The following is a 115,343-nucleotide window of genomic DNA, read 5'->3' as shown; positions in this document are numbered from 1 at the left end:
ACTAGTTATCACCGATGTTCCGGAGCATTACATTAAAGTTAACTCTGGTATAGGAGAGGCCGCACCACATAATGTTATTGTTACCCCATGCATTTATAATGAAGATGTTAAATGTGTTATTGAACTAGGTTTATTTCATGAAATCACGAAGATTCAACAAGAATTTATCGATATGATTGGCGAGAGTATTGCTATCACGATTCATTCAGCGGAAGCGCGAACTGACATGGAGACATTGCTCAGTAAAACAATGGAACAATCGGAGAAATTACAAGTTCAACAAGAAGAGCTAAGACAGAGTAATGAAGAACTTGAAAGACAAACTAGGGCTTTAAAGAGTTCTGAACAAAGTTTGAATGTCCAACAGGAAGAATTGAGAGTGATCAATGAGGAACTTGAGGAACGTACTAAAAGTCTTGAATTACAAAAGAAAGCGATCTCCATAAAGAATGTGCATTTGGAAACTGCACAAAAAGAAATTGAAGCTAAGGCGAAGGACCTAGAGATTGCGAGTAAATACAAATCGGAATTCTTAGCCAATGTATCACATGAATTGAGGACTCCTTTAAATAGTATTCTGGTATTATCTCAATTGCTGGCTAATAAGACGGACAATTCTCCTCTGACCGCTAAACAGCTTGAATTTGCTAAGACAATTCATAGTTCTGGAACGGATTTACTCATACTCATCAATGACGTCCTAGACCTATCAAAGGTGGAGGCTGGGAAAATGGAAGTCAATTATGAGAACATGAGCCTGAGAGAGTTGGAAAATTATGTAGAGAGATCGTTTAGACAAATTGCCTTGGATAAAGGACTTAGCTTGACCTTCAATCTGGATGGGAGTCTTCCTGGAAGTATTTCGACCGATGGGCAAAGGGTTCAACAAATAATTAATAACCTAGTTTCTAATGCTTTTAAATTCACCAAAGAGGGTGGAGTTACGATAACTATTCGTCGCCCAATCCCTGGTGATTTCTCCAAGCTCGATATCGATAATGATAGATTCATCTGTATTATTATCAGTGACACTGGAATTGGAATCCCAGTGGAGAAGCAGTCATTAATATTTGAAGCTTTTAGACAATCTGATGGTACTACAAGTAGAAAATATGGTGGTACGGGACTTGGACTTTCAATTTCAAAAGAACTTGCTCGTTTACTTAAAGGAAAGATTGAACTGTTAAGCGAGGAGGGAAAAGGGAGCTCGTTCTGCTTGGTGCTTCCAGAAGATGTGGATAGCCTTATCCCCTTTGAACAAGTAGCTACTTCCCTTGAAAAAGAGGTTAATGAGGCTAATAGCAGACATGAACTTAGCCCGATCGTTTCGAGTGCGAAATTACTTCTTATTATTGACGATGATCAAGGCTTCTTGAATGTCTTAGCTGACTTAGCCCATGAAAAAGGGTTTACCTGCTTAACCTCCGATAACGGTGAAACCGGCATCAGATTAGCGCTTAAGCATAAACCAAAGGCAATATTACTTGATTTGGGTTTGCCTGGAATGAGCGGTTGGGAGGTATTGGAAATGCTAGGGGATTATAAAGAGACGAGGGATATCCCCGTACACATTATCTCTGGACATGAAAATAAAATGGACGAATGTAAGAAGGGTATTATCGGATATCTTCAGAAACCAGCCAATGTGGAAACGATTAATGACATGTTCGAACGTTTAGAAGGTTTAGAAGAACAATCCTTGAAGAAACTATTGCTTATAGCCAGCGATGTTTTTCAGAAAAAGACGATTACTGAAATAATCGGTAAAAAGGGTATAATCGTTTTGACGGCCGATACAGGGCAGGAGGCTTATACTCTTTTAAAGATAGAGCGCTTCGATTGTATTATTCTCGATATTATGTTAAAAGATCAGTCGGGTTATGAGCTGTTGGCTAAGCTCAAGGAAGAAAAAAATCAGGTACCTATTATTATATATACTGATAAAGAGGGTATATATAATAATGACGATTTACTACAAAACTATGAAAGTATCATCATCAAAGGTTCTCACTCAATGGAGAGGCTTGTTGCTGAGGCCAGCTTGTTTTTGCATGGTGTAGATTCAAAAATAACTGATCCAAGACATAAAGAAACAAAAAGACATCAACATAAAGAAACTTCATTAAAAGATAAGAAGATACTCATTGTAGATGACGATATGAGAAATGTGTTCGCCCTTACAAGTGCTTTAGAAGAAAAGGATATGATCGTTATTATAGGTAAGAATGGCAGAGAAGGCATTGATAAACTCCACCAGAATCAAGATATTGACCTTATCTTAATGGATATTATGATGCCTGAGATGGATGGCTTTGAGGCTATGAAAGAAATTAGACGAGAAAATAAGTTTCGAAAAATACCTATCATCGCGCTTACTGCTAAAGCAATGAAAGAGGATAAAAACAAATGTATTGAAGCTGGGGCTAATGATTACCTCACGAAGCCCCTTGAGCTTGATAAACTCATTTCGCTCTTGAGGGTGTGGTTACATAAATGATTCGTGATTGTAATTCGAATTACCTTGAAAGCAAAGACATAGAGATTCAGCTCCTTCTGGAGGCAATCTATCTCAAATATGGATACGATTTTAGAGATTACTCTAAAGCACATTTAAAACGGCGAATTATGCATCGATTATCCGTTTCTGGATTTGAGAGTATTTCACAAATGCAGTATCAGATTCTCTACGATAGAACGTTTTTAGAGAATTTGCTCACTGATTTTTCGATTAATGTTACCGAAATGTTTAGAGATCCGCCGTTTTATAAAGTCTTTCGCCAAGAGGTTATCCCTGTTTTGAAAACATACCCGTTTATAAAGATCTGGCACGCTGGATGTTCAAGTGGGGAAGAAGTGTATTCGATGGCTATTTTACTCAAAGAAGAGGGCTTATATGAGCGTACTCAAATTTATGCCACGGATTTCAACGTGGAAGTACTTGCTAAAGCTAAACAAGCAATCTACCCGATTGATGATATTAAAGACTATACCTACAATTATCAACAATCTGGTGGACTAACCTCTTTTGCAGACTATTATATTGCAAAGTATGACTCAGTTATACTTGATCAATCGCTTAAGGATAAAATTATATTTGCAGATCATAATCTCGTAACTGATGGAGTATTCGGCGAGATGCATGTCGTTATCTGCAGAAATGTTCTAATATATTTTAACAGAGAACTTCAAAATAAAGTTTTTAAGCTTTTTTACGAAAGTTTACGTAAGGGTGGATTTTTGGGCATAGGAACAAAGGAGAGTTTAAGATTCTCGAATCATTTTGAGAAATTTAAGGTTATTAGTGAAGACCTTAACATATACCAAAAGAAATTTGAGGTTTAGCAAGGGGCTGGAGAATTTGGGTTATCAGGCAGTTGTGATCGGTTCTTCTACAGGAGGGATGGACGCTCTAAAAATTATTCTGGAAGTATTACCAAAGAATTTCTCAGTACCTATCTTAGTTGTTCAGCATACAAGCTCTCATTCAGACAACTATCTAGCCAAGTTTCTTGACAATGCCTGTAAGGTTTCGGTGAAAGAAGCCGAGGAAAAGGAAAAAGCAATTGCAGGGCATGTTTATATTGCACCGCCTAATTATCATCTTCTCGTAGAAAAAGATGGATCAATTTCCCTTTCGGTTGAAGCACGCGTCAGTTATGCTCGTCCATCGATCGATGTGCTTTTTGAATCTGCTGCCGAGGCATATAACAAAGGATTGATCGGACTTGTCCTAACTGGGGCGAATAATGATGGAAGCAAAGGCCTGAAAAGAATTAAAGAGTGTTGTGGGTTGACCATTGTTCAAGATCCGATTACCGCCCAGGCTGACACAATGCCTAGGGCGGCTCTACGAGCAACAAAGGTGGATCATATTGTATCGCTGGAACAGATCGGGCCATTCCTTAATAAAATAATTCAAGAAAAAAGTGGGGACAGACGTGGTAATAAATGAAGAGATTAAGATACTAATTGTTGATGACAATTTAGGGAATCTTCTTGTTTTAGAGGGCATTCTTGAAGAGCTCGAATGTAACATTATCAGAGCGATGTCTGGAAACGAAGCGTTGGGTTTAACGCTGGAACATGAATTTGCCCTGGTGCTTCTTGATGTTCAAATGCCCGAAATGGATGGCTTTGAAACCGCCGAGCTTATGAGAGGGAGTGAACGAACTAAATTTATTCCAATTATCTTTGTTACGGCGATCAGTAAAGATCAACGGTGTATCTTCAAGGGATATGAGGTAGGAGCGGTCGATTATCTCTTTAAACCTATAGAAGCGATTGTCCTTAAAAGTAAAGTCAAGGTCTTTTTAGAACTCTATAAACAAAAAAGGATGTTGAAAACACAGGCTGAAGTACTGGAGGCTAAGGTGAAGGAATTACTGGAACTAAAAGAAACTAACTTTCATCTGGAGAATCTGTCAACCTTAGACGGTTTGACAGGAATTCCAAACCGGCGTAGCTTCGATCAGTTTATTGAGATGAGTTGGAAGAATTCCATGAGAGAACAACAAACGTTAGCGTTGGTCATGGCCGATATCGATTATTTTAAGGCCTTCAATGATAACTATGGACACCTTAAAGGAGATGATTGTTTAAGACTTGTGGCGAAGACGTTAGTTACAAGCATTAAAAGACCTATCGATTTTGTTGCACGGTATGGTGGCGAGGAGTTTATTGCTGTCTTACCTAATACGGACAAGATAGGCGCGTTATTGGTTGCTGAGAGAATGAGGAGAAATATTGAGCACTTAGCCATAACACACGAACATTCTATGGTCGCATCTTGTGTTACGATTAGTTTGGGTATTACTGATATAATTCCTCAGCAAGCAGATACAATATTAGAGTTAATCCAGACCGTTGATAATGCCCTTTATCAAGCAAAACAACTAGGAAGAAACAGAGTATTTGTAGCATCATTTTAAGGCTACTGGTTAGATTGGTCATACCGACAAAGAAGAAGGAACGGGTCTGGATTCTATCCGGACCCGTTCCTAAATAAATAGAAATGAATATTATCCGTTTATTAGATAGACTTTTTTAAGACTTGAATTACCTCTTCGATGTCTGGGAGGTCAGGCATATTATAAACCTTTATCCACATCACTTTGCCCTTTTCATCAACAACAATGTTCGCCCGTTCTGAAAATCCCTCCAGCTCACGAAACAGGCCATAGGCCTTAGCAACTGCCCCATGCGGCCAGAAATCGGAGGGCAATTTTAGGTTGGAAATTTGGAGTTCTTTTGCCCATGCATTTTTTGAAGGAACTGGATCAACGCTGAAACCTAGGGGGATTGTATTAAGTTCTTCAAACTGTGCATAATTAGCCTCTAATGATTTCATCTGTTCAGTGCAAACGGGGGTAAAAGCTAAAGGGTGCCAAGAAAGTAATACTTTTTTGCCTTTATAGTCGTTTAAGCTAACCATTTTACCTCGGTTATCCATTAGATTGAAAACAGGGGCAGTAGCTCCTACCAAAATGGGGTTTTCCATTTTATACCTCCAGTGAGATTTATCAATTACCGCTAACGTCCTATAAAGTCTTGAGCAAACATTTTTCCGTAAGTTGGACTGGCGGTTATCCCGATACCTACGTAACTAAACGAGGGGTTAAGAAGATTCGCTTTGTGATCAGGGCTGTTCATCAGGGCTGCATGTGCTGCATCTACCGACGAGTTTCCGGCTATATTCTCACCAGCTGAAGTATAGCTAATTCCAAACGTTTTCATCATTTCAAAAGGAGAGCCATAAGTCGGTGAAGTATGGCTGAAGTATGATTTTGCAACCATCTCGTCCGATTTTACCTGAGCCATCTTTTGTAGTTGGGAGTCAATTTTAAGTAGGCTTACCCCTGCTTTTGATCGTTCTTGATTAATCAGGTCAAGCATATGTTGCTGATCGGCAGAAAGTTGGACAGTTGTAGAAGGTGTTGGAACGGGAGCAGGTGTAGTAGGAGTGGTATTCGGCGGATAGTAGGCCTTGGCGAGGTCTGCAGAAATCGCCCCCACAACGTCACTTTGCAAATGAACGACCCACCATCCACCAAGTTTGCCGATACATTCAATAATTTGACCTTGGTATACTATACCAACCTTAAGAAATGTAGTACTGGGGCCAGACCTCACATTGGCCGAGGAGGCTGTAATCGTGATTTGTCCGGGTACATTGGTACGGCTAAATTGGGTTTGAGCATTAAGGAGAACGGGCGAAGTTGTTAATATGAGAATGGTTATAAGAAGAATTCGGAATACTAAGTTGCATTGTTTCATCTTTGATCCCCTTTTTAGAGTTTATTTACAATTACTATTCTACGGAATCTGACTTTCTTTAATCGTGTTAAAAAAAGGAAAAAATCCTAAGGTTAGCCTAATCTTTTTATTTGTGAGTTAAGTCACGATAAGTTTGATGGCAATCAGATATAATAGAGTGAATTAATTAATTATTCAGATAGGATAAAGAGGAGGTTACATCCATGCTACCAGGTCAAGCTTTAACCACGGCTATGGGTATTTTGCCGCACAGGAATTTGCAAGAAGCTCAAAAATTAGCCTTGGATTTAGATATTCCCTTTTGGCCTCAATTACCTCGGCTACGATACAGAGAAGATATGTATGCGCAATTTGCCGAACATTTTCCTGGAATAATCATGGACGAAGAAAAGGAAATTCTGCGGTTCTCCCATGATCGTTTCGCACAGGAACTTGATGATTATCTTCAAGCGAGCGTTATACCGGAATACTTTGCGTTGTCTGAAGAATCTTCTGCAGTTTTTAATACATTTTTGACACAAGACCTGTCCTCTTACAGATTAATTCATGGACAGACGGTAGGTCCCATTAGTTTTGGACTCAAAATATGCGACGAAGAACGAAAGCCCATGATTTATAACGATTTTGTTCGTGAAATTCTTTATGATTTCCTTCATCACAAGATAACCTGGCAATACAATCAATTAAAAAGAGTTCACCCTAATCCCTTTGTTTGGCTCGATGAACCAGGGTTAGAAATGATCTTTAACTCGTTCAGCGCCTACACATCTGAAGTTGCTCAAGTGGAATATGGGGCTTTCTTGTCTAAACTCCCTGGTCCTAAGGGTGTGCATTTATGTGGTAATCCTGATTGGGCATTTCTTTTAAACGCTGATCTTGATATTCTCTCCGTGGATGCCTTTAGTTGGGGACACATTTTGGTTCGTTATGTTGACGAAGTGAAAGAGTTTTTACGACGAGGAAAAATAATATCTTGGGGAATCACTCCCACCTTGACCAGTGAATTAAGTTGTGAGACTGTCGAATCATTAACTACTCGTCTACTTGAATTATGGAAGTTTCTTAATCAACATGGCATCGATGATGATCTAATATTTGATCGTTCCTGGTTAGCCCCATCTCGTTGCTGTCTTATTAATGGCGATGGAACGCTAAGTATCAATCACTCCTTTACACTATTGAAAGAAATATCTCGAAAGCTTTGTTTGCGTTAAAAATTATTCGAATTCATTTAAATATCTAAAGGAAATTATCAAGACAAAGCGAATAAACGTGTGAGGTGTATTTTCATTCGTAAATAAATATAGAAGTAAACAGACAAGACTGGAAGCAATGCTCTCAGCCTTGTTTTCTAAAGAATGTTTTTTAGTTGGAGGAATTCATTGAATATCACCGAATGATGAAAGTATGGGAAGTCAAATATCCTAGATGCTAAGTGATTTAACGGAGGGTTTCAGATGAAAAGAATTGCCCTAGTAACAGACAGCACGGCTGACCTAACAGAAGAAGTTATAAAAAAGTGTGATATTCATATTATTCCTTTGAAGGTGAGATTCGGCGAACAGGAGTATTCAGACGAAGAGCTTACCAGTGAAGAATTCTATCAGCGTTTGACGAAGGAAGAGGAACTTCCCAAGACGTCACAACCCTCCCCTGAAGAGTTCGGTCGCTTATACAGTCAGTTGCTGGAGGAATATCAAGAGGTTATATCTGTACATATATCTTCTGCCTTGAGTGGTACTTTTAACGTTGCCAATCTGGCAAAAGAAAAATTTAAGGAGAAAATCCACCTTGTAGACTCGAAGACGATTAGTTTGGGTATGGGCTTAATGATGATGGAGGCTGCCAGGAATATCAAAGAGGGTCAGGAAACTGCAAGGATTCTTGATAATCTGTTAAAAGCGAGGAAAAACATTGAGACACTGTTCACCTTAAATACGTTGGACTATCTGCAAAAAGGGGGGCGAATCGGAAGGGTTCAAGGTTTTATGGGGTCGCTCTTGAATATTAAGCCCATTATCAGGGTAGGAGATGACGGAGTCTATCACACCTATGGAAAAGCTCACAGTCAGAAGAAGGCCTTAGAGAGTGTTGTTCGTATTTTTGAGGAATTGACAAAGGGAAGGAAACCAACCCGGTTGGCAGTAGCTCATGGTGCTGCACAACAAGCTGGAATATACCTCATGGAAGCCTTGGAAAATGCCTTTGAACTTAAAACAACGGTCTTTACTCAGGTGGGATCAGTCATTGGTGTCCATACTGGACCAGGAACGGTAGGAGCCGCCATTCAGTTTGAGTAAATCTTAGCACTCTTGGGACATGAAAGCCCTAAGAGTGCTTTTTCATAGTCCGTTTCCGAAACGTTCTTATGATTTGGCAATAATATGATTCGGTTAATAGTAAGATAGAATCTTTGGTAATATAATTAGAAGAAGGGTACTTGACTAGCAACAAATGTATGTAGAATTACAAAAGGTAACGCAAGGGGCAATTGAATCGAGGACTAGCGGTAAAGGCTGAAAGGGTGAGTGAAAGTGGGATACGTCACATTGTTGATTGCTTTGGGAATAATAGTGTTATTTGGTTATTGGTCAGGACGCCAGCGTGTTAAGTTACAGGAGAGACCAAAACCAAAGGCAACTAAAGCGACTCCTGTATCAAAGGCAAAAAGACAAACTAATCTGCGTAGGGTAAAGTAATTGTGCTGATTGGGTTGCTAGGCCATGATAAGTGAATTTATTATGTTGTTTGTGCCAACCAAGATATAATAAGTTAATTGGTTGAGCTATGTTTAAATAGAACTGCGTAGAAGAATAGGGAGATACCTGGAACATAGGGATAACACGCGAAGTCTGGGTTAACATCGACGATTTATCGTGGCATAGTGGTGATGAAGCCCTCGAAATACAAGGGGAGGTAGACAAAATATGACGATACTAGTTACGGGGGGGGCAGGCTATATTGGCAGCCATACTGTTGCAGAATTTATAGCCAAGGGAGAAGAGGTTATTGTATTAGACAACCTTGAAAAGGGGCATTGTGATGCAGTGCTTTCGAAGATCTTCTACCAAGGAGATATTCGTGATTCCGACTTGTTAGATCGAGTATTTTCGAATCATGACATCGAAGCGGTTATCCATTTCGCTGCAGATTCCTTAGTCGGGGAGAGTGTACAAGAACCGCTTAAATATTATGATAACAATCTTATTACTGCCCAGCGGTTAATGATGGGTATGGTAAAGCATGGAGTGAAGAAAATTGTGTTTTCTTCTACAGCCGCGACTTATGGGGAACCGGAAAGTATTCCAATTAAGGAGACGGATCGCAAAGAACCGACAAATCCTTATGGAGAGACCAAGCTCGCTATCGAGAACATGTTAAGATGGTGTGATAAAGCTTATGGAATTCAGTACGTTGCATTACGTTATTTTAATGCCGCAGGAGCACATGTGGACGGGCATATTGGGGAAGACCATCAGCCGGAAAGCCATCTGATTCCAATTATTCTGCAAGTAGCAGGGGGACAGCGGGAAGTTATAGCAATTTATGGAGATGATTATCCTACTTTTGATGGGACGTGTATCCGTGATTATGTGCATGTCACAGATTTGGCGAACGCACATTGGCTTGCCTTAGAGAAACTCAGATGTACACAGCATAGTGCGGTTTATAATCTGGGTAATGGTGAAGGGTTTTCAGTGAGAGAGGTTGTCGAAATGGCAAGAGAAATTACGGGTCACCCAATCCCTTTACAGGTAGCCCCTCGGCGAGCGGGTGATCCTGCTATTTTGATAGCTTCTTCTGAAAAGGCTCAGAAAGAGTTAGGGTGGAAACCACAATTCAACAGTTTGGGACAGATCATTCAATCAGCTTGGAACTGGCATAAGAATCATCCTTTAGGGTTTATGAAATGACAATAGTTTTGTTGCCAATTAGATATCAAAACTATTGTTAATAGATTATGATTTTAGAAAGTCAGGATATTGAAGGTTAGATTACAAGGCTGGGGCAATAGTAGTGCTCTGGCCTTGTTTCGTCTTAAGATACGGTCTCTAGAAACTGATTACAATATTGTTGATTGAACAACGAGAAATAGGGGAAAATAATTAAATGGATTGTTTGGTGGTATATTAGATTTGTTGGCAAAGTTTAAGGGGGATAATCGACCTTCTTTTCAACGTATCTTAAGGAAGGACTGAAAAATGAATTATGGAAAATGATGTACAAAACCAGCTCGCTACCTTTGCAGGGGGTTGTTTCTGGTGCATGGTAAAACCCTTTGAAAAGATACCGGGCATTATCAAAGTGGTGTCAGGATATACTGGAGGGACTCTTGAAAATCCGAGTTATGAGGACGTCTGTTCTGATGAGACTGGACATTATGAATCGGTTCAGATTACGTTTGATCCTAAACAATTTTCATATGAAAAATTGTTAGAAATTTATTGGCGTCAGATTGATCCGACAAATTCTTATGGTCAGTTCTTTGACCAAGGTCGATCTTATCAAACTGTAATTTTTTATCACAATGAGGTACAAATGAGGATGGCTCAAGAGTCTAAGGAAATTCTAGAGAAAAGCGGGAGGTTTAATGAACCGATTGTAACTAAAATTCTTCCTGCTGGGGCGTTCTATCCTGCTGAAGAATATCACCAAGGATACTATAAAAAATTCCCGTTAAGATATGGCGCGTATCGTCAAAGGTCAGGTCGTGACGCTTTTCTTAGAGCGCATTGGAGCGAAGGCCAGGATGGAGAAGAGGAGACAGGGGAAGAACCAGAAACAGACAAAGAAATAGAATTAAAATCCAAATTAACACAGCTACAATATGAAGTCACTCAAGAACATGGCACTGAACTAGCCTTTCAAAACGAATATTGGGATAATGAGAGAGAAGGTATTTACGTTGACATAATATCCGGAGAGCCTCTCTTCAGCTCAATGGATAAGTTTGATTCTGGGTGTGGGTGGCCTAGTTTTACAAAACCTCTAAAGCCAGAGAGAGTTCAAGAAAAGCTCGATTTGAGCAACTTTATGAGTAGGACTGAAGTTGTTAGCACTAAGTCGGAGGCCCATCTCGGGCATGTTTTTAATGACGGCCCTATTCCTACAGGCATGCGGTATTGTATCAATTCCGCTGCGCTGAGGTTTGTTCCAAAAGAGGAATTGGAAAAAGAGGGCTATGGAAATTACCTTGAATTGTTTCATTGAGGGTAGATTTAAAGATGAAACCCTCTCCGTTCAAGCTTGAACGGAGAGGGTTTCATTGATTAGTTTACACCAATTGATAGTTTACCAGTTGTTGCGTGGAGTAGGGTGGAAGCATTCCCGGCAATACACGGGCTTTTCGCCAGAGGGTCGAAAAGGAACTGTTGTTTCTTTGCCGCACGTGGCGCAGACTGCGGGAAACATTTCGCGTTCAGAACGGTTGTTGTTGTAGCCACCGCCAGAATTACGCGTTTGTGCCTTTTTAGCTGCCCTACATTGTGGGCACCGTCCAGGTTCATTTGTAAACCCTTTTTCCGCGAAGAATTCCTGTTCCGACGCGGAGAAGACAAATTCCTGACCACAATCTCTACATGTTAAAATCTTGTCGTCAAACATTCATTGCACCTCTTTGCTTTTATGGATTATCCGAGAATACAGGGTGAGTAGTTATAATACTATACTTCCTGTGTACTGGACAACTTTAAGTATAACCACTGTTTTAGCATTTTATCACTAGCGGAATTTGAGATCCGGCGAATTGAGATCGTAAGATAATCTACATTTTAGTTGTTTTTTGAAGGTGGATCTTCTTTGATTAGTGACATGGACATTAGGAAAAGTAGGGGGTTTCTTTCTTAGAAGTTCATACGTCTAGCATTACGTACTTTGTCAAATGTCATTGCTGATTCAGGGAGCAAGCTTAAGGCACCTAAGAGCGCAAGATTACAGAAAAGGAGTGGACCAAGCAGAGGATTGCGATACAAAAATCTTGCCAAGATAATTGTCTGCGTTCCCGCTAAATCGCCTAACACGTGAAACCCAAATCCTAATAAACCCACTAACATATTAAGTGTCAAAATGGACAAATAAATATACGTTTCAGTCTGGTTTCCCTGGCCATAAGCCATATAGAAACAGGATACTGTGGCAAGCGTTCCGGTCACCAGAGGAATCAGTGTATAAATTGGTTCAAAACCGAGGCGTGCATGGTCTAAAAACGCTGCTACCACAGCACCGAGGAAACCGAGTCCAACGAGGATGAGCAATTTAGAACGTCGGGCTGTCCCCTGGTAGTGCTGACTAGCTAAAGCATAGCTAGAGATCCCTGCAAAGGCAATCGGGGCAGCTATGGGAGAGCCTTCAATGAGGAGGTGGTGTAAACTCTCCCTGCTTGAGGTGGCATTCCCGGTTAGATGAAAAAAGGTGCCCGCGACGCCGACAATTACACCGATCCACATCACCGTTTGGAACATTCTCTTGACGGCATCATTTGGCTTGAACACGAGCTGAGCAATAATCGCTAAAACCGCGAGGGGACTATAAATCAAGGGAATAAGTTCCCAACGAAAGAAATCATTTTGCGAATGGGCCATTAAGACATCGACACCGGTCAGGAGGAAGTTTAAGCCCATGAATCCCAGCAAAAGGAATGTTTTATAAGAAGCGAAGGTTAGTCGATTTAGTCGATTTATCATATCCAAATCCCCCTAGTGCTTCGCTTTCAGTTCATCGGCTTTCGCTTGAAGCTCCACCAAAGCTTTATTCTGCTCATAAATTCCATGCCAGTTTACGTAGTCTGCCGCGCCCATCACAGCTCCGTAGCGCGCCCTACGACCTTCGTGGTGCCAGAGTTCGAAATAGACGAAATCAAGCGGATCAGACAAAGGTTTAGTCCCCAACAACCCTGTATTGCGTAGGTCATCGACAATTGCTTTACCCTTCATGACGTTTTGATTCGTAAGATTGATGTTCATTTCCGCTTTAGCCTGATTATCCTTAATAAAGGAGGAGGTATGACAATTGAGGCAAATAGCGTTAAGTGTTTCACGGTTCTTATCTCCGTTTTCGCGGACCTTGGCGATTTCAGGTTGCAGGCTCCATTTGAGTCGTTCTCCTACGTTATGAGTTCCCTTGACACTACCAAAAGCAGACATATGACAGGTGGCGCAAGTAGGTGCAGGGAAGTCCTTGACGGTTAAAGTTCCCGATGGAGCATCCATTTTATAGCTTTCTTTGTTTGCTTGGTAATAAGCACCGTGCGCTGACTCATTGTAGATTTCGATATGCGGATGATCGGGACCTAAGTGGCATTGGCCGCACGTTTCAGGTTTACGAGCTTGAGCCACCTCAAACGTGTGTCGTAGATGACATTTAGTACAATCCCCAAAGCTTCCATCTCGGTTTTTTTGGCCAATCGCATGACAGACCTCACAGGACTGGGCGCTGGCATCTTTACCGATCAGATTGAATACGGGATTAGCATTGCCCCCATTTATGGGTTGCCCTTTTGCATCGAGCAAATGATTTTTGGCGAGTTCTTCTGGGGTGAAATTTTTCGCTCCTTCAACAGAATACCAGGACTTTGCGGCATGGTTACTAGCCTCGAATTCATTCACGACCTTTTCGTGGCACTGAGCGCAGTTTTTGGGAGTTGGTGCGGAAATTAGGGATACTTTATAATGCTCTTTTGCAAGGGTTTCTTGCCCTGTGACAGGCCTGTGGCAATCAAGACACTGAACTCCGCGACCCGAGTGCTTGCTGTCATGATATTGTTGGACAATGCCTGGGTTATCCTTCTGATGGCATTCAACACATGCTTTGTTCTCTCCCTGGGTTGCGGCGCTTAACGTGGGTAAACTAGTACTTAATCCTTTAGGTCCAATGACGAAATGATAGGTCAAGAACAGTAAAGCAACTATAAGGATTGTACCGATTCCCAAAATGGTAACCATACGTCGAGTTTTCGGCATCGAGATCTGATCCTCCTCCTTCGAAATAATTTGCGTTCTTTAAGATACCTCTGGTTGTTTTGGTAAATTTATGAATAAACTCCAAAGAGCATCTTATTATAACATTATAGTTAATTTTCTTGTCTATAATGTGATTTATATCACGAAATGAATCAAAAATTATTGGGTTCTAACAAATCGTTTTCCAGCTCGTTAAGGCCCTACTTAATTTTCGAATTCCATCAAGGATTTGGGCCACTTCGTGGGTGTATAATCTTAAGAGTCTATCGGGTTAGCTGCTTAAATGAGGCTTACAGTGGTTATTGATTTTCTGAAACATCCGAAAGTGCCTTCGAAGTTTGCTTTGCTTTTACAATCAGTTAAATACCGACCAGGATTATAAACATCAATAAAAATAAAAATCCCGCTGAAATAGTGCAGCAGGATAGGACAGGAATGAATGATATATGGGACGGTTCAAAAACAAATTATAACGGTTGTTTATGAACTTTGCTTTGAAAATACAGAAATATAGGAAGTGGTATGACGATCCAACCGAAGCTCTTGATAAGGCTATTAACGGCTCTTTCCTTAGCCATCGATTTTTCGTCAGCGACCATTTGATTGTATCGATTCTTCAATTCTGATTCGCTTAGAGCTTGTTCTGTTTTAGCAGGGGTAGCGGGGATCTCTCCTTTATACTGGGGTGCCATTTTGTATTGTTCAAAACTTTGGTAACTACCAGGTGGAGAAACAATGTCAGCCACGGCCATAAAAGCAGCAACAGTACCACCAATCGTCATCATTAATGTGGCAAAAAGGATCAAATAAACATAGATGGTTTTAATCATTTCATTCCCTCTTTCTAAAGATTCTCTGCTGCTCCCTTTCTTGATTCCCGCGATACTTCCTATGATCAATACAAAAAGGACTAAAGGGACTATGCCTATTAGAATACTGATGGCTATCTTGATCACCTCGCTTTATGAGCATTTTAAAATTATGTTCCATAGAGTGGCCTCATAATCCTCTTTTTTTATTTCAAGAATAGCGAAGCGATCCCAAATAAAAGTGTTGATATGCCAGCTGCGATCAAGGATGGTTTTAACTTAGATCGGGCATAGTCTATTGCTGGTAGATCGAGAATTGCACAGAGTGTTACAGTATTATCGCTCAAGGGGGAGGCAAAAGCTCCAAACGTACCACTGGCAAATATGGCCCCAATAACTAGTGGAATACTAGTTCCAGTCTGCTGTGCAAGCGTTACGCCGAGGGGCATCAACAAGCCCCAAGTTCCCCAAGAGGAACCTATAAAGTAGGAAAGTGCGCTTCCCAATAAAAATACAACCGGCGCAATGAAAGCAGGCGGAATCCACTGGATTAAATGTGAGGAAATAAAGTGTGAAAATCCCAAATCCTCGGAAACAGCGGATAAGGCCCAGACGAAGGTTAGCATAAGGATGACGGAAACCAATTCGTTGCCACCGTTGATAAAGTGGGTCACGAGTTTAGCAACACTGAAGCGTTGAAAAAAATATAAGAGGAAGGATAGGATCAAGGTAATAAACAAGGCCTCGAGCATGACACCAAGGGCATCCGCTTGGATAAAAGCGTCCCAAAAACTATTAGCTTTAGTGTGCCCATCCCACCAGCTTAAAAAGAGAGTCAAAAATAATACGACACCGAGTGGCAGTATGAGGTTCCAAGGTTTGATCGGGGTCTCCTTTTCATAGGCACGGAGACACTTTTGGAGGTCTTCTTCTTCCTGTAGAGCATCGGGGCTACCAACAAGTGGTTCCTCGCTTTCAAAATCTCTAATGAAGCTATAGTAAATACCCATCGCTAATATGACAAGTGAGAAAAAGTTAAATGGGATACTTCTAATGTAGATGCTGTAGGGTGTATCACTTACTCCAATCCTTTGCAATGCGGTCCCAATTATGGACACCATATACCCGACAAAGGCTGTCGCCACAGGTACAAGTACAACGACGGGATTTGAGGTAACTTCAATTACGAAACCTATCTTTTGCGAAGAAATAGGTAATCTTCGTTTTAAGAGTTTCATAATGGGTGCTATAGTCACAATTCGAAAGTTGGGATTGCTAAAGGTTCCGATCGTTGAAAGCCAAATGAGCATCATAGCTGCACGTTTTGTTTTTACTTTGTGCCCTACAAGGTCAACAAATCCCTTTATCCCTCCGGTCATCTTTGTTAAATTAATGAGCCCAGCAAAAACATACAAAAAGATTATGATGCGGATGTTGTTGGTTACTATCAGGCTGCTGACGATATAGGAAATCAGGGTTTTAATTCCGCCCAAAAGATCGGGGTGTTTAAGAAAACTCCCTAAGAGCAAGCCCGCGAATAACCCCGGTTGTACTTGCTTAGTTAAAATCGCGATGGGAATCACGATGAGAAAGGGTAAGAGAGAAACCCAAGAACCATCCATGTATGTTGCCTCTGCTTTCTGGTGGTATTATGCATCAAGGCTCCACCTGCACCTGAAGCTGGTTACAGAACCCAGTTTATATATTTTCTCTCCAAATTGGCTATGATATGTAGTGAATATAATTCGTATCTAAAATTCCTTTAAAGATAGAGGAATCCCTCGTATTTAATCGAATACTTACAATGGCAGGTTAACAGGAATTGAAGAAAAACTGAAAATGTCAGTAAAGATAGGAGAGTTATTGTGGAAAGACCTCAGAGTAATCCTAGTCGCATGGTTGTTATTGAACACAAAGTTAGTGGTGAGCGTTTTCTAGTTGACCTTCTCAAGGGTCAAACTTATGACAAAGAACAATATACTAAGATTACCTATGAAGTACCGCTTAAGAAGGAATTTTGGGATTTGCCACGGTTAACTAAGTCGAAATAAAGATGCTAGTTTGTCCCCCACTATTTAAAGGACGAAAAATAGACACCCGCTGTTTGAACAGGGTGTCTATTTTATTGCGACTGTTTAGGATTTATTAGTCCTATTCTAGATTTGGAAATATAGTTTTTTAAAACTGGGCTGCTAGGCTCCGTGCGGCCTCATGACTATTATCAATAGCTTGTTTTAAAGCATCTCCTTGTAAAACGTTTGTTAGTTCAAGGAACAAGGATTCTACTTCGTTAATTCCAAAGAAACCAAGAATGGTTCTAATATATTTGTCACTTAGATCAAATTCTTTAGCAGGTCCTTGGCTATACATACCGCCCCTAGAACTAATATGTATCGCTTTACGGGGCTTATCTGAAAGTAGCCCGATGGGACCTGCTTCGGTGTATTTGAAGGAAACGCCAACATACGATACATAATCAATATAGGACTTAAGGATAGCGGGAATGCTTAAGTTCCACATGGGGGCAGCGATGACGTATTTATCGACGCTTGCGAATTGTTGGGCATATTGATAGGCTTTATTTCCTTCGCCGCTAAACATTTTTGTCAAAATATCGGCATCTAAGGGTTCAATGCCTTCTTTATAGAGATCTAAGGTAATGATTTCGCAATTGGAATTGCGTTGTTGGTACTCTTTTAAAAAGACATTGGCTAGGGTTGAAGTATGTGAATCTGAATCGTTTTTCGGATTGGCTTTAACGTATAGTAATTTTTGGGTCATGTTTCAATTTCCTTCTTTCTACATTAATGTTGTAACTATTTCAGTTATTTAATCGTTATTTAAGGTGTGCAAATTGTTTGATAGGTATGCATGATCAACGCCGGGCCGCAATCACAATGCCAAATTATATCTTTAGAGAATTAATTTGCAAAGTAACATCGACTGGTCCATAGCATAGGCCAACTAAACATTTCTAAATGGAAAGTAATCATTTGAAGGGACTTTCAATGGCATGCTTTTTGCAATGTTATTCATAGGCAAGGCATTTTACAATTCGAGAGATAACTAAAAAAGGGAAATTTTGCGTAGTTCGAGATCTACATAAAGAGGAAGGCGGTGGCTTATGATTGGGAAAGAATTAATTGGTCAGGAGAGTGATTCTGTCGTAATAAAGTTGAAGCTAGAAGAAGTGCGTGGGTATGCCGACGCAACTCGGATTCGGTTTGATGACCGGGTGCCCGCGACATATGTAGGAACGTTGATTCAGGCTCACATTCCCGGGTTTGAATTGCTCATACCCGGCATGATCCACGTAGAACAGAAAATAACCTATCATCAACCGCTTCATGTGGGAGACAGCCTTGCCTATAAGCGGCGCATTAAGGATGTCTATGAACGCATCGGCAAGAAGGGCAAGACTACGTTTGTTGTGCTCGAGACGACTGGTTATGATTTGTCGGGCGATTTGGTGTTTTCCAGCAGTTCCACATTGATTGCCCCAAGCAAGGGGGAAGGCGAATGAAGAGTTTATTGGACTATCAGGTCTCTGATAAGCTTCCTATCCGAGAGTGGGTTCCGAGCCACATACAGGTGCGTCAGTATGCTGAGGCTTCAGGAGATTTCAATCCGATTCACCTTGATGAGGATTATGCACGCCAAGCTGGCCTGGGGGGTGTGATCGTTCACGGAATGTTAACTATGGCTCAGATGGCTGGGATGCTCACTGAGTGGATTGGTCAGGAGGGAGGAATTAGTAAGTTAAATGTGCGATTCGAACAGATTGTTCGCCCTGGGGATAAGATCAAGTTCCTCGGCTCTATAAGAGCGCGTTCGGAAAACGTCATTGTTTGTGATCTTGAGGCCTGTAACGAGAAAAAACAGAGAGTTTTGTCAGGTTTAGCCCACATAACTATCAAACGCTAAAATGTCAGATCAACCTTTAATCGATAGATTACAAAAGCCGATCACTCGTAATATGAAGCAGTGATCCTCCTTAAGGTAAGAGAGATATCCTAAAATAAAGGGTATTGCTTGAGATTAAGGAGGATTTAATATAATATTAAGAATTTTTAGAATAATACTCAATAACACCTTTACTTCATTTACATCGCCCATGTATAATGTTTATAAAAGTAACATAAAAGATGGAGGATAAACATGAGTACGGGAGCCCATGCTGTTATTACTAGCGATTTTCCGCGATGGGATCGAGAACTGTTATTCGAAATCCTCGATAATATTCAAGATGTGGTACTTATTATAGATTCCAATACGACCATTGTTTATGCTAACGAGGCCTATGCGAGAATTTTAGGGGTGCCAGTAACGAAGGTTTTAGGTCGCAGGCTGGATAAAATTGAACCAGAAGCAGAGGCAATTGAGATACTGCGTACGGGTAAGCCCACTAAAGGCGGAGACTATTTAGATTCTCTAGGTATCGATGTGGTAGGAAGTTCATTTCCTTTATACCATGGTGAAAGAATCATTGGGTGTGTTTCTACGTTCAAAAACATAACAGAAGTAGTCGAATTAAACCGTGAGTTGCAGCAAACAAAGGGCGTCGCTGATTATTTAAAAGAACAGTTAGAGCAATCGGAACAACTTCCCCTGTCCTTTAAAGAATATGTGGGCCAAAACAGTCGTCTTAAGGAAACTTTACTGTTAGCGGCTAAGGTTGCACGAACAAATAGTACGGTGTTGATCCTAGGTGAAAGTGGTGTTGGCAAAGAAGTATTAGCCAGGGCCGTTCATAATTCTAGCCGACGTACGGATAAGCCCTTAATTAAAGTGAATTGTGCTGCCATACCTGAGGATTTGATCGAGAGTGAGCTGTTCGGGTATGAAGACGGCGCGTTTACAGGGGCTAAAAAAGGGGGGAAACTTGGTAAGTTTGAGCTTGCCCATAGCGGAACTATTTTCTTAGATGAAATCGGGGATATGAGTCTTACTATGCAAGCTAAATTATTGCGAGTGTTGCAAGAAAAGGAATTTGAACGGGTAGGCGGTACCAAGACTGTCAAAGTTGATATTCGGGTTATCGCGGCCACGAACCGAGATCTAGAAAGCATGATCGAAAAAGGGACGTTTCGACGTGACTTGTACTATCGGCTCAATATCGTTCCTCTCAATCTAACCCCGTTGCGCGAGCGCAAAGATGATCTACTGACACTGGCTAAAACATTCCTAAATCAGTTCGCTCGAGAAGTGGGTCATGAGCTGGAACTCTCATCCCAAGTCGTAAGGTTTTTCCTGGAGTATGATTGGCCCGGTAACATTCGGGAATTACAAAATGTCCTAGAACATGCAAGCATCGTGTGTAGCAACAAGACCATTGAAATTCAACACTTACCTGCTCGCGTAATTCCTAACAATGACGAATACTCAAGTGTTAAGGATAGACCTTACGCAGTGAAGGAGACTGTTGCTAGGGTGGAAAAGGAATTGATTTTGTCAGCATTAGTTGCAAATAATAATAACCGAACTAAGACAATGAAAGCATTAGGGATTTCCAGAAGGGTGTTTTATGATAAATTACTTCGGTATGGTATAGGATAGAACGTGCCACAAAATGGACAAATATACACTAAAATAGGATTGAGAAGTTAGAAGATGGTTTTGCATTCAGCAGGGGCCATCTTCTTTAGTTTCATCATCTTCATGTTACATGGGGATAAAATAATACTGACTCTTAAACTTCGATTGTGCGCTTTACGCACTTTGATGAAGTCTTGGGGACGTAGCCTTGTGTCTAAATCCATACATATAAATTTGTCCCTTGTGGGCTGGCTTCCCAGTCTGTAGGGTTTCTTATCATTTGATTAGTTGGCACAATATTTGCGATATAGAAGTAGGTATGGTTTTCTGAATATTTTAACTATAATTTTTAAAAAAGGAGATTGACTATGAGAACAAGGGCTCAATATATTGAGAGATTAGGTAAGATGAATCGTAACCTTTACTTTAATGGCCAAATGATCGATCGACTAGATGAACTTCAAGCAGGTGCAATTAATGTCATGGGCCTGACCTTTGACGCTGCCTGGGATCCTGCTAGTAAAGACCTTTGCACAGCAACCTCTCACATTACTGGGGAAACCATCAACCGTTTCAACCATATTCACCAGAATGTCGAAGACTTGCACAAGAAGCAAGATATGACCCGCTTCATGGTCAACAAGGTCGGACAGTGTATCCAGCGGTGTATGGGAGTCGACGCTGCCAATGCGATCCACGCAGTGTCTTATGAAGCCCAGAAGTCCCCAAAGGCTAAAACAAAATACCATGACAACTGGCTTAAGTGGCTAGAACGATTCCAACGAGAAGACCTCGTTGCAAGTTGCGCGCAGACTGACGCCAAGGGCGAGCGTTTGAAGCGTCCAGCAGAGCAGGGTGACCCTGATATGTATGTGCACGTGGTAGAAGAACGGAGTGACGGCATCGTTGTCCGCGGCTGCAAGGTTCATATTTCTGAAGCCTCGATCTCCGACGAGATTCTGGTAGTGCCGAACAGAGCACTTCAAAAAGGCGAAGAAGCCTATGCATTGGCCTTCGCAGTTCCTTCAGACTATGAAGGGGTAAAGCAAATCGTCCATTTTCACAATTATCGTAAGCGCGACACCTATGACAGGGGTATAGAATACGGCTACACAGACTCTTATGTCATTTTTGATGACTGTTTCATTCCCTGGGAACGCGTGTTTCTGTGTGGGGAAACACAGCACGGTGGCATGGCGGCCTTGCTGTTTGCCCTGTTTCATCGTCATTCCTACTCTGGTTGCAAACCTGCCATGCTTGACTATGTTATCGGTATGGGTGCATTGGCAGCTGAAATCAATGGGATTGAAAAGACGCCGCATGTGCGTGAATTGCTGTCTAAGTTAATTATGACCGGTGAACTCGGATATGCAGCTGGTTATACAGCATCAGATCTCGCTAAACCCGAAGTCTTTGTGCCAGGGATGGGTGTTGTGCCGTATGGCCCAGGTAGCTATATCCCGAACTCTATCTATGCTAATGTCGGGAGATGCTTGACGGGTGAGGCCGTGTTCCATGAGCAAGAGATCCTGTGCGATATTGCAGGAGGGATGCCAGCCACCTTCCCTTATGAAAATGACTTAACCAACCCCGATATCAAAAATCTACTAGAGAAGTACCTGAACCGAAACCCGAAGATTCCGATCGAGGAACAAATTAAGTTTTGGATGAATTTTATTGATTTCGGCCTCTCTAGCTCCGCTGGAGCAACGCTTTATGGAGCGTATCATGGCGGCGGTTCCCCAATTATGGAACAGATCGCCATCACCTCTCAGTACGATATGGAGTCGAAGAAGGACATTGTAAGGGCTATCGCAGGAATGAAACCTAGATCGAAAAAGAAATAAGCTTTTAGGAGTGAGTAATAATGGCTAGTAACTTTATTTACACCAACCGAGATCATAAATTTATCATCAAAGAATGGCTGGATGGAAAGAAAATTCTTGGCTTAAAGCGTTTTCAGGATTATCTCAGTATCGAAGATGTCGATGGAATTCTTGATCAATCCTTAAAAGTGTGTAGAGACGTGGTCGCTCCCACCAATGATGATGGTGACACGATCGGAGCGATTTTTAAGGATGGGAAAGTTACAGTTCCCCCATCCTTCCACAGGGCCTTCAAATTTATACAAGAAAACGGGTGGGGTTCTAGCAACAGTGACGTAGAGGGAGAGGGCGCTCTTCCTGAGATACTCAATGAGGCAGTGCGTGAGTTTATCATTGGCGCCAACCCGGCAATGTCTCCATACGTTGGACTGTGCGGCGGCATTGCGTCCGTGATTAAGGCCTTCGGTTCCCCTGAACAGATTGCTCTCTACACCCCGAAAATGTTCGAGGGCATTTGGGAAGGAACTATGTGCTTAACAGAACCTGGTGGTGGCTCCGATGTAGGAGATATGACGACTAAGGCTTATCCCACCGATAACCCATTGATTTACAAGATTAAAGGGACGAAATGCTTTATTACAGGAGGGGATCACGATCTCACAGAAAACATCATCCACCTAGTATTAGCTCGAGCTGACGGAGCAGCTCCTGGAACCAAGGGCTTGTCGTTATTCATCGTGCCAAAGGTGTGGGTTAAAGAAGACGGAAATTTGGGAGAGGCCAACGATGTATCAACTGTTGGAATAGAACACAAAATGGGCCTCAAGGGTTCATCGACTGCTGTGCTCAGTTTCGGAGAAGAGAATCAGTGTCGTGGTATTCTGTTAGGTAGCCCTCCAGATGAAAAAGGCTTTGGACAGGGCATGGCCCAAATGTTTAAGATGATCAATGGGTCGCGGTTGGATACAGGGCACAGTGCTCTAGCTGTTGCAACAGTAGCGTATAACAATGCGGTTAATTATGCCAAAGAGCGCATTCAGGGTCGACCTATTCACAATCCTAAAGGGAGTAGAGTACCTATCATTCAACATGAGGATGTCCGTCGTATGCTGATCACGCAGAAAGCTACGCTGGAAGCAATGCGAGCTATGATTTTTAAGGGGTACTACTATTTGGACTTAATCGAATTCGGGGATGATCCTGCCGATGTTAGCGCAGCCAAGCGGTCGATCGAAGTTATCACCCCTTTGATCAAGGCTTATTGCTCTGACCAAGGTTGGTTGATGATTACCGAAGCCATTCAAGTCTATGCAGGCTACGGGTTTACAGAGGAATACCCAGTAGCGCGTCAAGCTAGGGATGTCAAAATTTACTCCATCTGGGAAGGCACAAATTTCATTCAGTCTATGGATTTAGTGGGACGCAAGTGGAGTCTAGACAAGGGAAGTGTCTTCAAGGAATGGATGATGGAAATGGCTACATTCGTACAGGCTAACCAAAATCATTCTATTTTCGCTCGTGAATTTGGGGTGTTGGGTAAAGCATTATTGGCATACCAAGAGCTCTTGGGTGCAGTCTTAGGTTACTTTAAAGATAATATTAGACTGGTTCCTTTGTATAGCACGAGAATTTTGCGGATTACAGCTGAACTTTATGGTGGCTACTTGTTGATGCAACAGGCTTTAGTTGCTCAAGATAAGCTGGACCAGGGCAATCATGACAAAGATTTCTATTCTGGAAAGGTACAGAGTGCCAAATTTTATATACTTAATATTGTGCCTGATGTGATGGCGACTGTGAGGATTATTAAAGAGGCGGATACCTCAGCTATTGACATTCCAGAAGCGGCATTCTAACAAATCCTAAAAGGAAAACGGTATTTAAATGCCTGTGTCGCAAAGTTTCTACGGCACTGAAAAGAATTAGGAGCAGAGCAAATGAATGACGAGATGTTGACTGAATTACGACCGAATTTTTTCTTTGTGTCTGGAGAACAAGGTGGGCGGTTTCCTTTTAGCCACGGACTGATGCTCGATACTGGATGCAAGGTTCTGGTCGATACGGGGTTTGGACCCAGCCGTAGGGAAGCGGTAAGGGCTTCTGGCGAAGTCGATGTGATCATAAATACCCATTTTCATATGGACCATGCTTATGGTAACCAATTCTTCCCTAACGCCAAGATTTGGGCACACGTCTCAGATGCTCCCGCTCTACGTTCACCGGAGCAGTTTAAGGCATTCACTGGATTTTCTGGATTCCGTGAATTTCCAGATTTTCCGGGAGGCCCGCCAGGCCAAATGGTGGACAGAGAATTGGCAGACGGGGAACTCCTAGATTTTGGGGATGTTGCACTGCAAGTGATACATACCCCTGGTCATACCCCAGGACACATTTCCCTTTATGAACCAAAGGCCAGTATTTTGTTTTCAGGGGATATTGATCTATCCCCTTTTGGCCCTTGGTATGGCAATGTGCGTTCTGATCTTGAAGCGTTAACAGGCTCTATCAAGCGTCTTATCGAGTTAAATCCCAAGGTTCTTGTGACGAGCCATACCGGCATTGTCTCTGACAACATCCCTGAGAGGTTGAGAGAGTATGCTGATAAACTTGATCTCCGCGATGGACAGATTTTGCAGCACTTACATGCACCGAAGACAATCGCAGAACTGGTGGATATGAAAATAATATATCCACGTTACCCAGAACCCCAAGGACTCTACCGTTTCTTCGAAGAGATCATGCTTGGAAAACACTTACAACGCCTAATGAAACAGGGAAAGATCTTTGTCAAACCAAATCATAAGTACAAAGCCTATGCCTGAATGGGAATTAGTGAATATTAGGAGGTGCTAAACTTGAACATTGAGGATGTAAAAAAGGTTTGTGTAATTGGGGCTGGCAATATGGGTCATCAGATTGCTTTGAGTGCTGCCATAGCTGGTTATCAGGTCAGTTGTACTGACATCAGTCAAGAGATGCTGAGTAAAGCGGAAGCTTTCGCACGTTCTTATTTACCAGAGCGGGTTGCTAAAGGGAAGCTGACCCAGGAACAAGCCGATTTGGGCTTGAAGAATATTTCATTTACCCAAAGTCTGGAGGAAGCGGCAGGAGACTCAGATTTTGTGATTGAGGCTGCTGTCGAAAAAATCAACATTAAACGGAAGCTCTTTGCGGATTTGGATAGGATTACCCCTACTCGTACAATTTTGGCTACCAACAGTTCCTTTATTGTCAGTTCAAAGATTGCAGATGTCACGAAGCGGCCAGATAAAGTATGTAATATGCATTTTTTCAACCCTGCTTTAGTGATGAAACTGGTTGAGGTTGTGCAGGGACCGCATACTTCTACGGAAACTGCACAAATAACTATGGATTTGTGTAAAAAGATGGGTAAAAATGGTGCTTGGCTAAAAAAAGAAATCTATGGTTTTTTAGTTAATCGGATACTTGCCGCGCTCCACCATGAAGCAGAATTTCTTGCCGATATGGGGATTGCTACGCCTGAAGAGATTGATATGGCGGTAACCGATGCCTTAGGTCATCCGATGGGACCGTTCCGTTTAATGGACTTCACAGGTATCGATCTAGCTTACTATATCGGAATGGAACGCTACCAGGAAACCCGAGACCCTAAAGACAAGCCCTCACCGTTGATCGTGGAGAAATTCACCAAGGGAGAATGGGGCAGGAAAACGAAAAAAGGTTTTTACTCTTACGAGTGAAGCACTAGCAGGAATATTTATTTGGTAGAAGTCAAACGAAGTCTTATCGGCTAACACGAGCTAAATTCCAAGGTAGATCAGAGATATTGGAAGGGAGTATACTGTCAATACAATTCAGAATATTTAAAATAAATAAAGACTTTGCTACTGTTCTTGTACCAAAAGATCGCCACCTAGTCGCTGGCGCGGGCAAAGTGTTTCAGAGAATAGAGGGGAGTTCCAATGTCAAAAGCACCCGTATCTATCGTTAAAGTCATAGAGGTTTACGAGTCTCTTCAGGAGAGTTTGAAATTGAGTAATGGGCTAGCAGGATTGAATGCCAATGACAGAATTTTGATTAAACCGAACATTGTCAGCTGGGATTTTGACTTGCCATTCCCTCCTTATGGTGTAGTTACCACCAGTATCGTGATTGGTGCTTTAGTACGAGTGTTAGCTGAACATGGATTTAGTAATTTAACGATTGGTGAAGGCGCTCTTCCCACATTAAACCCTCAAGCGGATACTGTTTACGAAGCTTTGGGATATAGAAAACTTCAGGAGCGCTACGGGGTCAAATTAGTGGACTTTAACCAAGGGGAGTTTGTACCAACAGATTATGGTGATGGGTTCAAACTGGATATTGCCAAGCAAGCTCTGGAAGCGGACAAAATCATTAACGTTCCTGTGTTAAAAACTCATAATCAGGCCAAAGTGTCCTTAGGTATAAAAAATCTTAAGGGATGCCTCAATAAAAAATCTAAACAGGCTTGCCATGGCGTGGGCGATGAGGAGCTTAGTCGTATGTTCCCCCGCATTATTGAAAAGTTGCCAGTGGCTTTGACCATCATCGATGGTCTTTACACTTTAGAAAAAGGCCCTGGCCCTACTGGAAAAGCGATTAGAAAGAATCTATTGATAGCTTCCCGTGATCCGTTTGCCTGTGACCTTGTGGGGGCAGCAATTCTCGGTTATCCGGCGAAAGAGGTCGCTCATCTTTCTAATTATGCCAAAGACCATGGGTACAGTTTGGAATTGACAGATTACGACGTTAAGGGGGAGGGGATTGCGGATCACCAGGAATTTGTAACCTATGATTGGGAATGGGCTGAAGAAGATACCGGTCCAGCTGGGTTTAAAAAGAGAGGCATCAGCGGGCTTGCCATTCGAAAGTATGACAGTAGCCTGTGTACTGGCTGCTCAGTTCAATATAATCCCATGTTGATCCTTCTCTCTTCGGCTTTTAAAGGGAAGCCCTTCCCGAATGTTGAGGTTGTCAGCGGCAAACAACAAATGGCAACCACCGGCTTTGATAATTCAGTGCTCTTTGGTAAGTGTGCATGCCACTTGAATAAAAACAATCCTAATGTTAAAAAGGCTATTCCACTCTGGGGATGCCCACCTGATCTGGAGAAATTCGTTGAGGTATTGGGCAATGAGGGGATCGAATGCGATTATAACGAGTATGTGCGCTTTCGTCATTACTTGTTTGACCGGTATAAGGACAGTGAGGGTTTCCAGCTCGCCGATTGGACGATTGATTGAATAGCGCTAGTCTGATTGAGGAGGTGATCTGGCAAGGTGGAGAATGTGTAGATGTTCCACACAAGATATAAAGGTAGCTAGTCAAATGATCTTTCGATCCTTAGATGAGGCCACAAGCGAACGAATGAGTTCAACGTATTGCCCAACAGAAATGAGAGGAGGATGGAAATGCAGATTTATAAAGTAGCAGTAATAGGGTCAGGTGTAATGGGGAGTACCATCGCTGCGCATCTGGCGAATGCCGGAATCCGGAGCCTGTTATTAGATATTGCCCCTACCAAACTGTCGGCTAAGGAAGAAGCAGCCGGATTGACACTAGAGGATCGTAAAGTGCGGAATAGTATTGCGGAAATCAATAAGGGGAATTTGGAAAAAATGAATCCGGCCCCATTGTTAGTTCCGGAGTTTGCGGAACGGATTGAGGTCGGAAATTTAAGCGATGATTTAGCACGGTTGAACGAAGTTGATTGGGTGATCGAAGTTGTGGTGGAACGCCACGACATCAAGGTGGACCTCTTCAGGAAAATTGCAAATCATGTAAGGCCAGGTACGATTGTCACTTCCAACACCTCGGGGATCTCTTTAAAATCCATGGTGGAGGGGCTTCCAGAGAGTTTTACCCAGTTTTTTCTGGGGACGCACTTCTTTAATCCTCCGCGTTACATGAAACTCTTAGAAATTATCCCGGGACCCAATACCGACCCGGAAGTTATTAAATTCCTCTGCGAATTTGGAGAGCGGGTCTTGGGCAAAGGGGTTGTCATGGCTAAAGATACGCCCAATTTTATTGCTAACCGTATTGGTGCCATCGGCTCTCCGGTGGTGCTCAGGGAAATGCTCCGTACCGGGTTAACAGTTGACGAAGTAGATGCTTTGACGGGACCTGTCATGGGGCGCCCAAAGAGCGCATCGTTTCGTACGATAGATCTAGTCGGATTAGACACCTTTATCCATTCAAACAATAACGTAGCTGAAGGAGTGCCTGCGGAAAAGGAAAACTTTGTTTTACCAGAGTTTATATTTACTATGCTGAAAAACAGGTGGTTGGGAGATAAAACAAAGCAAGGATTTTACAAAAAATCCAAAGGCCCAAAAGGTAAAGTTATTGAAGTTTTAGATGTCCAAACGATGACCTATGGCCAACAAAAAAGTAGGAACTTTGCTTCTTTGGAAAAAGCAAAAGCAGCAAGAAGTCTTCCCGAAAAACTTCGTACCTTAGTTAGCGGAGATGACGTTGGCACAGAGTTTGCCTGGAATGTTTTAAAACCGTCTCTCCTATATGCCGCTACTATTGTTAAGGATATAGCGGATAATATTACAGGAATCGACGAAGCTATGCGCTGGGGTTACAATTGGGAAATGGGTCCGTTTGAGATTTGGGATGCACTTGGAGTCAAAGCAACTGCGGATCGTATCGTCGCGGAAGGGGGCACTATACCCCCGTTAGTGGAAGAATTGCTCGGTAAAGGATATGAGAGCTTCTATCAGAAAACTGAGGCGGGACATATGGCTTATTATGAAAATGGAAACTATCATCGAAAAGCCATAAGTCCATACTCTTTCTCGCTTAAACAAGCCCATAAAGCAGGTAAGGAAATTTTGGGCAATGCCGGAGCAAGTCTAATGGACTTAGGAGATGGGGTAGCCTGTTTAGAATTTCGTTCTCCCAACAATTCTATCAACGAAGATGTTGTCAACATGATTAATAAGTCGTTGGAAGAAGTGGAGAAAAATTATCTTGGTATGGTAATTGGCAATCAAGGAAAAAACTTCTGCGTGGGGGCCAACCTCTTTCTTATACTTCAAGAAGCCGAAAAAGGAAACTGGAAAGATCTGGATATTGGTGTTCGTGAATTGCAGAATGCGACGAATGCCTTGAAATACGCTAAAAAACCTGTCGTAGCGGCACCTTTTGGAATGACCCTCGGGGGAGGAGCGGAAATTTGTCTGCATTCTCATGTCATTCAAGCCTCTTCAGAAACTTACATGGGCCTCGTCGAACTCGGAGTCGGGTTAATTCCTGCCGGTGGTGGAACCAAGGAAATGGCTGTTCGGGCAACAGAAGGAATTTTACCGGGAGTGCAAGTTGCACCAGATTATTTGTTTGCCAAACGTTTTGAAGTGATTGCTATGGCTCAAGTCTCCCCAAACGCGGAAAAAGCGCGACAACTGGGCTTCTTACGTGACCATGACCGCTATAGCATGAATCCCGAGCATATCATCATGGATGCAAAAGCGCGAGTCATTGACTTAGCCCGTAACTTCAGGCCTAATTTGTCAACGAAGGTAAAAATGGCGGGTGCTGGTGTGCGTGCTACTTTGGAGCTTGCAATGTATGGAATGCGCCAAGGAAATTATATCTCGGAGTATGATCAGTACCTTGGTAATAAACTGGCTTATGTCATAACTGGTGGAAATCGACCGGCAGGAACACTCGTCGATGAACAATATTTCTTAGATCTTGAACGAGAAGTATTTTTAAGTTTACTTGGGGAAGGAAAAACCCAAGATCGCATCCGGCATATGCTCTCCAAAGGCAAACCATTACGAAATTAAGGGGGGAAAAGCATGCAAGAAGCCTACATTATTGAAGCCAAGCGGACAGCTATTGGTAAATCGGGCAAAGGAGACTTGGCACAGGTTCGTCCCGACGATTTAGGTGCTTACGTTATCCAAGATATTCTCAAAAAGATACCATCTCTTAAGCCAGAAGAAATTGAAGACTTTGTCCTAGGTTGTTCCTTTCCGGAAGCAGAACAAGGGATGAATCTGGCCAAAGTCATGGCACTGCGCGCCGGTCTCCCAATCGACGTCCCTGGCGTGACTATCAATCGATTTTGTTCCTCGGGACTTCAGGCCATTTCCATGGCAGCAGACCGCATTCGTTTAGGCGAAGCGGATGTCATGCTGGCAGGTGGAGCAGAGAGCATGTCTTTGGTCCCTATGGGTGGGGCGAAACCAGCACCCAATCCCTACCTGATCGCAAATGCACCGGAAGTTTATCTCTCAATGGGCATCACCGCTGAAAATGTCGCTAAGAAATATGAAGTAACCCGTGAACAGCAAGATGCCTTTGCCGTCACAAGCCACCAAAAAGCTTATGCAGCCCAGAGCAGCGGACGTTTTGAGGAAGAAATTGTTCCGATCCCACTATTTGCTTGGGGAAAACCTGGTGAAAAATGGTTCGATAAAGACGAAGGAATTCGTCCAGAGACCACAGTGGAATCACTGGCAAAACTCAAGCCGGCCTTCTTGAATGGAGGTTCCGTTACGGCAGGGAACTCGTCCCAGACGAGTGATGGTGCAGCTATCACGCTGCTTATGTCCGAGCAAAAAGTCAAAGCCCTGCATCTTAAACCGGTTGCGGTTTGGCGAGGATTTGCCGTGGCCGGTGTAGAACCCGAACTGATGGGCATTGGCCCAATTAAGGCTATCCCCAAAGTCTTAAAGCAAGTTGGATTAACCCTTGACCAAATTGACTTATTTGAGTTGAATGAAGCATTTGCATCCCAATCGCTGGCGATCATTAAAACGCTGAACATAGACCCGACAAAAGTGAATGTAAACGGCGGGGCCATTGCTTTCGGACACCCACTTGGCTGTACAGGAGCGAAGCTAACAGCAACATTGTTACATGAAATGAAAAAACGGAAGCTAAAATACGGCATAGTTACTATGTGTATCGGTGGCGGCATGGGAGCAGCAGGGGTGTATGAATTGCTTTAGAAGTAAGGGGTCTTTGCACGATCACACGAGTTCCATTCACTGGCTCGTTCGATGCTAAGCTTATCACGCCAACCTCTGTTGTAGCGCAAGAAGTAAACCGCGGCGTGATAATCCTTTAGCATTCGGTACTCGCTGTATCTTGAACTCTACTGACGTGTTCACCTAGCAAACCCCCTTAGTTTCTGGTAGGGGAACGAGGGGACGGTGAAAGTAAGGGGGCTTTGCACGTTCGCACGAGTTTCGTTCACTAGAGTCAAGTTGAAAGTTAGATAAGGAGAGATATGCGAAGAGTGAGGTAAGAAGTTCCGGTGTTTGCCCGAACTTCGAACTTCGATTAAGAGGAGGAAGAGGAAGATGGCCGAATGGGTAAAAGAATACCAAAGTAAGCTTGTTTCCCCTGAAAAAGCAGCGAGTGTTGTTAAGAGTGGAGATTGGATCGGGTATTCATATGGTGTCAATACTGTGCCAGCCCTAGACCGGGCCTTAGCAGCGCGTGCCCCTGAACTCCATGATGTTCAACTTCTTGCTGGAGTTTCGACGCGTCCTCATGCTGTAATAATGGCAGATCCCAAAGGGGAGCATTTCACTTGGAATTGTACTCATTTTAGTGTGATTGACCGCAAGTATTATGATATGGGAAGGGCCTTTTACGTTCCCCTGAAGTACTCTGAGGTTCCGCGTTATATTCGGGATAATGTGCGCATTGATATTCTAATGGTCCAAGTCAGCCCTATGGATAAACACGGGAATTTCAACCTGGGGCCCACGATTTCCCATTACCGAGCCTCTGCGGATAAGGCTAAAATAATAATCGTGGAGATCAATGAAGATATGCCTATTGCCCACGGAGGCTACGGACACTATCTTCATGTTTCTGAAATAGATTATATTGTTGAAGGTGGTCATACGGGAATGCCTCAGATCCCGTCTGAGAGTTCTGACGAAATAGATCAACATATCGCAAAGTATGTTCTAGAAGATTTAAGAGATGGAGACTGTCTGCAACTGGGGATCGGCACGATGCCGAATGCCTTAGGGCAACAGATCGCACAGTCCAACTTAAAGGACTTAGGAATTCATACGGAGATGTTGGTTGACAGTTTTGTGGACATGGTTGAAAATGGCCAAATATCAGGAAAGAAAAAGCAAATTGATCCGGGTCGGATTGTCTATACCTTCGCCGGGGGAACTCAAAAACTCTATGATTTTATCGATAATAATCCACAAGTGGCAGGCTATCCAGTCGATTACACCAATGATCGAGTGATTGCCAGTTTTAATGACAATGTTGTCTCGATTAACAATGCCCTAGAAATTGATCTCACAGGGCAAGTATGTTCAGAAACCATTGGTCATCGCATGATCAGTGGAGCGGGCGGTCAATTGGATTTTGTAGATGCAGCTTATAACTCTAATGGGGGAAGAAGTTATATTTGTATGGCTTCCACATATACCGATTCGAAAGGAAAGAAGTATTCCCGCATTAATCCATTATTAACACTGGGCGCGGTGGTTACGGACACACGCTCTACCGTTCAATACGTTGTGACAGAGTATGGAAAGGTCAATCTCAAAGGACAAACGACTTGGCAACGGGCTGAGAAATTGATCAGCATTGCTCATCCGGATTTCCGAGAGGAACTAATTCGCGAAGCACAGAGGTTAAATGTCTGGCGAGTGAGTGGAAAACGTTAATATAGTAGGAAGTAAACTAAAAGGGGCTGTAACTAAACTTGTTTTCCAGTTTGTTACAACCCGTTTTTGTTCAAGAAGTTCATATAAGTTTGAGGATTATTCACTTTTAGAAGAGGAGATTAAAAGACGCTACCAGCATATCATTTAATTCCGATCTTTATACGTATCGTGACCCTCGCGGATTGATTTATCTGGAGGTCCTTCCGCTTTTTTGAAGCTGGTTCGAGTTGTTTTATAGATTTATTACCATTAGTTACAGAGCTACTTGGGATCTTCTTTTCATTCTAGTTGTTAAGAGTAAATTGAGTGTGGCGATCGCAGCCCCAGCGATAAATACATACTCATAGCCCAGAACAGTCCAGATAAACCCGCCTAGCCATGGCACAAACATTGAAACCATGTGATCCAAGGTTATTCCCATGGATAGAGTTGGAGAAACATCTTCTGCGCTAAGCGCTATTTTTTTCAAATAGGTTGCTCTGGCCATGCTAACTGCTGCAAGCATTTGATCGAGAACAAATAGAGCGCATATAACGTATAAAGTCATGCGTCCTAGACCCAGATTATCGAATATCCCCTTTGTGAAGGCATAACCCATGCAAACAAAGATCAAAGACACTGCTTCTCCCGCCAAGACGAATCGCTCTCCTACACTATCAATCAAATGACCAATGAAAGGCTTGAACACAATTCCGAGGCCAGCGATAAAGAAGCTTAAAATGGCAAAAGTAGCCACCCCTTGATTGAATACTTTAATGAGTACCCATGGGCCAAAGGTGATGAAAATCTGTTTTCTAGCACCATAAAGGATATTCAGTCCGTAAAAAACTTTATATTCTCGGCGTAGAACAAAGCGTTTTCCGATTCTCTTTCCAGAGTGAGGGGTCATCATTAGAATAAATACAGCCGACAAGAAGAAGGCTGCCCCAGAAAAGGAAAAGGCTAAATGATAGTCGATTTTAATAAACCGAAATAGGAATGCGGTGGCCAAACTAGTTATCAGAAAGACTGCCGTGTTTACAGAGTTAATCTGGCCCAAGCGTCTACCCATATGACCATCAGCAGCCAAATTCATCCCGATACTATTCGACATGGGCATGAACAAATGCTGGCCCATGCTGTAAACTGTTAGCCAGCCGATCATCGGCAGGTATTCTGGCGACCAGAATGCCAGGCCGAGAGACCCTAGTCCGGCAAGAAGGTTGGCCACAGCGGCTGTCCGTATATCTCCGAAGGCAAACAAAAGACCCGTTACAAAGACAACTGCAAATCCTGGGAATTCCCGAGGGATTTCCAAAAAAGTTCTTTGGGTTATGGTTAGGTGATAGCTATCATTGAGGAAGTTATTAAAAAAAGAAGTATCGACGCTTTGGCTAATCCCTACAGCGGCGCTGGCCAATAAGAATAACATAAAGTCCCTTTTTCCTAGTCCCCACATACCTTCGTTCCTCTCAATCATAAAATAATTACTGGGGCGTTTGACGTTCCCCCAGTTTTTAAATTATAATTCTACTTATGAGGCAACGAATCCTGCGAATCACGAAATTTATTCCGATTATATTCGGCATAAGATGCGTCGTTTTAACTTCTCACATGGAGACTATCATAATAACGAGACACAATCCTAATTATTAAAGGATTGTGTCTCATTATTTATCGTTTTTACAATTATGCTCTTAAATAAGGGGCCTATTCTTCAGAATAAATGCGTTTTTCTCCTTGGAGGGTTTGTATTCGCTGAATATCTTGAGTCACTTCAATCGTCCCGCGATAAGTCCCGTCTGGATCACGCAGAGCAAAATATTGAATATAGACAAACTGACCATTCATGTGAATCCAGAATTCGGCAAAATCCCGTAGACCGCTTTTGAAATCGCCAACAATTTTCGTGACAATATGAACACTATCAGGTGGGTGGCAATTTTGAACATTGCGTCCGATAATCGCCTTGCTTCGTTGAAAAATACGCTCTTTGCCAAAGGAGAAATAACGGACAATATCCTTTTCATCCACAAACGTGATATCAACTGGAAGATGGTTAAAGATAAGACTAATCTGCTCAAGAGTCAGGGCGCCAGTATGAAAAGGAAGAAGTCCCTGAAATACGCTTTTGCCGTGTTCCTGATTTACGGGGAAGGCACCGGGATCGACGGGTGGTTCAGGAGGTGCGGTAGGAATCCAACCAAAGTCCGGCTTAACTAAGGTATAGCCGATTTCATTGCTCTGTTCGGCTACAGCAGCCCATTCTCCCTCTGTGAGGGTTTCCGTGCTCATGGGAAACATGATGTTCTCTTCTTTATAAATAAGATCTTCAATCGACTGAAGGGCGGGTAGTGCAGTAGTCTGGATGAGTGCCGTTAAGTCTTTTTTCCCTTTCGATGGATTAGAGAGTGCCTGGGAAATTTGTTTGAGCTGGGCCCGTATGTCATCTTGGATTGCCCACATGACTTTTGGAGGGCCACTTACTCCATGCTTTTCTAAATAAGCAAAGAGAATATTTTCCTTGCGGCTATAGTGCTTCTCGATCTCAAGCAATTGTTGGTGCAGAGGTTGCCAGTCTTTGAGCTTATGTTCTAAATTGGCATCCGGATTCATACTTAGAATCTGTTCAAGAATGGGTCGTATTGCTTGAACGACACGTCCGATTGCCTGGTTTTCTTTGCGAAACGTATGAACTGGATGCCCTCCCTGTTCTTGTGATTTTGGTTGTTGGTCTAAACTATCTTGAAACACTGAAACATGGACATCACAGAGGCTTTTGATTTCGGTTGCCGGTAACCCTTCCTGAATTAGTTCTTGTTCAAGGGCCGCAATTTCTGTGGCGCCGACATCGGACAGAAGTTCACGGAATCGTTCTTTAAGTTCTTGAGGGTTTTTATTCTGGTGAATATCTCGAATAATTTGCTTTAAGGTTTCTCTTCGCTGACTATGATTATTGATGAGTTCGCTCATGAGCAATTCTCCCTTCGTCGCAAAAACTTCTCGTTCTCAGAAAGCATGTGACAATTAGCGGTTTTTCATACATCATTTACGACTACTAAGAGTTGGTATCGTAAGATCCGCCGTGATTTCTGAAAGAAGGACTTGCACATTAAGAAATTGCCCTTCCATTATATGGTGTATGATGGAAGGGGGGAACCTCAAATTATGCACCATATAATTCGTCGTGGCGATACCTTGCACAAAATTACCAAAAGGCTTGGAAAGCCGATTCATCATTTGATCCTTTTGAATCCACATGTCTATAACCCGAATCGGATTTATCTCGGGCAAAAAGTGAGAGTCCATTAAAGATCTAAAATAATAGAAGACAGGAGTTGGACTCCTGTCTTTTGGTTTTGATCTAATTTTTAAGCGATAGTTTATTTTGCTTAAATTTCGAAGGTCCACGTAATGGAAGGGCTGCAAAATGGTTTCATAAAGAGAGTATTTTGTAGTAGGGAATTAATATATTAGAAGAAGTGTAATTCAAGGGCAGATACAAATATAGTTCCTCAAATTACATTACATAGAGTTTACCCGCTATACCTATACTTGGAAACCCTTTTTACGGTTTGGGGAGAAATGGATGTGATGAAAACTTGAAGCTTATAGGGTCTTTAATAGTTATGCTTGCATTTGGGGCAGTTATGTTAAGTTATCATTCTGCAACAATAGTCCCAGATCAATTTCGGCAACAAGAGAGCCAACTTCAGGACACAAACAAAGTGGATGAGGTTGCTATCCGAGAGCTTGTCATTAATTATGTTACCGCTCTGCAAACATATGACTATAGAACACTAAGCAACCTTCGTGGTTTGCAGTATTGTACCCCAGGTTATAGGAAACTAGTGGAAAAAGAAACACCCCCAATCCTTACACGAATTAAAAGGGACAAAGAGACACATAAGGTTGAAAGTGTACAAATCAATTCAATAGAAATAGAATTACAAGTAACGGCCTATGTCACATATAAAATCAAAGGAAAAGGGACTTCAAATGGGGAAAGGCCTGTTTCCGTCGATATAAGAGGAGATTTAGTCTGCCAGAAAATTGATGGGAAATGGTTGGTGGATTTGGATGACTTAGAGCCTAGAAAAGATGCTTTAGTGCGGATCTACAATAGGTAAAAGAGAGCCAGTTCCTGGTGTTCTAATCAACCTCTTTCATTTGTCTGAAAAGCAGACCAAATGGGGTATTTTGATCGTGGGAATTATTATTAACCTTCAAAAAAAGTTTCCTCTTTGAAGAGATTGAACTTATAATCCAGTCCCCAAGTTTGACAGCTGCTATGGCTAAGAAGATTCCGGCGATCACATCGGTGACCCAATGGATTTCAAGATAAAGAGTGGAATAGATGACGGAGACACAGAAGAATGTCCAAATCCAGCGAAATAATTTATCCTTTTCTCTCCATGCAAGCAAAAGCATAGCAAAAGCAATTGAAGTGTGCATAGAAGGGAAACAATTAACAACGACGACAGCCGCATCAGCTGCCGAAAGTTGACGGGCCATTCCGTCGGGGTGACCTAGAACATACCAGACTTCATTAACGTGAATCGTTAAATAAAAAGGGAAAATCAAAACAAATTGTAAGACATGTGCTGATAAGCTGTAACGTATCATTTTCAAAGAATCTTTGGCAAGAAAGGAACGGTAAACGGGTATCAGCACAGGAAGAGTAAAGCCATTCGCATAAATCCAACGGAAATAGTCTGTTAACCAAGGGGTCTGTATAACCCTAAACATCCAGCCGTCATTACCAGGTATTGCCTTAAAAAAATTATTCAGATCTAGAAGGTGCGTTTGAGTACCCAGTTGCCAATAGACAACGTTATTCCAGATTGGCGGGAAATAGCGCCACATTATGATAGGAAAAAGAACTAAGGGTATCCCGAACCATAAGAAGCTTCTCCAAGGAATGAGCAAACGATCTTCCGGCAATCCCCATAAGGCCACTGCGAGCAAAAGATAGGAATAATGGGAGGAACGGTACGGAGCAACAATAAAGTACGCCACCATTGCTATCGAGCATAGTCGTGAAAAGTACTTCTTTGACCATTCAATTGTTCTGATTGTTCTAGTATTTCTAAAGTCCATCGAAGAGATCATCTAGTCTATTTCAATCCTTTCCCAATGTGTATGTCAGGTGAAGTGGCTTTGATCGGTGAACAAGTATTGAGCCATGTGCAAGTTTGGAATTCTGAACAAGCTTTGGTCCATGAATGAGTCTTGGGCGAGGGACGTGAGTTTTAGATGACGTTCGCCATACTAAATATCCCCGACAGAGAGGATAAAGAATTATCAAACCCAGTAGCCAAATTCCTATTCCAAATACTAAAGAAAATCCATTAAAGTTCGCGAATAGTGCCGGTACAGCGGCATAAAGCCAAAGGTGGGTAATGTAGAAAACGAGGGGGACTTGACCAAAGTTCTCCAAAACGGACCCAATTTTCGAGGTATTTGGAAGTCGGTAAAATAGGCATAGCAATAGAAAGACAAGACCTAGATAAAAGAGCAAGTAGTCTGGGCTCGGGGGGTATTTAGAAAGTCCGAAAAAACCCTGAAAGGTGCCGTCGGGGTGAAGGTAATCCCCAATCCCCGCTAAACGAAAGATAAAGAAAAGTGCTAGACTACCAACTCCTGAGACGGCAAATCGTTTTATTTCGTAAGCAATTCCTCGTTTTTTTTCAAATGTGTGTCCATACAGCCAACCAAGGGCCATCGGTAAAAACCAAGGTATGACTGGAAAGTTGTTATTCACCAACAACCTCGCCGAAAAGGGGATAGGTAAGACTAAAATAGCCTGCAAAGTTTGTACCCACGTTGGATGAATTGGAAAACTTCTCGTAAGAGCTGGAAGAAACCATTGACTCAATAAATAGAGCAGCCCGGAAACTCCAAAGAGCTTCCACGGAGAAATATGGCGCCCAAGCGCCAGAATAAAGAAACCCATTCCTATGGTCGATAAAATGCTCAAAGAAAAAAAGGTTCCTAAGGTGATGGAAGAAAATGAGTCGGTCTTGAGTAATAGTGCGACATTAAAGGCGGGAGAAGCAATAAACACTTGGAAAGCGATTAAATATAGCCCTCTTTGCCACAAATGACGACTTATACTGGAACTTGAACAACCTTTTAATTCGCGTTTTTTGATCGAAAGGGCCAATACATAACCGGCAATAAAAAGGAAGCCAGGTGCACATAAACTAGATAAGAACATAACAATTAGGGCTAGGGAACTTGAAACACCGAGTGGATTATAGGTGAGATTGCCATTAACCATTAGAGGTAAACCTTCATTATTAATGCGTCCGCTACTCCAAAAAAACAAGGCATGGTCTAACGCCATGAAGATCATAATTAAGCCACGGGTACGGTCTAAAAATGGAAGCCTGCCCAAAATAAACAACTTCTTTCTCCAAACTTACTTTCTGTTGAAAAGTATACTACCCAAAATTCTAGAAAATCTGTGCAATTTATGATCAAGTTGTTAAGAACTGGTTAAGGAACTAGGGTGCCAATTTGCCACGCACTGAATACTAATATCCTAGTCAAACTTCTGCAAAGGAGAAATCGACATGTATATTCACGTTGTTGAACGTGGTGACACCTTATGGATTCTTGTCAATCGTTATGGTGTGACTATTCGACAGATCAATACCGCCAACGGCTTATCCGACTCCGATAAATTGGTTATTGGCCAATCCCTCGTCATCCCCACCGCCAACGAGTATCACACGGTTAAACAAGGAGAAAGTCTCTGGCAAATCGCAAAACTCTACGGTACTACACCAGAGAGAATCGCCCAGGTGAATCAACTTGTCAATCTTAACCTTATTCAAGTAGGGCAAAGACTTAAATTGCCGACTAAGACTAAACCGTTCAAAGAGGTTAATGCCTATTTAATCAATCAAGGAAGCACTGGTCAAAAGATGATTGAACAGATCGGTCAACATTTAACGTACCTATGTCCCTTCAGTTATGAAGTAAGAAGCGATGGGAGCCTCAAAACTCTAAATGATCTCAATCTGTTAACGATCTCGCGGTCGAAACAAGTTGCTCCTTTAATGAGCATCTCAAACCTTGATGATAAAGGCTTTAATTCGGCAATTGTTCATACAGTCTTAACTGACCTCCCTGTGCAACAGAGTCTTATAGATAACATTGTGAGGATAATGGCTGAAAAAGGGTTTAGGGGTCTTAATGTCGACTTTGAATACGTTCCTTCGGGGGATCGCGAACGGTATAATTACTTTCTTCAGCAATTAGTTAATCGCTTGCATCCGCGGGGTTATTCGGTTTCAAGTGCTTTGGCCCCAAAACTTTCTTCCATCCAAAAGGGTCTTCTTTATGAAGCCCATGACTACCCGATCCATGGCCAACTACTGGACTTTATGGTCCTAATGACCTACGAATGGGGCTGGGCCGGTGGACCCCCTATGGCAATATCCCCGCTTAACATGGTAAAGCGTGTCGTGGATTACGCTGTCACCGTCATTCCGAACTCTAAGATTATGATTGGCATAGCCCTATATGCACGTGACTGGACATTGCCTTACGTCAAGGGAGGCCCAAATGCCCGCACCTTTAGTCCCCAATACGCAATTCAGTTGGCTACCCGCTACCATGCTCCTATTCAGTATGATCAATTATCCCAATCTCCATTCTTTGAGTATACCGATGAACAAGGTCGTAACCATGTTGTTTGGTTTGAAGATGCGCGTAGCATGCAAGCGAAGTTTAACCTAGTCAAAGACTATAACCTCCGTGGTATCAGCTATTGGGTTCTGCCCGCATCCTTCGAACAAGTATGGTATGTGCAGGAAGATAGTTTCGAAGTAATTAAGCTATAAAATGTAAGTTGCTTCTTTTTTTGATGGGTTTTTTAAAACTAAGTTGTTATAATCAAATCAAAGGGTAATTTTTTATTGGGAAGGATATTATGAACAGTGACAACGATTAAGGTATCGGTACGTAATCTCGTCGAATTTGTGCTTAGGTACGGGGATCTACAACCAGGTTCCATTGGGGCTTCACGTGCCCAAGAGGGGATTAGAGCTCATCAACATGTCCAGAAATTAAACGGAGCGGAGTATGTGCCGGAAGTAACACTAAGTTACGTCTACCCTAATCAGGAAGCGCAACGTCCAAGTGGCATAAGCGAAACCCTTTGCTTAGAAATCAAGGGCCGTGCCGATGGTATTATCATGAAGGAATCGGGTGCCTGTATTGATGAGATTAAAACTACCTCGCTGGATTTAGATCTTATTGATGAGTCATTCAACGAGTTGCATTGGGCCCAGGCACAGTGTTACGCCTTTATGTATGCTGTGCAAGAAGGCATAACAACGGTGGAGGCTCAACTCACCTATTTTCAGCTTGATACAGCTCAGATCAAGAAATTCACGAGGAAGTTTTCTTGGCCTGAGCTTTCGAAGTTTTTCGTTAATTTAGTGGAACGTTATCTGACCTGGGCAAGTCGACTGCAAGAATGGGAATTGCGCAGAGATGCTAGTATTCGTAGGACACAATTTCCCTTCGGCACATATCGACCAGGACAACGTGAATTGGCGGTAGCCGTTTATCAGACGATCAAAGAAAGTCAGAAACTATTCGCCCAAGCTCCTACGGGTATTGGGAAGACCATGGGCACGTTGTATCCTGCACTAAAAGCCATGGCTGAAGGGTTTACAGTGCAGATCTTCTATCTCACGGCGAAAACCATCACCCGCACAGTTGCCGAAAAGGCTTTGATGAACTTGCAAGCGCAACGGCTCGAGATTAAACGGTTGACCTTAACGGCCAAACGAAAACTTTGTTTTCTCCCGGAAGCGACATGCCTACCTGAGGATTGTCTTTTTGCTCGAGGGTATTACGATCGAGTGAGAGCAGCAGTAGAGGATGTGTTTGGAGAGGAAGCCTGGACGCGACAAGTGATTGAGGAATACGCGCGTAAGCATTCTATTTGTCCCTTTGAATTCTCATTGGAAATGGCAAATTGGGCGGACGTGGTCATTTGCGATTATAATTATGTGTTTGACCCTCGGGTTTACTTAAGGCGTTTTTTCCTCGAGGGGGGAGAGTACACCTTTTTGGTGGATGAAGCCCACAACTTGGTAGATCGGGCGCGGGATATGTTTTCAGCCGAGCTTGGCAAGGAGTCTTGGTTGGGATTGAAGCGACTAACGAAGGTGGACGACCCAAGGCTGACGAAAAGTTTGACCAAAGTAAACTCTGCCTTAGTTAAGGAGAAAAAACGCTGTACTGAAGTAGAGGGAAGCGGAGAACTTGTGGAGAAAGAGCCTCCAACTAAGCTGATCCAGGCTTTGAGAAATTTCGTTAAGGAAGCCGAGTATTTCCTGAAAACAAACGAGCAACCGTTTGCTTGGCGGGAACAACTGATTGAACACTATTTCCAGGCGTTGAGCTTTATCCGTACCGCAGACAGCTATGATGAAAAGTATGTTACCTTTTTACAGCCATCTCGGGATGATTTGCGAGTGAAGCTCTTTTGTCTTGACCCTTCCGTACGGCTAAAGGAAGCCTTGGGAAGGGGGAGGGCGGCAGTAATATTTTCGGCGACCTTGAGTCCAATGGAATACTTTATGAACGTTTTAGGCGGGGAAGAAACGTCATATAAACTAAAACTGGCGTCTCCATTTTCCCCAGAAAATCTTTGTTTGCTTATTCACAATCGCATTTCCACGAAGTATAAGCAGCGTGGTACTTCCTACGACCTTGTCGCCGAAGCGATTGCTTCGGCCGTTATCCACAGAGAAGGAAACTATCTCGTTTATTTTCCTTCTTATAGTTATCTGCACGAGGTCTATTTGAGGTTTAGGGAACAAAACACAGAGGTCAGCGTGATTTGTCAAACTCCAGGAATGGAGGAGGGGGAACGAGAAGAATTCTTGGCTAACTTTGCCACTAATCCCAAGCAAACCTTGGTTGGCTTTGCCTTAATGGGTGGGATTTTTGGCGAAGGGATCGATCTGATAGGGGATCGACTCTCGGGAGCGGTGATTGTCGGCGTCGGATTGCCCCAGATTAGCATAGAACGAGAGATTATTCGTTCCTATCACGAAACAGCAAGTCGGCAGGGTTTTGAATTTGCATATGTGTACCCCGGTCTTAATAAGGTTCTGCAGGCTGTCGGACGAGTCATTCGTACAGAAAAAGACCGAGGAATAGTGTTGCTCATTGATGAACGTTTTGCTCAATCTTCGTATAAGAAATTGTTTCCAGAAGAATGGAAAAAGATGAGCTATGTAGCGAATGCCGATGGTATTCGTAAAACTATCAGGGGCTTCTGGGCTGAAACCTAGGGGGCCATCCAGAACCATGTAAAGATTGAAAATTTTAGGGTTAAACCACAGGTATCAGCCAATGCACAGGCGTGGGGCCCAGCCCGGGTAAGAAGTGAGGTTAATAAATGTTTATGTATGTGTTTCCCATAGTACTGATTGTTGCATCGAACATCGTTTATAATGTGTGCCAAAAGTCGACGCCCCAGAATGCTAATCCTTTTTCAGCCTTGTTAATCACTTATTTGACCGCAGCGATTTTGACGTTTATAGTAGCTCTTTTTTACAAAACGGATAAAGGATTTCTGCAATCGTTTAACGAGTTGAATTGGACGAGTGTGGCCCTTGGGGTGGCGATTATGGGTCTTGAATTGGGATATCTGCTTGCATATAGGGCAGGCTGGAACATTAGTGTAGGGTCTCTAGTTGCTAATATTATTCTGGCACTGATGCTTATCCCCGTGGGGATATTGTTTTACAAAGAGGGATTTGCGGTCAATCAAATATTTGGCGTTGTGTTTTGTGTGATAGGCTTGATACTGATCAATAAATAGAAACTCTTGTTATAACATTAACTAATGGCATAGGAGAAAATTCGTAATGAATGTAGCAAATGATATCGCCGTTGATCACTATCTTTCGTCCCTCTTACTAGAATGGTATAAAATAGAAAAGAGAGATCTGCCTTGGCGGAGAACCGGAAATCCTTACGCGATCTGGGTATCTGAGGTCATGCTTCAACAAACTCAGGTGAAGACGGTCATCCCCTACTATGAACGATTTATGCATCGCTTTCCCTGCGTGGAAAAACTCGCCAACGCAAGTCTTGAGGATGTCCTAACTGTTTGGAGTGGGCTAGGATATTATTCTAGAGCCCGACGAATGTGGGAAGGCGCCCGCTATATTTGCAATCAGTGTGGAGGAAAGATGCCTGAGAATTACGATTCTCTTCTACGAGTTCCGGGGATCGGAAAGTATACAGCTGGAGCCGTAGCTAGTATTGCGTTTGGGCAAGGAGTTGCGGCAATAGATGGTAATGTCTTACGAGTGGTGTCTCGTCTATTAGCTTGGCCAGAGCCAGTTGAGACGGTTCGCAGTTATCGTCACTTTAATGATCACTTAATAGTATGGCAACCGGCTCTTCAGCCAGGAAACTTTAATCAGGCTTTGATGGAACTGGGGGCTATTGTTTGTACGCCCACGAAACCGGACTGTGATGATTGTCCGCTGGCCCAAGTTTGTGAGGGGTATTTACAGGGCGACTTTCTCCGTTATCCTGTGAAAAAGCCCAAGCCCCAACGCCAAGAGGTTACTCGTTTGACTTTTGTTCTACGTCGAGGAAACCAGGTATACTTACAAAGACGTCCTGACCAAGGTCTACTGGCCAATCTGTGGGAGTTTCCAGGTGTGGAATTGAATCAGGATCATAGCTTGAAAGAGAGTCTTCCTGTGATTGCCTACGAGGAATGCCAAGGCTTTTTCCAAAAGGCGGTACCCGAACGGACATATGACGAGCGATTGAGAGAACAATTTGAGCAGGGATTAACACTGCACGGACCAGTCTGGTACACCTTTAGCCACCGACGATGGAAAATTATCTGGGCAATTGTCGATCTACCAGTGCTGGAACAGATTGATGTTTCTTGGTTAAAGGAATCTGGCAAGGACTATGGATTTGATCCGAAAGAAATCTATCCCACCGAAGAGAAGAAGTGCTGGGTTTCACTACAGGACTTAAGCGTGATCCCACTCCCAGTGGCTTTTACAGCTATCGTCGAATTTCTTCATTCCGGTCAGCATAACCCCGACTAGGGTCCGGACTCTAGTTTTAATGTTAACTTCCTTGACCCCGAGTTATAGAGCTGAGACCCCTATGTTCGCAAAACGGATGTAGGGGTTACTTGTAGTTCGAAAGAGAGTTATGAGTAGATAATTTCTCAATGGTTATGCTAAATGAGCTATAAATCTTCTTTTCTAGTCATCTTATTTGCTTTAAAGGGGAACGGTTCATGACGGGCGGAACACTATCGATTTTATTAAGTTTTACATCGGGAATTTTATCGTTGGTAGGACTTATGTCGATTTTCATATCGATGAATAGCCAACATAATGTTCAGCGGAGTCGAGAAATATTATGGAGTCTTGCCGCATTACCTTATAAAAAAGATTTGTTCCTAGAAAAAGGCGCAATAGGGAAAGAGGTGTTTCGGAAATACATTCTCTACGAACAAATCATCAATGAGAAACAGGAGTTTTCTAAAATCATCATTGGTTTTGCTCAAATTGCGCTAGTTTTTTGTGCCCTTATCTGGATTACACTTGCCTTTAATCATTTTGTTATAGACAGGTCTCTCTTAGAGCAGTTTTTTTTGATGGGAGGTTTGCTGGTTACCGTTTTATTCGTTTTGTACTTTGTCATTAAAATTCTGGGTGATCTCAAAAGTACGAGCAAAGTGGGAAGATTGCCTACGGTTCTTGAGATTATTGATGCTGATCAAATAAATATTGGCTTAAGTATAATTACCCTTGCAGCTATTACGTCCTGTCTGAGAATAGTCCAATCGACGATCTATCTCGGATTTCCCTTGCCATTTAAGAATATAAGAATTAACCTATCTGTTTTAAACTCCGATGAAGAATGGATTCGACAAACGATGGGAGATAGGTTGAAAAACTTTGAGTATTGCATGGAAAAGTTTAAGAAACTTGAACCAAATAAATTCAAACTACTGGGTGATGATTATTGTTGGTATCCTGTTTATTCGTTGAAGGAGGAAGGAAAATACCCAAACGGAGTTCTTGTTACGGTTGAAATGATAAGTCAGGAAGGGTTAGTTACGACCGAATTTTATGTAGAAGATCTCCCTGGAGACAGTGACTCTAGTTTAAGCATTTTTCCCTATTCCTTTAACGAGCAATTTATTAATAGGATTAGTGAATTGGATCCCTTTAGTATTTATAGTGAACGAAACTCAAGTGATGTTCCCGATGAGTTGCCGAAACGACCGTGGTACAATCTGAAGAAGAAATGAGATTCTTTTGGCAATAACTAAACGAAAGTGAAAGGTGACAAGGAGTTTTTTGCATGCAGTTAGCAATCAAAGCGACTGGAGTAGGGGCAAAGTCTTATCGTATCTCCTAGCGAAGAATCCCCGAAATTCATATGATCGAATTTTAAAGGGGTATCGTGTTCGTTTAACCCATACGGTTTTCACGGAAACGGAAGTGATCTTGTTCCGGTGAAGCATTGTGAGGAATCTGTAGAATCATTACAACCGTTGGAGCCTCAGATAGAAGATTCAAAGCCAAGTCTACAGGATGGTTTTATTTCGCCCGTTCCGATCTGGGGATGCTTCTATTATTTTGATGAGAGGGTGCTTCAGAGACATGGGCATATTGAGCACTGATTAATGGATCGCGAAAAAGTCCTAGAAAGACTAAAGCAAGCGGAACAAAACGGTTGGGATGTAAGCTCCTGAATTGAGAAGCTTGGGAGAAAGTTGAAAAGTATTGAGGTTTACCGGGATGTGTTTCAAAAGTTCAATTCAACCCGCGATCAAGGTCCGAGGGAGAAACTGTCTCCATATTATTTATGGAATCGACTACTTGCAGCCAGAAAATTTAATACGTTTAAAGCAAGGTAATGTTAGCCGTAAGCAACGCCATGCCTTAATAGAATTTGCCTTAGGAATTGAAGGGGGTGTTTTGGCTACATTATCTTTAGAGGCTGAACCAGTTGCCCCGAGGTTATAAAGAAGGACATGGATTGGTATTGTTTGATTATAATTCTCTTCATAAAATGGAGATTTAAATTTAAATATTGTATACATGGTATAAAACAGTTGAATGTAAGCTAGTCTTTATGTTACTTTAAATGTACGAACTAATAATGAATAGAGCAAAGGCGCTCATTAGAATTTTGTACTTGATATAAGTGCATCTTTTTAAGGACGCCTTTTTCATTTTCTTTAGTGAAAGGGGAATAAGAGGTACTTGGGTGGATTTGCATAACCATAGTGATGTAGTTATGCGGGAGAGATTGCCCAAAAATTCATAAACGAGTTTTTTGTGTTAAGACGAAAGGAGAGACAGAGATGCTTAGAGAAGGTGAAGTTCGGATTCCGTCCGGGTGTGCGATCAGTGGGATTATCAATCGCAGCGGACAGGTTTTTTCCGGAGAAGATATAATTCAGTCGATTGCCTTGATGCATGACCGTTCTAATGGCTTAGGTGGAGGATTTGCCGCCTATGGTATTTATCCAGAGTATGCAGACTACTATGCTTTTCATCTGTACTATGAAGGGACAGAGGGAAAAGAACAAACAGAGGATTATCTCAATCGCTTTTTCCATGTTGCAGAAAGCGGTGAAATCCCAACACGGAAAACTCGAGGCATTAAAAACCCTCCTTTAGCATGGCGTTATTTTGTCCGACCTAAACCCAACTTTTTGTTGGAAGAGGAAAATGAGGACGAGTTCATTGTGCGGAGTGTAATGTTTATTAACTCTGAATTTAAGGGAGCGTTTGTTGTTTCAAGCGGAAAAAATATGGGAGCCTTTAAAGGGGTGGGATACCCTGAGGATATCGGAGAGTATTTTTGCCTAGAGAACTATCAAGGATATAGCTGGACGGCGCATGGACGATTCCCGACCAATACCCCAGGGTGGTGGGGTGGAGCACATCCTTTCACCCTGCTTGACTGGTCCATCGTGCATAACGGTGAAATTTCATCTTACGGCGCAAACCGACGCTTTTTAGAGATGTATGGCTATAAACTATCCATGCAAACTGACACTGAAGCGATTACGTATGCTTTTGACTTTCTAGTCCGAAAGCAGAAGTTACCGATGGATGTGGCGATTGCGACCCTAGCGGCGCCGTTTTGGAAAGACATAGAACGAATGAGTCCAGAGAAACAAGTTCTTTTCAAGGCTGTGCGCTCCATGTATGGGAATTTATTAATGAACGGACCTTTTTCCATTATTCTAGGATCAAGCCAAGGTTTGATCGCACTCAATGACCGACTAAAATTACGATCGATGGTCGCGGCAACGAAAGGGGATTTCCTCTATCTTGCTTCTGAAGAGTCAGCCATCCGGGAAATCTGTCCTGATCCTGAAAAGATCTGGGCCCCCCGTGGTGGAGAACCTGTAATCGCGACACTCGAAAAGAAGGGAGAACAAGGGTATGGCACTCAGTATGAATATGCCGGACTTTCTTATTGAACGAAATAAAGATCGTTGCATTAACTGCCAGGTATGTGTAAGGCAATGTGCTAATGAGGCTCATCGCTGGGATGCAGAAGAAGAAAAAGTCGTCTCAGATGACATCCAGTGTGTAAATTGTCATCGGTGTGTGACTATGTGTCCCACCCATGCGCTCTCCATTCGGAAGTTTCCACTTGAATTTCGTGAGAATGCTAATTGGACACCGAGCACGATGAAAGCAATCTATAGGCAAGCGGAAACTGGAGGAATTTTGCTGACAGGGATGGGGACGGATCGCCCTTACCCAATCTATTGGGACCATTTGCTGCTCAACGCCAGTCAAGTGACGAACCCCTCCATTGACCCACTCAGAGAACCCATGGAGCTGAAAACCTTTTTGGGTCGGAAACCCGAGCGAATTCAAGTAGAAAATGGTAAGCTTGTTGAGCCACTGCCACCTCAGCTTGAGCTGGAAGTCCCGATCATGTTCTCGGCGATGTCCTTCGGTTCTGTTAGTCTTAATGTGGCTAAGTCCTTAGCTCAAGCGGCAGAAACCCTGGGTATTTTATATAATACCGGGGAGGGAGGCCTTCATGAAGACCTTTACCGATATGGTAAGAATACGATTGTTCAAGTTGCATCCGGTCGCTTTGGTGTTCATACAAAGTATTTGAATGCGGGTGTAGCTATCGAAATAAAAATAGGGCAAGGTGCTAAACCTGGAATCGGTGGACATTTACCAGGAGAGAAAGTCGGAGTGGAAGTATCGCGCACTCGTATGATTCCAGAACGCTCGGATGCGATTTCACCAGCACCCCATCATGACATCTATTCTATCGAGGATTTGACCCAACTTATTTTCTCCTTAAAGGAAGCCACAAATTATGAGAAGCCTGTCATTGTAAAGATCGCCGCTGTGCATAATGTCTCCGCGATTGCTTCCGGGATTGCCCGGGCAGGTGCCGATATCATTGCCATTGACGGTTTTCGTGGAGGAACTGGGGCAGCACCGCTTCGGACTCGAGACTCGGTTGGAATTCCGATTGAACTCGCTTTAGCCGCAGTAGATACACGTCTACGCGAAGAAGGAATTCGGAATCAGGTGTCACTCGTTGTCGGGGGAAGTATCCGGAATAGCTCGGATATTGTCAAGGCGATTGCGTTGGGCGCCGATGCTGTCTATGTTGCTAGTGCAGCTGTTCTGGCCCTCGGCTGTCATATGTGCCAGAAATGTTATACCGGAAAATGTAATTGGGGGATTGCAACACAAAGGCCTGAGTTGGTCAAACGCTTGAATCCCGAGATTGGCGCAGAAAGAGTCACGAATCTAATTAGGGCTTGGGAGCATGAGGTTAAAGAACTCCTCGGTGGTATGGGTATTAACGCCATTGAGAGCTTACGAGGAAATCGATTGATGCTTCGGGGAATCGGATTATCGGATCGTGAGTTAAATATTTTGGGAGTCCTGGCTGCGGGTGAGTAGATAAAACAGGTAGTTTGAGAAAGCTGAAATAATTGGGATTGTGCGGATAAATGAGATAGCTAGGACAGCTCAGGTAGACTGATTTTGTTTGGACGGAGAGCAAGCAGTTTGCCAAGCTCAGGAGAGAGGAAGTGAGGATTTCCGATGAAACGTGTTTATGCCCGAGAAGAAGTGTGTGTGGGCTGTAAACTTTGTGAAGTGTATTGTGCAGCGGCCCATTCAGAGTATCCGAAGGACATTGTCAAAGCCTATTTAAAGCAGAAGACGAAGCCCGTACCGAGAATTTTGGTCGAAGACAATTTATCAATTTCGTTTGCGTTACAATGTCGGCATTGTGATGAAGCACCGTGTACCAAGGCATGTATCACTGGAGCCATGCAGAAAGATTTGGTTACGGGAATTGTACGTAATGATGAAGACCGATGTGTGGGGTGTTGGACCTGTATTCTTGCGTGTCCGTTCGGTGCGATTCGGCGAGATAATCAAGGGCACAAAGTTGCCTCAAAATGTGACCTTTGTTCTAGCGGAGCAGATGACTTGGATGCGCCCAGTGTGCCGGTTTGCGTTCAGAATTGTCCTAATCGTGCACTCCAGTTTATGGATAGTATTTTAGGAGAGGAGGAGTAGTAGCATGGATTATGTGATCATCGGAAATTCCGCTGCAGCAGTTGGCGCGGTAGAAGGAATTCGTAGTGTTGATCGTGAAGGGAAAATCGCGCTTTTTTCGAAAGAGCCTTATCCGGCCTATTCCCGTCCTCTTATTTCCTATTATCTTTCGGGTAAAGTAACGCCAGAAAAGATGTATTATCGAGATCCCGATTTTTATGAACGCCTACAAGTGGATGTTCATCTCGGGACTGAGGTTCAAGCCTTAAAGCTTGAAGAGAAGAATGTCGAACTTTCTTCGGGGGAGAAGGTTCAGTATGATCGTTTGTTAGTTGCAACCGGCGGAAAACCCATCGTTCCCCCCATCCCGGGCAGAGAGTATTCTGGGGTTTCCACCTTTTTAACCTGGGATGATGTGAAAGCATTAGAAAAAGAACTTTTCCCTGGAATTAGAGTTGTAGTGATCGGAGCGGGGCTCATCGGCCTCAAGGCAACTGAGGCCTTGGTTAAGAGAGAAGCCACTGTGACGATTGCTGAACTCTCAAACCGCATTTTAAGCGCTATTCTTGATGAAGCATCGGCTCAAATCGTTCAGAATCATCTCGAGGAACAAGGCGTGAAATTCCAATTAAATAATACAGTAGCCCAGATCTTGGGTGAGAATGGCAAGGTAACTGGTGTTCGCTTGCAGAACGGAGAAGAATTAGACTGTGATCGGGTTATCCTGGCAATTGGGGTCAGACCAAATCTGGATCTTGTCCGGGAGACGAAAATCAAGTTGAATCAGGGTATTGTGATTAGCCCACAGATGGCAACGAGTGTAGACGATGTCTACGCAGCGGGCGATGTCTCCGAAGGATATGATAAAATCTATCAAGAGAACCGTGTGTTGCCGATTCTGCCAAATGCCTATAAGCAGGGATTTACTGCAGGGGTGAATATGGCTGGAGGAAGCTCCGAATACCTGGGCGGATTTGCTATGAATGCCATCGGTTTTTTTGACCTTCCGATGCTCACAGCAGGTATTATCAAACCGAATGCCCCTGATTTCCAAGAATATATCCAAGAAGATCAGGCCAAGCAAAGCTATAAAAAGATTGTTTTGCGTGCGGGAAAGCTTGTTGGGTATATTGCTTTAAATACCATGGATCGGGCAGGAATTCTCACGGGACTCATGGACCAAGAAGTCGATGTAACATCTTTTCAAGAGCATCTTTTGAAAGATGATTTTGGATATATCCATTTTCCACAGGAACTGCGCAGCCAAAGACTTACCCTAAGGAAGTGAAACAGATGATTGTACTCAATGCTAAAGGGCTCTATTATAGGCAACTGAACAGCAAGATTCGTGAAGAACTTGCGGCTGGCTCTGAAGATATCGTGGTTAAAAATGTGAACGGACAACGCTACATTGGGGATGGAATCACTGGTAAAGCACGTTTGACATTAAAAGGAACCCCTGGGAATGATATGGCCGCCTATATGAATGGCTTAGAACTTTATGTTGAAGGAAATACTCAAGACAGTATTGGGAACACTATGAATGACGGGAAAATCGTGGTTCATGGCAGTTCAGGAGATACTGTAGGGTATGCTATGCGGGGTGGAAAAATCTTCATTCGGGATAACGGTGGATATCGGGTTGGAATTCATATGAAGGAATATCAAGAGAAGATTCCAACGATTATCCTGGGAGGAAAAGTAGGAGATTTCTTAGGGGAATATATGGCCGGTGGAGTGATTGTCGTTCTTGGTCTAGGACTTGAAGAGCATGAAGAAATTGTGGGCTCTTATTGCGGTACAGGGATGCATGGGGGAATCATGTATATCCGCGGTGAAGTGGAAGATCACAAACTGGGCAAAGAAGTCAAAGTAGTTGAACTATCGCAGGATGATGAAGAAAAGCTTGAGCACTATGTTAAAGACTATGTTGAATATTTTGGCGGAAATACTGAGGAGATTCTTGCTAAACCCTTTTCCAAGTTGATCCCTTATAATAAAAGACCCTATGGCAATCTTTATTGTGGCTGGTAAGCACTCATGAACTATGCCTTCATATGGGACTCATTCCAGGATATAATGAGCTAATAAGAAAGGAGAGTACCCAATTGCATTTTTCAAAAGAAGATTGTCTGAAGTTTGTAAGGGAAAATGATGTTCGCTTTATTCGTTTGCAGTTTACGGATATTTCCGGCAGAATGAAAAACATAGCGATTACTGATAAACAGCTTGCCAATGCTTTCGAAAACGGAGTCATGTTTGATGGCTCAGCCGTTGCAGGATTCACAGGTGTTGAAGCGTCCGACATGTTTCTTTTTCCGGATCCCGATACTTTCGCGATCATTCCCTGGAGGCCACAGCAGGGCAAGGTCGTTAGACTTATTTGCGATATTAAAAACCATGACGGATCGCAATTTGAGGGGGATCCCCGTTTTATACTGAAACGAACGTTGAAAAAGGCAGAAGACCTGGGCTATACTTTCCAAGTCGGCCCAGAATGTGAGTTCTTTTTGTTTTACAACGATGACGAAGGTCAGCCAACGACGATTACCCATGATTCAGCTAGTTATTGCGATCTGGCTCCCATCGACCAAGGGGAAAACACCCGTCGTGAGATTTGTATGATTTTAGAAGAAATGGGGTTTGAAATCGAAGCGTCGCATCATGAAACAGCGGCGGGGCAGCATGAAATCGATTTCAAATATACGGATGCTCTTACTGCGGCTGATAATATTATGACCTTTAAAATGGTTGTCAAGAGCATTGCGCAGCGCAATGGTCTTCATGCGACCTTTATGCCCAAGCCGCTTCCCGGTGTCAATGGTTCGGGGATGCATATCAATATGTCTCTAACCCGAAATGGGATCAACCTCTTTAAACAGGACGAGATTGAAAATGATATATCGGAAACTGCCAAGCATTTTACGGCAGGGTTGTTGAGTCATATCAAAGGAATTACGGCCATCGCCAATCCCCTCGTGAATTCCTATAAACGATTAAAATCAGGTTTTGAAGCCCCGGTGCATATCGCATGGTCTCATATGAACCGAAGTCCCTTGCTTCGCGTCCCTGCACCCCGGGGAGAAGCAACAAGGCTTGAACTCAGAAGTCCGGATCCGACCTGTAATCCTTATTTGACCTTAGCGTTAGTCTTAGAGGCTGGGCTTGAGGGATTAAAAAATCATTTACCACTGGCTGATCCGATTAATGTTAATATTTACAACTTAACGTCAGAACAGGAGAAAGACCTTAAACTCGAGAGGCTACCCTCAAACCTTTTCTTAGCGCTTGAAGAGATGAAGAAAGACCCCTTGATTCATTCGACTCTTGGTGAGCATACGTTTAATAAATACTTAGCAGCAAAGACTTTGGAATGGGAAGCCTACGATAACTCGATTCATTCCTGGGAGATTGAAAAGTATCTCAAAACCTATTAAATGAGGTTACCCTGCTCAAAGGGGTGATTGTAGTGAGCGCAGGGAGTGTTCTTATCGTCTGTGGGAAGGCTGAAGTCGCGAGCAGCATGCAGACCATGCTCATCAAAGAAGGTTTTTATCCGGTAAACTGCGCTCATTCAGCCAATGAGGCGCGTCGAAATTTTTTCAACACCCTACTGGATTTGGTTATTATAAGCACTCCGCTACCCGATGAACAGGGAACGGATTTGGTTTTTGATACCCATGATAAAACGTCCGCTGGAATCGTGGTGATCGCAAGGCCCGAGCATTTGCTTAATATGCAATTTAGCCTTGAAAAAGTAGGTGCTTTGATTCTTCCTAAACCAATCAACCGCTTAACATTGCTTCAAACTGCACGTTTTGCACTTTCAGTACGGAATTCGATGACACAATTAAAAAATGAGCGTGATACCCTAAAGAAGCGGATCGATGAGCGGAAGATCCTTGAACAAGCCAAATGGACCCTTGTGGAAAAGTTAAATATGAGCGAGCCACAAGCCTTTCGCCTCATTCAAAAAAGGGCCATGGACTTGCGAATTTCCCAAGTCATAGTCGCGGAAGAGATCATCAAGAAGTATGAATAAAACAGGGTTATGGAGACTTAGTAACAGTTCAAAAAAAGGATTATACACCACTACAGAGGTGTATAATCCTTTTTTTGAACAGAACTTGGAAAAATCCAAATTCTGTTCCCCGTCTAGCCTTAAGAAATGCCATTTGAACGATAAAAGCATTGAATCTCTTGTTTGTTAATATCTGAAATCAATTGTAAACTATATTTCCCAGGTTCAAAGTCATACACTTTTACAACTTCTTGAAGCTGGGACATTTCTGTAGGGAGGGTAAGAAATCTCTGAGCGATGTTCTCCAGCAAATCTAATTGATAGAGGGTATCTTGCTTTTCGGGAAAGAGTGCAAGGTAGAATATCTCACTTTCAATCATGTCCTGGAAAAAATGGGTTCCAAACGATACATCGGGAAAAAACCCAGAGTGACGGTATCCGATCTCGCCTAGAATTGAAATGCGATCTATCTCTGCAAAAGCAACGGGTACACCTAAAGAGGGAATGCGTGATCCCCATCTTCCGGGACCAAGGAGAAGTGCTTTGGTGCTCTCTTTATGAATTTGCTTATTGAGCCTCCCCACGGTTCTAGCAACCTCGTATTTCTCTGATTGGCTAAGTAGGTTATAGGCATCTGGGTCTACTATGATGACTTTGTGAATTGTCGTGTAAACATTTCCCCCCATGAAATTACCATTGCTCTTAAAAAGGATTTGATTCAGTGGGAATTCGTGAGGGAACTCAACCCGTTCTTTGGGACCCTGAACCTGTAAGGGTCTACATTGTAATAGGTTAATTATATAATGACCATTGCTTCCGAAGTTTACAGTGAATTCAATATCGATAGGATGGCAATAGGCTGCCTCTAATGTATTGAGAAGTTTAGAAAAGGTTTGAGAAAGATCTGTTTTAGAAAATAACGGGTTAAAACTAAAAACCCAGGATTCCTTACAGCTCAGGCCAAGTTGTTTCATCCTTTGTTCAGTTTTAAAGTCTCGTTCAGCAATCATTGCTTGATGCAAATCGACTTGTTGATCTAATAAATCTTGAATCGAAAGGCACTCTTGACTATTGTTTTGGATGTTGAGTACGTCCATTTTCTGCTGTGAAAAGGCTTTAAAACTTTGAAGTCCATCACAGGGTATAGAGAGGGGGCGGTCTAAAGCAGCAATCCTAGCATAGTCCCCTTCGAGCCTGTTGACGGCTCTTGTACCCAATCCGATAACAAGCCGTACCATTCCTGCGTTTGGATTCATTTGAGTATCCCAAATGTAGGTGTTGTAAGAAAAACCCACCCCGGCAACATCAGGAAAGAAATAGTCCTGTTTATTGGATCCGGACACTCTTTGTACGAGAAGAGCCATTTGTTCTTCCGTACTGGTTAAGCCATGCTTTTCACGATAGGTTAGCGCTTCTTCACTTAATGTACTGGCAAAGACTTGTCGAACAGCCTCCGCAAAGAGCTGGTACCTTTCTTCGAGGGTACCCTGGTTGATACAGAAAATACTTTCGTATTTGCCCGGAAAGGCATTGCCGAACCCATCTTCTAAAAGACTACTAGACCGCACAATAATCGGGGACTGGCCGAAATACTCCAGCATTCTAATAAATTTGCATTTTATTACGTCGCTAAACTGTCCTTGGAGTATTTTATCCCGAAGTGAAGAGGCCTTTTCGAAATAGTATTTTGGTGCTCTGCGTTGTTCCATCTTAAGTTTCCACAAATTATTGTCGACAAGAAAGGAGTAAAAGACATCTGACCCAATATAAAATGAATCATGAGGCTCTAGGATATCTTTCCATGTTTCAGACGCTTGGATTAAAATCTTTCGAGCGAGTAACATCCCTACCGCTTTGCCACCGATAAACCCAGAGCCAATCAAACGTGACTTAATGGACAAGATATCTTGGAGGGAAAAATGTTCATGAATTAGTTTGAGAATTCGCTCATCGCGGGTCAAGAATATCCTGGATAATTGATGAATGCGTTCTTTAACTTGAGTTAAATTTGCTGAGGAGGAGAGGAGTTCTCCAGCCTTTAAAAATAGACGGTCCCAATAATCAAGGTCCCGTTCAGGGTTTTCATCATCTTCTCCGTATTGAGAATAAAGAGCAGCCACTTCTCCACTGCTGGTAACAGGTGTAAATTGATTATTTTGGACAACATGAGGCAAGAATAGAGTAGAAGTATAGCGATTCCAGACTTTTAAAGGGTGCACATAGGTCGTGCCGTTGGCTTCATAAACATCAAACAGTACCTGAGTTGTATCACGAATCACAGCTGTGGTATGGAACGAGTTACGATTCTTGTAGGTCGCAAAATAGGCTATCGTATTCAGTTCAAAAAGATAGGGACAGGTGACCTTGAAAAAATTTCCGATCATCGAATCTGTAGCCCAACGATCCAATAGTTCAGATAAGCAATCAAAAATATAGAAAACGTCTCGCCCTTCTTGAGTAATTTTCTCGTGGATCTGAGAGCAAAACTCCTCAAATCCATTCTCTGCATCAACGGAAAAGATTTCTACAGTAGCTATATTTGCAATAAGCGGGGCATGTTGTGCAAAACGAATATAAATAATCTTTCTATGTGAACTAGTCTTTTGCTCAATAAACGCATTGACAAATCTTTTATACACCTCAATATCCTTAACCTGAAAAACAACATTATCTCCCATTCTAAGATGTTGAATCACGTGATCTAATGTATTAAAACCTGTACTCACTTTTTGGGAGAGTTCCATAATGATACCTCCTCGTATTTCATGGTTAAGGATTTCTTATAAGGTGCAATAAAAGAACGGCGCACTGGAAAAACTCGTTTGTTTCCGAGTAATTCCAAAGCGCCGTTGCTTTGCTTATATCATCAAAATTGTGAGGTCAAGTATGGCAGCGTATACTGGAATCTTATCGCAAGAACAAACTCCAATGCAATAGATCAATCATAAATATTTTGTATACATTGAGAATGAAGGTTGAAGAGTATTTGTGAGCAGATAGTTTATCTATGGAAATTCTAATGTGACGCGATCTTTCAAAAGTCGTATAATGGGATAGTAATGAGGAGGTAAAAACAGCTATGTTAGATAGTCTTTACAGGCGCCGGAGTATTCGGAAGTATCAATCTACGAAGATAGATCAAGATACAGTACAACTGCTTCTGAAAGCAGCGTTATTAAGTCCGTCATCTAAGGGGCTCCAACCTTGGCAATTCATTGTAGTGGAGGATTCAGAAATCCTAAAAGAATTGTCAAAAGTAAAAAAAGGAGCGGGGCATTTGAAGAATGCCACTTTAGGCATTGTAGTTTGCGCAGATTCTGCAATTAGCGATGTCTGGGTGGAGGATGCTTCTATTGCGGCCACCATTCTACACTTGACGGCTAATTCTATGGGATTAGGGTCATGTTGGATTCAAATTAGAGAGCGCCAGTTCACAGAAACTGAGACGGCAGAACAACACGTACGAGAAGTTTTGGAGATTCCGGTCAATATAAAGGTCGTAGCGATTATTTCCATAGGGTATCCAGATGAATCTAAATCACCTCACACGGATAATAACCTAAGATTTGATAAAGTCCATTTGAACAAGTATGGTTTAACATACTAACTTGTACGGTAAAATCTCTTAGCATCTGTTATATCCGGTTGACAAATTAATTAATACTGTTATAATTTAAATAACTTAATTATTAAAAGCGAAGACGGAGAAAAGTACGCTATTTATTACCTTTCAGGGAGGAAGAGTCACGACTGAAAACTCTTCTATGTGTGGTATTAGCTGAAGTTCCCTCCCGAGCTGCCGGCTGAACGTTATCAAGTAGGCTAGGACGGTTCTTCACCGTTAACAGGAAGGGGGTATCGGATATTATTCCCGTACCTTTGTCGAGTGGCCCTTTGGCCAAAGTCGGGTGGTAACGCGAGATTGAACTTCTCGTCCCTTCAGGGATGAGGAGTTTTTTGATTTTGTTTACCTAGACTACTACTCGATAAATACGGGCTTGATATTTCTGTACTTTGTTGAGAGGGCCAAGTTTGGCCAAAATGGGTGGTAACGCGGAAGTCCACGGCTTTCGTCCCTAATATGGGATGTACCGTGGATTTTTTTATTGAATAAATTGAAGGAGGCAATTAATTATGAAAGATTTGATATTGGGAGGACTTACTTCTGAAAAAGGTACGCGTGCGATTGAGGTTAATGGGGTAACAATCGGAGGAAAAGATATTATCCTTATTGGTGGACCCTGTGCTGTAGAATCAAGTATTCAAATGAGTCAATCTGCCGACACAGTAAAAAAAGCTGGAGGGAAAATCCTTCGCGGTGGGGTTTTTAAACCGCGTACGTCTCCATATAGTTTCCAAGGCTTAGGTAAAGAGGGGCTTAATTATTTGGTCCAAGCCGCTAAAGAACAGGGCCTGCTCTGTGTTACCGAAGTAATTGATGCTCCGAGTTTGGAATTGGTGGTCGATGAAATCGACATTATTCAAATTGGTGCTCGCAATATGCAGAATTTCGAATTACTGAAGTTGGCAGGTAAAATTAACAAACCGATAATCCTTAAAAGAGGCTTGTCTGCTACGATTGAAGAGTGGTTGTTGGCGGCTGAATATATTTTATCAGCCGGTAACTCTCAAGTGATCCTTTGTGAACGTGGGATTCGCACGTATGAACCCAGCACTCGAAACACCTTAGATCTTAGTGCCGTTGGAGTGGCCAAAGAGCTTTCGCACCTGCCGATTATTGTCGACCCGAGTCATGCAGCAGGCAGAAGAGATCTGATTGCATCTTTATCCAAGGCTGCACTCGCTGCGGGTGCGGATGGTTTGCTGATTGAGATGCACCCTAATCCAGCCGAGGCTGTGAGCGATGGACCTCAATCATTGCATCCTGAAGAGTTTATCCAACTAGCGAGAGAACTTGATGTAGTCGCCGAATCGGTGAATAGGGTCTTCAGCTGTGGCGGACAAGAGGAGGGGGACACCCTTGAATCATTGCGTGCCAAAATTGACCGCATTGATCAAACTATTATCGAACGGCTTGCAACTCGGATGAAAATAGTGAGCAAGGTAGCGGATCAAAAACGTCTGGATCGAGTTAAAGATATCAATCGAGAAAAAGAAGTTATTCAGCGTTTGGTGAACCTTGGTAATGATTTGAAACTTCCTTCGGAATTAGTAAAAATGATTTATCCTTTGATTTTCGAGTTCTCAGTCCAATCTCAAATTAAACGAAAGTTAGTTGAAGAGAAAGAACGAGATCTCCCGAATGTTTGCCCTCTCGTAAGTAAATAACTTACAGATGAGGCGAAGGTGATAAAAAATTTGAAAGAGCCCTTATCAAGAGTTCAATCCCTCTTGATAAGGGCTCCATTAATCTTTTGTGCGAATGTAAATTTGTTGATCTAATCTTTCCTTTTTAATACGTAAATGTTTGGAAACTCATTTTATATGAAACAATTAACTCATTAAATTGCTCTAGTGGTGCAGAGCTTTGTATTAACATTTGAGCTTTTTGGAAAAGGTGTTTGTGAACATCCTCTCTGCCCCCTAAGAAACTGATCATCTTTTTGAGACCGGGGTCGTTTGTCATGATGAAGTGTTGATTGTATAAAATTCGTGCTCGGACTTCAGCTTCAACGTCCGCTTGGAGCATCGCCATGGGGTCTAAGTTTTGATCGACATAACTTATATTCCATGGAATTCCCTGAGAATTAACATAATGTAGCGGTGGCCCTCCTAACTTGTTAATTGCGATTGCGATCATTTCCATGTGACCCATTTCCTCGGCGGCTATGAGTCCCAAAAGATCACGAAGATGACGGTTACTCATGTTGGAACGGTGATTGAGGTACTGGGTTGCGGCGGAATATTCACTGTCCTTTCCACCATAGTGTTCAAGTAATACTTGGCCAAACATCGGGTCGGGATGTTGAACGTGAACTGGATAGAATAGTGGCTTGCTATAACTAAACATGGCTATTCCTCCTCAAGACATAAAATCCCTGAATTCATTATATGAATTAGTCGATGTTTTGTTATAAGGAGTATTTGGGGTCCATATGAAATTCTTGACTATAAAATGGGGCCGCAACAGACTAGAGAATGAGTTTGTTGTAGCCCCATTGTTTTTGACTTTGTGCTATTAAATCTTTTCAGGTTTAATATACATTATGAACAAGATGATCCTTATCTTGTTCCGTCTGATCAGAGATTTCACCGCCTCCTTGAGCCTCTTCAAGCCATTTCTTAGATACTTTGCATTTAACGACATTTCCTTTTTCATCATGTCCTTCGAGGGTGATTTTTTCTCCGAATAAAGAATCCATTAATCCTGTTGAGAAACGCATAAACCATATCCCCCTTCGAATATCTTCATTTCGATTTTTTTTGTGTTTAACCATAGTATGGGAATAATGCTATTATAAGATACGAACCTTAAGAAACCCTTAAGATTCTTCTCGACATGCGGGGATTGTCAGGCAATCTTTGTCGTTGTACTGGTTACAGAAAATTTTAGGGGCAGTGCAATTGGTTTCAAAAGATAAGGTTTAAATGAGTTTTCTTTAGAGAAAATTAGGTATATAATCGAAGAAGGAGGTGTTAAATGAGCATTTACGAAATAATTATGTTACTATGTTTTGGAGCAGCATGGCCATTGTCTATTTACAAGTCATATAAATCAAAATCTTCCCGAGGAAAGAGTGCATCGTTTTTAGTGGTTATTCTTTTAGGCTATGTTGCGGGGATATTGAATAAGTTTTTCTACAATTTTGACAATGTAATATATCTTTATGCATTAAATATGATAATGGTAGCGACTGATCTGGTTTTATATATAAAGAATCGAAGATTTGAAGGATAAACAGCATTCGCTGCTATTGATGAAATAAAACAAATGTAAAGTATAGGAGATGAAATGAATGTTTGCACAACTCTGGGATCTGCTAATTGCTTTTGCCAGGGCCAGTAATCTTGGCTTTGGGGGTGGTCCAGCCGTCATTCCTCTCATCAAAATCGAAGTGGTGGAGAGATATCACTGGTTGACTAACGCTCAGTTCACTGATGCGCTTGCCGTTGGGAATGCTTTACCGGGCCCGATCGCTACGAAATTGGCCGGGTATGTCGGTTATCAAATTGATGGATGGTTAGGAGCTTTAGCTGCACTAATTGGTACGATCGCACCCACTGCCCTCGCCGTTATTTTGCTGACTGGTTTTTTGATGAAGTACTCGAATTCAACAACTCTAAAAGGAATGCTCAAGGGAGTGCGTCCTGTCGTCGTAGTCTTAATCGCCCAGACTGCTTTCGATATGGGAATTGGCTCTTTTCCGAACCTAACAACCTGGGGCATTGCTTTAGCTGCAGTGGTTTCGTTTTATTGGTTGAAGCTACATCCCGCCTTAATTATTGTAATATCTATGGCATTTGGGCTGTTGGTGTTTCGCTAATATAAGCGTCTTTGAAATCACTATTTGCTTACATAACTAAAGCGTTTAAAAGGGGTGGTTTTTTTGCTAAGGCAAATTTGGGATATATTTATTGCATTTACCCGTGCTTCGAACCTTGGCTTTGGTGGAGGACCTGCTGTTGTTCCGCTGATTAAGGCTGAAGCAGTCGATCGATATAAATGGCTGGATAACGAAGAGTTTGCGGATGCCTTAGCCATTGGGAATGCTCTACCGGGTCCAATTGCTACGAAAATGGCGGCCTATATCGGCTACAAAGAAGCTGGCTGGCTGGGAGCTTTAGCCGCTTTGATTGGAACAGTCGCTCCTACAGTAATCATTGTTGTTCTCTTAGGTAGCCTCATTATGAAATATTCTAACTCTCCAGAACTTAAAGCGATGCTCGAGGCTGTTCGCCCAGTGGTGGTTGTTCTTGTTGCAGATACCGCTTATGATATGGGTAAAAAATCATTCCCGACTACCAGTACATGGGGAATTGCGGTTGTGACTGTGGCATTGCTCTATTTAACTAATATTCACCCGGCTATTATTATTGTAGTTTCCATGCTATTTGGTTGGATTGTATATGGACGAACTAAGAAGCAAGAAGTAAAATAAGGTATAAATTAAGAAGCATAAAGAAATTTTCGGAATGTATGTGCAAGTCTGGAGGATGGGAAACGATGAACGAGTGCGTGTTTTGTACGCTGCCGGAGACAGAAATCTTGGCGGAAAATGATCTTACTCGGGCCTTCTATGACAAGTACCCAGTCAGCGACGGGCATGTCTTGATTGTTCCTAAAAGGCATGCTGCAAATCTTTTTGATGCAACTCCGGAAGAGATGGCAAGTGTCGGGGCTCTCCTTACAAGGGTAAAGATAATACTAGACGATCGATTTCACCCAGATGGTTACAACATCGGAGCGAATGTTGGAATTGCTGCTGGGCAGACGATTTTTCACTGGCATGTCCACGTCATCCCACGCTACAACGGAGATGCTGGATCAGTGCGATGGCATTCCTGAAAAATGACCAACTTAGTTAACAATACTGGTGAGAAAGCACCTTAAATGCAGAGGGTGATAAAAATGATAAATCGTGAACGACTTTTAGCTGAGTTTTTCGAACTGACCAGAATCGATTCTCCTACAAAACATGAGCGACAAATAGCGGATTTACTCAAAAATCGTCTTTCGAGTATAGGCATGCTTGTAACAGAAGATGAAGTTGGTCAGGTGATTGGCGGCAATTGTGGTAATGTTTTTGCTTACTTAAAAGGAGACCTTCCTGAGGCACCAGTCTTATTGCTCTCGGCACATATGGACACAGTCGAACCCTGTCACAATGTTGAGCCAGTACTACAAGACGGGCTAATTACCTCCGCTGGTGCAACAATCTTAGGGGCTGATGATATCTCGGGCATTGCACCGATTCTGGAAGCACTAAGAACGATCCAGGAACATGGAGTTTCCCATGGGGACATTCAGGTTATTCTTAATGTTGCCGAAGAAGGCGGTCTAAATGGTTCTAAGAATTTAGATATAACTCATTTGAAGGCTGATCTGGGATTTGTTTTGGATGCTGACGGGGAGCCAGGAGCGATTATTGTTGCTGCCCCTGGGCAAGATCGAATCAATGTAACAATTAAGGGTAGAGCAGCCCATGCCGGAGTTGCTCCAGAAGCTGGAATTAACGCAATCGTTCTGGCAGCTAAGGCGATGGCCAGCATTCAATTAGGTCGAATTGACGAGGAAACAACCTCCAACATCGGAACGATACAAGGAGGTCTAGCCACAAATATTGTGGCAGAGAAAGTAGAAATCACTTGTGAAGCAAGAAGCCGGAACTTAGGAAAGCTGGAAAAACAAACTGCTCACATGTGTGATGCGTTTAGGCGCTGTGCTGAGGAAGCAGGAGCGATCGCTGAAATAAACGTAAAGAGGTTATATGCCCCATTTACCCTGGCGGAGGAATCACAAGTTGTTGATCTTGCGCTACAGGCGGCTAGAGATGCTGGTTTAAAAGCAGTGCTTGGGGCGACAGGCGGGGGCAGTGATGCGAACTTTTATAATGTTTATGGTATACCATGCGCTGTTTTAGGAACTGGAATGCAAAAGTTTCACACAACAGAGGAATTCATTAAAGAAGAAAATCTCTATAGGACCGCCAAGTATGTGGTAGAGATTATTAAGGCGGCAGCAAAGGTTAAAAAATAAATGTTATGGAAATTAAATTTCATAGTTTGAAAAGCCGCAACACGTCCTAAACGTGCTGCGGCTTTTTCATGAAGCAGTCTTTAGATTCTAATATAAGTTAATAAAGATAAAGTAGGTATTTCTAGATTGCATGAAGAAATAGAGTAATGAAATGGCGCAACTTGTAATATCTGTCTTTCACGGAAGGTAATATCAAGATCGTGTTGAATAGAGTAAGTAGAATGTGAAGTGGGAATTATATAATAATTTTATACGGATCGTGGTCATGTGAGAGTCTAGTTGAGGAGGTATTAAAGTGGATTATGACCATAAAAAGGAAATACAGGATTCGGACGAATTACGAAAAAGCATTGAAAAGCAATTTCTACTACAAAAGATTATTGATAATTCATCGGATGCGCTATTTGTGACCGATAGATTTGGCAACGTGCTTTTGGCCAACAAAGGGGCGGCACAATTTGTGGGTTATAAGGTTGAAGAAATGATTGGAAGAAATGTAGAGGAATATATACAAGAGGGTCTATATGACTGGTCCCCTACGATAAAGGCAACAAAAACCCGTTCTATCGTATTAGGGAATGTGAGAAACAATCACGGAGTTCAGTATATGGTTACAAGTAATCCGATAATGGATGAAAATAACGAGATTGTGATGATCATCACAACTGTACGCAACAAGGATTTGGTGGACGAATATATCGCAACTATAGCAAAAGATGGAACAACAGTGAGCCGAAGCAAAACCGTGGAAGAAGATCTGGTGAGCAGCGAACCTGTTGCTGAGAGTAAGCAAATGCGCCAAATTATAAAAATCAGTAATGTGATCGCGAAGACCGATAGTACAATCATGCTTATTGGAGAGACAGGTACTGGTAAAGAAGTAATGGCAAGGTATATTCATCGAAATAGTCTCCGGTCGAAAGAATTATTTATTCCTGTCAATTGTGCTGCGATTCCTGATGAATTACTAGAGTCGGAATTCTTCGGCTATGCGCGAGGGGCCTTCACCGGCGCAAATCCACAAGGAAAACCTGGGCTGTTTGAAGTTGCTGATAAAGGAACGTTATTTCTCGATGAAATTGCCGAATTGCCATTAGCAATGCAGTCCAAGCTACTGAGAGTATTAGAATCCAGCGAAGCACAAAGGTTAGGCGATACAAAAATTTACCAGACCGATGTCCGAATTATTGCGGCTACGAATAAAGACTTAAATATTATGATTAGCCAAAAGCTGTTTAGAAGCGATTTATACTATCGCCTCAATGTAATACCTATTAAATTATCCCCTCTGAAAGAAAGGCCTGAGGATATTCTTGTTTTTGCTCATGAATTTTTAGAGGAATTGAATAGAAAATATTCTTTAAAGAAGGTATTCTCTACTCAGACAACTCAGGCATTTCTCAACTACAGTTGGCCTGGAAATGTCAGGGAATTAAGGAATGTTGTAGAAAGATTAGTTATTACGTCAGACGGTGATATTATAAATTTTGAGGATGAATCCCTGTTGACTAGAAACACATGTTTAGAGAGTGAAGAATGTTCGCCTGAAAAACATATAGCTTATAGCGGGACTTTGAAAAGTGTTTTAAAAGCCGTTGAAGAAGAGTATATAAATCAAGTGCTGGCAGAATGTGGCGGTCGGGTAGGTGAGGCTGCCCAGCGATTAGGAATCCACCGTACCATGCTGTATCGAAAGAGTCAGAAAGTAAAGGGTTTAACACCTAAATCCCTTTCCTTTAGCTAGATCCACAAATTCGTCTTTCGTACAATTTACTTTTACATTACAGTAGAATAACCCCTTGAAGTGAGAATCTACGCGCTCAGTTATATCCACTTGCCATTGGATGCCTGCCGTATCTGCGAAGGTTAGTAACTTTGCCAAATAGTCTAGACTCACATTGACTAGCCCCGCGGGAGATACACACTCATCATTGCTCGCTGTGAATTTATTGATTACTTGTATCTCAGTACCATCTGAAACTTTTCCGGCTTTTTCTTCGAAGCTTGCAATGAGACCGTCGTGGATTACTTTACACTTAGCAACCTCTGATTCGCACAGTTTTCTTATACCACTGTCTTGGCCGGTCGAAGTAAATCTTTGGAGAAGAATAAGTTCGTCGCATTTTTTCATTTTACGTTACCTTCCTTTCGTTAATATTTTAGTGCCTTTTTTCTGGTTTATTGTATCGTGGGGTATAGTGTATATCCAGTGTTGTGCTGGGCCTAACAATATTAGTATTCTTTTTGACACTCGCCGTTTGATCGATATGAATTTAGTATCATATCCTATAATCATTCCATTACATTTGATTATAGTGTATTCTCTTTTAATTCAGATATTTCCTGCTAAGAGTAATGAGAAGATGGCGTTATTAGTATAAAATATTCTCATGATTCTAAGTGCAGATAGAACAATAGTCATTTCCTATGGCAAAATGAGTTCTCAAGAATATTTTGCTCGAAGAGAAAATGGCTAGAGAGAAAGCCGTTGATGCTATCCATATATATAATGTTGCAAAACGAATACAAAGTAGCTAAAATGCAACCGAAATGTAGTTAATATGCAACCGTTTTTCGGAAAAGAGCATTCAAAACCTACAATTTATAGTTATCTAAAAGGTGCCAATTTACAAACTATTGAGTGAATTGGCACCTTTTAGAGTCTCTTGTAATAAATTATATTGATAACAAGTGTTTTGGCATGAAACTTGCTTATATAACTGGTATAGGTAACTTATATCGCCATGACAAGGGGGGATGGATTAAAGTGCTTAAGCCTAAATCCATGGAACAACTTATTAGTATAAAAATCCACTTATCATACTAAGCGATGCGTGTTATAGGAAAGGTTATCGCCCTTTAATGCCAAGTAGAATGGTACAAGATTAAAAAGATTGAGGGAGGAATTTATAATGATTAAGAAAATTGGGGTTTTGGGTGCAGGTACGATGGGTGGAGGAACTGGAATTGCGCACTTAGCAGCTATGAAAGGTTTCGAGGTAGTACTCTATGGTGCGGAGCAACGATTTGTAGAAAGTGCGATTAAGAATATTTCCAGGTCTCTAGGTCGGAAAATTGAAATGAAGAAAATGACAGTAAATGAAAAAGAAGCAATTCTAAAACGGATAACCATCACTACAAACATGGAGGACTTTGCTTCTGTTGATCTGGTGATTGAGGCTATTTATGATGAAATCGAAATCAAGAAGATAGCCTTGGAAAGGTTAGCCAAGATTTGCAGTCCAGATACAATATTTGGCACTAATACTTCATCTAAGTCGATGAGTACTCTAACTTCCGCCACTTCCCGCCCTGATAAGGTTGTCGGGCTGCGCTTCTCGAATCCTTCCCGGGTAATGCGAAAGGTGGAAGTCATACGTGGGTCGGATACCAGTGATGAGACTGTGAACGTGGCATCTATAGCGATGCAGGCTATGGGCAAGGTACCTGTTGTAGCTCAAGCTAAGACCGTTCGCGCCGTGGAAGAAGGACTCGGAACTTCGAGGAATGTGGATACATTAGTTAGAATGGGTTCGTGCTGTGTAAGATGGGCTTAGTTTTCAAAACTGATTAAAGGAGAAGATAACATGGTCGCAACTCGACAAGTGTATTGGAATATTGAAGGCCATCATTGGCTCTATATTTTCTTCGCGTTGGCTCTTCTGAGTTTTGGGTATGGGATATACCGTCGCGTTAGACTATGGAAAATGGGTCAACCTGAAAACCGTTGGAGCGAGGCTTGGCAAGGAATTAAAGATATATTGATATATACTCTCGGGCAAAAACGAGTTCTTAAAGAAGGCTACGCAGGAATCATGCACCTGGCAATATTTGTAGGCTTTATATTTCTAGCCTTTGCCACAGCGATGATTACTTTACAATCTGATTTAGGCTGGAACATTTTCCAAGGAACACTCTATCTCTTCATTAAAGTAACAGCTAATCTTTTCGGCTTGGCGGCAATTGTCGGGATTTTAATGGCGGCTTACCGACGTTATATCCTAAGGCCTGAAGCGATGAATAATAGGGCGGATGATGCAATAACCTTAGTCTTGATTTTCACAATTCTTGTCACAGGGTTTGTTATTCAAGGAGTACGCATGGCTGTTCTTGTGGATCCATGGTCAGCGTGGAGTATCGCTGGATCATGGCTGGCCACTCCTTTAAAGATATGGTTTAGTCAAGGACAACTCTTAGCCTTACATCGTTGGCTATGGTGGTTCCATTTATTACTAGCAATGGTTTTCATCGGGTATTTACCTTACTCAAAAATGTTTCATATTTTATTGGCGCCTTTTAATCAATTCTTTCGCAAACGAGGGCCGATTGGCGTTCCAACACTTATCGACTTTATGGATGAATCCATAGAAAATTATGGCGTCAGCTCACTGAAAGAGTTCTCGTGGAAAGCGTTGTTCAATACGGATGCCTGCCTGCGCTGTGGTCGTTGCCAAGACAATTGCCCTGCGTATCTCAGTGGCAAGCACTTGAATCCAAAACAGGCAATTCAGGAAATTAAGGGATTGATGGAAGAAGAGGGTAGGGCACTTGATCAGCTGAAAAGAGAGGAAAAGCTAGCAGTCGGAGATGGCCTAGCGGAAGTCGCCAGTGCCCAAGACGGTGAGCACTCGTCTCTTAGATCCCTTGTCGGAGAAGTCATACCTGAAGAAGACCTGTGGGCCTGTACGACCTGTCGTTCCTGTGAACAGCAGTGTCCAGTGTTTGTGGAACACGTTGATAAAACGATTGATATGCGACGTCATTTAGTTCTCATGGAAAGCCGTTTTCCAGCCGAAGTACAACTTGCCTTCCGCAATATGGAGAATAATGGAAATCCATGGGGGATTGGTTGGACCACGAGAGCAAACTTTTTAACAGGGATAGGTGTGCCAACGTTAGAGGAAAATCCTGAGGCCGAAATTCTTTATTGGCCCGGGTGTTCCGGTGCATTCGACGCAAGAAATCAAAAAGTAGCGACTGCGGTTGTCGCTCTCCTACGTGCTGCTGGAATTAATTTTGCTATCTTAGGAAATGAAGAAAAATGTTGCGGCGACTCTGCCCGAAGACTCGGTAATGAATTTCTCTTCCAAACCTTGGCGAGCGAGAATATCGAGGTTATGAAGGAGTATGGGGTCAAAAAGATTCTCACCCAATGCCCGCATTGTTTTAATATCTTGAAAAATGAATACCCGCAGTTGGGGTCGGATTTTAAAGTAGTTCATCATACGACTTACTTTAAAGAACTTGCCGTGGAAGGTCGGCTTAAACTGGGGAAAACAGATGCAAAATCGGTAGCCTTCCATGATTCTTGTTATCTCGGACGCTATAACAACATTTATGATGAGCCACGTGAGTTGCTAAAACTCGTGGGGTTGAACGTCACGGAAATGAAAAACCATCGGGAAAAGAGCTTTTGCTGTGGGGCTGGCGGAGGACGCTTTTGGATGGAAGAACACGAGGGCGAACGGATTAATGTAATGCGCACGGACGAGGCCATTGCAACTGGTGCAGAACTTGTGGGAGCAGCCTGCCCATTCTGCCTAACCATGATAAATGACGGTATAAATGCTCGTGAAGCTAGTGACAAAACGAGAGTCCTAGATGTAGCTGAAATTTTAGTTCAAGCCCTATAAGGCGTGTGTCTAAAGACCTAACAAGGGGGTTGCAACAAATTTATCCAGTTTGTTGCAACCCCCTTGTGATTAATAAATATATGGATTTAAGGATTATTCACAATTTTATAGACTGTTACAGTTGATTTGAATTCTTGCCTATTAAGCATTAGCAAGAATGAGGCAACGAGTGATGCTTTCGAGTAAGAATATATTGGGTTTTATAGGGATAGAAGCTAATTGCCCTTTTGGCTTTGGGCATAAACCTTAGATTGGTAATTAGATACTGCTCGTCCTCGCGTCCTAATCCCCTTAGCCTTAAGTTATGTTTTTGGCCAAATAATTCTTCGTACACGGTTTCTTTATGTAATTTTGGGCAGCGTTCGTATATAAAATAACGCTGACCCAAGCAGAATTGTATGAAGAGGATGTTATGGTCTTGATTGTGAATCCCTATTATCTGTATAGGCGAACTTTTGTTAATTTTAGACCAGCCTGTGTACATGTCCCTAATGTCAGCAACAGCTTCGGTCAAACAGCCAGGACAGATAGAGTATTCGGCCATTTGATTGTCATTCTCCAAAGGATTTGGATTAAGGATGAAATCTTTCTGTTCATAGACTTTTACCTTTATGAGAAATGTATCAGGTTCTAACTGCGATACAATCACTAGGTCTTCAGGGCCTAATTCAAATTCAACTGTTCTGGTGCGTTCAGATTGCTCATTCATGAATTCCGCCTCCTTAAATTTGACATCCCATTTTATTTGGTATTCCTGAAAGCGTTACCCGAATAATTAGATATTACTTAGCGGGGGACTTTAATTTGAATGCTATAAATCGGAGCTTACACACTCTTATTGCCATGTAGTCAAAAAGAGTATAATAATTCATTCATATCCCCATATATTGGAAATTTTTCTAGTCATACGTTGGTGACCCTGTTATTAATATAACCATCATGCTTTTGATTATTTGTGGTGGGTTAGGGGTTTGTCGTTTTAGTAAATTTCCTGGCAAACCAGAGAAAAACTATTAGACTTCATGCGAAAATCGTTCTACAGGTTTTGGGCATTCTTCTAGCTAATATTTTATTAGAACGAATGATATAGATTTCATAGAATTGTCCTTGGACTACAGTGTTTCGAAATTACCTGACTAGTGCCGAGGAGTCTATTTAGGCCGGCAAAAAGCGTCTCGATTTTGCTTTTGAAAATCACAGAAATGAAGAGAACAAATCGCTGTTACACTTGACAATTAGCGAAAGTAGTGTAAGATATAAAAAAATGCTAAAATGACGATGAGAGGGAATAGTACAGTTGCGTTTTCCGTTCTAGAGAGCTGCTGGTTGGTGAAAGGCAGTAACGGAATAGAATTGGAACTCTTCCTCGAGTAGCTGACCGAAATCGTAGTTGAAAGTAGGCTCGGACGGAGCTTCCACCGTTAAAAGGAAGGAGATATCGGATAACTCAAAGATTGTTGTTCGATGTAAGGAGTTCGATCGGTGACGTTATTTTTTGGGTCGAATTACGAACAACGAACCACGATTGTTGATTTACTCCCGTATCTGCAGAGAAGACAGCTATTTGCTGTTAACTTGAGTGGTACCGCGAACTAACCCTTCGTCTCAATCAGAGACGAAGGGTTTATTTATTTTTAAGGAGGAATTTAAACATGAGCAAATTATATGTTTTTGATACTACCCTTAGAGATGGAGAACAATCCTTGGGGATTACCTTGAATGTCAAAGAGAAATTAGAGATTGGCCATCAGCTAGTAAAGCTTGGCGTCGATATTATTGAAGCCGGTTTTCCAGCTTCTTCACCTGGAGATATGGAATCAGTCCGAACTATTGCCAAGGAAATCAAAGGAGTCACGATTTGCGGGTTGACTAGGGCTGTGGCACAGGATATTGATATTTGTGCAGAAGCTTTGCGCCAAGCGGAATATCCCAGGATTCATACGGGTATAGGAGTTTCTCCCATTCATATGGCCAAGAAATTAAAACTTACACCTGATCAAGTGGTAGAGCAAGCTGTTTTTGCAGTCAAGTATGCTAAGAAATATGTAAGTGATGTCGAGTTTTACGCGGAAGATGCTTTCCGTGGGGATCCGGCGTTCTTGACCAGAGTCATCGAGGCAGTGATTTCAGCCGGGGCCACGGTTGTAAATCTCCCGGATACGGTCGGCTATGCTAACCCTTGGGAATACGGAGAACTGATTGGTTACGTTATTAAGAACGTGAAGAATATTGATCAAGCCATCGTGAGTGTTCATTGCCATAACGATTTAGGAATGGCAACGGCCAATTCGTTAGCGGGTATTAAAGCGGGAGCCCGCCAGGTGGAAGGGACGATCAATGGAATAGGAGAGCGGGCAGGGAATACTTCCTTGGAAGAGGTCATTATGTCGATTTACACCCGGCGGGATGGTTACGGGGTAGAGAGTCATGTGAACACTCGGGAGATATCTGCTACCAGTAGACTCGTTTCACGCATTACAGGAGTGACAGTTCCAGATCATAAGGCGATTGTCGGTGCCAATGCCTTTATGCATGCTTCTGGCATTCACCAAGACGGGGTTTTAAAAGACAGAGAAACTTATGAAATTATTCAACCAGAAATCATCGGTGTTCCCCAAAATTTAATCAGTCTTTCCGCAAGGTCGGGTCGACATGCTCTCCAATATAGTCTCGGGCTACTAGGGTATGTAGTAGAGGGTGATCAGCTTGATGAGGTTTATCAAAGGTTTTTACAGCTCGCGGACCTCAAGCAAGAAGTGTTTGACCAAGATCTTTATGTTTTAATGGGCGATTCAGGGAATCCTACGAATGATCTTGTTCTCCGGAGTATGTCTATTGTGACAAATGGGGTGGAGATGGCTACAGCTACCGTCGTTTTAGAAAAAGAGGGGAAGATGATTACGGATGCCGCCTGTGGCAATGGCCCAGTGAATGCCTTGTTTAATACAATTGACAGGATAACTGGGAACACAGCAATGCTTGAAGATTTTACATTGAAGTCTGTAACTCGAAGCAGCGAGGCCCTAGGAGAGGCCACTGTCAAATTGCGCTATGAGGATGGTCGTCTTGTGGTAGGAAAGGGATTCTCGACGGATATCATTGAGGCTAGTGCTAAAGCTTACTTGAATGCCTTGGCTAAATGATCTGCGGATTGTGTCATATAATAGATATATTTTTCAACTTTGATATTGCTACAGTCAATTTAAGGGGATATAATGATTCAATAAGGTTGTGCAAAGAAATGCAAATTGGAGGATTGACCATAAAATGGAAAGAATCTTTAACTTTAATGCCGGACCTGCCACACTTCCCCTTGTGGTTTTAGAAGAAGCACAGAGAGAAATGCTTAATTTTAAAGGAACTGGCATGTCTGTAATGGAAAATAGCCACCGCACCAAAGAATATGAGGCGATTAATTCCGAGGCTGAAGCACTTGTTAAGGAATTATTGGAGATTCCAGAAAATTACCGGGTTTTGTTCCTTCAAGGCGGAGCAAGTACTCAATTTGCCGCGGTACCCATGAATCTGGTCAGCGCAGACAGTCACGCTGACTATATCCTTACAGGAGCATGGGCAGAAAAAGCCTACAAGGAAGCCTCGAAATTTGTTAAGACGAATGTTGCTGCTAGTACTAAAGAAGAAAACTATACTCGCATTCCTGGAACCGATGAAATCAAAGTGAGTGACAATCCTACCTATGTGCATCTTTGCTCCAATAACACTATCTTCGGTACTCAATGGCAGTCATACCCGGACTTAGGGAACATTCCACTGGTCGCTGATATGTCGAGTGATATTCTTTCACGCCGAGTTGACGTTTCTAAGTTTGGGTTGATTTACGCTGGGGCGCAAAAGAATCTGGGTCCTGCTGGGGTAACCGTAGTCATTATTCGCAAGGACCTATTGGAGGGGATTCCCTCAAACATCCCCACGATGCTGCGCTATGATATTCATGCTAAAAATGATTCCCTTTACAACACTCCACCCAGCTATTCTGTTTATATGGTAAATTTGGTTCTGCGCTGGCTTAAAAATAACGGTGGTTTGGTTGCAGCGGAAAAACGCAACGCTGAGAAAGCTGCCGTCATATATAATGCTATTGACAACAGCGAGGGCTATTACCGTGGGCATGCCGTCAAAGACAGCCGTTCATTGATGAATATAACCTTCCGTTTGCCAAACGAGGAATTGGAGAAGACCTTTGCGGTTGAGGCCACAAAACAAGGTATGATCGGTTTAAAGGGTCACCGTTCAGTGGGCGGCATTCGAGCATCTGTCTATAATGCCATGAGTATCGAAGGGTGTATGGCTTTGGCTGAATTTATGAAAGCCTTCCAAAGCAAAAACGGCTAGGTAAGGGACAGTGATCTTGAACTAATCAAGTAGTAAAGGAAGCGGGGCAGTCGAAACCGGATCATCGGTTAGACTGCCCTTGCTTTGGTGTTCAGTATAAGGAATACAGAATACATAGGTTAGATGGCTTACCTTTACCGGGAATTTTCTTTATACTATATGAAGGGGATTAACGCCAATTATCGCATGTGATTGGGTATGTTAAGGTGCGCGCAGAGATAACCGACGCGCGCTTTTATGAATTAAGCCTACTATTTTCGCTTTTAGGGAGGACGCATTGATGGTCGAGAAAATGAAGCTGCCGATGGTACTGGATATTATCAGCGACAATATTATTAAACATGGTAATCCGCTGGCCTTAAAGGGTTCAGAGGTTGCAGCCTGGGCTAAGGGGCTTAACTTGCCAGATAAAGGGGAATTGCTTTTCTACACAGGTGGAGAATACCAGTTGCTCCCCTTTATCGACTCCTTGGTTAAAACGATTACCCACATTGATCAAGGTAGCAAGGCGTTTTCAATGATGATGGGTGTGCGCAATATGCTAGACAAAGCCGGAATTAGTGCGGAAAAGATATACTCTTCGGTGCTGGCTAAGGATCGGGAACGGTACAATTCGATTTGCTTTAAGGCTGCGAAGGTGCTTCAAGGGCTAGGTTATGAGTTTTGTTATGCGGGAAATGAGGAATTGTACAGCGGTGCTTTGCTGTATGAACTAGGTTATATGGAAGATATGAAGGAATATGTTAAAAAAGTAGCAAAGGTGATTAAAAAGAGTGGAGCTAAAACCATTGTTTGCCTTTCTCCGCATGCTGCAGAGGTCTTTAAATTCATCTATCCTAAAATGGTTGAGGGTTTTGACTTGGAAATTCTCACCTTCGTGGATCTAGTTTGGCAACGACGAGATAAACTGGCCATGAACCAAATCCCTGGAGCTGTTGTCATTCATGATTCTTGTCGTTTGGCCCGTGAGATGGGGATACACCAAGAGTTGAGAGATATTATGCTAAGTGTCGGAGCAGAGGTGAAAGAGGCGCCGCGCAACCGAGAGTGGACGTCCTGTTGTGGTGGACCCATTAAAATTCTATTTCCCGAATTATCTCATGTCATTGGATCCCGCCGAGTGAATGAGTTGAAGGAAAGCGGTTCTGAGCATATTCTTACCTCTTGCCCGTATTGTTTATCAGCACTGGAGGGCGGTCAAGCTAAAGGGGATTCTGCTAAAATTGAAGATCTCATTGAATTTCTATATAGGGGGGTAAAAGCATGACCGTCGATTTAAGAAAGGACTTTGTCACCTATGCTAAGTCCCTCAATTCAGCCAGCGAAAACACTAACATACGAACAGCTATATCCAGGGCAGTAACTTCCTACCGCAACACAGTTGCCGAAACGTTGGAACGTTTTCCGCACACACCGGAATTGGCCTTGGAAGTTCAGGAGATCAAAACCCAGGCCATGGCTAACTTGAACGAACTGCTAGAACAGGCGATGGCTTCTGTAGAGCGCAACAAAGGGAAAGCTTTTTACGCTAAGGATCATCAAGCCGCTTTGGAAATTGCTCTGGGGATTATTGGGCAGGGTAAAACCATCGTCAAAGGAAAAAGTATGCTGGGAGAAGAACTTCATCTGCGTGAGTACCTTGAGGAAAATGGTAACGAAGTTTGGGAAACGGATTTGGGTGAGTTCATACTACAACTGCGTAAGGAACGTCCGATGCACATTCTTTCACCATCAATTCATGTGCCACGTGAACAGGTTGCTGAAGTTTTTAGTAAATTTTTTGGCAAAGAAGTGCCGCCTGATATTGCAGAGGAAGTAAAGGTCGTGCGTGAGTTCATGCGTGATAAGTACTTTACGGCGGATGTCGGGATCAGCGGAGCCAACGTGGTGGCGGCGGACACAGGGGCTATGGTTATTATTGAAAACGAAGGAAATGTACGGCTGGCAACGGGTGCGCCTCCGGTCCATATCGTCATGGTGGGGATCGAGAAATTAGTGCCCACGTTCCAGGATGCCATGAAAGTGGCAGAGGTTACTTGGCGCTATGCGCAATATGGTATACCAGGTTATGTTAATATCGTTAGCGGACCGAGTAAAACGGGTGACATCGAGAAAGTAACAACTTACGGGGCGCACGGTCCTAAAGAATTCTATGTTATCTTCGTGGACAGTGGTCGCAGTGAAATGGCCCATGAGGAAAAGTTCAGCCAGGCACTGAATTGCTTACGTTGTGGCGGATGCATGTATGAGTGCCCTGTGTTTCAAGTGACGGCTGGGCATTTTGGGCACACATATATGGGCGGAATTGGCGCGATCTGGACAGCCTTTGTGGCTGGAGGCGTAGAAAAAGCTGCTCCGCTCGTGTATTCTTGCTTACGTTGTGGACGCTGTGTAGAACGGTGCCCCATGAGTATTGAGGTGCCCGCAATGGTAGGAGAGTTGCGTAGGAGAGCGGTTTACGGCGAATAGCGAAGATGATGAAAAAAGCTTGAGGTATGATGTTCAAATTGTACTAAGATAATATTGTAATTTTTATGATTAGATAATATAATGAAAAAAGCTAATTTATCGTAACAAGGAAGATTTATGGAGATCAATGGAGATTTATGGAGAAATTATCTCTATGAATCTCCATTGATAACATATATCAGATAAGTACATACGAAGATAATCCATATGATTCTTGCACGACCTTTAAGAAAACAGCATTTACGGTGAGTATTTGTATAAGAAAGATCACCAAACGTGAATTTCCAAAGTCAAAATTGACGATGCGGAGTTGATTATTCGAATGCTGGTGACAAAAGACAAAGAATCTAGGATTGGCATGATGATGGTAATTCTTAAAAGGCAGAGATTACTTGAACTATCGGCTAAAAACTATTATAATCTACTCAATAGTTTATTCGTGGTAATAGATTAGATAGCAAAGAAGCTATAATTCTCGGTCATAAATCGAGATAATATAACTTCTTTTTATTTTATCAAAACTTCGAGAAAAAGTTCCCAAATTAGATAGATATAACCAATAACCTATTTTTGCGTATTACTTTATGTTGCATTGCCATTGGCATTTCGAAATTATTATACTGGACATTAAGGCGATTCAGAAAAAGTCTTGAGGATGGTTTGAGTAGGAATTATGTCTAAAGACAGAAGTAAAAACGGCGATGCAGCATAAGTTTTTGTAATTGTCATATGTAAGAAGGAAGAGAGGTGGGGTGAAAAGAGATTTGATTAATCGATAAATTCTAAATAAAGAAGCTAGTGAGTGGAGGAAAGAATATGAAAATAAGTAAGAAAATAAGCATTAAGACCTTGATCTTAGCCATGATTATGACATTGATACTCAGCGGGTGCTCTCAGGGAAGTAAGCCGGCGGCGACTTCGGATTCCCAAGCAACTCAAAAAATCAAGGTTGCTTTTGTTTATGTTGGGCCTGTGGGTGACTTCGGTTATACTTACGCCCAGGATCAGGGCAGAAAATTCCTCGAAGCAAATATGAAAAACGTTGAGACAACGTTTGTTGAAAATGTTCCTGAGACTGCAGATGCTGAACGTGTTTTCACGGATCTTGCTCAAAAGGGCAACAATATCGTTATCGGTACCAGCTATGGTTACATGGATTACATGGTCAATGTGTCAAAGAAATTCCCGAATGTAGTCTTTGAGCATTGCAGTGGCTACAAAACCACCGACAATTTAGGCACCTATTTCAATCGTGACTATCAAGCCCGCTATTTAACTGGTATGGTGGCTGGCAAATACACCAAGAGCAATGTTCTAGGATTCCTTGCGCCGTTCGGTACGCCTGAAGTCATCCGCAATATTGATGCGTTTACTCTTGGCGCCCAGTCGGTTAACCCTAAAGTCCAAGTTAAGGTTGTTTGGACAAATTCCTGGAACGATCCAGCGACGGAGAAAACGGCTGCCAATAGTCTAATTGACGCAGGTGCAGATATGCTTGCGATGCATGTTGACTCCCCAACGTTCGCTCAAACAGCACAGGATAGAGGTGTTCTTGCCATCGGTCACGATTCCGATATGTCAAAATTTGCACCTAATTCTATCCTTGTCGGTGATGTATCAAACTGGGGTCCGTATTTTGTGCAAGTTGTGAAGGAAGTTATGAACAAAACCTGGAAGCCTACACAATACTTTGGCGGTATTAAAGATGGCGGCATCATTGATATAACGCCTTTCAGCTCCAAAGTTGATAAAGACTTCCAAGCCACTGTAACTGCTAAAAAACAGGATATTATGGCTGGTAAATTCGATCCCTTCTCGGGACCGGTCTATGATCAAAGCGGAAACCTGAAGATCAAAGAAGGCGATAAAGCTACAGATGATATTCTTCTTTCCATTAATTGGTTTGTTAAAGGCGTATCGGGAACAATTCCCAAATCTTAACCGATCTAAAAACAGAAGAATGATGTACCCGCAAACCGGCGAGACTTTCGCCGGTTTGTGGTAATGTTTGAAAGGGTGAGATCAATGGGAAATACGCCCATGGTGGAAATGCGTAAAATCATAAAAGAATTTCCGGGCATCCTGGCCAATGATCAGGTTTCGTTTGACGTTAACACTGGCGAAATCCATGCTCTGCTGGGTGAAAACGGGGCGGGTAAAAGCACGTTGATGAGCGTGCTCACAGGTCTTTATCGTCCCGACGGGGGTGACATCTACATTGAAGGCAAAAAAACTGACTTTTCGTCGCCTAAGGATGCTGTCAACTACGGCATTGGTATGGTGCACCAGCATTTTAAGCTCGTTCAGCCATTTACGGTGGCGGAAAATGTCATGCTTAGTATCAAGGGTCTGAAACAGATTTATAACCTAAAAGAGATTGAGCAGCAAATAATCAAGCAATCGGAAGCTTTCGGACTTTCCATTGACCCTAAGGCCAAAATTTGGCAACTCTCGGTCGGTGAACAACAGAGGGTTGAAATCATCAAATTACTGTTACTAGGAGCCAAGGTTTTGATACTTGATGAACCGACCGCTGTCCTGACGCCTCAGGAAGCAAATGCTCTCTATGAGACACTTTTAAAGATGACAGAAAGTGGGAAATCCGTGATCCTTATTTCTCATAAAATGAATGAGGTTTTAAAAAATACGAATCGCATTACTGTTCTGAGGGACGGTAAATCCATTGGTACTGTTCATACCAAAAATACGAATGAAAAAGAGCTTGCCAAAATGATGGTGGGCAGAAATATCAGTGACCAGTTGGAAAAGAAATCCTACCTAAAAAGCGAAAAAATTATGTCCTTGAATAACGTATCAGCTTTGGGTGACAGTGGTTTGCTGAAATTGAAAAATATTTCAATTGATATATATGCCGGAGAAATATTTGGGGTTGCTGGCGTTGACGGAAACGGCCAGAAGGAGCTTGCGGAAGCGGTGGCAGGCCTGCGTTCTGTCAAGACGGGAAACCTTTTCTTTTGCGGAAAGGATTGCACAAAATCCGGCCGTAAAAAGCGAATTAATCTCGGTATTAGCTATGTCCCGGAGGATCGCATGACAACCGGGCTTGCGCCGGACCTTAACGCGTATGAAAATATGGCGCTTAAAAGTTATCGCAAGTATCCTGGTCCCTTCATTCGATGGGATAAAGTTAGAAATGACACCGATCGATTGATGCAGAAGTTTGACGTCAGGTTAGCAAGTACGACTAACCCTGTTAAAATGATGTCAGGCGGAAACATCCAGAAGCTGTTGCTTGCGCGTGAAATAGATTCTGATCCAAAGCTGATTATTGCGGTATATCCGATGCGCGGTCTTGATATCGGGGCAACCGATTATGTCAAACGACTGCTCATAGAGCAGAGTGAAAAGGGCAAGGCAGTACTCCTTATTTCAGAGGATCTGGAAGACCTTCTTTCCATGACGGATCGCATCATTGTAATGCACGGGGGTGAAATCATGGGTGTTGTAAAGCCGAGCGAAACAACGCGTGAAGAAATCGGTCTGATGATGGCCGGCAAAAGAAAGGTAGATCTTCATGAATCTTAAACTGTTGGGAAGTTGGGAGATTAAAAAAGCAAATACAAGCTCTGCCCTGAAGAAGTTCGGCATCTCCGTGACCTCAATCGTGCTAGGTCTACTCTTTGCGGGACTTTTTGTGCTGATTACTGGAAAAGACCCGTTGAAGCTCTACAATGAGATTTTTCAATCCTCCGTTGGCTCAATCTATGGCCTTAGCGAAACGCTCGTAGAAATGATTCCTCTAGCACTTTGCTCGCTTGGGGTTTCACTGGCTTTCCGCATGCAATTATGGAACATCGGGGCGGAAGGACAATTTTATATGGGCGCTTTCGGTGCAACCTATTTCGCTCTGTTTTTTTCGGACCTACCAAAACTTATCATGCTTCCACTCATGCTGATTGCAGGCTTTATTTGTGGCGGGCTTTGGGCCTTGATTCCGGCTATTCCGAAGGCATTCTGGAATGTTAACGAAACCATCAGCTCTCTCTTGCTGAACTATGTGGCTTATTTTTGGATGGCCTATCTTGTTTACGGTCCTTGGAAAGACCCTAAGGGAAACAATTTTCCTCTCACGAAAACATTTCCTGATAGCGCGACCATTCCTGTTTTCGGCAACACACGTATTAGTTACGCCATCTTTCTAGTGTTGATCATTGCTGTAGCGATGTACATCCTTATCAAATATTCCAAGTGGGGATATGAGATTTCAGTCAGCGGCTCGAGCCGCAAGGCAGCCAACTATGCCGGGATGAGCTATGTTAAAAATGTATTGATGGTAATGTTTTTAAGTGGGGCTGTATCAGGAATTGCTGGGATGGCCGAGGTTTCCGGCGTGCTTCACCGGTTACAGCAGACCATTTCTCCTGGCTATGGCTACACAGCCATACTCATTGCCCTGCTTGCGCGGCTGAATCCCTTTAGTATCCTGCTCGTATCCTTTCTGATGGGCGGGCTGCTGGTGGGGGGATTCAGTCTGCAGACCTCTGGTTTTCCGTCGAGTATGGTTTCCATGTTTCAGGGTTCGATTCTGTTTTTCGTGCTGGCAGGCGAAATCTTTAACAATTACCGTTTGGTAAGAAAGAAGGCATGACGGTATGGATTTAAACTATATAATCGCCATCCTTGCGGCTGGAGTCGTTGCAGGCACACCGATTTTATATGCTTCTCTGGGTGAAGTCATTGCCGAGCGTGCCGGCATCCTGAACCTAGGCGTTGAAGGCATGATGCTCGTGGGGGCTGTTAGCGCTTTTTACGTAGGCACCTTTACAGAAAACAAATGGCTTGGCCTGTTAGTTGCTTTGATCGCGGGCGGACTTATGGCGCTAATTCATGCTGTTATCACCATCAATTTCCGGGCGAATCAGGTAGCGAGCGGACTTGCACTGACTATTTTCGGTACGGGACTGTCCGCCTACCTTGGACGTGGCTTGGTGGGAATTCCGCCCACTTCGACCTTTAAGGCAGTTGCCGTCCCGGTGCTCTCCCAAATTCCTGTGATTGGTAAAATCTTTTTTAATCAGGACATTATGGTTTACCTCAGCGTGATTCTGGTTGCCATACTGTGGTTTGTCTTTTACAAAACAAAAGCGGGGCTTCTGCTCAGGGCAGTGGGTGAAAATCCATCGGCAGTAGACGCTCTGGGGCACAACATCTTTTTCGTCCGGTATGCTGCTGTTATTATCGGAGGGATGCTTGCCGGCGCGGGTGGTGCCTATCTATCGCTAGCCTATTCTCCCTCCTGGATTGAAAACATGTCGGCTGGCCGCGGTTGGATTGCGGTCGCACTCGTCATCTTCGCCGTCTGGGATCCGAGCCGTGCCCTTCTGGGCGCCTGGCTGTTCGGTGTCATTGCTTCACTGGGTCTGCATCTTCAAGCCCTGGGCGTCATGATTCCGTCCAATTTTCTACAAATGCTGCCTTATCTTTTTACATTTATTGTCTTGGTCTTTACCACACGCGAAACAAAAAACAGACGTTCGGGAACACCTGCTGCCCTCGGAATTCCGTATTCGCGTGAGGAACGCTAAGACCTCTTATAAACGAGTTCCCAGGTTGCACTCTATAATCTCCCAACGTGACTCTATTACTTAATTGCGGGTGAGACAAACAACTGAGGAAATGACAAGAAGTGAGCCAACAGGATTAGATAAAGTTGGCTCCTTCGGTTGTGCGCCCCTATAGCCTTTCTAAGCCTTACATAAGTATATAATTGAGTCTGAATTGCGGTATATATCTTTTTCATGCATTTGAAATTAAAGGAGTGTAGACAATGCGAACCTACGAAGAAATCAAGACCGTACTTGAAGCAGGGTTAAGTATCATCGATTGCGACCTAAAGCTTGAAAATGTTAATCTGGTGAATGTCTACTCATCGCAGATATATCCGACCAATATCTACATTAAAGGGAAACGAATTGTTTCAATTGATCCAAAGGCTGAATTAAAAGCTAAAAAGACTCTAGATTGTGGCGGAATGTATGCCGTGCCAGGTTTTATCGATGGGCATATGCACGTTGAAACAACCCTTCTCTCACCTGAGGCCTTGGCGAATGTCCTTGTACCACAGGGTACAACCACAATTATGGCTGATCTCATGGAAATTGCCAATGTGGCAGGGATTGACGGTGTAAAAGCATTGGTCAATTCTATTACTACGCTCCCTTATCGAACCTTTATTCAGGTATCCTCTAGAGTACCGACTGCACCTGGTCTGGAGACTACGGGCGGTATACTTGGCCTTGCTGAAGTTGAAGAAATATTAAATTGGACAGAAAGTATTAGCTTGGGCGAATTAGATCCGTCAAAGGTTCTTACTATTAAAGAAGAATATCTTAAAAAAATTGCTGTCGCCTTGCAACACCGAAAGATCGTTAATGGTCATGCTATTGGCCGTGCTGGACAAGAGCTTAACGTATATGCAAGTGCAGGAATGTCTGATGACCATGAGTGTGTTACGTATGAACATCTGATAGAGAGAGTGCAATTAGGAATAACCGTAATGCTTAGAGAAGGTAGTACAGAGCGTAATGTCGAGGAGCTTATTAAAGGGGTTCTCAAGCACGGCTTGAGCCACGAACATTTAATTTTCTGTACGGATGACAAACATGCCATCGATATCCGTGAAGAAGGTCATATTAACTATAATGTGAATAAAGCAATTTTGCTAGGGATGCCGCCAATGCAGGCCATCCAAATGGCAACTTTGAATTCCGCAAGGCATTTCCGTTTAGAAGACGAGATAGGGAGTATTACCCCTGGTAGGCTGGCCGATATTTTACTCGTTAAAGACTTATCCAACATCACCCCGATCAGGGTTATTTATGAGGGGAAGGTTGTTGCTGAAAATGGTCGTCTCGTGGTGGAAAGCAAACAAAGGAACTACCCTGATTGGATCAAAGAAACCATTAAACTCAAGACGCCCGTCATAGCTAATTCATTTGCTGTACCAACTCAAAGTCAAGGGTCGACAACCCGGGTGAACGTGATACGGATTTATGACGACCAAATTATTAACGAGTGGGACGAAGAAGAACTAACTATAGCAAACGGACAAATCCTTAGTAACCTAGAAAAGGATATACTTAAACTATCTATAGTTGAACGTTATGGCAAGACCGGAGGGGTTGGGATTGGCTTTGTTAAGGGATTCCGCCTGAAAGAAGGGGCATTAGCTACATCCATGTCTCACGACCATCATAATATCGTCTGCGTCGGTACTAATGACGAAGATATGGCTTGTGCCGCGAATGCGATTCACAGGCTGCAGGGTGGTATGGTTGTCGTTAAAGAAGGACAGGTCATAGGCAAAATGGAACTGCCGATCGGCGGTCTAATGAGTGAGAAACCGGCTGAGATCGTGATTAAAGAGCTTGAAAACGTTAATTCGGCAGCTCGACAGTTGGGATGCCACCTACCATCCCCGTTTATGACGCTTTGCTTTATTTCATTACCTACTGTTCCCAAGCTAGGATTGACAGACTTGGGGTTAGTCGATGTGCTTAATCATAAGTTGATTGATGTGGAAATATAACAAAAAATCCACAAGAGATTTCCTTAGAACTTAGCGTTAATCGTGTCATAGATCTTTGGATCCTCAGCACTTAGGTTCCAGATACAAATCCCTCGGATGTCGTAGTTGTTGACTAGGTCCAATCGGGTGCCGAAATAGATTGAATCAACAAACCATACTTCATGGATGATGCCGCTGGTGTCGGTATAGGTATAGTGGGGACCCAGTAAATGTCATCACCTATTTCGCTTGGCTAAGAGAAAATCCTTTTTGCTTTAACACTATGCTATTCTATGCACCCACCTTATCTCTATTTCCATCTCCTTTGCCCTCTTTGACGCTAAAACGCCAACCATCAATGAATGGTTGGCGTTTTAGGTATGTATTAGGAATTTTGCGAGGTTTAGTGGGCCTGGTCGAGCCTTTGCTTGATTTCCATAAGGAAGTCTCGTGTAGTTACAATCTTCTTATTAGTCACCTCAGACAGTTCTGCTAAATCTTTGGTCATGACCCCGTCTTCAATGGTTTTAATGGAAGCTGCTTCTAGCTTATCGGCAAAGGCAATAAGCTCTTCGAGCCCATCAAGTTCAGCGCGTTTTCTCAAAGCTCCGGTCCAGGCAAAAATAGTGGCCATGGAATTGGTCGAGGTTTCTTCTCCCTGGAGGTGTTTGTAATAATGCCTAGTAACCGTACCGTGAGCAGCCTCAAATTCATGATAACCGTCAGGAGATACTAACACTGAAGTCATCATGGCTAGGCTACCAAACGCAGTGGCCACCATATCGGACATGACATCCCCGTCGTAATTCTTGCATGCCCAGATAAAACCACCTTCTGAACGGATAACACGGGCTACAGCATCATCTATTAGAGTGTAGAAGTACTCAATTTTGGTTTCCTCAAACTTTCGCTTGTATTCTTGGTCGTAAATGTCCTGGAAAATATCCTTAAAGGTATGATCATACTTCTTGGAAATAGTGTCCTTAGTGGAAAACCAGAGATCCTGCTTGATGTCGAGGGCATAATTGAAGCAGGTCCGAGCAAAGTTTTCTATGGATTTATCGATATTGTGCATTCCTAGAATGACCCCTTTGTCCTGGAAACTGAAGATGGTTTGACGTACCTCACCATTCTCTCCAGTAAACACAAGCTCAGCTTTACCTGGGCCCTCTACTCTATATTCAATGTCCTTATAGATATCACCGTAGGCGTGCCTGGCAATAGTAATAGGCTTTTTCCAGGTTCGTAAAAAGGGTTTAATGCTGTCTACAATGATAGGTGCCCGAAAAACAGTTCCATCTAGAATGGAACGAATAGTAGCATTAGGGCTTTTCCACATCTCTTTGAGGTTATATTCTTCAATTCTTTGGGCATTGGGCGTGATGGTCGCACATTTAACAGCTACGCCATATTTTTTAGTGGCAAGGGCGGAATCGATTGTAATTTGGTCGTTAGACTCATCCCTTTTCTGCAGTCCCAAATCATAATACTCAGTTTTTAATTCAACATAAGGTTCAATTAGAAATTCTTTAATCCACTTCCAAATGATCCTGGTCATTTCGTCCCCGTCCATTTCCACTAGGGGGACATTCATTTTAATTCTAGTCATTAAAAGTTTCTCCTTCCTAATCCTAAAGGTATTATAACCCTAATTCTACACGAAACTTGTTCAGTCCTTCATTTATTAATAAATGATTCTTGCGCACTAGTGTAGGTAAAATAATGGAATCTATAAGGAGGATTTCCCAATAATTTAAAGAATAGGATAGGAATATGATGTTTGATGGATTATTAAGACCAAATATCGTACCAAATCCGGTTTAGGCGTTGATGTTTTGCGCCTTGTTAAACATTAGAACTGGTAAAATTACAGGGAGGCAAAAACATGGATTTTGAATTGAATTATTCTCATGCCTTTGCTTATCGAAAGATTATTGTAGATGAAGGTGGCCTTCCGATAGATTATGAATTTGTTGAAGTGAACAAGGCCTTCGAAAACTTAACAGGTTTAAAACGTGATTTTGTAATCGGGAAAAAAATCAACGATATTTTACCAAATTATGCAACCGATAAATTCGATTGGATAGGTGTCTACGGAAATGTTGCCCTAACAGGTATTTCTACATCATTTGAACAGTATAGTGAAGCTTTTGGTCGATGGTATCGCGTTGAGGCAGCTTCTAACGAACATGGTTTTTTTGCAACGATATTTAGTGATATTTCGAGTCTGAAACAAAAGGAACAGGAATCACTCGCCAAAAATGAACAACTCGGCCAGCTATATGAGGAAATTTCAGCTACTGAAGAAGAACTAAGACAACAAATGGTAGAGTTAAATCAAAGCACTCAACTCCTTAAAGAGAGTGAAAGAAGGCTAAACCGAGCTCAAGCGCTCGCTCATGTAGGAAATTGGGAAATTGACTTAGCAACCAAGACAGTGTGGGCTTCTGAAGAAACCTTCAATTTGTATGGACTTAATAGAGAAACCCCCTTTTTGTCACTGGAAAGTATTCAAAAGGTGGTACATACAGAAGATCGGGCTCAGCTTGATCAAGCTCTAGAACGTTTAATTAACGAAACTGCGGAATACAACGTTAATTTCAGGATCATTAAAGCAAACACTTCTGAAGAAAGGTATATGCATTCGGTAGCAGAACTGGAATATGGTCACTCAAGAAGGCCTGTCAGAATCTTAGGCGTTATTCAGGATGTTACGGCAAGTGTTCTTTCTGAATTAGATTTAAAACGAAAGAATAGAGTGTTAAGGAATTTGTATGAGGAATTGACAGGAACAGAAGAAGAATTACGTCAACAATTTGATGAAATCATAACTAATAAGGCGATCATAGAACTTAGTGAAGAACGTTATAAAACGCTTGTGAATAATTCCCCAGATGTCATTTATAGTTGTGACTGTGACGGAGTGTTTACTACAATTAATAAAGAATTTTCCGAAGTTATAGGTTTACCTGAAAAGGAAATTATTGGAAAGACTATAAACGAAATTCAAAGAGATTCTGCTTATATCGAAGAATGGCATAACCAATTTTCAAAAGTTATTAATAAGGGAAAAGTTAACTCTTTTATTTACAAATATGAACGGAAAATTGGAAGTGGTATTGGTTATTATAATGTAACGCTATCCCCTATTTTTGATTCAAGTCGAGAGATCATTGGAGTAATAGGAACAAATCATGATATAACCACTTTAAAGGAAAATGAGCGAGTCATCAAGCATATGGCTTATTACGACTTTTTAACGGATCTTCCGAATAGAGTTCTTTTTTTAGATAGATTAAAGAGCGCAATTGCATTATCTGAAAAAAATGCGACTAAAGTTTACGTTGTATTCCTCGACCTAGACGACTTTAAAAGAGCAAATGATACATTAGGACATGTAACAGGGGATGGAGTTTTAATCGAAACCACAAAAAAGTTGCTAAAATGTATTAGCAAAAAAGATATCCTTGCTCGCTTAGGCGGGGATGAATTTGCCCTGTTGCTTGACGATGCTAAACAGCAAGAGTGTATAGTGTCCCTCTTAGAAACAATAAAATCAAGTTTTCAAGAATCCTTTAGGGTGAATGATCACATAATCAATTTAACAGCCAGTATGGGAATTTCAAGGTATCCGGATGATGGGGAAACAGCTGACGAACTTATCAAAAACGCAGATACAGCCATGTATAAAGCTAAGGAAGTTGGGAAAAATGGTTATCAATTTTTTAATCTAAAAATGAAAGAGGATCTTTTACTAAAAACAAACATTGAAAGACTATTAAGAAATGCCATAATAAACAATGATTTTGTATTGCATTATCAACCTCAATATACGGCCCAAACGGGAGAACTCCGTGGGTTTGAAGCTTTAATTCGTTGGAATTGTCCTGAAATGGGATTCCTTAATCCCATGGAATTCATACCTATAGCCGAAGAAACAGGCCTGATTATTCAGATCGGTGAATGGGTTATAAACACGGCGAGTCGAATTTGTAAAGAGTTAGAAATTAAATATGGGTGTGACCTGGTTATGGCTATCAATATCTCGCCGATCCAATTAAGGCAAAAGGACTTTAGCGAAACGGTGATGCAGGCCCTTGAATTATCAGGGCTAAAGCCGACCAGTCTGGAATTAGAGGTTACAGAGAACATTTTTATAGACAGCTTTGATTGCGTTGTCAATAAATTGAGAAATCTAAAAAAACTTGGAGTGAGAATCGCACTTGATGATTTTGGTACTGGATATTCATCGTTAAATTATCTGCGCAAACTCCCCATTACTCTGTTGAAAATTGATAAAGCTTTTGTGAAAGAAATTGATTCTTTAGATCAGCATAACGGGTTAACAGGATCGATTATTGCTTTGGCCAGTAAGCTTAATATCAAAACGATCGCTGAAGGGGTTGAAACGTTAGAGCAACTTGACTACTTGAGTAGGGCAAATTGTGATTATTTGCAGGGATTTTTACTTGAGAAACCAGTACCGAAAGATTTACTAGGCAGTATTATTGAAAAAGGCAGTTTGAGAGAGTTCCTTTTGTGATTTTAATCTAATTTTAAGGCTCCCACTTTTATAAGTGGGAGTTATTATTTCCATCGGCGCTGCTTGATGAAAAACCTGTCACACCAAAAATATGATGCATTGATAAAGGAAGTTGATAGCGAAATGTATAAGGATATTCCGAGTGTAAACTAGGAAACCTAGCAATAATAAAAGAGATTCCAAGTCTGTATTATATTTTGTAGAAGGAAAAAACAAAAGGAGAAAGTTATTGATGACAGACATTGAAAGACCGGATGAATTACAGCGCACATTAAAAAACCGACACATCCAAATGATTGCTTTGGGTGGAGCCATCGGAACCGGGTTATTCTATGGGTCAGGAACCACGATTAAATTAGTTGGACCAGGAATCAGTTTATCATATATTATCGGGGGAATTGCCGTCTTCTTTATCATGCGGGCTCTCGGGGAGATGTCCGTTGATGAACCAGTTTCAGGTTCTTTCAGCCACTACGCTTATCGTTATTGGGGAGATTTTGCAGGCTTCTTTTCAGGTTGGAACTATTGGTTTTGTTATGTTGTCGTGAGCATGGCTGAACTAACGGCGGTTGGAGCATACATTAACTATTGGTTTCCGTCTGTTCCGACGTGGCTATCAGCCTTAATGTTTTTAATTTTCATAACGATAGTTAACTTGATCAATGTTAAAACCTTCGGTGAATTAGAATTTTGGTTTTCTTTTATTAAGGTCGTGGCCATTATTGCGATGATTTTGTTTGGGCTGTTAATTATTTTCTTTGGGATAGGAAATAATGGCCAGCCAATTGGACTCAGTAATTTATGGGCTCACGGAGGGTATCTACCAAACGGACTTTGGGGGTTACTCTTATCCCTTGTAATAGTCATGTTTTCTTTTGGGGGGGTTGAGCTCATTGGAATCACTGCAGGAGAGGCGGATAATCCAAGGGTATCCATTCCGAAAGCGATCAACCAAGTCGTATGGAGAATCCTTATCTTTTATGTTGGGGCCTTATTGATTTTGACCATCATTTATCCCTGGAATTTAGTCGGGACGACAGGCAGCCCCTTTGTAGAGATTTTTTCCAAAATAGGGATTCCAGCGGCTGCAGGGATACTTAATGTGGTGGTCTTAACCGCAGCCTTGTCAACCTATAATAGCGGTTTGTACAGTAATGGCCGGATGCTTCATAGCTTAGCACTTCATGGAAGCGCTCCGAAAATGTTCGCCCATCTCAGTAAAACTGGAACTCCAGTAAATGGTATTGTCTTTTCTTCTGCCCTTACCTTAATCGCAGTTGCCCTCAATTTTCTTGTCCCAGGGAAAGTATTCTTGTATTTGCTCTCCGTAGCGACTATCGCGGTCATTTTTAACTGGATCATGATTTTGATTACTCATTTGAAATTCAGGCGTAGTAAGCAAGAAATAGGGGAAGTGGAAAAGCTGAATTTCAAGCTTCCACTCTACCCCATTTCGAACTATATAACGTTAGCATTCTTAGTAATGGTTATTGCTTTGATGGCGTATTTACCTGACATGGTTTATGCTCTATATATTGGACCTATTTGGATTCTGATTATATTTATTGGGTATAAATTACGCGCTAGGGGGCAGTTTTAACTTTTAGTCAGTATCGGCTCTCCCGTGGGGTTTGTCCGAGAGGTATGTAAAGCAGCTAGAAGCCGTTAACAAGTTGTCGAGTTTAATAAGCAACAAAAAGCAATGTGATATGAAGTTGGCTTTTACTATAGGACCGCTAATTGGAATTCGACAAGGCTGGAAGCGATAAGCTCCCAGCTTGTTCGAATTCCAATTCCTTTGCAATCAATTAGATGATAAGCATATTAAGTAGAGGCTAATTCTCCCAGTGTTACCTCAACTTGTTTCGTTTGTCCATCTCGAATATAGGTTATGGTTACTTTATCCCCAACATTATTTTTATAGAGTTCACGAATAAGGTCAGAAGAATTTTGAACAAGACCATCATTGATCTTGGTGATGACATCCCCCTGTTTAAGGCCAGCCTTAGCTGCTGGTCCATTTAGTGTCACACCTGAAATGTAGGCCCCTTGGGGCTTATTGTTGCTTTTAGCGTAAGTGTTATATTGATCGTCTGTGCTTACTAAAAGAGCTGGATGTTTAGCCACACCTGAATTGATCAACTGTTGCAGTGTTGGCAGGGCATCTGAAATCGGAATAGCGAAGCCCATTCCTTCAAAGCCTGTTTCCGCGTATTTGACCGAGTTTATGCCAATGACTTGTCCTTGATAATTAACGAGCGGTCCACCACTATTTCCAGGATTTATGGCTGCGTCCGTTTGAATTAAATTGTAACTTGCTTCACCTTGGAGTTCCAGGGTGCGATTGGTTGCGGAGATGACCCCCGTAGTCACAGAACGTGCAAATTCTTCTCCGCCAGGATTTCCGATAGCGACCACAGATTCGCCAACTTCGACTTTTGAAGAATCTCCCATTTTAACTGCTGTGAGGTTTGTTGTATCCGAAATCTGCAATACCGCAAGATCTGTGCGTGGATCAGCGCCAATTACTTTCGCGTCAAGATTACGTCCATCACTCAAACTGATAGTGATTTTTTGTGCGCCGTCGATCACATGATTATTTGTCGCAATATAGCCCTTTTTGGCATCAATGATAAAACCAGTACCGCTTCCAGTTTCTTGGAGACCGGAGTTCCCTGAAAAACTTCGACTAGATTGGAGATTAGACACACCCACTACGGCTGGACCAACATTCTTGGCAATTTGTGCTACTGGGAAATTAGTTTCGGTGGCAGTGAGATTCGCAACCTGTGTAAACGAGGAATTGGATGTTTGCATTGCTGTGGATGTAGTAGGATAAATATGGGGAATCACGGCAACTGTAGTAAGTCCACCGATAAAAGCGCTAATCACACAGAGGCTAGCAAAGGCAAAAACTTTATTTTTAGGTTTATTTTGAGCCATCGATTGTTGTGTGCTGGTCAGTATTTCGATTTCCTCTTTGTCACTGCTTGTGTCAGCAGAGGGGTTGTTATTGTCATTGAGTGAGTGGATTTCGTCAGTCATAATTATATCCTCCTTGTTCCTACTTAATTTAGTCACGATCCCTAAGGAATTTGGCAAATAGGCCTCGAGCTCGGTGACTACTTCCTTAAGGATATCCGAAACATGTTAAGGTAAAAGGTGCAAATTATGATAGTTTATTGTACTTTAAGTTGAGATTCTGTGAAATGGAAGCTCTTTCAAGGAAGAGTAGGAATAGATTGGGGTAATTAATGAAGGGAGTTATTGGATTAAGGCTAATAATAAAAGGGCGTAACTAAACTCTTTTCAGTTTGTTACAACCCCATTCTGTTCGGAAATCTCATATATATAAGCGGATTATCCACCACTTTGTAGGTGTAATCCGCTTTTTTAGGACAGCGCTCTACCACCTTGGAAGGATCTTAAGTCTCATTACGCCCTTTTGTTAAGGAAGGCCCTTCCGTGTTTAGTAATGCTGCCCATTTTCATAATAGCGTGCTTCTTCCAATATGGTAAAGATTATGTCTACGTTTGGATAACCCGCTTCATTAATCAATCGGCTGATTACTTGGGCTACTTGGTCTTGAATCTCTTGTCCACGGTCAAACCATGCTATTTCTACAAAGGGATATCCTCGGACAACTTCTCCATCCATAACAAAGGTCGAGTGAATCACCTCGAGGGTGAAATAGTCCCGTGGAGATTGGGTCAACATTGCAAGTTCGTCAATCAACGGTTTACTTAGTTTGCGAATCTTTTCTGTTTCAATTCCACGAATCTTTATCTGGGGCATCGTCAATCCTCCTGCGTTGGTTAGTGTAAATTGTTCCTATGGCTTAATCTAGTTGTTTACTTACTGATGCAATAGTTGATTTTGGCTTAGTCCTTGGGTAAAGGGTTTTTGTAATAGTTATAGAGGCCATGGAAGATGGCTACAGCAATATTTTTTTGGAAAGTCGGATTTTTTAATCTTGCTTCTTCATAGGGGTTGGAAATGAAGGCAGTCTCGAGCAAAATGGCAGGCATGGTTGCCTTGCGTAAAACATAAAATCCAGCTTCTTTAAGCCCACGGCTCTTGGTTTTTACTGTGTCGATTACAGCGGATTGGATACTGTTAGCCAGCTGTATGCTCTCAGTTTGCTTAGGATTTACTTCGGAGTAATAGGTTGAAGTGCCTTGAATATCGGGACTGCTGTATGAGTCATTATGGATGGATATAAATAAATCTGCTGTGCTTTTATTAGCCAAGTCCATACGGGCTTGAAGATCCTCTTCTTCCGAATAATTGGAGGCAGGAGATGTATCGTTGTTTCGAGTTAAGATAACCTTTGCTCCTGCTTGTTTTAAGATATCATTTAAGGTGAGCGCTATTGCCAAGTTGTTGTCTTTTTCATACGTATGGTTAGGACCGACAGCGCCTGTATCAGGTCCCCCATGTCCAGGATCTAGCATAATTGTCTTGCCGGATAAGGCGTTAGCGGGAATTCCCTCAAAGGGATTTATGAGTACTTCTTTAGAGGGATCATAAGTTGTTTCAACTGGGGGGGTACCGCTAGAAGGTGGGGTAGTATCGCTAGACGGGGGAGGGGTAATGATGTCGCCACCTCTTGAAGGTTGTGTGGGTTCTTTGATTTCTGAGGGTAGTGGGGGGAAGTCTTTAAGATTATCGTTATAGTTAGAAGAAGCTTTTCCCTCAATAATAGTTTGTGTTTTAGAACTAATAATACCCGTTCCGCCTAAAATATAAACGGTACCATTAACACTTAAATCTAGATTAGGCGTCGTAGTGGAGTTGCTCATAGAGCCCAGAGTTACATAGTCTGCAGAAACCCAACCAGTTTTTGACTGATAGGTCGTTTTGTACCAGTGGTTTTCCTGGTTGATAAGGTCAATAGTCGTGTCTTTCGGAATCGTCACAAGTAGTTTTCCTGTGGATGAGGGAGTTTCTCTAAGATTTAAGCCCCCTGATGCAGTAATGTGTCCTTTAGTTAAATCATTGTTTACATTATCACTTGTGCTTTCAACGGGGGGTTCAATTTTCATATGATTTCGCATGAGGCTATAAACAGAGGGCGGGATATCTTTTTGTTCTGTGATTAAAAGGGGAGCCTTGAATTTTGAAGCCAGGACAGTACCAGCTACGGCATCAGGAAATGTAATGCCAGAGGCTAAGAAAAGATCATTCGATTCATAGACGTCTTTCATATAAGACGTGACTTTAGCATTGGTTTCGTAACGGTCCAGCCCGCCCAAACGGGTTTCAATGGTAAAATTGTTTTTCGTTAACTCTTTGGAAGGAACGACAACTTCTCCGCCAATGACGATTATGTGCTTAGGACTAGTTTCATTTAAGTATCCTATGACAGATTCGGGAAGGGTTGTTGATGTAAGGACGATGGGGATTTGTTTAATACCTGCAAACGTTGCCGCTGATAACGCATCAGGAAAATCATCACCGTTGGCAAGAATGAGTGAATCGCTCGATAAATGTTTAGCGAGAAGGATGGACGTTTCATAACGATCCATTCCACCGATTCGCTCCCATTCCAACGATGATTCTTCAAGTTCCTTTTCTATAGAAAGGTTCAAACAGGCGGTTCCACCAAGAAGAACGACATTTCGGGGCTTCAACCGTTGCAGTTCTTTGACAACACGTGGGTCAATAGAGTTCCCTTTGGTCAGAAGAATTGGAGCATTCAAGCTAACCGCAAACGGTGTTGCGGCGATAGAATCCGGATAATCGGAGTTTTCGCATAAAATCACCGTTTGAGCTGAGTCCCATCCTTTTTGCGATATCTTAAGAGCCGTTTCGACCCTATCCTGTCCGGAAATTCGCTCCGTTGAGTAAACTAAGGGGCTCGCCTGTGTTATAAATGGCGTGCATAAAACTACTGAAAGCGAAGTAATAATCGATAAAATAATCTTTTTCACAAGCTCCATCCCTTTCATTTGGCACTTTAGGTCGATTATACCATAGAATTTAAATCTATTTTAATGAAATTAGTGAATGCATAACAGGTTAATTTGACTTAGCCCGAATGGAAATATTTTGGCATAAAAATAAGATGTATCGGCTTTTAATGCGGATAATAGCTTATATACTAAAGTTTAAAGTTTTATTAACACTACCTTAATAAATAAGGTGTATTATTAAGGTAGCGGGTGCTAATTCGTTTTGGTGCGCCATATATATCCGAGACGAATAATCCATCTTTCAAGCGTCGGGTCCGATAAGATTCATTTCTTCTTCAAGTGAATGCCTAAATTAAAAAGGAGGCTGAAACGATGACCCATCAATATAACTATGACGTTTTGAACACCAAAGAGGCTACATATTACCTCGAAGTATCAAGTTTCAAATTCAAAAAACTTATTAAGGAAGGGCATTTGACTCCACAGGTTTGGACGGTTCGTAGCGGGAAAGAGGTCCATTTCTTTGACCCCAAGGAGTTGACTAAAGTTAAAAGGATGTTAATCAAGGAAGGGTATCGCTATAAGTACGCCTAAGATTTTTAATTGGACGTCCTCGTAATTTGAGCTGTATAGTTTCTTGATAAAGGTATAAATAACAGGCATAACTTGCTGAGGGTCTGTTCCTTGATAATATGGGAACAGATCCTTTGCCGTCTATTTATCAAGAATTGGTAAGCCCTCTTGGAAGCCGAATTGTCTAGCATATGTTCGTCTTGAAAGTATTGATCGACTGATATACTATGTATGTATAGGAATGAGAAGTGCAGATATATCTTTCTTAAATAAGCTCCGTCCTTATCGGTCCGAGGAATTCGGAAGCGTTGAAGTGCTTTTTTGAGCAAACTCAAAACTACTATAAAAATAGACATAGAAAGGGCGGACACGAATTTGATAATCACTGGCGCAGAGGCAATCATAGAATCTTTAAAAAATGAAAACGTAGACGTGGTTTTTGGCTATCCCGGTGGGGCAGTGTTAACGCTTTATGACGCTTTGTATACGTCGAATTTTAGACATATTCTCACAAAACATGAGCAAGGAGCGGTCCATGCAGCTGACGGTTATGCCAGGGCTACTGGAAAGGTCGGGGTTGTCATTGCCACTTCCGGTCCAGGGGCAACTAATTTGGTGACTGGAATTGCCACAGCCTATATGGATTCTATTCCCTTAGTTGCGATTACTGGTCAAGTTTCTGTTCCGTTAATTGGAAGAGACTCCTTTCAGGAGGCAGATATTCGGGGGATCACGACCCCTATTACGAAACATAACTATTTGGTAAAGAAGGTTGAAGATTTACCGGGGGCACTTAAAGAAGCCTTTTATATTGCCCGCACAGGGAGGCCCGGACCTGTGGTTGTCGATATTGCTAAAGATGTATTCGCCGCTTCGATCGATTATCAATATCCGACAGAGGTCAAGTTACGGGGGTATCGCCCTATATATGAAGGGAATATGGAGACCATCAATCAAGTCTTTGCGGAATTGAAATTAGCCCGAAAGCCTCTTATTTTTGTAGGCGGAGGAGTCAATCTGTCCGATTCGTCTGAGGCCTTGAGAGAGTTTGTTGAACAGACAGGGTTTCCAGTCATCTCATCCTTAATGGGTTTGGGTTGTATACCGTTTGATCATCCCCAATACTTAGGGATGGTTGGAATGCACGGGACCTATGCGGCAAATGTGGCGACCACGGAATGTGATTTGCTTTTAGGGATAGGGGTTCGTTTTGATGATAGAGTCACTGGACTTTTGAGTGATTTTGCCCCAAAGGCCAAAATCATCCACTTTGACATTGATCCAGCTGAAATTAACAAAAATGTCTTGGCCCATCTGCGTGTTATTGGAGACCTAAAATGGTCGATACCTGCTTTGTTACACCGAGTTAACGACGTTTCTGAAGTGTTAAAAGAACAAGTGCATTCTTGGACCGAGCAAGTTGTTCGCTGGTATCAGGAAAATCCGGTAACTTATCCTCAGGAAGCTGACCTTGTGATGCCACAGACGGTTGTAGAGAAAATCAGTCGGTTGACCCAGGGGGATGCTGTGATCGTGACCGATGTTGGTCAACACCAGATGTGGACAGCTCAATTTTACGGGTTTACAAATCCACGTTCGTTTCTGACATCAGGTGGGCTTGGTACCATGGGATATGGTCTTCCCGCCGCTCTGGGAGCACAGTGTGGTTTACCGGATAGAGCAGTTATCCTCTTTGTTGGTGATGGTGGATTTATGATGAACTGCCAGGAACTTGCGATTGCGGCTGATTATAATTTTCCAGTTAAAGTCCTTATTTTAAATAATCAGACCTTGGGGATGGTCGCCCAATGGCAAAGAATGTTTTACGGTGGACGATATTCACATACAAACATCAAGGGACATACTGATTTTGTGAAATTGGCTGAAGCGATGGGTGTTAAAGGGCTAAGGGTGACAAAACCGGAGGAACTTGGCACCGTCCTTGAAGAAGCATTGGCTACTCCCGGTCCTGTGGTCGTCGACATTCGGACTCCAGAAATGGTGGATGTATTGCCAATGGTTCCGGCAGGTGCACGATTGGATCAGATGATTATGGGAGGTTAATAGCATGAAACACACACTTGCCGTTTTAGTCGAAAATAAACCGGGGGTTTTAACTCATATTTCCGGACTGATTAGTCGTCGGGCTTTTAATATCGAAAGTATAGCAGCCGGATATACGGAAGAACCTGATACCACTAGGATTACAATTGTGGTTGAAGGGGATGAGATCGAGCAGGAACAGGTTGTCAACCAATTGTCAAAGTTAGTAGATGTTATCAAGATTAGTGACCTTACAGCGGTAGAATCGATCCAGCGTGAGTTAGCTTTAATTAAGGTTAAAGCAAGTGTAGAGACACGTTCGGATATCATTAATATTGTCGATATTTTTCGGGCAAGCATTGTCGACGTTAATCGGGAGACGATGGTGATAGAACTTTCAGGTGATGAAACAAAGATAGATGCTCTATGCCAAGTACTAGACGATGACCATGGAATTATCGAAATTGCACGAACGGGGAAGATCGCTCTTTCACGGGGTCCAATTCCAGCCAAGGATCAATGAGCATCAAATTGAATGTTATTACACTTGATAAAAATAATGAAGCCCTCGACGATAGTTGCAGATTAGCTCGCTTATAACGTAAAGAAACGTTGTTCGCGTTCATCCCAACTAAAGTCGGGGGCTGTTTATTTTAATTATCTTGCTTCCGCTCGTTCAGTTGCCTTCTCTGCGATTAGAGATTTGTTTTCTTAGATCAGTTTTCCGGCTGAAGTACATAAAATCTCGCCATTTGCCATGGAGACGTGACCATTGACTACTGTGTAATTTATCCCTATGGGAGACGCAGAGGGATTGTTATAATCTTCGGGGGCATTAATATTTTCAGGGTCAAAGACTACCAGGTCGGCACTATAGCCCGTTTTGACAAATCCCTTATTCGCTAAGTTCAACCTAAGGGCTGGGTCTCCAGTTATTCTCTTAACCCCTTCTGCCCAAGTCATAATTTTTTTATCGCGGACATATTCCCCCAAAAACTTAGGGAAGGTACCATATAAACGGGGATGAGGTTTGCCCGTAGGGATTCCATCTGAACCTATTTGACATAAGGGGTGTTTAAGCAACTCAATAATATCTTCTTCGGCAAATAGATTCTGCATCACCATAGAACCTCGGCTATCTTCACTAATTAAGAGTTCAGCGATCTGATCTATAATTTCATGAACCAGTTCCGTTTTTTCTAAGCCTATTTTCGTGACTAACTGTGCTGCTGTTTGACCCTCTGTCCATTTATTTTGTTGGCTAAACACTGAGCTTATCATGATGTTGGACCAGCCAACCATTCCAACAAAGTTATCCCAACCCGGATAATCGAGTCCTGGATTATTCAATTCTTCCTTTAGCCTAGCCCGCAATTGGGGGTCCTTTAGTCTGCGTACTATTTCAGGACTACCACCTTCCTTTGCCCATGGAGGAAGGATTTGAGATAATAGGGTACTACCTGCTCGATACGGGTGCTCATCAAACGTGACGTCTACGCCATCAGCCCTAGCTTGTTCCACTAATTCTAGTAAGGCTTGACCAGATATACCATAATCCCGATTAGCATAGGAACGCATATGAGAAATTTGCAACTTAACCCCGGATACTTTGGCTACGGTTAAGGCTTCGATCATGCTCTCACGAATTTGGAGAGAGTGGCTGCGAATATGAATCATCATGAAGCCCTTATGAGCCGCCACGACTGAGCTTAAGGCAATAAGTTCTTGTTGAGTCGCAAACATTCCTGGTAAGTAAGCCAAACCGTAGGAAATTCCGAGAGCGCCATGTGACATCCCCTCATCGACAATCCTGCACATAGCCGAAAGATCCGATGTTGAAGGCGCGACATTTTCCAACCCTAAAATTTGTGCCCTTATTGCGCCATGACCAAGTAATACCGCTAAGTTATTAGGCTTTTTTGCTTGGCTCAAATCATGCATAAACGTCTCAAACTTGGGCCAATCCCAAGTTTGAGGCCCAGTTCCTAAGATGGGGGTTAAGTAATTACGCCAGTCTTGCATTGTATCTATGAACGGTGCTGATCCTAAACCACATTGCCCAACTACTTCAGTTGTAACCCCTTGTCTTATCTTACTTTCACGAATTGAACCTGACATAAAGGGCACCAAGTCACTATGGCTATGCACATCAATAAACCCCGGTGTCACCATTTTGTGTCTGGCGTCGATAATCAAGGTAGCCTTTGCTGACAGAGTTTTAGCCACCTCAACTATTGTCCCGTTCTTAATACCAACGTCACTTTGAATTGGCGAGTTACCGGTTCCATCTATGACTAAACCATTAATTATTGCAATATCGTACATAAAAAACAGACCCTTTCAATTTTCATAACATGCTTTTACCATCCTTTAGTGCTAAACCACTTGTAGGGTCCACATTTAAGGGTGTACAAGTAATTCTAACATAAGGGCATTCTGCGGAACAGTGAAAATCAGTAAGAAAGGAATGCTTTCAGATGGCTTTGAAGTCGTCTTGGACAAAGGGCTTAAAACCCGTCCGGATACGGCTTGCTGACTAAATATATGGTATGATAATATCAAGTCAGAAAATTCGAGATTAGAGTGAAGGCGGTTTGAGTATGTTTAAGATTACTGAGGATTGCATCGAAAAAAAATCCATGATCGAGTATTTCTCTTCGGACGCTAAAAAAGGTACTGAGGAATTTGAACAACTAATCAAAAAGTTTGAAGCTGAACCACAGTATATATTCCGTATGAGAGACCAGGACCTGGAAGTCTACTATATCGGCTACTCGGATGACTGTACTAGACCAAGGGGCTTTGATCCGTTAGATATGTATGGAGAATATTATGGTTGCAGGGATATTCAATATCTTAATGCTAAGGGTGAGTACGAGAGATTGTAGAACAATAATTTCACTTGGAGAAGGGAAACACTATGCTTTTGCCGCTTAGCCAAACCCATGAATTAAGTCCTAACCGTCAGGCTTTCCCGTTGGTTCAGAAATTCCTCTCCCGGAGCGAACTGCTTCGGGTCAAGGTTCACAAACAAAATGGGGTAACAGTGATCGATTGCGGTGTTCATGTTCAGGGTGGCTGGGAAGCAGGGACCTTGTTCGCGTCTGTTTGCCTCGGAGGGCTAGCCCAGGTTCAACAACATTGGTCAGACTTTAATGGGTTGCACTGGCCCGCAGTTGAAGTAGTCTCTGATCATCCGATCCGAGCTTGTCTGGCGTCCCAATATGCCGGATGGCCTATTAAAAATGGCAAGTTATTAGCAATGGGTTCTGGTCCGGGACGTGCTATTGTTCATGAGGGTGAAGTATTTGAAGTTTCAGGCTATGAGGATTATTCGGAGACAGCGATCATTTGTTTGGAAAGTGAGGAACTTCCTTCAGAAGAGGTGGTTCGGTATATTTTAGAGGAGTGTCAATGCGATCCCACAAATCTCTATATCATGGTAGCCCCTACTGCGTCACAGGTGGGTTCAGTTCAGATAGCGGCACGAGCCTTGGAAACTGGCTTATCTAAACTCATGGAACTGGGCTATAATATAGAGAACATAGTATCCGGTTCGGGTATTTGTCCGTTATCACCAGTAGCGGGTGATAATCTAAGTGCCCTTGGGCGGACAAACGATGCGCTTCTTTATGGTTCGACAGTACTTTATTACCTTCATGATGATGATAAAGCTCTCGATTCTCTGGTGAAGCTGGTTCCGTCATCGTCTTCTCGGGAATATGGTCGACCTTTTGCGGAGGTGTATAAGGAATGTGGGGATTTTTACGATATCGACCCACGTCTGTTTAGCCCTGCGGAAGTGTGGTTATGTAATTTAAAGAGTGGTAACTCGTTTCATGCCGGATCCTTGCGTCCTGATATTTTGCGTAATTCATTTGGGCTAGGAATAAACTGAGGGTAGAGCATTCGTTTATAGATTGTTTATAAACTGTTTAGAAATAATTAAGATCAATGGTTTAGAATATAGGTAAATGCTTCTGGAAAACAATAAAATTGATAAGTATCAAAGCGGTAAGGCTCAGACGTGGGTTTTACCGTTTTGATCTGTCTATCAACGAAACTCATCGAAAAAGAATTTACCCTAGTTCATGATTAGAAGCAGGGAATTTAATAATGGCGTCGAAACATATAAAAAACACATAATCCACTCTTAATTCATGGTGGATTGGTAATAAGGAATTATTACAGGTGCCCCAATTGGGGAGAATAGGGAATCAGGTAGTATATTAATCCTGAGCGGACCCACCACTGTGAAGAGGGAGTCCTGTACACTGGCCACTGGCATTTGCTGGGAAGGCGTACGGCGATGATGAACTTTGAGCCAGAAGACCTGCCTGTAATATTGAACTTAGCCTTTTTTGATAAGGCTAATAATGGGCGATGGTAAAGTCTACAGTCATATAGGACTGTGGGCTTTTTCTATTGTCTTTTTGCATTGTGGGTGAGAATGAGAGGTGATTAGCGATACATTAAGTGGAGTCACTACTATTGGCACAGGTCGATACAAACTTGTCGGGAACTTCTGCGTTGGGGCAGGTCTCTTTATAGTTTTGAAGTTACCGCTTAAAGTCGTTTTGATTTCGTCGTGTATGACGGCGGATGTAAGTATCATTGGAGGTACTATCTTGACTAAGTTTGTTGTTGATGCCTTACATAAAAGTGGATCAGCTCAATAGGTCGCTCCACTTTCATTGAGGCTTATTAAATATTAACATGATTATTTGAGGAGGCGTAGAAGTTGGAGCAGGATCTGAGATCATTTATCGAACGAGTTAAGCAGCAAAACCCCTTAGAGGTTGTCCATATTCATGAGGAGATTGACCCAAAGTATGAAATTAGTACCTTGATTATGGAATTAGAGAAAGTGCGGCGCTATCCGCTGACGATTTTTGATAACGTTAAAGGGCATGATATCTCCGTTGTCACTAATGTTTTGGCTCCTCGCGAGCGTTTGGCATTGGCTATGGGTGTTCATCCCAACGATCTTGCCGCTGAGTTTTCCAAGCGAATCAATCAGCGGATCGAGCCTGTCGAGATAGCTGATGCTCCGTTTCGGGAGAATGTTGTTATAGGCCCAGAGGTTGATTTGTATAAATTGCCAATTTTGACTCACTTCCCAATTGATGCTGGACCCTACATTACAGCAGGCTTGGTCATTGCTAAAGATCCAGTGACGGGTGCTGATACAGCAGGTTATCACCGGATGCAGTTAAAGGGTAGGGACAAATTAGGGATTAGCCTCCATTCTAGGCAACGTTTATGGGAGTACTTCCGCCGCTCGGAAGAAATGGGTAAATCGCTCGAAGCGACGATTGTACTCGGTATCCACCCTAATATTTCGATGGGGTCAATGGCCTTGATCCCTTATGATCAAGGTAAATTTGCAGCGATGGGGGGATTATTTGGGTCTCCGCTGAAGGTCGCTCGCTGCAAGATGGTCGATCTGACGGTTCCTGCTTATGCTGAGGTTATCATCGAGGGGGAAATCGTCGCAGGAGAACGAGAAGCTGAAGGCCCTTTTGCAGAATTCACAAATTATGCCTGTTATCGCAGCACGGAAAATTTGTTCAAGGTTAAGGCAATTCAGTACCGCACGAAACCGCTCTTTCAGGATATTACACCAGCCATGAGTTCAGAGCATATTACGATTGTCGCTGTACAGCGAGAAGGGGATGTCCTGAATGCGCTGAAAAGGACTCTGCCTAATATTAAAAGTGTTCATGCTCCCATTTCGGCTTGTGGATTGTTCCACTGTTACATTTCCATGAAGAAGATTGCTGAGGGACAGGCCCAGCAAGCCATCTTTACGGCCTTCTCGGTGGATCATAATCTGAAGATGGTCGTTGTAGTCGATGAAGATGTGGACGTTTTCGATGAACGCCAGGTGCTTTGGGCCATGGCCACTAGACTTCAAGCGGATAGAGGAGTGACGATCATACCGCAGCATATGGGTATGGGCTGTACTTTAGATCCTTCGAGTGATGAATTAAGTCGAACTGCCAAAATGGGTATTGATGCGACGAAACCCCTTTCAGGTTTTGCGCCCACAGTGGAGATGTCATCTGAGGTTCAGCATAAGGTACAGCGTTTTATGGAGTCCTTCGGCCTATAACTGGGGTTCGAATGGATTGTTGAATGCTTATTTTTTATTAGCTTTAGTCCCCACAATGGGGACTTCTTCATTATGACTAGAGAGAAGGGTCTAAAAGAATCAAGGTGGTTTTAAAGCTTATTTTACTTATTTTTAGCTAACAGGGAGATGGAAGAAATGTACAAAATTGCAGTTGATGTAGGGGGTACGTTCGCGGACTTTGTGGTTCGGGATCAGCATGGATGTTCCTTTACCACCAAGGTTCCTTCTGGCCTAGAAAACCCTCTGGAATCGATTTTGCGAGGCCTAACTGATTTGGCGCAGGGTTTCGGCTTATCACTCTCAGAATTCCTTGGGCAAACCGACAAGTTTATTCATGGGACGACTGTAGGTATCAATGCCTTGCTGCAGGGTCAAGGTGCAAAAACAGCTTTGATCACGACCGAGGGCTTTCGCGATTCATTGGAATTAAGACGTTCACGTTTGGCTGAACAATGGGATTTTCGTGTTGCTTTACCCCCCGTTTTAGTACCGCGGTATTTGCGCATAGGGCTTCGGGAACGTATGGATTATAAGGGTATGTCTATCAAATCCGTGGATCACGCCCAAATAAAGGAGATTGCCGATTTCTTGCGGCAACAAGAGGTAGAATCCGTTGCGGTATGTTTGCTCTTTGCCTGTCGTAATCCGGAGCATGAAGAAGGGTTTAAAGATCAATTGCAAGGTCTTTTGCCCAACGTATTTATCACGCTTTCGTCTGAACTTTCTTCCCAACTTGGGGAATATGAACGAACTACCACAACAGTTCTAAATGCACGCTTAAGTCCTGTGTTAAGTAATTATCTACTGGATTTGAGGTCTCACATGCGTAATAACGGTCTTCAAGTGCCAATATCCATCGCCCAGAATAATGGCGGTTTAACGGATTTAAGGCAAGCAAGTCAGCGTGCTGTGCACAGTTTGTTTTCCGGTCCGGCTGGAGGGGTCAAAGGGGGATGGGCCTTGGCTCATGAACAGGATTTGCCCGAATTGGTCGTGGCAGATATGGGGGGGACAAGCTTTGATGTTTCCCTAATTAGGCAAGGAACGATGGAAGTGAACCATCAGGCCGAGATCGCCGGATACCCTGTCCAATTGCCGATGTTAGATATTCATACAGTTGGGGCAGGTGGGGGAAGTATTGCTTGGTTGGATAAGGGAGGAATGTTGCGGGTTGGACCACATTCTGCCGGTGCGAAGCCTGGGCCTGCTTGTTATGGTTTAGGGGGTCAAGAACCCACCATCACTGATGCGGCTTTGATCATGGGTCTATTAGACAGTTCGGGTTTTTTAGGTGGACGCATGGCTTTAGATGAGAAATTAGCCTATAAGGCTATTGAAACGAAGATTGCTCAACCATTAGGTTTATCCGTCCCTGAAGCAGCCTATGCCATTTATCAGGTGGCGCTCTCCTTGATGGTGGATGCCGTTTACCTTATGACCGTCAAGAAAGGCTATGATCCCCGTTTATTCGCCTTGGCCGCTGTCGGTGGTGCACTGCCGTTGTTTGCGACAGCTTTGGCAGCGGGGGTAGGGATTCAGGAAGTTGTAGTTCCTGAGCTAGCGTCCGTTTTCTGTGCCCAAGGACTGCACCACGCTTGTTTTCAGATTGAAGTCTTGCGCAGTCTCTTTATAGTGTTAGGTGAGACGCCAGGCCCAAGTTGGAATCAAATCGTAATGGAACTTCAACGGCAAGCGGATCAAGAGTTGTCTCGCCTCGGCGTAAGTATCGATCAGAGTGAGTACGTTTGGTCTGCAGATTTAAAGTACCCTGATCAGCATCATGAAATTAACACAGCCCTGCCTTGTGGTACGAATGATCCATCAGTTTGGCAACAGTTAGCTCAGAATTTTCACAATAACCATCGTAGACTTTACGGTTATAGCCAGCCGGAGAAGCTCTTAGAACTTGTGAACCTGCGACTGTTAGCTAAGGAAAAGGAAGATTTCTTTCAAGAAAGGATCAAAACACGCTCGTACCTGGAGAAAACAAGACGAGCACTGGACAACAAAAGAGCGAAATGGGATATAGGGAACACAGGGGAATTACGGGGCACAAGGGGTAAAGGTGATAATGGTAGTAAAGAGATACCTGAAACTAATAAGTTACAATCGGTCTATTGGCATGGATCTTTTCAGCAGATAGAAGTTTATCAGGGGCGAGACTTATATACAGGAATGAAGTTAAGAGGCCCAGCGTTAATTAGAAAGGACTTTGTGACCATCTTAGTAGAAGAGAACTGTCAGGCTGAACTAGATCTGGCGGGCAACTTAAGGATTAGAATAGGAAAGGATGGACGATAACGATGAATGCCAAAATGGATGAGGTTATCGAGCAGGCAGTTATTGCCAATCGTTTGGATACGATTACCAAGGAAATGGGCTATGCTTTAGAACGATCGTCCAGATCCCCTATTTTTGCCGAGGCCTGCGATTTCGCCTGTGGGATCTGTAACGGAGATGGAGATTTAGTCTCTCAGATCAATGGCATTCCTATCTTAGCAGCTGCAGGAACATTTAGCGTTAAGGAAATTATTAAGAAATATCCTGGACAGGTCGAAGAGGGCGACGTTTTTATCATAAATGATCCATATCAAGGGGGGAATCATCTTCCGGATATCGGCATAATCACCCCACTGGTCGTGGATGGAGAGGTTCTATTCTACTGTGTTAGCAGGGCTCATCACGGAGATATTGGTGGGTCTGTTGCCGGTAGTTATAATGCTAAGGCGACCGAGATTTTCCAGGAAGGTTTACGTATTCCCCCGATTAAACTTGTGAGTCAGGGGCGGGTTATCAACGAGGTTATGGACCTGATCACTCGCAATGTCAGAAATCCGCAAATGCTGCAAAATGATTTGTGGGCGCAAATGGGAGCCAACAATATTGGGAGTGTTCGTTTAAAAGAATTGCTTAACAATTACTCCCCAGCACGAATCAAGGAAACGGTGGGGTATCTTCTAGATCATGCTGAAAAACTCACTCGATTAGCCATCAAAGGTTTGCCAAATGGAGATTACATTGGGGAAGAATGGGTCGATGATGATGGTTTCCAAACGAATCCAATCAAAATTAAGGTTACGGTTAAAGTTCGTGCAGAGGAAATGACTCTTGACTTTGACGGGACTGATTCTCAGGTCAAAGGCTTTGTAAATACTGCTCTGGTTACTAGTACGACTGCAGCTTGGATTGGTGCCCTTTGGGCCTTGGGACCAGATATTCCTCGTAATAGCGGGGCTTTCCGGGCGATTAAGGTAAATATGCCTAAAGGGAGTTTGGTTAATCCACATGATCCTGCGCCGGTCACGTTAAGTACGTTGACTCCAGCAAGTGAAATCATTAGCGCCATTTTTCAAGCCTTGGACACGGTCGCTGGGGACCGATTACCCGCAGGTTTTGGACGTTACTGTGGCCCGTCTTTTTATGGCATTGACCCTCGTAACCAGGAATTTTACGTCGGCTTCGCCTTTTGTGCTCTGGGTTCTGGCGGAGGAATTGCTGGGCGGGATGGTTACGCCTATATGGCACCCCTATCTAACTATGGAGGAGTACGTGCCCCTAATATTGAAGCCAATGAAATCCAGTATCCTCATTTAACGTTATGTCACGAGATGGAAATGGATAGTGCTGGGTCAGGGATGTGGCGTGGGGGACCAGGTATTCGGTATAGTCTGAAATTTTATGGTGAACCAACCAATATTGTCATGTTCGGTGACGGGATGAAAATTCCACCCTTTGGCTCTGTTTCAGGGAAATCGGGCAGTCTGAATTTTGCCGAATTGACAATGGAAGATGGACAACGGATCACTATGGAAAGTAAAGAAAGTGATCGTTCGTTGCCAAAGGGAACGGTACTCACTGTGATTACTTCAGGTGGGGGGGGGTGGGGAGACCCCTTGCAGCGAGATCCAGAGAGGGTACGGCAAGATGTAATAAATGGTATTATATCTCCGTCCAAGGCCAGGCAGGACTATGGGGTTGTCTTAGAAGATAGTGATTAAATCAATGGGAAGGGAAACAAGAAAATAAGGAAGCATTATTGTATAATGAAGGCTAGACCCGATGTTAGAGGGACTAGCCTTCATTTTGAGTCCATTTTAGACAAAGTATTTTGGGAGGTGGTAGAATGTCTATTTCCTCGGTACTGATTCTAGCTATTGTAATCTTTGCTGCGCTAATTTTTACGTTAACCAATGGTCTTCACGATGCCAGTTCTGTTGTGGCAACCTTTATTTCCTGCGGAGCGGCGAACCCGAGCCAGGCGATATTTTTGGCGGCAATCTGTGGTTTTGTCGGAGCGCTGACGAGTGGCAGCGCTGTAGCAAATACCGTTTCTGGCATAGTAATAATACCGACAGAAACGGCCTTGCTTAAAGTACTTTTGGCCGCAATGATTGGGGCTGTGGTATGGAACTTAATCACTTGGAAATTTGGTTTCCCGTCAAGTTCCACTCATGCTTTGGTGGGTGGATTAGTGGGAGCTGTGTGGATTGCTCGTGGTTCGAATTACATTTTGTGGGGGTGGAGCGAGCTAATTGGTCCAGGCCACCAATTGATAGGAATCACGAAAATTGTTGCAGCCTTAATATTATCTCCTGTGCTAGGATTTATGGTTGCTTTTATGCTTCAAACAATCTCGAATATTGCCTTGCGAAATGCAAAGTTCTCAATCAATCGTTGGATAAAAAGAATGCAATGGGTCATTGCCGGTTTATTGGCTTATAGCCATGGGGCTAATGATACTCAAAAGACGGTTGGAATAATATCGCTAGCTCTAGCTTCAGCAAGTTATTCAAGCGGCCAAGGTGGGTCAATCTGGACCAAAGGATTAGCTGGTGCAGTCATGTTCGCAGGTACGTTGCTTGGAGGTTGGCCTATCATGAAAACCATCGGGAGAGGCATCTATACGATTCGCCCGATCCATAGTCTGAATTCTCAACTATCCTCGGGTGGGTGCATTGTCTTGGCAACAGTTCTTGGGGCACCCGTTTCTACGACGCATGTTGTTGTTGGTAGTGTAGCAGGAGTTGGAGGGGCGGATGAATTCCGGATGGTTAACTGGAAGATTGGTAAAGAAATCATTATTGCGTGGTGTATCACAATACCCGCGTCCGCAATAGTTGCGGCTTTGGTATATTACATATCTTCGTTAATGTAATCATAGTCGAAGTTTATGCTTATTTTTAAAGAACATAGGAGGTAGTAATGGCTAAAGCGAATTTTTGGGAGAGGTTGTTTCCAGTAAAACGTGACTTTTATAAAATGATAAGAGATCAAGCAGAAGCATCAACTAACGTAGTGGGACATCTATGTTCTTGGCTTACCAGTCGATCAGAAGAAGACTACCAGCTTTTAATTCGTGAAGCGGATGCTGCGGACAGGTATCGTTTTACTATGGAAGACAATTTAATAGAAGCTTTTGTCACTCCATTTGATCGGCAGGATATATATTCGCTTTCCGTGGAAATGGATAGAATTGTTGAATACGCGAAATCTACGCTTATAGAAATGGAAGCCTTTGAAGTGGTAACGGATACTATTATTCAAAATATGGTACAGCAATTAAAGGGAGGGACAGATCAACTTGTGGAGGCAATCGATCTTTTAAAAGATGTTCCTCGCAAGTCTCAAATTCAAATAGGAACTATACGTAAGATTCAGATGACCATTGAAGATGAGTATCGAGCAGGTATGGTAGAGCTATTTAAGAGCCCAGATCTGATGCAAGCCTTGAAATATAGAGAAGTTTATCATCATATCAAAGATGCCGCAGTTTTTTTAGGATATACCACAGACGTTCTACACAAAATTGTAGTGCGTGTGGTCTAATTGAGAAAACTGGATTAGAATCAGGATAGTAGATCTAGAAATATATTTAGAATGAAGGTTAGGTTACTTAAGGTTTATATTCTTTATATGATGAAGTAGAATAAGAAGAATAGTCCATAAAACTATGAATAAGAGGGAATGCAATGTATCCGATTAATTTAAACTTTAAAATGCCTGCAGAATGGGCCAAGCATATGCGCACGTTTATTTCATGGCCTGTTCAAGCCTCCATGTGTTATCCTGAGGACTTCGAAGCAGTCTGCCGGGGCTATGCCGAAATTATCCAGGCGATTGCCGAATTTGAACCAGTGACTGTCGTGGTGAATCCTGGCGATCTGGAAAACCTCGCTCAAATATTTCAGAACGAACGGATTGAATGCCTTTCTATCGAGCATAATGATGCGTGGCTACGGGATAATGGGCCGACATTTCTAGTCCATGATAGCGGGGAGTTAGCAGGGGTAAACTGGCGGTTCAATGCTTGGGGTGGCAAATATGCCCCGTGGGATTTGGACGATCAGGTAGCTCCGCAAATTCTTGATTCTGTTGGATTGAAACGGTTTGATGCTCCTCTAGTGATGGAGGGAGGTTCCCTTCATGTAGACGGAGAAGACACGCTTTTGACAACGGAGGAGTGTCTCCTGAATCCCAACCGAAACCCAGAACTCACTAAAGAACAGATCGAAGTTGAGTTAAAGAACTTTTTGAATGTGCGGAAAGTCATCTGGTTGAAAAAAGGGTTAGACGGGGATGAGACCGACGGGCATGTGGATAATGTCGCCTGTTTTGCGGCTCCCGGGAAAATCTTGCTGCAGGTTTGTGACGATCCAGAGGATGAAAATTATGCGATTACCCAAGAAAACTTAAAGATACTTCGTGAGGAAACCGATGCCTTGGGAAGAAACTTTGAAATCATCCCCATCCAGCAGCCGCCGAAATTATGCCACACCGAGACTAATACGCGTTATACCTTGAGTTATCTAAATTTCTATTTTGTAAATGGGGGAATCATTTTGCCCGTATTTGGCGGTAAGGCGAAAGAGACGGATCGCCTGGCGGCGCAGGTGTTGTGCGAAGTTTTCCCTAAAAGGCGGATTCGAACGGTCAATGGGATGGGGATTATCCGCGAGGGCGGAAATGTGCATTGCACAACCCAGCAGATGCCTGAGGGGAGGAATTAAGGTGAGAAACGTAAAAGTGGCAGCTACTCAGATGAGCTGTTCTGAAAATACCAATGAGAATATCGAAAAGGCGGATAGGCTGGTTAGGGAAGCAGCTAGCAAGGGCGCTCAAATTATCTTGCTCCAAGAGCTATTCGAGACCCCATATTTTTGTCAAAAGGAAAAATCCAATTACTATATCTATGCGGCGGAATTAGAGCAGAATAAAGCTGTTCAGCATTTTAAACAAGTAGCTAAAGAGCTTCAGGTGGTATTGCCGATCAGCTTCTATGAAAAAAAGAACTATGCCCGGTATAATTCGCTTGCCGTCATTGATGCCAATGGAGATGTGTTGGGGAAATACCGTAAGAGTCATATACCAGATGGTCCAGGTTATGAGGAAAAATTCTATTTCAACCCTGGGGATACAGGGTTTAAGGTCTGGAATACCCGTTTTGGGAAAATTGGTGTGGGGGTCTGCTGGGATCAATGGTACCCAGAAGCTGCTCGATGTATGGCATTAATGGGTGCAGAACTGCTTTTTTATCCAACGGCTATTGGCTCTGAGCCCCAAGATGGGTCAATCGATTCCAAGGAACACTGGCAGACCTGTATGTTGGGACACGCTGCAGCTAACTTAATTCCAGTGATTGCCTCGAACCGAATCGGAATTGAAAAGGACGATGATTCCAGTATTACCTTTTACGGATCGTCCTTTATTGCTGGTCCGCAAGGCAACAAGGTAGCCGAAGCGGGCAGAACAGAAGAAACTGTGCTGATAGCTGAATTTGACTTGGAGCAATTAGAGATACAGCGACTCGAGTGGGGAATCTTCCGGGATCGACGACCTGATTTGTATAAAATTATCTCATCGAATGATGGAGAGTTAAGGATTTAAAGGTTCAACGCTTTCTTCCCCCGATACTCCATACAACTAAACTAAGCAGAATCATTAGGCTTCCAGTGAGACAAACCCCATTCCATTGCCAAAGGCTCCAAGCATACATGCCGAGGTACGATCCAAGTGCTCCTCCAATGAAGTAAGTGACCATATAAACAGTGTTCAGTCTGCTCTTGGCTTCAGGGACCAAACTGTAAACTCTTGCCTGATTTGAAATTTGGGCACTTTGCACACCTAAGTCTAATAAAATAACGCTGATCACGAGACCCCATAGATGATACCCGAAAAGCCAAAGCAACACAAACGAAAGTAAGGTTAGAGCGGAAGCAACCCCTGCCACAAGGCGGGGACCTTTTTTGTCAGCTAATCGCCCAGCGAATGGGGCAAAGGATGACCCCGCGACTCCAATCAGACCAAACAATCCAGCCACTTCAGTGCCATAATGGTAGGGCGGTTGTTTAATGAAAAAGGCCAGAGTTGTCCAAAAGACGCTAAACGAACCGAAGAGTAGTCCACCCATAAGGGCAGCCTCCCGTAATAAGGGTTGTCCCGTGATAAGTCCCCATAGAGAACTCAAGGTTTGTTGATAAGTCAATTTTGACGTAGGGTGGCTTTTTGGCAGAAAACGCATAAGCACAAGTGCTAGAATTAACATCATTCCTGAGGCGATAATAAACATCGCGCGCCAGCCCAGAAGGCTCCCTATAATGCCACTGATCGTTCGGGCTAAAAGTATTCCGAAAAATAAGCCACTCATGACGATCCCAACGATACGGCCCTGTTCTTTGAGGTCAGCTAGTTGTGCTGCTAGAGGAACAATGATCTGAGGAACAACTGTCGTGGTTCCGACGGCGAAACTCGCTATTCCCAGCATCTTTAAATTCGGGGAGACCGCCACACCAATTAAGGATATCGCGACGGCGCCAAGTAACATAATGATTAGGCGTTTTTTATCTTTGATATCGCCCAATGGGACAAACAAAAAAAGACCCAAAGCGTATCCTGTTTGAGTTAGCATCGAGATGTTTCCCATTTCTCGTGCGGAAACATGGAAGGTTTGGGCCATGTCGGCGAGTAAGGGCTGATTATAATAGAGGTTAGCCACCGACAGTCCACAACTAATCGCTAGGATCAGTAACAGGCGTTTAGTTAGGAGCGGACGTTGTATATTTTCTGAAATATCACGATAGGTTTGATTCATTTTGCGTTATCCTTCTTGCTTTAAATTTATTAGCAAGTTTGTTCAAATGATAAGAAAGTAGAACTTCATTTGAACACAACTCATTATAATCTAGGCACTAACTTATTATAAACTAGATAAGCTTTACCGTCATGATAACATTTGGTGAATGTTCCCGCTTTCAAGATTTAATGTAGACTGCGAAGAGGTGAATAATTCTAGTAGTTGAAGGAAATTCACATAAAATAACAGGGTTGTAACAAAGAAAAGACGTTTGTTACAACCCTGTTATTTTATGTGTCGGATCCTCATGTTATTTTAAAACGGCCTGCTTAATGATGGGTTTGATTACGCAAAGGGTAGGAGAAGCGGTGTTTGGGTAAGGGCAAGTTGGGGCTCAAGGCTTTCTAAAAGTGCCACAAGCAAATCTACCGCTGCTTCTACATCCCGTTTGTCGAGCATTTCGGCGGGACTATGGACATAACGCGTGGGGATCGAGAGAACTCCTGAGGGGACCCCTCCTCGAGACAAATGAATCGCTCCAGAATCCGTTCCCCCAAACTCTAAAATCTCCCATTGAAAGGGAATGTTCTTGTCAGTGGCTACAGCGGCCATCCAACGTTTAATTTGCGGAGAGGTCACCATGGAGCGGTCTAAAACCTTAATTCCCACTCCATTGCCTAGCTCGACGGACATGGTGTGTGCTTTGGGGGTATCCCCGGTAAGCGTCACATCCACGGCAATGGCCAAGTCCGGTTCCAGGGCAAAGGCTGCCGTTTGAGCACCACGGGTACCGACTTCTTCCTGTACAGTGAAGACAAACGCTAATTCATGAGTGGACTTGGTTCGTTTGAGAGCTTCAATTGCCACAAAACAACCAATGCGGTCATCAAGGGCCTTAGAAATAATCCTCGATCCGGACTCCACAAAATCCCCGATAAAAGTAACCGTTTCCCCTATCTGGACAAGCTGCTCAGCTTCTTCTTGAGTTGATGCACCAATATCCAGGAAGAGCTTTTCAAGCTTGAGATCGGTGGGTTTTTCTAACTTTTCAACCCCGATCGTTCCAATCCGCCCATTGTTAAACTTGACTCTTTGACCAATAAGGTTGGTAATATGCACTCCACCTAAGGGAGCAAAACGCAGAAATCCTTTCTTATCAATATGGGTTATCATTAAGCCTATTTCGTCCATATGAGCGGCGATTAGGATCCGTTTACCTGTTCCATGGCGCCGAACAATGAGATTGCCTAAGGTATCTGTCGTCAGTTCATCACAGTAAGGGCGCACTTGAGTAGAGATAAATTTCGCGACTAGCTCCTCGGAACCGGACGGGCCGAACAACTGTGTTAACTGACTAAGCATTGTAAAATCCATTATATGTCCTCCTTATCCACTGGGCTAGCTTTGAGTTTACGCGGGAGATCGTTCAAAAGTTCATCCACTAGGTTGAGGCATGCAGCATAATCCTTTTCGGAAATGACTGAGGCACAGGAATGGATGTAGCGACAAGGAACACTTAAGACAACTGTCGGAATTCCGATTTTACTAACATGAATAGAACCTGCGTCATTTCCGCCGCTGGAGCCGCGTCGAAACTGCAGAGGAATGCCCATCTGGCGGGCTATGTCTGTAACCCATTGGATGTGTTTGGGGGTATATAGGGTTGCCCTGTCCATCAAAGAACAAGCCGGACCTTTACCAACTTCGGTAACCCAACCTTCTTCTTCTCGATCTGAGACATCCGCAGCCACAGTCCCCTCAAGGACAATTGCGAAATCTGGTGAGATATGATAAGCCGCGACCTTAGCGCCCCGCAGGCCGACCTCTTCTTGCACTGTAAATGCTGCGACTAAGGGGAAATCATAGTCCTTCTTCAGAAGCTCCACTAAGATAGCGCATCCTACCCGGTCATCAAAGGCCTTTCCTTTGTAAAGACCTTCTCCAAAGGATTCGCATTTTGTCATGAAATAGGCATAATCACCGAGCTTGACCTTACTAGAAGCTTCTTCTTTGGACTTAGCTCCTATGTCAATGTAAAGTTGGTCAAGGGGTAAGGCTTTTTGGCGTTCAGCGGGCTTTTGTAAGTGGATGGCTTTGGCCCCGATGACTCCGATGATGGTTTCGTTAATTAGAACTGGCTTAGAGACGAGGATTCGAGGGTCAATTCCCCCGACGGGTCGGAATTTGAGAAAACCGTCGCTGGTGATTTCGACGATCATCAGCGCGACCTCATCCATGTGAGCGGTAATCATGATCTTAGGACCAGGTCGATGTCCATTTTTAGTCGCAATCAAATTCCCCATTTTATCGATGATGACTGAATCTACATAAGGTTCGATTTGTTGGCGCAAGAAATCACGCACGAGACGTTCAGCCCCCGAGGTACCGTTTAATTCGCTCAGACTCTTTAATAACATATAAATCCCTCCAAATCGTCAGGTAAGGAGGCAATAAAATGCGCCAGTAGTTTTCCTGAGTTAAGCACGTCTTGCATGTCGAGCGTTTCTACTGAGGTATGCATATAACGTAGGGGAATTGAGAGGAGTCCCGTGGGAATACCTGCTTGGGTTACTTGGATAGCCCAAGCATCGGTTCCTGTGACTCCAGGGATTGGTTCAATTTGAATGGGTAAACGATGCTCTCGGGCAGTTTCTGAGAGGTGGCGAAAGATTGAGGGATGGATATTTGGGCCGAGTGCAACGGCAGGTCCCTTGCCTAATTCGATCGTTACTTGCCCCTTAGTATCAGGAGTG

At 42.8% G+C, this 115,343-nt stretch carries 95 protein-coding genes, 1 riboswitch and 2 other annotated features (2 of these 98 cut by a window edge); of the genes, 69 read left to right on the top strand and 26 right to left on the bottom strand.

The window, feature by feature from the left end:
• The 4 genes in view from E4K68_RS05485 to E4K68_RS05470 are tightly spaced (at most 16 nt apart) and all read left to right on the top strand, a layout consistent with a single transcriptional unit that may run on beyond the window.
• Window positions 1-2,497, top strand: partial view of a response regulator gene (locus E4K68_RS05485; RefSeq protein WP_135377929.1) — the 3' portion only. 1,385 nt of this gene lie to the left of the window's left edge; 2,497 of the gene's 3,882 nt are visible here — the last part of the coding sequence; the start codon falls outside the window, past its left edge; the stop codon is at window positions 2,495-2,497.
• A complete protein-coding gene (locus E4K68_RS05480; protein ID WP_135377927.1) occupies window positions 2,494-3,342 on the top strand; it encodes a protein-glutamate O-methyltransferase CheR in 849 nt (282 codons plus the stop codon). Before E4K68_RS05485 ends, E4K68_RS05480 begins: the two co-directional genes overlap by 4 nt.
• Before the next feature lie 16 nt (window positions 3,343-3,358).
• Window positions 3,359-3,952: a chemotaxis protein CheB gene (locus tag E4K68_RS05475; RefSeq protein WP_135377925.1), complete on the top strand. Its 594-nt coding sequence runs from the start codon at window positions 3,359-3,361 to the stop codon at window positions 3,950-3,952.
• Window positions 3,939-4,928 carry a diguanylate cyclase gene (locus E4K68_RS05470; protein WP_199241691.1) on the top strand — a complete coding sequence of 330 codons (990 nt, stop codon included), beginning with the start codon at window positions 3,939-3,941 and terminating at the stop codon, window positions 4,926-4,928. The genes E4K68_RS05475 and E4K68_RS05470 overlap by 14 nt, the downstream gene beginning before the upstream one ends.
• Before the next feature lie 101 nt (window positions 4,929-5,029).
• Here E4K68_RS05470 and E4K68_RS05465 read toward each other — a convergent pair whose 3' ends face one another.
• Both E4K68_RS05465 and E4K68_RS05460 read right to left on the bottom strand, forming a co-directional pair.
• A complete protein-coding gene (locus E4K68_RS05465) occupies window positions 5,030-5,497 on the bottom strand; it encodes a redoxin domain-containing protein (protein ID WP_135377923.1) in 468 nt (155 codons plus the stop codon).
• 32 nt (window positions 5,498-5,529) lie between these two features.
• The gene (locus tag E4K68_RS05460; RefSeq protein WP_135377921.1) at window positions 5,530-6,273 is read right to left on the bottom strand and encodes a CAP domain-containing protein; all 744 of its coding nucleotides are present in this window, start codon (window positions 6,271-6,273) and stop codon (window positions 5,530-5,532) included.
• 203 nt (window positions 6,274-6,476) lie between these two features.
• Here E4K68_RS05460 and E4K68_RS05455 point away from each other — a divergent pair, with 203 nt between their 5' ends.
• From E4K68_RS05455 to msrB, 4 genes are all read left to right on the top strand, one after another.
• Window positions 6,477-7,487, top strand: coding sequence for a hypothetical protein (locus E4K68_RS05455; protein WP_135377919.1), 1,011 nt, complete (start codon window positions 6,477-6,479; stop codon window positions 7,485-7,487).
• A gap of 243 nt (window positions 7,488-7,730) precedes the next feature.
• Window positions 7,731-8,573, top strand: coding sequence for a DegV family protein (locus tag E4K68_RS05450; protein ID WP_135377917.1), 843 nt, complete (start codon window positions 7,731-7,733; stop codon window positions 8,571-8,573).
• Window positions 8,574-9,200: 627 nt separating this feature from the next.
• A complete protein-coding gene (gene galE, locus E4K68_RS05445; protein WP_135377915.1) occupies window positions 9,201-10,187 on the top strand; it encodes a UDP-glucose 4-epimerase GalE in 987 nt (328 codons plus the stop codon).
• A 295-nt stretch (window positions 10,188-10,482) separates the two neighbouring features.
• A complete protein-coding gene (msrB, locus tag E4K68_RS05440; protein ID WP_135377913.1) occupies window positions 10,483-11,484 on the top strand; it encodes a peptide-methionine (R)-S-oxide reductase MsrB in 1,002 nt (333 codons plus the stop codon).
• 81 nt (window positions 11,485-11,565) lie between these two features.
• Here the strand turns inward: msrB and E4K68_RS05435 are convergent, their stop codons facing one another.
• The 5 genes from E4K68_RS05435 to E4K68_RS05415 all read right to left on the bottom strand — a co-directional run bounded on the left by E4K68_RS05435 (window position 11,566) and on the right by E4K68_RS05415 (window position 16,662).
• Window positions 11,566-11,877: a zinc-ribbon domain containing protein gene (locus E4K68_RS05435; protein ID WP_135377911.1), complete on the bottom strand. Its 312-nt coding sequence runs from the start codon at window positions 11,875-11,877 to the stop codon at window positions 11,566-11,568.
• 239 nt (window positions 11,878-12,116) lie between these two features.
• Entirely contained in the window at window positions 12,117-12,956 is an 840-nt protein-coding gene (locus E4K68_RS05430; RefSeq protein WP_135377909.1) for a hypothetical protein, read from the bottom strand.
• 12 nt (window positions 12,957-12,968) lie between these two features.
• Window positions 12,969-14,231: a multiheme c-type cytochrome gene (locus tag E4K68_RS05425; protein ID WP_135377907.1), complete on the bottom strand. Its 1,263-nt coding sequence runs from the start codon at window positions 14,229-14,231 to the stop codon at window positions 12,969-12,971.
• Window positions 14,232-14,698: 467 nt separating this feature from the next.
• Entirely contained in the window at window positions 14,699-15,187 is a 489-nt protein-coding gene (locus E4K68_RS05420) for a hypothetical protein (RefSeq protein ID WP_135377905.1), read from the bottom strand.
• 59 nt (window positions 15,188-15,246) lie between these two features.
• Window positions 15,247-16,662, bottom strand: coding sequence for a Na+/H+ antiporter NhaC family protein (locus E4K68_RS05415; protein WP_135377903.1), 1,416 nt, complete (start codon window positions 16,660-16,662; stop codon window positions 15,247-15,249).
• A 243-nt stretch (window positions 16,663-16,905) separates the two neighbouring features.
• Between E4K68_RS05415 and E4K68_RS05410 the strand changes: the two genes are divergently transcribed.
• Entirely contained in the window at window positions 16,906-17,091 is a 186-nt protein-coding gene (locus E4K68_RS05410) for a hypothetical protein (protein WP_135377901.1), read from the top strand.
• 127 nt (window positions 17,092-17,218) lie between these two features.
• Here the strand turns inward: E4K68_RS05410 and E4K68_RS05405 are convergent, their stop codons facing one another.
• Complete coding sequence (locus E4K68_RS05405) at window positions 17,219-17,821, bottom strand: NAD(P)H-dependent oxidoreductase (RefSeq protein ID WP_135377899.1); 603 nt, start codon at window positions 17,819-17,821, stop codon at window positions 17,219-17,221.
• Between the two features lie 343 nt (window positions 17,822-18,164).
• Here E4K68_RS05405 and E4K68_RS05400 point away from each other — a divergent pair, with 343 nt between their 5' ends.
• The 11 genes from E4K68_RS05400 (at window position 18,165) to E4K68_RS05350 (ending at window position 33,068) form a co-directional block, all read left to right on the top strand.
• A complete protein-coding gene (locus E4K68_RS05400) occupies window positions 18,165-18,563 on the top strand; it encodes a MaoC family dehydratase N-terminal domain-containing protein (protein WP_135377897.1) in 399 nt (132 codons plus the stop codon).
• Window positions 18,560-18,964 (top strand): MaoC/PaaZ C-terminal domain-containing protein, encoded by a 405-nt coding sequence (locus E4K68_RS05395; RefSeq protein ID WP_135377895.1) that lies wholly within the window; start codon window positions 18,560-18,562, stop codon window positions 18,962-18,964. The genes E4K68_RS05400 and E4K68_RS05395 overlap by 4 nt, the downstream gene beginning before the upstream one ends.
• Window positions 18,965-19,198: 234 nt before the next feature.
• Entirely contained in the window at window positions 19,199-20,596 is a 1,398-nt protein-coding gene (locus E4K68_RS05390) for a sigma 54-interacting transcriptional regulator (protein ID WP_135377893.1), read from the top strand.
• A gap of 347 nt (window positions 20,597-20,943) precedes the next feature.
• Window positions 20,944-22,422 (top strand): 4-hydroxyphenylacetate 3-hydroxylase N-terminal domain-containing protein, encoded by a 1,479-nt coding sequence (locus E4K68_RS05385; protein WP_135377891.1) that lies wholly within the window; start codon window positions 20,944-20,946, stop codon window positions 22,420-22,422.
• A gap of 20 nt (window positions 22,423-22,442) precedes the next feature.
• Window positions 22,443-24,257 (top strand): acyl-CoA dehydrogenase, encoded by a 1,815-nt coding sequence (locus E4K68_RS05380; RefSeq protein ID WP_135377889.1) that lies wholly within the window; start codon window positions 22,443-22,445, stop codon window positions 24,255-24,257.
• An 81-nt stretch (window positions 24,258-24,338) separates the two neighbouring features.
• Window positions 24,339-25,223, top strand: coding sequence for an MBL fold metallo-hydrolase (locus tag E4K68_RS05375; protein WP_135377887.1), 885 nt, complete (start codon window positions 24,339-24,341; stop codon window positions 25,221-25,223).
• A 33-nt stretch (window positions 25,224-25,256) separates the two neighbouring features.
• A complete protein-coding gene (locus E4K68_RS05370) occupies window positions 25,257-26,123 on the top strand; it encodes a 3-hydroxyacyl-CoA dehydrogenase family protein (RefSeq protein WP_135377885.1) in 867 nt (288 codons plus the stop codon).
• 222 nt (window positions 26,124-26,345) lie between these two features.
• On the top strand, window positions 26,346-27,647 hold the full coding sequence (locus E4K68_RS05365) for a DUF362 domain-containing protein (protein WP_135377883.1): 1,302 nt from the start codon (window positions 26,346-26,348) through the stop codon (window positions 27,645-27,647).
• Window positions 27,648-27,815: 168 nt separating this feature from the next.
• A complete protein-coding gene (locus E4K68_RS05360) occupies window positions 27,816-30,203 on the top strand; it encodes a 3-hydroxyacyl-CoA dehydrogenase/enoyl-CoA hydratase family protein (protein ID WP_135377881.1) in 2,388 nt (795 codons plus the stop codon).
• Between the two features lie 12 nt (window positions 30,204-30,215).
• Window positions 30,216-31,373 (top strand): acetyl-CoA C-acyltransferase, encoded by a 1,158-nt coding sequence (locus tag E4K68_RS05355; RefSeq protein WP_135377879.1) that lies wholly within the window; start codon window positions 30,216-30,218, stop codon window positions 31,371-31,373.
• Window positions 31,374-31,727: 354 nt separating this feature from the next.
• A complete protein-coding gene (locus E4K68_RS05350) occupies window positions 31,728-33,068 on the top strand; it encodes an acetyl-CoA hydrolase/transferase C-terminal domain-containing protein (protein WP_135377877.1) in 1,341 nt (446 codons plus the stop codon).
• A gap of 253 nt (window positions 33,069-33,321) precedes the next feature.
• Here the strand turns inward: E4K68_RS05350 and E4K68_RS05345 are convergent, their stop codons facing one another.
• Window positions 33,322-34,527: an MFS transporter gene (locus E4K68_RS05345; RefSeq protein WP_243450271.1), complete on the bottom strand. Its 1,206-nt coding sequence runs from the start codon at window positions 34,525-34,527 to the stop codon at window positions 33,322-33,324.
• 230 nt (window positions 34,528-34,757) lie between these two features.
• Window positions 34,758-36,020 carry a DUF438 domain-containing protein gene (locus tag E4K68_RS05340; protein WP_135377873.1) on the bottom strand — a complete coding sequence of 421 codons (1,263 nt, stop codon included), beginning with the start codon at window positions 36,018-36,020 and terminating at the stop codon, window positions 34,758-34,760.
• A gap of 195 nt (window positions 36,021-36,215) precedes the next feature.
• Between E4K68_RS05340 and E4K68_RS05335 the strand changes: the two genes are divergently transcribed.
• On the top strand, window positions 36,216-36,359 hold the full coding sequence (locus E4K68_RS05335) for a LysM peptidoglycan-binding domain-containing protein (RefSeq protein WP_135377871.1): 144 nt from the start codon (window positions 36,216-36,218) through the stop codon (window positions 36,357-36,359).
• A gap of 338 nt (window positions 36,360-36,697) precedes the next feature.
• Window positions 36,698-37,177, top strand: a complete 480-nt coding sequence (locus E4K68_RS05330; protein ID WP_158291365.1) for a hypothetical protein — start codon at window positions 36,698-36,700, stop codon at window positions 37,175-37,177.
• 22 nt (window positions 37,178-37,199) lie between these two features.
• Here the strand turns inward: E4K68_RS05330 and E4K68_RS05325 are convergent, their stop codons facing one another.
• Both E4K68_RS05325 and E4K68_RS05320 read right to left on the bottom strand, forming a co-directional pair.
• Window positions 37,200-38,069: a phosphatase PAP2 family protein gene (locus E4K68_RS05325; RefSeq protein ID WP_243450270.1), complete on the bottom strand. Its 870-nt coding sequence runs from the start codon at window positions 38,067-38,069 to the stop codon at window positions 37,200-37,202.
• Between the two features lie 100 nt (window positions 38,070-38,169).
• The gene (locus E4K68_RS05320) at window positions 38,170-39,447 is read right to left on the bottom strand and encodes a heparan-alpha-glucosaminide N-acetyltransferase domain-containing protein (protein WP_243450269.1); all 1,278 of its coding nucleotides are present in this window, start codon (window positions 39,445-39,447) and stop codon (window positions 38,170-38,172) included.
• Between the two features lie 178 nt (window positions 39,448-39,625).
• On the opposite strand from E4K68_RS05320, the gene E4K68_RS05315 reads away from it, so the two are divergent.
• The 13 genes from E4K68_RS05315 to E4K68_RS05250 all read left to right on the top strand — a co-directional run bounded on the left by E4K68_RS05315 (window position 39,626) and on the right by E4K68_RS05250 (window position 54,689).
• Window positions 39,626-40,900 (top strand): glycosyl hydrolase family 18 protein, encoded by a 1,275-nt coding sequence (locus E4K68_RS05315; protein ID WP_135377865.1) that lies wholly within the window; start codon window positions 39,626-39,628, stop codon window positions 40,898-40,900.
• Window positions 40,901-40,996: 96 nt separating this feature from the next.
• Window positions 40,997-43,372 (top strand): ATP-dependent DNA helicase, encoded by a 2,376-nt coding sequence (locus E4K68_RS05310; protein WP_135377863.1) that lies wholly within the window; start codon window positions 40,997-40,999, stop codon window positions 43,370-43,372.
• A 107-nt stretch (window positions 43,373-43,479) separates the two neighbouring features.
• Complete coding sequence (locus tag E4K68_RS05305; RefSeq protein WP_135377861.1) at window positions 43,480-43,905, top strand: EamA family transporter; 426 nt, start codon at window positions 43,480-43,482, stop codon at window positions 43,903-43,905.
• Window positions 43,906-43,951: 46 nt separating this feature from the next.
• Window positions 43,952-45,163: an A/G-specific adenine glycosylase gene (gene mutY, locus E4K68_RS05300; RefSeq protein ID WP_135377859.1), complete on the top strand. Its 1,212-nt coding sequence runs from the start codon at window positions 43,952-43,954 to the stop codon at window positions 45,161-45,163.
• A 197-nt stretch (window positions 45,164-45,360) separates the two neighbouring features.
• Window positions 45,361-46,383, top strand: coding sequence for a hypothetical protein (locus E4K68_RS05295; RefSeq protein ID WP_135377857.1), 1,023 nt, complete (start codon window positions 45,361-45,363; stop codon window positions 46,381-46,383).
• A 493-nt stretch (window positions 46,384-46,876) separates the two neighbouring features.
• Window positions 46,877-47,104, top strand: a complete 228-nt coding sequence (locus E4K68_RS05285; protein ID WP_135377855.1) for a hypothetical protein — start codon at window positions 46,877-46,879, stop codon at window positions 47,102-47,104.
• A 341-nt stretch (window positions 47,105-47,445) separates the two neighbouring features.
• Window positions 47,446-48,576: a glutamine amidotransferase family protein gene (locus E4K68_RS05280; protein WP_135377853.1), complete on the top strand. Its 1,131-nt coding sequence runs from the start codon at window positions 47,446-47,448 to the stop codon at window positions 48,574-48,576.
• The gene (locus E4K68_RS05275; protein WP_135377851.1) at window positions 48,539-50,041 is read left to right on the top strand and encodes a glutamate synthase-related protein; all 1,503 of its coding nucleotides are present in this window, start codon (window positions 48,539-48,541) and stop codon (window positions 50,039-50,041) included. Before E4K68_RS05280 ends, E4K68_RS05275 begins: the two co-directional genes overlap by 38 nt.
• Window positions 50,042-50,185: 144 nt before the next feature.
• Window positions 50,186-50,668, top strand: a complete 483-nt coding sequence (locus tag E4K68_RS05270; RefSeq protein ID WP_135377849.1) for a 4Fe-4S dicluster domain-containing protein — start codon at window positions 50,186-50,188, stop codon at window positions 50,666-50,668.
• A gap of 4 nt (window positions 50,669-50,672) precedes the next feature.
• The gene (locus E4K68_RS05265; protein ID WP_135377848.1) at window positions 50,673-51,935 is read left to right on the top strand and encodes an FAD-dependent oxidoreductase; all 1,263 of its coding nucleotides are present in this window, start codon (window positions 50,673-50,675) and stop codon (window positions 51,933-51,935) included.
• A 5-nt stretch (window positions 51,936-51,940) separates the two neighbouring features.
• The gene (locus tag E4K68_RS05260; protein ID WP_135377846.1) at window positions 51,941-52,681 is read left to right on the top strand and encodes a hypothetical protein; all 741 of its coding nucleotides are present in this window, start codon (window positions 51,941-51,943) and stop codon (window positions 52,679-52,681) included.
• Window positions 52,682-52,755: 74 nt separating this feature from the next.
• On the top strand, window positions 52,756-54,084 hold the full coding sequence (gene glnA / locus E4K68_RS05255; protein ID WP_135377844.1) for a type I glutamate--ammonia ligase: 1,329 nt from the start codon (window positions 52,756-52,758) through the stop codon (window positions 54,082-54,084).
• Window positions 54,085-54,116: 32 nt separating this feature from the next.
• Window positions 54,117-54,689 carry an ANTAR domain-containing protein gene (locus E4K68_RS05250; RefSeq protein ID WP_135377842.1) on the top strand — a complete coding sequence of 191 codons (573 nt, stop codon included), beginning with the start codon at window positions 54,117-54,119 and terminating at the stop codon, window positions 54,687-54,689.
• A 119-nt stretch (window positions 54,690-54,808) separates the two neighbouring features.
• Here the strand turns inward: E4K68_RS05250 and E4K68_RS05245 are convergent, their stop codons facing one another.
• Window positions 54,809-57,412 carry a PEP/pyruvate-binding domain-containing protein gene (locus E4K68_RS05245; protein ID WP_135377840.1) on the bottom strand — a complete coding sequence of 868 codons (2,604 nt, stop codon included), beginning with the start codon at window positions 57,410-57,412 and terminating at the stop codon, window positions 54,809-54,811.
• A 335-nt stretch (window positions 57,413-57,747) separates the two neighbouring features.
• Between E4K68_RS05245 and E4K68_RS05240 the strand changes: the two genes are divergently transcribed.
• Together E4K68_RS05240 and E4K68_RS05235 are read left to right on the top strand one after the other, a co-directional pair.
• Window positions 57,748-58,275: a nitroreductase family protein gene (locus E4K68_RS05240; protein ID WP_135377838.1), complete on the top strand. Its 528-nt coding sequence runs from the start codon at window positions 57,748-57,750 to the stop codon at window positions 58,273-58,275.
• 82 nt (window positions 58,276-58,357) lie between these two features.
• Window positions 58,358-58,749 (top strand) — a binding site (T-box leader).
• A gap of 53 nt (window positions 58,750-58,802) precedes the next feature.
• On the top strand, window positions 58,803-59,957 hold the full coding sequence (locus E4K68_RS05235; RefSeq protein WP_135377836.1) for a bifunctional 3-deoxy-7-phosphoheptulonate synthase/chorismate mutase: 1,155 nt from the start codon (window positions 58,803-58,805) through the stop codon (window positions 59,955-59,957).
• Window positions 59,958-60,081: 124 nt separating this feature from the next.
• Here E4K68_RS05235 and E4K68_RS05230 read toward each other — a convergent pair whose 3' ends face one another.
• Both E4K68_RS05230 and E4K68_RS05225 read right to left on the bottom strand, forming a co-directional pair.
• Window positions 60,082-60,639 carry a manganese catalase family protein gene (locus E4K68_RS05230; protein WP_135377834.1) on the bottom strand — a complete coding sequence of 186 codons (558 nt, stop codon included), beginning with the start codon at window positions 60,637-60,639 and terminating at the stop codon, window positions 60,082-60,084.
• Between the two features lie 184 nt (window positions 60,640-60,823).
• Window positions 60,824-61,012 (bottom strand): hypothetical protein, encoded by a 189-nt coding sequence (locus E4K68_RS05225; protein WP_135377832.1) that lies wholly within the window; start codon window positions 61,010-61,012, stop codon window positions 60,824-60,826.
• Window positions 61,013-61,269: 257 nt separating this feature from the next.
• Here E4K68_RS05225 and E4K68_RS05215 point away from each other — a divergent pair, with 257 nt between their 5' ends.
• The 6 genes from E4K68_RS05215 (at window position 61,270) to E4K68_RS05190 (ending at window position 66,070) form a co-directional block, all read left to right on the top strand.
• The gene (locus tag E4K68_RS05215) at window positions 61,270-61,527 is read left to right on the top strand and encodes a PQ-loop domain-containing transporter (protein ID WP_135377830.1); all 258 of its coding nucleotides are present in this window, start codon (window positions 61,270-61,272) and stop codon (window positions 61,525-61,527) included.
• A gap of 58 nt (window positions 61,528-61,585) precedes the next feature.
• Window positions 61,586-62,113, top strand: a complete 528-nt coding sequence (locus E4K68_RS05210; RefSeq protein ID WP_135377828.1) for a chromate transporter — start codon at window positions 61,586-61,588, stop codon at window positions 62,111-62,113.
• A gap of 63 nt (window positions 62,114-62,176) precedes the next feature.
• On the top strand, window positions 62,177-62,728 hold the full coding sequence (locus E4K68_RS05205; RefSeq protein ID WP_135377826.1) for a chromate transporter: 552 nt from the start codon (window positions 62,177-62,179) through the stop codon (window positions 62,726-62,728).
• Window positions 62,729-62,793: 65 nt separating this feature from the next.
• A complete protein-coding gene (locus E4K68_RS05200; protein WP_135377825.1) occupies window positions 62,794-63,135 on the top strand; it encodes an HIT family protein in 342 nt (113 codons plus the stop codon).
• 63 nt (window positions 63,136-63,198) lie between these two features.
• The gene (locus E4K68_RS05195; RefSeq protein WP_135377823.1) at window positions 63,199-64,326 is read left to right on the top strand and encodes a M20/M25/M40 family metallo-hydrolase; all 1,128 of its coding nucleotides are present in this window, start codon (window positions 63,199-63,201) and stop codon (window positions 64,324-64,326) included.
• Between the two features lie 295 nt (window positions 64,327-64,621).
• Entirely contained in the window at window positions 64,622-66,070 is a 1,449-nt protein-coding gene (locus E4K68_RS05190; protein ID WP_243450268.1) for a sigma 54-interacting transcriptional regulator, read from the top strand.
• Here E4K68_RS05190 and E4K68_RS05185 read toward each other — a convergent pair.
• A complete protein-coding gene (locus tag E4K68_RS05185; protein ID WP_135377819.1) occupies window positions 66,041-66,457 on the bottom strand; it encodes a hypothetical protein in 417 nt (138 codons plus the stop codon). The genes E4K68_RS05190 and E4K68_RS05185 overlap by 30 nt on opposite strands.
• 781 nt (window positions 66,458-67,238) lie before the next feature.
• Here E4K68_RS05185 and E4K68_RS05180 point away from each other — a divergent pair.
• Window positions 67,239-67,883, top strand: a complete 645-nt coding sequence (locus E4K68_RS05180; RefSeq protein ID WP_135377817.1) for a 3-hydroxyacyl-CoA dehydrogenase NAD-binding domain-containing protein — start codon at window positions 67,239-67,241, stop codon at window positions 67,881-67,883.
• A gap of 30 nt (window positions 67,884-67,913) precedes the next feature.
• Window positions 67,914-69,959, top strand: a complete 2,046-nt coding sequence (locus E4K68_RS05175) for a heterodisulfide reductase-related iron-sulfur binding cluster (protein ID WP_135377815.1) — start codon at window positions 67,914-67,916, stop codon at window positions 69,957-69,959.
• A 148-nt stretch (window positions 69,960-70,107) separates the two neighbouring features.
• On the opposite strand, the gene E4K68_RS05170 is transcribed toward E4K68_RS05175, so the two are convergent.
• Window positions 70,108-70,668 (bottom strand): hypothetical protein, encoded by a 561-nt coding sequence (locus E4K68_RS05170; protein ID WP_135377813.1) that lies wholly within the window; start codon window positions 70,666-70,668, stop codon window positions 70,108-70,110.
• A 560-nt stretch (window positions 70,669-71,228) separates the two neighbouring features.
• Window positions 71,229-71,570 (top strand) — a binding site (T-box leader).
• A gap of 41 nt (window positions 71,571-71,611) precedes the next feature.
• Between E4K68_RS05170 and E4K68_RS05165 the strand changes: the two genes are divergently transcribed.
• From E4K68_RS05165 to ade, 9 genes are all read left to right on the top strand, one after another.
• A complete protein-coding gene (locus E4K68_RS05165; protein ID WP_135377811.1) occupies window positions 71,612-73,102 on the top strand; it encodes a 2-isopropylmalate synthase in 1,491 nt (496 codons plus the stop codon).
• Window positions 73,103-73,226: 124 nt separating this feature from the next.
• A complete protein-coding gene (serC, locus tag E4K68_RS05160; RefSeq protein WP_135377809.1) occupies window positions 73,227-74,312 on the top strand; it encodes a 3-phosphoserine/phosphohydroxythreonine transaminase in 1,086 nt (361 codons plus the stop codon).
• Between the two features lie 280 nt (window positions 74,313-74,592).
• Window positions 74,593-75,579 (top strand): (Fe-S)-binding protein, encoded by a 987-nt coding sequence (locus E4K68_RS05155; protein WP_135377807.1) that lies wholly within the window; start codon window positions 74,593-74,595, stop codon window positions 75,577-75,579.
• Window positions 75,576-76,781, top strand: coding sequence for a lactate utilization protein B (locus E4K68_RS05150; protein WP_135377805.1), 1,206 nt, complete (start codon window positions 75,576-75,578; stop codon window positions 76,779-76,781). Before E4K68_RS05155 ends, E4K68_RS05150 begins: the two co-directional genes overlap by 4 nt.
• An 816-nt stretch (window positions 76,782-77,597) precedes the next feature.
• Window positions 77,598-78,722 (top strand): BMP family ABC transporter substrate-binding protein, encoded by a 1,125-nt coding sequence (locus E4K68_RS05145; protein ID WP_135377803.1) that lies wholly within the window; start codon window positions 77,598-77,600, stop codon window positions 78,720-78,722.
• An 84-nt stretch (window positions 78,723-78,806) separates the two neighbouring features.
• Window positions 78,807-80,327: an ABC transporter ATP-binding protein gene (locus E4K68_RS05140; RefSeq protein ID WP_243450267.1), complete on the top strand. Its 1,521-nt coding sequence runs from the start codon at window positions 78,807-78,809 to the stop codon at window positions 80,325-80,327.
• The gene (locus E4K68_RS05135) at window positions 80,317-81,390 is read left to right on the top strand and encodes an ABC transporter permease (protein ID WP_135377801.1); all 1,074 of its coding nucleotides are present in this window, start codon (window positions 80,317-80,319) and stop codon (window positions 81,388-81,390) included. The genes E4K68_RS05140 and E4K68_RS05135 overlap by 11 nt, the downstream gene beginning before the upstream one ends.
• Window positions 81,391-81,394: 4 nt before the next feature.
• Window positions 81,395-82,327 carry an ABC transporter permease gene (locus E4K68_RS05130; protein WP_135377799.1) on the top strand — a complete coding sequence of 311 codons (933 nt, stop codon included), beginning with the start codon at window positions 81,395-81,397 and terminating at the stop codon, window positions 82,325-82,327.
• Window positions 82,328-82,569: 242 nt separating this feature from the next.
• Window positions 82,570-84,330, top strand: a complete 1,761-nt coding sequence (gene ade, locus E4K68_RS05125) for an adenine deaminase (RefSeq protein WP_135377797.1) — start codon at window positions 82,570-82,572, stop codon at window positions 84,328-84,330.
• A gap of 382 nt (window positions 84,331-84,712) precedes the next feature.
• Here ade and E4K68_RS05115 read toward each other — a convergent pair whose 3' ends face one another.
• Entirely contained in the window at window positions 84,713-85,918 is a 1,206-nt protein-coding gene (locus E4K68_RS05115; RefSeq protein WP_135377795.1) for an NADP-dependent isocitrate dehydrogenase, read from the bottom strand.
• A gap of 276 nt (window positions 85,919-86,194) precedes the next feature.
• Between E4K68_RS05115 and E4K68_RS05110 the strand changes: the two genes are divergently transcribed.
• Complete coding sequence (locus tag E4K68_RS05110; RefSeq protein WP_135377793.1) at window positions 86,195-88,852, top strand: EAL domain-containing protein; 2,658 nt, start codon at window positions 86,195-86,197, stop codon at window positions 88,850-88,852.
• 232 nt (window positions 88,853-89,084) lie between these two features.
• Complete coding sequence (locus E4K68_RS05105; RefSeq protein WP_135377791.1) at window positions 89,085-90,452, top strand: amino acid permease; 1,368 nt, start codon at window positions 89,085-89,087, stop codon at window positions 90,450-90,452.
• A 224-nt stretch (window positions 90,453-90,676) separates the two neighbouring features.
• Here the strand turns inward: E4K68_RS05105 and E4K68_RS05100 are convergent, their stop codons facing one another.
• From E4K68_RS05100 to E4K68_RS05090, 3 genes are all read right to left on the bottom strand, one after another.
• The gene (locus E4K68_RS05100; RefSeq protein WP_135377789.1) at window positions 90,677-91,897 is read right to left on the bottom strand and encodes a trypsin-like peptidase domain-containing protein; all 1,221 of its coding nucleotides are present in this window, start codon (window positions 91,895-91,897) and stop codon (window positions 90,677-90,679) included.
• A gap of 424 nt (window positions 91,898-92,321) precedes the next feature.
• Window positions 92,322-92,648: a DUF1904 domain-containing protein gene (locus E4K68_RS05095; RefSeq protein ID WP_135377788.1), complete on the bottom strand. Its 327-nt coding sequence runs from the start codon at window positions 92,646-92,648 to the stop codon at window positions 92,322-92,324.
• 86 nt (window positions 92,649-92,734) lie between these two features.
• Window positions 92,735-94,795 (bottom strand): N-acetylmuramoyl-L-alanine amidase, encoded by a 2,061-nt coding sequence (locus tag E4K68_RS05090; protein ID WP_199241701.1) that lies wholly within the window; start codon window positions 94,793-94,795, stop codon window positions 92,735-92,737.
• A 345-nt stretch (window positions 94,796-95,140) separates the two neighbouring features.
• Here E4K68_RS05090 and E4K68_RS05085 point away from each other — a divergent pair, with 345 nt between their 5' ends.
• The 3 genes from E4K68_RS05085 to ilvN all read left to right on the top strand — a co-directional run bounded on the left by E4K68_RS05085 (window position 95,141) and on the right by ilvN (window position 97,907).
• The gene (locus tag E4K68_RS05085; RefSeq protein WP_135377784.1) at window positions 95,141-95,362 is read left to right on the top strand and encodes a hypothetical protein; all 222 of its coding nucleotides are present in this window, start codon (window positions 95,141-95,143) and stop codon (window positions 95,360-95,362) included.
• Window positions 95,363-95,716: 354 nt separating this feature from the next.
• Window positions 95,717-97,405, top strand: a complete 1,689-nt coding sequence (ilvB, locus tag E4K68_RS05080; protein ID WP_135378119.1) for a biosynthetic-type acetolactate synthase large subunit — start codon at window positions 95,717-95,719, stop codon at window positions 97,403-97,405.
• A 4-nt stretch (window positions 97,406-97,409) separates the two neighbouring features.
• Window positions 97,410-97,907: an acetolactate synthase small subunit gene (gene ilvN / locus E4K68_RS05075; RefSeq protein WP_135377782.1), complete on the top strand. Its 498-nt coding sequence runs from the start codon at window positions 97,410-97,412 to the stop codon at window positions 97,905-97,907.
• A gap of 188 nt (window positions 97,908-98,095) precedes the next feature.
• On the opposite strand, the gene E4K68_RS05070 is transcribed toward ilvN, so the two are convergent.
• Window positions 98,096-99,709, bottom strand: coding sequence for a D-aminoacylase (locus E4K68_RS05070; RefSeq protein ID WP_135377780.1), 1,614 nt, complete (start codon window positions 99,707-99,709; stop codon window positions 98,096-98,098).
• Window positions 99,710-99,984: 275 nt separating this feature from the next.
• Here E4K68_RS05070 and E4K68_RS05065 point away from each other — a divergent pair, with 275 nt between their 5' ends.
• The 10 genes from E4K68_RS05065 (at window position 99,985) to aguB (ending at window position 111,404) form a co-directional block, all read left to right on the top strand.
• Complete coding sequence (locus E4K68_RS05065; protein WP_135377778.1) at window positions 99,985-100,272, top strand: hypothetical protein; 288 nt, start codon at window positions 99,985-99,987, stop codon at window positions 100,270-100,272.
• Between the two features lie 32 nt (window positions 100,273-100,304).
• A complete protein-coding gene (gene mch, locus E4K68_RS05060) occupies window positions 100,305-101,282 on the top strand; it encodes a methenyltetrahydromethanopterin cyclohydrolase (RefSeq protein ID WP_135377776.1) in 978 nt (325 codons plus the stop codon).
• Between the two features lie 274 nt (window positions 101,283-101,556).
• Window positions 101,557-101,740, top strand: a riboswitch (cobalamin riboswitch).
• Window positions 101,741-101,841: 101 nt separating this feature from the next.
• Window positions 101,842-102,063: a hypothetical protein gene (locus E4K68_RS05055; RefSeq protein WP_135377774.1), complete on the top strand. Its 222-nt coding sequence runs from the start codon at window positions 101,842-101,844 to the stop codon at window positions 102,061-102,063.
• A 62-nt stretch (window positions 102,064-102,125) separates the two neighbouring features.
• Window positions 102,126-103,499 (top strand): UbiD family decarboxylase, encoded by a 1,374-nt coding sequence (locus tag E4K68_RS05050; protein ID WP_135377772.1) that lies wholly within the window; start codon window positions 102,126-102,128, stop codon window positions 103,497-103,499.
• 156 nt (window positions 103,500-103,655) lie between these two features.
• On the top strand, window positions 103,656-105,821 hold the full coding sequence (locus E4K68_RS05045) for a hydantoinase/oxoprolinase family protein (protein WP_135377770.1): 2,166 nt from the start codon (window positions 103,656-103,658) through the stop codon (window positions 105,819-105,821).
• 2 nt (window positions 105,822-105,823) lie between these two features.
• Window positions 105,824-107,518, top strand: a complete 1,695-nt coding sequence (locus tag E4K68_RS05040) for a hydantoinase B/oxoprolinase family protein (protein ID WP_135377768.1) — start codon at window positions 105,824-105,826, stop codon at window positions 107,516-107,518.
• A gap of 125 nt (window positions 107,519-107,643) precedes the next feature.
• Window positions 107,644-108,675: an inorganic phosphate transporter gene (locus E4K68_RS05035; protein WP_135377766.1), complete on the top strand. Its 1,032-nt coding sequence runs from the start codon at window positions 107,644-107,646 to the stop codon at window positions 108,673-108,675.
• A gap of 47 nt (window positions 108,676-108,722) precedes the next feature.
• On the top strand, window positions 108,723-109,346 hold the full coding sequence (locus tag E4K68_RS05030; RefSeq protein WP_135377765.1) for a DUF47 family protein: 624 nt from the start codon (window positions 108,723-108,725) through the stop codon (window positions 109,344-109,346).
• 143 nt (window positions 109,347-109,489) lie between these two features.
• A complete protein-coding gene (locus E4K68_RS05025; protein ID WP_135377763.1) occupies window positions 109,490-110,527 on the top strand; it encodes an agmatine deiminase family protein in 1,038 nt (345 codons plus the stop codon).
• A gap of 1 nt (window position 110,528) precedes the next feature.
• Window positions 110,529-111,404 (top strand): N-carbamoylputrescine amidase, encoded by an 876-nt coding sequence (gene aguB, locus E4K68_RS05020; protein ID WP_135377761.1) that lies wholly within the window; start codon window positions 110,529-110,531, stop codon window positions 111,402-111,404.
• A gap of 4 nt (window positions 111,405-111,408) precedes the next feature.
• On the opposite strand, the gene E4K68_RS05015 is transcribed toward aguB, so the two are convergent.
• The 4 genes from E4K68_RS05015 to E4K68_RS05000 all read right to left on the bottom strand — a co-directional run.
• The gene (locus E4K68_RS05015) at window positions 111,409-112,608 is read right to left on the bottom strand and encodes an MFS transporter (protein WP_135377759.1); all 1,200 of its coding nucleotides are present in this window, start codon (window positions 112,606-112,608) and stop codon (window positions 111,409-111,411) included.
• Window positions 112,609-112,935: 327 nt separating this feature from the next.
• Entirely contained in the window at window positions 112,936-113,964 is a 1,029-nt protein-coding gene (locus E4K68_RS05010; RefSeq protein WP_135377757.1) for a M42 family metallopeptidase, read from the bottom strand.
• On the bottom strand, window positions 113,964-115,007 hold the full coding sequence (locus tag E4K68_RS05005; RefSeq protein WP_135377755.1) for a M42 family metallopeptidase: 1,044 nt from the start codon (window positions 115,005-115,007) through the stop codon (window positions 113,964-113,966). Before E4K68_RS05005 ends, E4K68_RS05010 begins: the two co-directional genes overlap by 1 nt.
• Window positions 114,998-115,343, bottom strand: partial view of a M42 family metallopeptidase gene (locus E4K68_RS05000; protein WP_135377753.1) — the 3' portion only. It continues 719 nt past the right edge of the window; the window shows 346 of its 1,065 coding nt (coding positions 720-1,065); its start codon lies off the right edge, out of view; its stop codon occupies window positions 114,998-115,000. Before E4K68_RS05000 ends, E4K68_RS05005 begins: the two co-directional genes overlap by 10 nt.

This window comes from Desulfosporosinus sp. Sb-LF, from assembly GCF_004766055.1.
In the GTDB taxonomy this organism is placed as follows: domain Bacteria; phylum Bacillota; class Desulfitobacteriia; order Desulfitobacteriales; family Desulfitobacteriaceae; genus Desulfosporosinus.
Note: the sequence above shows the minus strand (reverse complement) of the source record. Positions and strands in the feature narration are given on the sequence as shown.

Excerpts from the sequence above, each read along its gene's own strand:
- galE (WP_135377915.1), top strand. The coding sequence starts at position 9,201 with ATGACGATACTAGTTACGGGGGGGGCAGGCTATATTGGCAGCCATACT.
- E4K68_RS05030 (WP_135377765.1), top strand. The coding sequence starts at position 108,723 with ATGGCTAAAGCGAATTTTTGGGAGAGGTTGTTTCCAGTAAAACGTGAC.
- E4K68_RS05260 (WP_135377846.1), top strand. The coding sequence starts at position 51,941 with ATGATTGTACTCAATGCTAAAGGGCTCTATTATAGGCAACTGAACAGC.
- E4K68_RS05145 (WP_135377803.1), top strand. The coding sequence starts at position 77,598 with ATGAAAATAAGTAAGAAAATAAGCATTAAGACCTTGATCTTAGCCATG.
- E4K68_RS05180 (WP_135377817.1), top strand. The coding sequence starts at position 67,239 with ATGATTAAGAAAATTGGGGTTTTGGGTGCAGGTACGATGGGTGGAGGA.
- E4K68_RS05355 (WP_135377879.1), top strand. The coding sequence starts at position 30,216 with ATGCAAGAAGCCTACATTATTGAAGCCAAGCGGACAGCTATTGGTAAA.
- E4K68_RS05375 (WP_135377887.1), top strand. The coding sequence starts at position 24,339 with ATGAATGACGAGATGTTGACTGAATTACGACCGAATTTTTTCTTTGTG.
- E4K68_RS05155 (WP_135377807.1), top strand. The coding sequence starts at position 74,593 with ATGGTCGAGAAAATGAAGCTGCCGATGGTACTGGATATTATCAGCGAC.
- E4K68_RS05430 (WP_135377909.1), bottom strand. The coding sequence starts at position 12,956 with ATGATAAATCGACTAAATCGACTAACCTTCGCTTCTTATAAAACATTC.
- E4K68_RS05275 (WP_135377851.1), top strand. The coding sequence starts at position 48,539 with ATGGCACTCAGTATGAATATGCCGGACTTTCTTATTGAACGAAATAAA.
- E4K68_RS05100 (WP_135377789.1), bottom strand. The coding sequence starts at position 91,897 with ATGACTGACGAAATCCACTCACTCAATGACAATAACAACCCCTCTGCT.
- E4K68_RS05225 (WP_135377832.1), bottom strand. The coding sequence starts at position 61,012 with ATGCGTTTCTCAACAGGATTAATGGATTCTTTATTCGGAGAAAAAATC.
- E4K68_RS05305 (WP_135377861.1), top strand. The coding sequence starts at position 43,480 with ATGTTTATGTATGTGTTTCCCATAGTACTGATTGTTGCATCGAACATC.
- ade (WP_135377797.1), top strand. The coding sequence starts at position 82,570 with ATGCGAACCTACGAAGAAATCAAGACCGTACTTGAAGCAGGGTTAAGT.
- E4K68_RS05425 (WP_135377907.1), bottom strand. The coding sequence starts at position 14,231 with ATGCCGAAAACTCGACGTATGGTTACCATTTTGGGAATCGGTACAATC.
- E4K68_RS05405 (WP_135377899.1), bottom strand. The coding sequence starts at position 17,821 with ATGACCCAAAAATTACTATACGTTAAAGCCAATCCGAAAAACGATTCA.
- E4K68_RS05035 (WP_135377766.1), top strand. The coding sequence starts at position 107,644 with ATGTCTATTTCCTCGGTACTGATTCTAGCTATTGTAATCTTTGCTGCG.
- mutY (WP_135377859.1), top strand. The coding sequence starts at position 43,952 with ATGAATGTAGCAAATGATATCGCCGTTGATCACTATCTTTCGTCCCTC.
- E4K68_RS05215 (WP_135377830.1), top strand. The coding sequence starts at position 61,270 with ATGAGCATTTACGAAATAATTATGTTACTATGTTTTGGAGCAGCATGG.
- E4K68_RS05465 (WP_135377923.1), bottom strand. The coding sequence starts at position 5,497 with ATGGAAAACCCCATTTTGGTAGGAGCTACTGCCCCTGTTTTCAATCTA.
- E4K68_RS05095 (WP_135377788.1), bottom strand. The coding sequence starts at position 92,648 with ATGCCCCAGATAAAGATTCGTGGAATTGAAACAGAAAAGATTCGCAAA.
- mch (WP_135377776.1), top strand. The coding sequence starts at position 100,305 with ATGCTTTTGCCGCTTAGCCAAACCCATGAATTAAGTCCTAACCGTCAG.
- E4K68_RS05150 (WP_135377805.1), top strand. The coding sequence starts at position 75,576 with ATGACCGTCGATTTAAGAAAGGACTTTGTCACCTATGCTAAGTCCCTC.
- ilvN (WP_135377782.1), top strand. The coding sequence starts at position 97,410 with ATGAAACACACACTTGCCGTTTTAGTCGAAAATAAACCGGGGGTTTTA.
- E4K68_RS05110 (WP_135377793.1), top strand. The coding sequence starts at position 86,195 with ATGGATTTTGAATTGAATTATTCTCATGCCTTTGCTTATCGAAAGATT.
- E4K68_RS05230 (WP_135377834.1), bottom strand. The coding sequence starts at position 60,639 with ATGTTTAGTTATAGCAAGCCACTATTCTATCCAGTTCACGTTCAACAT.
- E4K68_RS05265 (WP_135377848.1), top strand. The coding sequence starts at position 50,673 with ATGGATTATGTGATCATCGGAAATTCCGCTGCAGCAGTTGGCGCGGTA.
- E4K68_RS05105 (WP_135377791.1), top strand. The coding sequence starts at position 89,085 with ATGACAGACATTGAAAGACCGGATGAATTACAGCGCACATTAAAAAAC.
- E4K68_RS05085 (WP_135377784.1), top strand. The coding sequence starts at position 95,141 with ATGACCCATCAATATAACTATGACGTTTTGAACACCAAAGAGGCTACA.
- E4K68_RS05270 (WP_135377849.1), top strand. The coding sequence starts at position 50,186 with ATGAAACGTGTTTATGCCCGAGAAGAAGTGTGTGTGGGCTGTAAACTT.
- E4K68_RS05240 (WP_135377838.1), top strand. The coding sequence starts at position 57,748 with ATGTTAGATAGTCTTTACAGGCGCCGGAGTATTCGGAAGTATCAATCT.
- E4K68_RS05130 (WP_135377799.1), top strand. The coding sequence starts at position 81,395 with ATGGATTTAAACTATATAATCGCCATCCTTGCGGCTGGAGTCGTTGCA.
- E4K68_RS05165 (WP_135377811.1), top strand. The coding sequence starts at position 71,612 with ATGAGCAAATTATATGTTTTTGATACTACCCTTAGAGATGGAGAACAA.
- E4K68_RS05335 (WP_135377871.1), top strand. The coding sequence starts at position 36,216 with ATGCACCATATAATTCGTCGTGGCGATACCTTGCACAAAATTACCAAA.
- E4K68_RS05385 (WP_135377891.1), top strand. The coding sequence starts at position 20,944 with ATGAGAACAAGGGCTCAATATATTGAGAGATTAGGTAAGATGAATCGT.
- E4K68_RS05460 (WP_135377921.1), bottom strand. The coding sequence starts at position 6,273 with ATGAAACAATGCAACTTAGTATTCCGAATTCTTCTTATAACCATTCTC.
- E4K68_RS05285 (WP_135377855.1), top strand. The coding sequence starts at position 46,877 with ATGTGTTTCAAAAGTTCAATTCAACCCGCGATCAAGGTCCGAGGGAGA.
- E4K68_RS05115 (WP_135377795.1), bottom strand. The coding sequence starts at position 85,918 with ATGACTAGAATTAAAATGAATGTCCCCCTAGTGGAAATGGACGGGGAC.
- E4K68_RS05400 (WP_135377897.1), top strand. The coding sequence starts at position 18,165 with ATGATTGGGAAAGAATTAATTGGTCAGGAGAGTGATTCTGTCGTAATA.
- E4K68_RS05040 (WP_135377768.1), top strand. The coding sequence starts at position 105,824 with ATGAATGCCAAAATGGATGAGGTTATCGAGCAGGCAGTTATTGCCAAT.
- E4K68_RS05330 (WP_158291365.1), top strand. The coding sequence starts at position 36,698 with ATGTTAAGTTATCATTCTGCAACAATAGTCCCAGATCAATTTCGGCAA.
- E4K68_RS05450 (WP_135377917.1), top strand. The coding sequence starts at position 7,731 with ATGAAAAGAATTGCCCTAGTAACAGACAGCACGGCTGACCTAACAGAA.
- E4K68_RS05435 (WP_135377911.1), bottom strand. The coding sequence starts at position 11,877 with ATGTTTGACGACAAGATTTTAACATGTAGAGATTGTGGTCAGGAATTT.
- E4K68_RS05340 (WP_135377873.1), bottom strand. The coding sequence starts at position 36,020 with ATGAGCGAACTCATCAATAATCATAGTCAGCGAAGAGAAACCTTAAAG.
- E4K68_RS05045 (WP_135377770.1), top strand. The coding sequence starts at position 103,656 with ATGTACAAAATTGCAGTTGATGTAGGGGGTACGTTCGCGGACTTTGTG.
- E4K68_RS05395 (WP_135377895.1), top strand. The coding sequence starts at position 18,560 with ATGAAGAGTTTATTGGACTATCAGGTCTCTGATAAGCTTCCTATCCGA.
- E4K68_RS05010 (WP_135377757.1), bottom strand. The coding sequence starts at position 113,964 with ATGGATTTTACAATGCTTAGTCAGTTAACACAGTTGTTCGGCCCGTCC.
- E4K68_RS05195 (WP_135377823.1), top strand. The coding sequence starts at position 63,199 with ATGATAAATCGTGAACGACTTTTAGCTGAGTTTTTCGAACTGACCAGA.
- E4K68_RS05170 (WP_135377813.1), bottom strand. The coding sequence starts at position 70,668 with ATGAATGAGCAATCTGAACGCACCAGAACAGTTGAATTTGAATTAGGC.
- E4K68_RS05365 (WP_135377883.1), top strand. The coding sequence starts at position 26,346 with ATGTCAAAAGCACCCGTATCTATCGTTAAAGTCATAGAGGTTTACGAG.
- E4K68_RS05455 (WP_135377919.1), top strand. The coding sequence starts at position 6,477 with ATGCTACCAGGTCAAGCTTTAACCACGGCTATGGGTATTTTGCCGCAC.
- E4K68_RS05135 (WP_135377801.1), top strand. The coding sequence starts at position 80,317 with ATGAATCTTAAACTGTTGGGAAGTTGGGAGATTAAAAAAGCAAATACA.
- E4K68_RS05070 (WP_135377780.1), bottom strand. The coding sequence starts at position 99,709 with ATGTACGATATTGCAATAATTAATGGTTTAGTCATAGATGGAACCGGT.
- E4K68_RS05235 (WP_135377836.1), top strand. The coding sequence starts at position 58,803 with ATGAAAGATTTGATATTGGGAGGACTTACTTCTGAAAAAGGTACGCGT.
- E4K68_RS05345 (WP_243450271.1), bottom strand. The coding sequence starts at position 34,527 with ATGATTGAGAGGAACGAAGGTATGTGGGGACTAGGAAAAAGGGACTTT.
- E4K68_RS05065 (WP_135377778.1), top strand. The coding sequence starts at position 99,985 with ATGTTTAAGATTACTGAGGATTGCATCGAAAAAAAATCCATGATCGAG.
- E4K68_RS05295 (WP_135377857.1), top strand. The coding sequence starts at position 45,361 with ATGACGGGCGGAACACTATCGATTTTATTAAGTTTTACATCGGGAATT.
- E4K68_RS05025 (WP_135377763.1), top strand. The coding sequence starts at position 109,490 with ATGTATCCGATTAATTTAAACTTTAAAATGCCTGCAGAATGGGCCAAG.
- E4K68_RS05210 (WP_135377828.1), top strand. The coding sequence starts at position 61,586 with ATGTTTGCACAACTCTGGGATCTGCTAATTGCTTTTGCCAGGGCCAGT.
- E4K68_RS05280 (WP_135377853.1), top strand. The coding sequence starts at position 47,446 with ATGCTTAGAGAAGGTGAAGTTCGGATTCCGTCCGGGTGTGCGATCAGT.
- msrB (WP_135377913.1), top strand. The coding sequence starts at position 10,483 with ATGGAAAATGATGTACAAAACCAGCTCGCTACCTTTGCAGGGGGTTGT.
- E4K68_RS05015 (WP_135377759.1), bottom strand. The coding sequence starts at position 112,608 with ATGAATCAAACCTATCGTGATATTTCAGAAAATATACAACGTCCGCTC.
- E4K68_RS05350 (WP_135377877.1), top strand. The coding sequence starts at position 31,728 with ATGGCCGAATGGGTAAAAGAATACCAAAGTAAGCTTGTTTCCCCTGAA.
- E4K68_RS05325 (WP_243450270.1), bottom strand. The coding sequence starts at position 38,069 with ATGGTGGCGTACTTTATTGTTGCTCCGTACCGTTCCTCCCATTATTCC.
- serC (WP_135377809.1), top strand. The coding sequence starts at position 73,227 with ATGGAAAGAATCTTTAACTTTAATGCCGGACCTGCCACACTTCCCCTT.
- E4K68_RS05175 (WP_135377815.1), top strand. The coding sequence starts at position 67,914 with ATGGTCGCAACTCGACAAGTGTATTGGAATATTGAAGGCCATCATTGG.
- E4K68_RS05380 (WP_135377889.1), top strand. The coding sequence starts at position 22,443 with ATGGCTAGTAACTTTATTTACACCAACCGAGATCATAAATTTATCATC.
- E4K68_RS05005 (WP_135377755.1), bottom strand. The coding sequence starts at position 115,007 with ATGTTATTAAAGAGTCTGAGCGAATTAAACGGTACCTCGGGGGCTGAA.
- E4K68_RS05185 (WP_135377819.1), bottom strand. The coding sequence starts at position 66,457 with ATGAAAAAATGCGACGAACTTATTCTTCTCCAAAGATTTACTTCGACC.
- E4K68_RS05360 (WP_135377881.1), top strand. The coding sequence starts at position 27,816 with ATGCAGATTTATAAAGTAGCAGTAATAGGGTCAGGTGTAATGGGGAGT.
- E4K68_RS05200 (WP_135377825.1), top strand. The coding sequence starts at position 62,794 with ATGAACGAGTGCGTGTTTTGTACGCTGCCGGAGACAGAAATCTTGGCG.
- E4K68_RS05090 (WP_199241701.1), bottom strand. The coding sequence starts at position 94,795 with ATGGAGCTTGTGAAAAAGATTATTTTATCGATTATTACTTCGCTTTCA.
- E4K68_RS05390 (WP_135377893.1), top strand. The coding sequence starts at position 19,199 with ATGAGTACGGGAGCCCATGCTGTTATTACTAGCGATTTTCCGCGATGG.
- E4K68_RS05480 (WP_135377927.1), top strand. The coding sequence starts at position 2,494 with ATGATTCGTGATTGTAATTCGAATTACCTTGAAAGCAAAGACATAGAG.
- E4K68_RS05415 (WP_135377903.1), bottom strand. The coding sequence starts at position 16,662 with ATGGATGGTTCTTGGGTTTCTCTCTTACCCTTTCTCATCGTGATTCCC.
- E4K68_RS05140 (WP_243450267.1), top strand. The coding sequence starts at position 78,807 with ATGGGAAATACGCCCATGGTGGAAATGCGTAAAATCATAAAAGAATTT.
- E4K68_RS05245 (WP_135377840.1), bottom strand. The coding sequence starts at position 57,412 with ATGGAACTCTCCCAAAAAGTGAGTACAGGTTTTAATACATTAGATCAC.
- E4K68_RS05315 (WP_135377865.1), top strand. The coding sequence starts at position 39,626 with ATGTATATTCACGTTGTTGAACGTGGTGACACCTTATGGATTCTTGTC.